This is a genomic window from Alteromonas sp. 4NH20-0104, assembly GCF_057547795.1.
In genome coordinates this window covers 1-96,360 of the sequence record NZ_BAAJLP010000021.1, presented here as the reverse complement: position 1 = coordinate 96,360, position 96,360 = coordinate 1, and the positions used below count along the sequence as shown (strand labels likewise).

Sequence of the window (96,360 nt, the reverse complement as noted above, 5' to 3'; positions counted from 1 at the left end):
ATTATTTTTTTAGAAGGGTAGGACTTCAAAAACCAGTACGTAGCTGGCGCGGCGTTTCTTAGCTGGCGCTTTAGCTTTGTTATCTTCGTACTCGGCTTCCAGCCAGTACATGCCAGGCTCATCAAATTGCAGGCTGATTTTGCCTTCTTGGTCGGCCGTCACTTCTACACCACCTGCAGTATCACGGTATTTTTCTCCGTCTTTGACCACAATAACTTTGGTCCCGTGAGCTTTATCGCCACTCATAAAAAACTGAAAATCGATTGGCTCACCGGTGTAAGCATCGTTGGGGTGGGTTAATGCTTTAAGCTCAAGGCCTTTGCCGGTTAGCTTATTGTTGTCGGCCGTTGGGGCGCCTAGTGTCACATAGGTTTCCAGGCGATTAGCGGTTTCCATTACGTTCAGGTCATCAGCATCCTGAGGTACCGCTTGGTAAAACTCTTCCACGGTGCCGGTTTTACCGCGGCCAGGCCAGAAGTGACGCTCGCCTTCTTCATCTTTCCAGAATGCCACTAAAGACTGGGATGCGTTAAACACTTTATACGTGCCGCTCTCAGTGAGCTCCACATCAAATACACTGCGGTAGCGCAGCTTTTGCTGGTTTTGGATATCTACCGGTTTTCCGGTAGGCGATACCACCGACAAACGTTCTGCCGGGTAAGCAAAGTGATCGGGATGGAAGATACCGTTAGCCACGGCTACGTCGAAAGTGATCCACTCGCTGTCGCCAGAAACCGATGTTGTGGAGGGTTTAATCCATACGCGATGCGCCTCGCTGAACGGGCTGGCCAGAGTAAGCGCCAGTGCGGTGGCGCCGATTAACAGTGATTTCTTCATTGTGCGGGTTCCATAAGTAATTGTATTGAAGACAGTTCGTGCTGACCTTCAGCACTGGTATTAACGGTTTGTTTTACCGGCAGTGAAAGCGGGACTTTAAGGGTTTCACGTCCACCGAGTTCACGGGCCGCTTCTACCCAGACAAAATAATCACCTGCGGGCACATCCTCAAAACGGCCATTGAGATCAATAGAGGACGTACCCGGGCGATGCGTTGCACCGCTGACACCGTCGATGGGCATGCTGGCGCTGCGGCCGCTGCGACGCCACCACATGCGTAAGTCTTTGAGCCATTTTTCACCTTCGTTATTGGCCATATCGGTGTCGTACCATACGGCGATATCGATTACGCGTTTGCCTCGGGCATCGGCCAGCCACACTGCCACATAAGGGGCGTGATATTCGGCTACGTTCAGAGTCGGTAAAGTCACTTCCAGCTCATCGGCTTGCACTGTCACAGTGGTACCGAGGAATGCCAGGGGAACGGTTAAGCGATAAAGCGCGTTTACCAGCGTATTGGGGCGATTTTGCCTGCCAGTCAATGATAAAAAGTGCGGGGTAACTTTTGCCAAAGTAATAACTCCTGAAATGTAATCCTGTGTGTACCGAGGGTAGCAAACTACGACCTTAATCTAAATGGTATTGATAATCAATCTCAATTAGATTGGCTGATGATGTTTATCGGTAGATGACAATCCTTGCTGCGCCGCTCCCTTACCAGCGCAGCGAACCGAGGTGAAATGAGATTAGAAAGACCAGGCCAGTGACAGCCAGTAACGGCGGCCATCTTCCACGTAGCCGTATTCTTCCATACCAATGTCTTTATCCAGCAGGTTATAAATACCGGCGCCGAGCTTAATATCGTTGGTTAAACCGTAGTTTAAGCCAACGTCTGCCAGCTTATACGATGGGGCAATTAAGCTGTCCTGCGATGGACCTGTGGTGGGCTGACTTTCTTCACCACGGTAGTGCACGCGCAGCCAACTGCTGGTGTGGTCGTTAATGGCCCAGCGCAGTGAAGTTTGTATCAGGTGCTTAGGTAACTGATTGAGCGGGCTGCCAGCGTACTGACCGGTTTTTTGTTCCGAGTCGGTATAGGTATAGTTGGCGTTAAACTCAATGGCTTGGGTGAGTTTAGCCTGCACACTCATTTCAAAACCCTGAGTGATGGCCTCATCGATGTTGATATAGGTGGTGGGGGCTGAACCGAAATCGTTAGGCCCGTCGGTACACAGGTCTGTTGGGCACTGAATTCGGGTGATACGGTCTTCAAATTCGTTATAAAACACCGTTGCGGATACCGTGGTGTCCTTACCAAAGTCCTGATATAAGCCGAGCTCATAGCTGACGGACGATTCGGCTTCCAGATCCGGGTTGCCGCAAATGTTGCCGCCGCGGCTGATTTGTCCCCAGGAAGGATTGGTCTGGCGCAGGTTGGGCGCCCTGAAGCCAGTGGATATGCCACCCTTTAAAATGGTTGTTGAACTGATTTGCCATACCCCATATAAACGGGGGCTTAACTGGCCGCCATAGTTCTGGTCGTCGTCGTAACGTAAACCGGTAGTAATCGCGAAATCCTTAATGATTTTCCATTCCCCTTCGGCAAACACCGACCACTGGTGACCGTCGACCAGTGAAAGCTCGCTAATCTGGTTGCTGGTCAGGTCATTAAGCTCTTCCTCGAAGTAAGCACCGCCTGCTCTCAAGCTCAGGATATCGTTGACCGGAACGGCCCACATCGTCTGGGCATCGAGGTTTTTAACGTACATTTGCCGGGATTCATTATCAAACTCATCTTGTTTGATATAAGTTTGCGAGGTTGCCCAGCCCCAGTATCCGGTGTGACTGAGCGACAGGTTAGTGCGGTCATACTCAGTCATGCTCGATGCCGGACAGCCACGACGGCCACATTCTTCGCCCTCGGCCAGCGGTGCAACGGTTCTACCCAGCGTGGCGTTAATTTCTTGCTGGGTATGGGTGGCTTCAAAAACAAATTCGTGATTGTCATTGGGGGTAAAGGCCAGTTTGGCACTGACATTCTTATGGTCGCGGTCGCGAAAGCCATCGACGATATTGTCTTCTTCGCGCTGGGTGTAGCGGCCGTAAAGTTGTAAGCCCAATTTACCCGGGATAAGTTAACCTGCCGTAAAGAACGTGGTTTGGTATTGATTACCTGAATCACTGTCTTCCTGGAGGGTGGCATCTAAACGAACTTCACCGCGCCAGGCATCCGGGGTTTTGCTGGTGATAATATTGATTACACCACCAATGGCATCGGAGCCGTAAAGCGAAGACATGGGACCGCGAATAACTTCAATACGCTCGATGGCGGATAACGGCGGGATCCAGGCACCTTCAACACCCGGGCCGTCGCTGTTAGGCCGGGTTTCACGTGAGCTCTGTCGCTGACCGTCGACCAGGATCAGGGTGTACTGACTACCCATGCCTCGCAGGCTGATATCTTCTCTGTCACCGCCACCGGTGACAATCACGCCTGGAATATCAGTCATGGCATCGGTGAGGTCCCGATAAAACCTTTCACTCAGGTCTTCTTTATCGAGCACACTGATAGAGGCAGGCGCTTCTTTGAGCATTTGCGCGGTGCCTGAAGCGGTCACCACGATTTTTTCCAGTTCTTCATTGTCGGGAGAAACAGCCAGTACAGTTGAGGAAAAGAAAGCACAGCAAAGTGCCAGGGACATCTTGTTTAATCGCATATAACAGTGAAAATCTTAGTGAGAATGATTGTTATTTAGGATAAGGTCGGCGTAGGTTATCTGCAATCGACTAATATTAAACGGTGTCTTTAGCAAAAATGAATTTCTATGAACGTTAAGTTTACCCGCGCCCTGAAAGTGTTTTTAGCCGTTGCTGACTGCGGCAATATGAGTGTGGCTGCCAGGCAGTTGCACATGACTGTGTCGGCCATTAGTCAGCAACTGCGTAAGCTGGAAGAGGATATTGGCCAACAACTGGTTAACCGTAATTCCCGTCACCTTAGCCTCACCGAAGCTGGCCGGATTTACTACCGGACCAGTCAAACGTTGCTTGAAATCGCCCAGCATGGCCAGCAGGAAATAGATGCGTTATTCCATTCGCCATCTGGTGAGTTAAGGATCCTGGCGCCGGAGGGATTTGGCGGCGGTCTGCTTAGTAAACCTTTACGTCAACTGTTGCAGAGTTCTCAGCGTATTTCGGTGGCGGTGACCCTGGGTGAAGGTTATGACGATATTGTTGCCAGCGGGGCCGATCTTGCACTGGGATTTGCTCCGGTGGAAAAGGAGGGATTTAAGTCTTATCAACTGGCTACCTGGTCCCAGGTCCTCTGTGTGGCCCCTTCAAATGGCGAAAGCGGGCAGCCCATCCTGCATCCTGAGCAGCTCAAAGAGCACCCTTTTATCGTTTACGATCATCTGCCTGTTCACGAACTTTGTAGTCCTAATGATGAGCGTTATTTGCTGGCGCAGCCAAAACTCAGCGTCAATTCTATGCAAGCGTTGATTCAGTTCACGGTCGATGGTTTAGGCTATGCTGTATTACCCCGGATGGAAGTGCAACATTACCTCGCTAGCGGCCAGTTAATCGAACTGTTACCCGACTGGCAGTTACCTGATTACCAGGTGTTTGCCGTGGTGGCCGACTACCCGAATATGCCGGTTAAAACCCGTCAGGCCATTGAACTGCTGGAGTCTTATTTTACTATCCTCTAAGCGTTTTTAGACAGCAACCTTGAGGTAACCCTGCTCAATAGCCAGGTGCACCAGTTCAGCGTGGGTGCTGATTTGTAACTTGGCTTTTAACTGGGTGAGGGTATTCGACACCGTTTTACTCGACACATTCAGCTCGTCGGCCAATTGTGCCCGGTCGAGCCCTTTGGCAATGCCCAGAAAGACATCAAATTCGCGTTGCGTCAACTGCTTGCAACTGTCGTCGGCATCATTTAGCTGGTGGGTCGCCAATTGAATAGCAATGTTATGTTCGATGTAGCGCTTACCGCTGAGTACCGTTTTTATTGCCTCCACCATCACCTCTGGTTTACTGCGCTTACTCAAATAGCCTTTGGCCCCGGTTTGAATTGCCCGGTTAACCACGGATGGCTCGTCAAACATACTGAAGAAAATTATCTTCAATCGCGGCCAGCGTTTTAACAGCCGGCCCGCCAGATTAAGCCCGCTGGCGTTTTCCAGGTTAATGTCGAGAATGACCAAATCAATGTCTGCAGCGCCCAGCGCTTTAAGCGTTTGCTGAACATTTTCGGCTTCACTGACAATTGCATCAGGCAGCATCATGGTAAGCAGCGCACTGTAGCCCTGGCGCACTACGGCGTGGTCATCAACGATCAGAATATTCATAATGCAGGTTATCCTTTACTTTAAGGGGAGCAACCAGAGTAACGGTAGTTCCTTTATCGTGAGTTTCGACGTTAAGCCTGCCACCGAGTAGCGATGCTCGTTCATGCATGGATTGCAGACCCAGTCCGGCGGCTTTTGACTCCTCTGAGCTGAAGCCCTGGCCATTATCACGTACAAACAGCGTGAGCTGATCGAGGGTGGTGGTTAAGCCAATGGTCACCACAGTAGCATTGGCGTGTTTGGCAATGTTAGTGAATATTTCCTGCGTGATGCGATAGATTTGAGTGTCCCGGTCGAGATTGGTGGCAATGGTGGCCGCATCGGGTAACCAGTGGACTTCTATTTGATGAATGTCCTGCCAGGTCTGGATCATTTGCGCAATAGATGTGGTTAATCCCAGTTTATTAAGAAACACCGGATAAAGCTGGTTGGTTAAATCCTTCATGCCCTGGTGAACCGCATCACACTGGTGCTGAATGGTGGCGCAGGCTTTAACAATAAAATCCGGATTTTGTTTTTGTTGCTCAAGCATATAGGTTTGCACCGTAATGCCGGTGATCAGCTGGCCAAGGTTATCGTGAAGCTCCCTCGCCAACAGCCGTCGTTCATTTTCCTGCAAGGCCGACAGGCGCTGACGTAATCCGGCAACCTGGGTTTCTTTACTGGCCAGTGAGCCAATCAGATTATTGTAATGCTCAATCAGCCTGTGTATTTCGGCAATATCGGTTGACGCTGCCGATAACCTGAACTGACCCGACTGAATAGACTCCAGCCCCTGACACAATTCGGCCAGTGGTTTAAGGCGCTTATTGACGGCATATCGCAGTGTAAAGAGGGTGAGCAGTAGTGCCAGTACAAAAACAAACAGCACGGTGGCGACCGTTGCAATAATTTCATTAAATTCGGCAGCGCTATTGGCTATTACCGTTATGGTGTCACCCGATGCAGAACGAATGGTTGTGCGCGCCGGCGGCGGAGCCAGCCACTTCTCAAGCGGACCGGTTAATGGCAACTGCGCTGCAGCGTTAGCGTGCTCTATAACGGTAAGGTGGCGACTGTTGTGCAAAAGGCGGGTCAGGGTATCGGTATCCAGACTGGCTTCTGCCAGGGTCTCAGCTAACTGTAGTGCTGCTTCCCCCTCTTCACTGATATCCGCTCTGGCCTGATAGAACATGGTAACGGTGAGCACACTGAATACGGCAGTGAAAATCAGAACAATCGTCAGCGTAACTTTATTGGAAGCATTCATATTAGCCAGCAGTACCGCTCAGAATTTACAAAACAGTAACATTATACTCAAGATAACGAGACAAAGGTCAACGCGCCTCTGCTACTTTGGTAAGAGTGAACTACTACTTTGGTCGCGTTTGCTTCGCGGGCTCCCCGGTTTTCTGCCTTCAACCCTGCACAGTACGAAAGTGCTACAGGATTTCATTAACAAATGATCAACAATGCGTTAACCATTGGTAAACACAAATGAGAAGAAGGTGGTAACATGACATTTAAAAACAAACTACTGATAGCAGGGACATTGCTGTCTGCAACGCTGGCCTCACCGGCTCAGGCGGGCAGCTGGCAACAGAATGTGACAGTAGGTAACTTCAATAAAGTACACGTTTATACCCCGGATTCGCTATCACCAATAGGGCAGGGACGCTCACTGTTAGTCGTACTTCACGGCTGTACACAGTCCATTGATGCGTATCTTTCGGCTAACCTTGAGCAGGCGGCAGAAACTTACGGAATGGTAGTAGCGGTTCCGGATGCAATGAACAAAGCGGGGTTTGGCTGCTGGTCTTACTGGCAGGGCGCCAAATCGCGCACGGCAGGTGATTATGCCAATATCCTGTCATTGGTGTCGACCATGAAAGCCAGCGGCAGCTATGCCATCGATGACGATCAGGTTTATGTGGCAGGGCTTTCCTCCGGTGCTGCGTTTGCCAATACCACCGCCTGTATTGCACCGGATGTATTTGCCGGCGTGGGAGTAAGTGCCGGTCCCAGCATAGGCACCAGTTCCAGTGGCGCGATTGGCAGCTGTGAATATGCCGATGTGGCAACGCGCTGCCAGCAATACGCCGGTAGTTACAGCGGATCGCTGAATGACCAGATTGCCTCCATAGCCCATGGCGATGCTGATACCACGGTTGATACCTGCTATAACCGGCAGAATGCTGAAGGCATGGCCGGGGCGTACGGGGTGAATGAACTGCCTGGCAGCAACCCGCTTGGAAGCGGAACAAGAACCGCCGAAGAATATCTTTGGGAAGAGGGGCGGGTATCGATGATCTGGCTTAATGGCGTGGATCATTCCTGGTCCGGCGGCGCCGGAGCCAGTGGCTCATATGTGAGCGGTACCGGTATCAATTATGCGATGTATCTTGGCGAATACTTTACCGAGAACAATAAACGGGTCGACCGGAATCAACCACCAGTGCTGGCTAATGTGAATGCAATAGAAAGCAGTGGTCAGTTAGTGGTAACCGGCACGGCAACCGATGTGGAGGGGGGTGTTGATAATGTAGATGTTCTCATCACGAATAATAATGGCGATGAGTACCAGTATGCTACTGCCACGCAGAGCGACAACAGTTTTTCGCTCACTTCGGCCGCCTTAGCGGATGACCTGTACTATGTTAGCGTGACTGCCAGCGATGATGTTGGCGCTGTGTCAGAAGCCATTACCGTTAGTGTTCGCGTTGGCCCGCCACCGCCGCCTTCTGCGCCCGTGTTATCTGATGTGCTGGTGGATGCCAATGGCCAGTGTGCAACGGTTACCGGCTCGGTTTACGACGAAAACCAGGACCTTACCGCAGTAGAAGTAACATTTGCGACCGGTAGCCAAAATGCCAGTGTGGATGGGCTATCCTTTAGCGCTGAAGCCTGCGACCTGCCGGGCGGTGTGCAAACTATTACGGTTACGGCTATCGACGCCAGTGGCCTGAGCAGCAACACACAACTGTCGGTAGACATTGATGCCGGCGTGATTGCTACGCTCGATCAACATATCAGCGCTGGTCGTCTCGATTATACCGGCTACTCTACCTGCTATCTGGAATACTCAACCGATGCTTTTAAACTGACCGAGCAAACCCAGAGTGGTGGTATGTGTGTATGGCAGGATGACGATGCTTCCTGTACCGGGCCGGTGCAGGCGTGCAGCGGATCAGGCTCTGACGGTGGTGGCTCCGGCGGGGGGAATGATGGCGGTGATCCGGCGACCTGCGCGGACTATACAACCGCTAATTACTACCACAAAGTGGCGGGGCGTGCTTACAGCACCGGCTATTATTACGCGCCGGATTATTTTGCCAGCGGTTCTGATGACTCACTGGCTGGCTCTACCTGGGGCACCTCAACCCTTTACTCCACTGATGGTACGGTATGGTATGAAGGGAGTTGTCCTTAATTAACCAACTAAAAACGGGGCCACTGGCCCCGTTTTACTGTGTTGGGTTATTTGCGTCGCCAGACAACCAGACCGAGCAGCGCCAGACTCATCCACAGACTCCAGCTGCCAGCATGGGTTTCAACCACCACTTCAGAAGTAACCGGGCGATCGTAGTCAAGGCTTTCCATACTCTGATAAGACAGATCGGCATCTTCATAGGCATCGATAGTGGCCAGCACCTGATCGGTTTGCGCATCGATCAATTCAATTAAAATATCGTAATCGTTACTCGGGTAACCGTTCACCAACTCGCTTTCAAGCAACACCGAATCATCACTACTGTCGCTGTAAAGGTTGAAGACCGAAGTCACATGAAACGCTTCGTAATAGTCGTTGGTGCCCAGATAGACAATGGCGTAAACCGGTGCCTGGTAATAGTTAGTGTCGGCGTCAAATTCAAGGTCGAAACTGGCATAGTATCCGTCGTAATCACGGTCGGTGTAGAGTGTCATCCAGGCATCATAAAACCAGTAGTCAACACTGTGACTTGCCGTGCGCAGTTGTTCGCCGGATTTGGCCGGGATACTACCCAGATCCTTTTTCTTTACCCGTACAGGGACATTATCGGCGGCATTTAATTCAGGCGTACTGAAGGTTTCACTAACGGCCACTTCCTTGCTTTGTGCAGCCGATGAAAAAGTGATAAAGCTCAGGGACATCAGTGCCGCAGCAAGTAAAGTCTGTGTTACTCTTTGATTTTTCATAATCCATTCACCCTGGTTGTGTCTGCATTGACTGTACTTGCAGTGTGCGAAAGTCAGGCTGAACAATAACTGAAGCGAAACTTAACCATGATAAGACGTTCAGGCTGGGAACGGGTTAGTACGATCGTACTTTTGCTGCTTATTTCCCCTTCCTTAACGGCCGCTAACCTGACGGTCTCTTCCTTAAGCGACGGGGTTTTTCTGATGCGCTCTGAACGGGCGGTGGAAGGATATGGTGTGGTTAGCGGTAACGGCTTAATTGTTAAAACCGCTGCAGACAAAGCCGTTTTAATTGATACCCCCTGGGATGCCAGCGATGTTGAAGAGTTATTTAACTGGCTGGCATCGCAGTCGCTTAGCCTGGAAGCGGTTGTAGTAACCCATTCTCATGAGGATGCGGGAGGCCATCTGGCGCTTTTTCATCAAAACAACATTCCCTCATGGACCTACGAGCTAACCAATCAGTATTTACTTGAAAAGGGCGAAACTCCGGCTCAACACACGTTTATCGATAGCGCCTGGATAGTGCCTGGAATGATAGAGGCGTTTTATCCCGGGCCGGGCCATACGCTGGACAACAGCGTAGTGTGGGTGAAAAAACATAACCTGTTGTTCGGTGGTTGCTTTATCCGTGAACAGACGACCTTTTCGCTGGGGTATACCGCAGAAGGCGACGTGCGGGCGTGGCCAGAGTCAGTCAGCCGGGTAACTGAATACTTTCCTGAGGTCCAGAGGGTGGTTCCCGGTCATGGCAAAGTCGGCGATGCAGCGCTTCTTTCCCATACCCGAGAACTGGCGCTAAAAATGCTGCCATAGCAGGCAGCATTTTAAAGCTTAACGTCGATCAAAATTAACCGGTTTGTCGGGGTGCTGGTAGTAGCCTTCGCGCAATAAGGTTTTATAACGGTCGAGTTTACCTTCCATCGCTAACTCTCGCAGACCTTTGTTGAACAAGGCTAAAATTAACTCGCCATCCTGACTTTTACGCGGGATAAGTAAGTGGGTGGTCACGGTAGAAATAAACGGCTTGAGCATTTTTATTTCGTCACGGTCGAAGGTGGTGAAATCCCGTTCCAGTAAATACCAGGCGGTCAGCTCATCGATGGGGAACAATTGAATATCGTTGGCAATCACCGCATTTAGGCCGTCTTTGTCGGTATCAACGGTTACAGTGTTGGGCGCCTGCTTAAAAAACGCAAAGAGTTCATCGGTATAAGCGTAACCTTTGGTGACGCCGATTTTGTAATGCTCCAGTTGTTGCAGGTTTTCCCACTTATCCAGAGGAAGTTCTTCATTCGCCGTAAACACCAGGCTTTCTGAGGTGATAGGCTCGCTCTGCCAGAAATCAACACTGTAAACCCGGGTGAAGTTAGCATATGACACAGCGTCATAGCGGCCGTCTTTGGCACTTGCAATGGCATCTTCCCAGGACATAGTTTCGTACACTACATCTACGCCAACCCGTAAAAACGCCTCACTGATAATATGGTTTATATAGCCGTTGTGCTCCATGTCCGTGGAGGTATAGGGCGGATATTCGGTGGTGGCAATGGTGAGTGTGCGCCACGCGTGAGCTGAGGCATTATTTACCACTGCAAAAAGCAGGGACAGCATTAAAAGAAGATTTTTCATAACAGTCACTAAAAATAAAGGCCTAAACTAATATTTAAACGATGGGTGGAGTCCTGATTACCGCCAAGGTCGAGACCAATGCCGGAACCGCCGGAAAACCACATGTTTTTGCCCTGAATGCTATCCACATAAAAATACAGGGCGCGCCAGCCAAAACTACAGCCATTGACCCATTGCGTTGAGCGCAGACCAGCCGCCACATCGGGCTCAACCGCCCCGTATTCTGAATAGCATTTAATCGGCGACAGGCCGGTTACTCTGAACGGTAATTCATAACTCACTGCCGCGGTGTAACTGTGCGCTTTAGAGGCAGTAAGGAAAGGAAAATCAAAAGCTGACAAAGCGAGACGGTCAGTTGCCTGATCTTGTGGTGCGGCCAGATCATAATCGTAATCGGTATATTGCAGGGCAACGCCCAGCGGGCCCTGGGTATGGCGAAGGTGCAGGGCATAAGCGTTCATATCACCCTCGTTTAGCGTATCCAGGTTGAGTACGTTAGCGGCTTGCCAGGACGCGCCAAACTCGGTAGTAGCGCCGCGGATTAACCCGGCAGTATAGCTTACCCGCAGGTTGTACTGGCCGTCTTCCTGATTACGAAACTCACCGTTGTCGGCAATATCAAAGGAGTAACGTCCAAAGCGGCCGGCATCGTTGTATTCATCGTTAAAGAAGTAACCAGCACGGATATCCCAGTTGGATTTCTGGTATTGCACTACCAAGCCGGGGTCGTAGTCATCCTCAAAGCCAATATAGTAATTGATGGAAAACCAAAAGCTGTTTGAGGCAAAGGGTAATAAGCCAAAGGGCACTTTGGTGATCCCGGCGGACACACTGGTGCGGTCGTCGTAATGATAAGTCAGGTCGGCATAGCGCACGGTGTTAAAGTCGGTATTTTCATACCAGCGGTAATCTGCTTTATAGCTGAACTGGTCGGTTTCACCGGACACGGTTAATTTGAGTGACTCAAAACCAAAGCCGTCACGCAATTCAACTTCCTGCCAGTCCTGATAGCTGTAATTGAGGCGCACATGCCCCCCAATATTGACCGGGAACTCGTCGGCAGAGAGTGCCGTACCGGAAAACAATAGAAGTACCGGCGTTAGCCGGAAGAGCCTAACCTTGCTCATTATTCGATCCTGAAGTGGTCTAAGGCAGCATGCTTGCAGGGTAACAAACCCCGGGGGCGATTGAAACACGCGGTCTGTTTATTTGGGTACACCCGGCAATACGAGGCGGCAGGCGTATCCGATCTAAAAAGCTCGGGACACGGACAATAAAAAACCCCGCCTGGGCGGGGTTTTAATCGTTAAGGCAGGGCAGATTAGCTGCGGCGACGAGCGACCACCAGACCGCCTAACGCCAAGGCTAACAGCAGTGCTGTTTGCGGTGCTGCAACGTCAGCTGCTACACCGTCAGTGACGGTTAAGCTGGCTTCGCTTATCTCAAACGCGATAGGGGCAAAGGTCGCTGAATCAAAAAAGTCAAAGCTCAGCATGTCTGTGGTATCAAAGGTGAAATCAAACACACCCTCGGCTGTTGCCGTTACATCAAAACTGAATAGTGAGAATGGGGCAGGGTTTGTGTAAGCACCAGCAAATAAGCTGTACCAGCCCATAGTGACATCGCCCACATTTTCAGAGAATTCGACATAAGGGTCAAAAAACACATCATCTGAAGGCAGATCAGAGCCCAGACTCAGGCTATCAACCAGCAACGAACTGTTATCGAAAAACACGCTCAGTAACGCAAAGTCAAAGGCTTCAGTCTGGCTGTCAAACGCACCGGTAATGTTTACGGTGGTGGTGTCACCCACGGCAATTTCATTATCGGCAAGGTCTACTGAGATGACCGCTGCCTGGCTGCTAAACGCAACCAGACTGGCCAGGGTTAATAACAACTTCTTCATTATTTATCACTCCAATTTGAATTAAGGGCGGCAACCGCTGCGAGTACACAGCGCTCGCATGGCAACCAGATCACGCATGTTTACGCGACCATCATTGTTAAAGTCATACTCACTGCCCAGCGGCTGTCGACGCACAATAGCCATCTGGAAGGCACGGATATCGAGCATATCCACATCGAAGTCACCATCCATGTCGCCTGGCAGCGGCGCCATATCCAACTGGTAAGTGGCCACTACCGGATCATGATCGGAAGCACGGAACACGAGTTCATTAAGGAAATCAGCGGTTTTATACTCTTCGTTGTAATCCAGTATGCTCAGCTCGTCAGCATTGATATGCCACTCAGTCGCATCGATAAGCCATTCGCCCATGGCCTCATTGACTAACTGGTAATCCAGGCTGCCGACTAAGCCGTCGAAGGTATAGCTGTATGCGGTGTCACCCAGAACAGTACGTGCCGTATCGGTTAAGCCGGCTTCGGTAAGCACCTGAATCGGGTCTTCCATACCGTAGCTGTTTAAATCACCGAGCATTGTAAATGGCATATCCGGGAACGTATCATTCAACCACACAACCAGCGCCTGTGCGGCACGGGTACGGGTCAGGTTACAATTGCCCTGGCCGGTAGACGCATCATCATCACCACTGCCACAGCTTGAACCTTTGGATTTAAGGTGGTTAACATCCACTACTACGGTCTGACGGGTTTCGCTGTGAACAAACGCCTGTGCCAGAGAAGGGCGGTTACGTGAATCATCAAACAGCGGCCCGTCAGTATCGACGATACTGTTCGCTGAAGTCAGCAGTTCAGGCGCACCTTCCGGCGTCACTACCGCAGGTTTATAAATAATACCTACGGCAATTTCGTCGGTGCCAATACCGTTGCCCACACTGATGTACTCATAGGTACCAGAGCCCATTTGTGCGTTAATCGCGGCCACCAGTTGTGCAATGGCACTGGTGCTGGCATAGCCGTCGTTCTCAATTTCCATTAAGCCCAGAACATCGGCATCAATAGCCACAATCGCATTCACGATTTTAGCCAGTTGGCGCTCGTATTCAGAGAAGCTGTCGGCACCACGGCTGGTTGGAAAGCCCGAGCCAGTGCCGTCACCGTTAAACAGGTTGAGTACGTTAAAGCTGGCAATGCGCAGATTTCCGTCGGCAATGACCGGCGCGTCGTTACGCACATTGGTATTGATTACCGTTACTTCATTTACCGGACGAATACGGTAGGCGCTGAAGCCATAGTCCATAATCCCTTCAACACGGGTCACACTGTCGCCGGAGCGCAGCGGGTTATAAGGACCCACATCACCGATAGACAATAATGGCGCAGCGTTATCAGAGCCATCGCGATTATCATCAATGATTAGCTGATTACGGGCATTAAACTCGGCGTAATCAATCGCTTCCTGACTACCTGCGTCAAACAGTTGAGTGGGGTTATAAAGACGGCCATTGGAAACCAGTATTTCCCCATAGCGAATGAAGCTGTAAGTGTCAGAGATGTCCCAGGCGGCATCGTTAACAACCAGCATGTTCTCTACCGCTTCAAAGCTGTCAGCGCTGTCCTGAGGCAGACTGATAACAGACGCTGTAACTGAACCGGTGCCGCAGATTGCTGAGTCGGCAACGCTGGTTAAAATGGTCCGGCCATATTGCTCTGTTACTGTGCCTTGTACACGGATTACGTCTGATGCCTGTAAACCCTGAGGCAACGCAGCTAATTCCACAAACAGACCTTCAGAGGTTTGAGGATCGGCATCGCGCTCACCGTCTTCTTCCTGCATAAAGAATCCGCCCAGGTCGGTGAATACTGCTGTTACAACACCTTCTACCGTAACGGTCTCTCCGCTCAATGGCGATGTATCGGTACTGCCCTGAACGGCACTGATGTAAGTCGCTGTGTCGAAACACGCGCCAAACTCTTCACCTGGATCGTCAGGATTGCCCGGATTACCGTCGCCATAAATGCCGAAGTGATCGAGGGTGTTATTCGGGAAGCCTTCCCATTCTAATGCAGGGTCAAAGGCATCGTCTGCATTCGTGTCGCCGGTGGTTACCGACAGCAAGCGACGAATAGTATTGTCTTTGGTGCTGGTATCACCCGTGCCCCACTGAGAGCCCGGATCTACGCCTACCTGGCCAATAGCATCAATCACTTCACCGTCTTTAAAGAAGACTACCGCGTCGTCGCCGTTAAAGTTTAATGAAGCTTCCTGATCCGAAACCTCAGGAAGTGGCGCGTCAGCATCAGGGTGAGAAACCACAAATACATCGCCAGGGGCAATACTACCACTCAGGGTAACACTGAATGACGGGCTGGTAGCGCCATTTGAGTACACACTGATCACATAGCTGTGGGCCGACAGATCAACGCTTTGCGAACCAAGGTTGACGATTTCCAGGGCCTTATTATAGCCGCTGCCTTCGGTATATTCAGAGATAAACAGTTCAGGCTGCACAGCAGTAAAAGTTTTATAAGGGTAAGGCGTTGTTGCCGTAGCATTGGTGCTCTCGCCGTCTAACGCAGAGCGTCCAGGCAGGGTCCAGTCATTTACATTAAAGGATGTGCTGGCCGCAGTATTGGATTTGCGGTATGCCCAGCTATCGGTGTAATCCCATGCCTCATAGTCACCGTTTACATCCGGATCACCGAACACATCGACGACTTCACCGTCACAGAACAGTTCAATAGCATCGTCACCGTTGATGGATACGCTACCGCTATTGTAGTCTGGTGTGCTATCAAAAAAGGCGCCAAATTGCGAGGTTTCTGATGCTACGATGATGCGGTCGCCTGCCAGGGCAGAGTCAGCCGGGAACGTGTATTCCTGTCCATCGGTGCCACCACCGTTATTGGCGAAACCGATACCACAAACACTCAGATCGGCGATATCACGCGTTACAAAGACTTCAACCGCTTTGGGTAATCCGCCACTTAAATCGGCGTCAATAACACCGCTCAGGATAAGCGGACTGGCGCCACCTACAGGCGGGTCTTCGGGATCCACAGGTGGTTCTTCAGGATCGGTAGGCTCGTCATCACAGCTTTGTACCGGATACAGCAAATCTACCCATTCCGGGTGATCCACAAACGGGTTACGGTTACCCTGGTATTCATAAATTGTGGCGGCGCGTTGTTCTTCAGACGCATCAACCGGATCGGCATTATGCCATGCTATCAGCGTACAGAGCTTGCCTAAAGCGGCTTCGCCCGGGCCGGTAGTGCGGTTAACCAGCACCAAATCAGGAGTGCTGTCGCTGCCAGAACCTTCGTAACGCACGTCCATGTATAACATCATGCGTGCTACATCACCTTTAACCGCATCGCGCGGTTCAAATGAGTCGTTGTCAATGCGATTCTCTGGTGCCTCAGTAAGCGGTGCGTCACTGTTGTCAAAATCCAGGTTACCACGCGAGCCATTAACCGAGACGTCTTCAGGACGCAGGTGATGGATATCGGTATAACCTTCGTAAGAATCGCTGCCAAAGCCATGGCTGTTTGGCCAGACGTGTTCACGGTTCCAGAAATCATCATTGTTTACACCAGACTGATTGCTGGTTTTTGGCAGTGAAATACCCGAATAGAACAACACCACATTGTCAGGGTTGGTCGGGTCTTCATCGGTTTCAGTCAGAGCTGTCCAGACTTCTGAGTAAGTCAGCACGGTATGGTCAGCACTGATAACCGTGTTGAGGGCCATCTTGATGAATTCGACCGGTGAATTGGCGTCAATCTCGGTTTGAACTGACGCGTAGTAGCTGGCAGGATCGAAAGTAGCTGCATCTGCCACCTTGTCTATGTCAGGGCAGTTGGTGCAAACGTCGGTGAGATCTTCGTCATCACCGCCGCCGGTATCGCCACCTGAGCCATGAATGCCTAAGTTGGCAGTATAATCTTCAGCGAATTGGTCCCATTCCAGTGAAACATCAAAAGCATCATCAGGAATAATATCGCCAGCTGTCACGGAGGATTTGCGAACCAGTGTTCTGTTCTGGGTTCTGACGCCGTTGGACTCCCAATAGCTGCCGGGGTCGACACCCAGCTGACCAAAACTATCAACCACCGCGCTACCATTAACCAGTACCACCGCATCATCACCATTGTAGAAAGAACTGGTGCTGGTAAGGTCGGTTTGGGCGAGAATAGAGGCGTCGGCGCCATCATCAGCAACCACGTAGACATCGCCGCTTGCCAGCATGCCTGACAGAGCAATAGTGGTGCCGGCAGAAGTGCCGCCGTTAGAATAGATTGCCAGACGATAGCCGGTCAGGTCAACGGCACTGTCTGTGGGATTATAAATTTCTATCGCTTTATTGTTTGAGCTGCCTTCTATGTACTCTGAGATAAACAGATCGTCAGCGAGTGCTGAGACCGGTAGACCAAGTACAAGAGGCAACAGGATTTTCGCTTTCATCTGTGTGTTGCTCCTGCTTGATATTTTTTGAATGACTGTCCTGAAGTGCAGGTAACACTATAAGTGCTTTGCTACAGAGAAATGACAAGTTTTTGACGGAGCTGTGGAATTGTTGAGCAGCTCTTTTATTAGTGCAGTAACCACGTACCCTGGCAGGCAGTCGTAAGGGGTAAATTACTTATTTACAGTAAGTTTACCGGCTTAAAATAAGCTTATTTAAACCAAAATCTACGAATTTTTGGCACTAACGAGGCCGCGATCGAACCCAGTTGCCTATAGTGGATGGGGCTGTTCTGGTCTTCGGCAGGCAGGCCTGATGAAGGGGACTCAACGACAACCTCCCGATTACCCCGACAATTTTCCTTGTTTACCAACAAGGGACTGGTTAATCTGAACTAAATGGCACACAGACCATAGTGACACTTTTCCTTACTACATCATCAGGACTTAATTGAATTCCGCCTGTTTCAGGCCGGAAACTAATGGAGCCCTCATGCATCGTCGTCGTTTTCTTCAGGGAGCCGCAGGCTCAGGTATCGCAGCAACCCTCGGTGGTTGTGTCAGTGCCAGACACACGTCTTCTCAGTTACCTTCTTCGCCTGCAACTTTACCTTTAACCTTACCGGAACTGGCTCCTATAAATGCCTATCCGGATCGCATCATCAGTACCAATGTGTGCACCCGGCCGTTTCGGCCGATGGGGCCGCGAATAGAAACTGAAACTATTGGCAATAAAACCCTGATCCATAATTATGGCCATGGTGGTAGTGGCTGGTCACTGTCCTGGGGAACGGCTGCCCTGGCGGAATCCCTGATTAATGCTGATCAGCATACCCCCGTAGCGGTGGTGGGTTGCGGTGCCGTTGGTCTGACAACCGCAATACAGTGTCAGCGAGCTGGCTATGACGTGACTATCTACGCTAAGGAACAGCCGCCATACGTACGGTCTTCTTATGCTACGGGGATTTGGTCGCCAGACTCCCGCATTGTGACCTTAGCACATGCGCAGCCTTTCGCTGAGCGCTGGCAATGGATGGCGAAATTGTCTTACCTGCGTTTTCAGACCTTATTGGGTCTGGCTGGGAACCCGGTGGAATGGACCACTATGTTCCGCCTGGCAGATAAGCCTTTTGATGATCATGGTGGGCACAACATTCCCGGCGAGCCAGCCTATCCCAATTATCGCCAGGAATTGCTCAGCGATTTAACTCCCAGGGCGCGAAATGTGCCGCCGCAGCTAAACCCATTTGCTACTGAGCATGTCAGGCAGTTTCCCTTGCTGATGTTTAATATCAGTGCTTATTCACAGTATTTGCTCGACTTGTTTTACCGCAGTGGCGGCAGGATCATTGACCGCACCCTGACCTCTGTTGCCGATTTTCAACAATTTGATGAAGCGGTGATTGTTAATTGTACCGGGTATGGGGCAAAGGCTTTGTTGAATGATGATTCTATCATTCCTGTTCGTGGCCAGACTTGTAAGCTGATGCCACAACCGGAAGTAAAATACGGTATCCAGTATTTTGACCAGCACACGTCCGTTTATCCACGCCGTGATGGATTGCTGGTTCAAGCCGGTGCGGAGGGCGATTTTAATAATCCGCTGGCCAATATCGATCCCCGGGAATCAGTCAAAGCCGTTGAACAACTCGCTGCCATTATGGCCGGTATGAAACGATAAAAACGATGAGGCCAGCGACGGTACGTTAATGATTGCAGAGGTTTTATTGTCCCAGGTCAATTCAACCGTCGCTGGTAATTGCATAAAGCACCCTCCGGGCTTAGCTTTGCTATAGGCCATAGAGGAGTTGATGTTATGCGGTTACCCAATGTTAAGCACACGATCAGCGGCGGAGCAGTGTTGCTGTTAGCCCTGCTAAGCGGTTGTAGCTATACCCTTTCGGATGTCCGAAAAGTCACTTATCCCCCTGATTTTAATTACATTGAACCGCAGGATATCAAGACAGATATGGCTCGAATGGCCGCTCAAATCCGTTTGTTGGACATTGCTCTGGCACCCGTGGATGGCAGCGATCCGGCAGCCCTCGACAATCAGCGACAAACCGTTATGGCGGCGCTCGACAGCATTGAGCAGATTGCCTCCGGTTTACAGAGTGTGAATGCCGGCTCCAATCACCCTTACATGCAGGATTTTATGCGCGATTTTGTGGCTAAGGTGGATAAAGCCAGGGGCGCGGCATCACTGGCTGAACCCCGTTATTATTTTGCTGGTAAAGTGGCAGGAGGCTGTGCTGTCTGTCATCAGGTAAACCGGTAAAGCCCGGTAAACCCGAACATCAGCAATACGTATTACACGGTGACGTAATCGGGCAAATTTTGCGTAAGGTAATCCCTTAACTGCATTGCTGGCGCGGTGAGTCCTTTTCTTACCGGGGTTAACAGACTTAACTGGGCTGCGCCGGTTGTCCACTCCGGTAGTATTCGCACCAACTGGCCTGAAGCCAGTTCGTCCCGGCAAGTATAAGCGGGCAGAGACACAACACCGAGGTTATCTGCTGCGGCTTGCTTCAGGGTACTCATATCATCGCTGCAAAAACCGGCAGTGAAAGGCAAGATCACCTCATCCCCGTTTTGGTGGCGAAGGGTCCAGACACCATCAGCCGTTTGCCAGCCCACTTTAAGTGACTTTCTTTTCATTAACTCTACCGGCGTAACGGGAGCTCCGAATTGCTCAATATGCGCCGGGCTGGCAAACAGCCACCATGCTACCGTTGCCACAGGACGTTGAATTAAACTGGAGTCTGGTAATCCATCCATATGACCCCGAAGTGCCATATCAACACCGGTTTCGAGTAAGTCCACCGGGCTATTTGACACATGCTGAGAGAGCGTAATCCTGGGGTTGTCCTGTAAAAATCTGCTAAGCAACGCCTTCAAAGCAAATTGTGCAACCCCAACCGAGCAACTGATACTGGTATGCCCAGTCAGCGACTGCGTGGCCATTTTGATGGCATTTTCGGCTTCTTCCATCTCTGAGATCATGCTTCTGGCATGACGGTAAAACAACTGTCCGGCCTCGGTGATGTGGAATTGCCTGGAGGTGCGCTGGATCAGCGCTACATTAAGCCGCTCTTCCAGCCTGGAGATATGCCGGCTCAGTCTGGAGGTTGGAACCCTCAGTGCCCGTGCCGCTGTAGAGAAGCCTTTCTTTTCGACCACATGGACATAGTAATAGTAATCGTTGAGATCAATCATGGCGTTAATGTCCGGTCTTCTGGTCAATTTCTTTATTCTGTATTTGCAATGATGCTTTCTAATTTTGCTTGTTTATTAATCAAATGTTTCACACGTAGAATGATTGAGTCAAGTAAAAGGAGCATCCACATGTTAGATCCAGTCTTAAATCGCGGTGAACGGTTGCAACCAGACGCCGATGTAAAAGTATCAGGCGTGCAAACAGGTCATTACTTTGAGGTAGGAAAAGGGTTTGCGGCGCACAGTTTTCGTCATACCGGTTATCAGGGCCTGATGGATCCACTGATAATGGTTGACCACTACACAATGAGCCAGTCAACCTTTGGTGCCCACCCTCATGCAGGCTTAGCGGCCGTCTCTTTATTATTCGAAGACAGCCAGGGGCTGTTTCACAACCGTGACTCAATGGGCAATGACTTTGACTTACAGCCGGGAGATTTATACTGGTTAAACGCAGCCGGTGGCGCAGTGCACGATGAAGCACCCAGACCCGGCTCAGTGATCCATGGTTTACAGGTGTTTGTTAATCTGCCGGGCGCGTTAAAGCAAGGCGAACCAGGTTCTGAATTAGTCAGAGCGAGTGATATGCCGGTGATTGAAAATGCCTCATGCCGGGTAAGAATAGCCATGGGCAGCAGCAATGGTTTGAGCGGTGCCACCTCACCGGTGGGTAATATGACGATACTGGACGGCACAATTAGGCCATCTTCGTCCTTTTCCCATCAATTGAAGCCGTCACATAATTGCTGGCTCTATGCGGTGGACGGTTCCTTCGAAGTGGTTTTCGCACAGCATGCCATGACTTTGAATAAAGGTGAGTCAGTGGCTATCGGTCATTCCGCTGCCTGCCTGTATCTGCATAACCGGCAGCGCAGTGAAGCGCGCTTTGCGATGTTCTCGGGTCAGGCAATAAAAGAAAGCTTTGTTCAGCGCGGACCTTTTGCACTGGGTTCTGAGCAGCAAATTGAGCAGGCCCAAAGTGATTATAAGGCAGGGAAATTTGGGCGGGTAGTCTAAGCGGGAAACCGGCAAGCAACAGTATAAAAAAGCTGGAGAAAAATGACTAAAGCGCAGGCCGAACAGCTGCCCCGCAGCTTCAGGCTCGCGGGGCATAAAAACGGTGACAGGCTGCTATTTACTCTTCTTCGCCAATTGCATCATCACCGATAAAATAAGTGCCCCAGCCGTCGTAGTGAACCTGGTGTTTATCGGCAATTTGCAGCAACGCATCGATGTCGGTATCCAGCAGTTCCCGGTTTAACTGGCGCTCGGCAATGATATCGAAACAGAATACGGTACCTCCGTCATCCAGATAAACTTCTTCGGCATCGGTCACTTCGAAGCCGGCTTTAAATGCGTCAACCGCGGCTTTTTCCAGGCGATCGAAATCCTGACAGGCCATGTGGTGTTCGATAGTGTAAGTGGCATCGGCTTCACTACCGTCGCTTAGCAACGCATCGATAGTTTCCTGATTGAATTCGTACCATTCGGTACGTTCGTCATATTGAGTCATATTAAAAGCCTGATTAGCAAAAAAGGTTGTCACGTTTTAGTTTATCGTGATTTATCACTTTGAGCGACTTCGTCGTTTAATGTGGCAAACTTTTTTTCCATTTGGGTGTGATAATACGCCATCCAGCCTTTCGCTGACCGGCTGCTATCGAGTTGCTGGGGTTCACTAATGTCGATAATCAGCTCGCCATTGTTCCACCGGTTCCACTTAATTTTGTCATGCATATTACTGGCAGTCACCATGATAACCGGGGTTTCGGTGGCGACGGCCAGCCGAAACGCGCCCACTTTAAACGGCAGTATACCGCGGCCATAAGAACGGGTTCCTTCCGGGAAAAACCACACCGACAGATTTTTTTCGGTAATTTTTTTAGCCGTAAGCTGCAGGGTATCCAAAGCCTTTGCGGTGTTTTTCCGATCGATCATAATGTTGCCACTCAGCCAGTACACCTGACCAAATATCGGGATCCATTTGAGGCTTTTTTTACCGATGGTGACCACACCCGGGAAAGCCGCTTTGCATATGGTAATAATGTCGTAGCTGTTCTGGTGGTTAGCCACCAGAACATAGGACTTATCGGTATCGAGTCCGGGCGGGCGGCGAATGGTGATTTTTAAGCCAAGCAATGTGGCTATCTGACTGTACAGCTGACCGGCAATATAGACATTATCGCGGTGAAAGGGTCGGGCAATACAGACAATGAGTACCAGTACATTGAGCACCAGAAAAGCGACCAGTACTACAGGAATTCGGATGAGAGCTAACACTTATTTACCTGTTACTAAATTTGGGCTGGGATTATAACGGTTTAGTTGCACAGTGCATGTCCGATCAGTCCGTTTACGTGTCTGAGCAGGCCGGTGGCTGTCAGGGCAGGGGCAGCGCTAAAAGTATCCATGATCAAAATTCTCGTGCTATGCTAAATGTCATATAAACATAGTTTTAATGTCGTTTTTCGCCACTTACCTGAAAAGCGGTGGTCGCGGTAGCCACATAGCAAAAACGAACGGCATTTATCATTTGAGTTGTTTAAACAATGCAGACCTTTATCCCTGAAGACCTTGAACCCGAGATCCTCACTGATCTTATTGAAGAGATTAATGAGTTATATGAGGCCAGCGAACAAACGTTAATTGAGCTGGAACTCAAACCTGAGGATAACGAACTTCAGCGCGCGCTGTTTCGTTCGGTGCATACGATTAAAGGCGATCTGGGGCTGGTTAATTTCTCGCCGATTATTCCATTGCTGCAACATGTAGAGGATTTGCTGGATTTTCTGCGCAAAGGGCAGGTGGACTACACCAGTACTATGAGCGATCTGGTGTTGCTGACCATGGATCGGGTTAAACAGTTTGTTGAAAGTGTCATCGCTTCAGGTCAGGCTGAATACGATGGCGTGCTGTATCAGCAGTTGATTATGGCCATCAGTCGAATCACGCCGGAAAATCACAGCGATCATGATCGCTTGCTGGGCGAGGCGGTTTTGCTGTTGAACCCGAAGCTGGATCAGCCTCGGGCACATGCCGAGCAGGATAGTCCCGCAGATGCAGATAAGCCTTCACAGCCAAGCGAACCGATACTGTCAAAAACCGGTGTACCGAAAGACATCAGCGCTGAAAAGCGGCTGGATATCTTGTTTTTTCGCGATCTGATGCAAACTATCGAAAAGCGTGCTGAAGAGTGGATGGGCAAGGGAGACCGAATCGCCAAGCTGGCGTTGTACGTCAACGATATCGCCGGTAATCCCATCGAAGAAGACCAGCTCGCTGTGGCTTGTTATGTACACGATTTTGGCATGGCATTTATGCCGTTAAAGTTGTTGCACAAGCAACAGGCTTATACCGATCAGGAATTTAATCTGATGCGTTCTCACGTGTATAAAAGCTCCAGACTGCTTGAGCATCTGGACCAGTGGGATATGGCACGGAAAATTGTGATGCAACATCACGAGCGTGCGGATGGCAGTGGTTATCCGCTGGGCTTAAAAGATGATGACATCTGTGACGGTGCAAAGTTGCTGGGCATTCTCGATACGTTTGATTCGATGACCCATTGTCAGACCCGTCAGGATAAACCGCAGTACTCCAAAAAACAGGCGGTGGTGGCGTTAAACCGCTATAACCAGGACAAATTTAACGCTACCTGGATCAATTACTTTAATCAGGCTATGGCCAGAGTCCTGACCCGCTAGCCGGGTAAAACCGGGCAGGCAGGGTATCGCCCGCCTGCTCAAAGTCTTGCTAGCCTTCAATATCCAGTTCTTTAAGCTTACGGGTTAACGTATTACGCCCCCAGCCAAGCCGCTTGGCAGCTTCTTGTTTATGCCCGTGGGTATAATGGAGTGCTCTTTCCAGCATGATTTTCTCAAAGGTCATCAGGGCATCATCAAGGATGTTATGCTGACCATCCTTAAGCTGTTTATCAACCCAGGCCGATAATAGCTCTGTCCAGTCACCGCTTTGAGGTGCGTTCCTTTCTGCGCTGTTATCGGCATGGATTTCCGGTGGCAGATCAGACGGCAACACTTCCTGGCCGGAGGCCATTACCGTGAGCCAGCGACACACGTTTTCCAGCTGTCTGACGTTACCGGGCCAGGCCAGTTGCGCCATCACTTTTTCAGCTTCTTTACTCAGCACCTTGGTTTCTACATCCAGCTCTTTGGAGGCACGGCGTAAAAAATGGTGAGCAAGCAATGGAATATCCTCGCGGCGCTCGGATAACGACGGTATGTGGATTCGAATCACATTCAGGCGGTGGAATAAATCTTCCCGGAACTTGCCCTCGGCCACCCGTTGTTCGAGATTTTGGTGCGTCGCAGCGATGATCCTGACGTCCACCGTGACGGACTGATGGCCGCCCACTCGGTAAAATTGCCCATCGGCCAGCACTCGCAGTAACCGGGTTTGCACATCCAGAGGCATATCGCCTATTTCATCCAGAAACAGCGTGCCGCCATTGGCCTGCTCAAAGCGGCCCTGCCGGGCGGTTTGAGCCCCGGTAAAGGCGCCTTTTTCGTGGCCAAACAGTTCAGATTCAACCAGGTCAGCCGGAATAGCCGCCATATTCAGTGCAATAAAGGGGTTGGCCGCTCGCGGACTATGACGGTGTAAAGCATGGGCCACCAGTTCTTTACCAGTACCGGACTGACCATTGATCAGTACACTAATGGAGGACCGGGACAGGCGACCGATGGCTCTGAATACTTCCTGCATGGCCGGGGCTTCACCAATGATTTCGGTGGCAGATTCCTGCTGTGGTACCTGGATGGTACGCGACTGTTCCCTGGCATGCACCAGCGCACGTTCAACCAGCGTAACGGCTTCGTCGATATCAAACGGCTTTGGCAGATATTCAAACGCTCCGCTTTGGTAGGCGTTAACTGCGCTGTCTAAATCGGAGTGCGCTGTCATTATGATAACCGGAATCATCGGCGCAATCTGGTGAACTTCATTGAGCAGGGTCATACCATCCATCTGTGGCATGCGAATGTCTGATACCACGACTTCCGGATAGTGCCCGGACTCAAGCTGTAGCAGTAAATCCTGGGGATTTTCGAAACTACAACATTCAATATTGGCCGTTTGCAGGGCTTTTTGCAGAACCCATCGAATAGAACTGTCGTCATCAACAATCCATACAGATTCAGTATTCATTATTGTGACTCCTTACGGTCAATTGGCAGGGATAAGATAAATTCTGTATGGCCTGGTCGGCTTTCAACTTCAATTTTTCCATCATGATGATTAACAAGTGTTTGGGCAATGGATAAGCCCAGTCCCGAACCAGAGTCTTTACTGGTTACCAGGGGATAAAACAACGTGTCGCGGATTTCACTGGGGATCCCCGGACCGTTATCGATGATTTTTATTTGTGCTGCCAGCGGATGTCTGTGACCGTGGATAGTCAATTGCCGTTCAATGCGCGTCACCAGGCGTATCTGCGGATTCGGCGTTTTGGAGTCGCGTAACGCCTGAATCGCATTTCGCACAATATTCAGTACGGCCTGTTGCAGCATATCCGGGTCGACTCTGACTTCCGGGATGCTTGGATCATAATCCCGCGTAATCGCAATGGCCTGGGTAGTATCGGCTTTCATTAAACTGCGTACTTTTTCCAACGGGCGGTGCAGGTTACACCACTCCAGTCGCGGCAGTGAGTTAGGTCCGAGCAGACGGTCGACCAGATTACGCAAGCGATCGGATTGTTCAATAATCAGCTGGGTAAATTCTTTTTGCTCGGCAGACTCCAGCGCCTTCTCAAGCAGTTGTGCGGCACCACGAATTCCACCCAACGGGTTTTTGATTTCGTGAGCCAGGCCGCGAATGAGTTCGCGGGCGGCATAGTGCTGGGCATGCTGCTGGTTTTCACGGGAGATGCGCTTTTGTTGATCAATTTTTTTGACTTCGAATAACAGGGTCGGACCCTCTTCGGTACTCAGATTGGTTACCGTCAGATCCGCCAGCACGACCCGGTTGTCGCGAAAGTACAACTTGATTTCATTCTCGGTAAAGTCTTCACCGCGGCGAAAGGCGGCACGAAGTCGGGCCTTGTTAATGGTATTTGGTACAAAAAAATCGGCCAGCGGTTGCCCGTAAAGTTGCTTGGTGCCCGTTGCGAATAAGGCTTGTCCCGCATGATTAGCATAAACAATACGCAGGGAGTTATCGATAACCACCAGTACTGTGTTGAGGTTCTCGAGTAAATTATCGGTATCAAACGGCGTGGCGTGCATGCCGGGCTCTCTCCAGTTGCACCAATATGGTGCCTTATTATTTCAGGCTGCTATCAGCCGTGCAACGACTTTCCTAATAAAAGTCTTATTGATCCCCTATGGTGCGCGGGGTCCGTTGCTTGCACTGTTATAACAATTTTCTTAATTGTTGATTAACCGTGACGCCTGATGCAGGTAAAAAGTTTGTGGTGAGGTTGATGCAAGAGTCTTGCCCGTATTGTCGGTGTGGGTGATATAAAATGTGTGGGCCCCACGGTTGATTCCCTGCAGTTGAAATACCGCACTGGATTGTTCCTTAACAAGCTGATCGTTAATGAAAAGTTTAAACTTTCCCTGCTTGTCAGCATGTTTAACATTGGCGGCTATCGTCATATTTCCCGCATTGTTACGGACCGTGGCTTCCGGCTTGGGGTTGACGACTTCGATGACCGGTTTGGGCTGCTTGTCAGAGACCGGGGGACGGTTAAGCGGCTGGACTGGCGCAGGGGGTAGCAAGCTCATGCGGTTATCCGGCCCCAGCTCTACCGGCTCGGCATTAACTGCCGGTTTATCGGTATAGGTGACTGAGCCGTCCTTATGGACAACTTTGTAGATTTCCTGAGCGAAGCCTGGTGCAGCACACAAACTAAGCAATAAAAATAGTCTCAGCATGATCTTGATTGTAGTGATTTATGAGTAAAAAAAAAGCCCGCTGATGCGGGCTTTTGGTATATATCTTAATACAACGTTTTATACGCTGTAGTACATATCGAACTCAACCGGGTGAGTGGTCATGTTCAGTTTGGTGACTTCTTCCATCTTCAGTTCGATGTAGGCATCGATCATGTCATCAGACATTACGCCGCCAGCAGTTAAGAATTCACGGTCGCTATCCAGCGCATCAAGGGCCATTTCTAATGAGCTTGCTACGGTTGGAATTGCCAGTGCTTCTTCAGCTGGCAGATCGTAAAGGTCTTTGTCCGCTGCATCGCCAGGGTGGATCTTGTTTTTGATACCGTCAAGACCAGCCATCAGCATTGCAGTGAATGCCAGGTATGGGTTCGCCGCCGGGTCAGGGAAACGTACTTCGATACGACGAGCTTTATCGCTGGTTACGTAAGGAATACGGATTGAAGCTGAACGGTTACGTGCAGAGTATGCCAGCATTACCGGGGCTTCGAAGCCTGGTACCAGACGCTTGTATGAGTTAGTTGCCGGGTTAGAGAAAGCATTGATTGCACGAGCGTGCTTGATGATACCACCAATGTAGTACAGTGCTTCTTCAGACAGGCCAGCATACTTGTCGCCTGCAAAGATGTTTTTGCCATCTTTACCAATTGACTGGTGAACGTGCATACCAGAACCGTTATCGCCAACCAGAGGCTTAGGCATGAAGGTAGCAGTCTGACCGTAAGCGTGAGCTACGTTATGAACTACATACTTGTAGATTTGTACTTCGTCAGCTTTCTTCACCAGAGTGTTGAACTGGCAAGCGATTTCGTTCTGGCCTGCAGTGGCAACTTCGTGGTGGTGGGCTTCAATAACCAGACCCATTTCTTCCATTACCAGACACATTGCTGCACGCAGGTCGTGAGCAGAGTCTACCGGAGGAACCGGGAAGTAACCGCCTTTAACGCCTGGACGGTGACCCATGTTACCGTCTGCAAACTCTGAACCTGAGTTCCAGGCAGCTTCTGCAGAATCGATTTTGTACATAGAACCAGACATATCAGTGTGGAACTTGATGTCGTCGAACAGGAAGAATTCTGGCTCAGGACCGACTAAAACGGTGTCACCGATGCCAGTAGACTTCAGATATTCTTCCGCGCGGCGAGCAATAGAGCGAGGGTCACGGTCGTAACCTTCCATAGTGGTCGGCTCAACGATGTCACAGCGGATGTTAACCTGCGTTTCTTCTGCAAACGGGTCAACCAGTGCACTTTCCGCGTCTGGCATTAGGATCATGTCTGACTCGTTGATGCCTTTCCAGCCGGCAATCGACGAACCATCGAACATTTTACCTTCTTCAAAGAAGTCGTCGTCAACACAAGAAGCAGGAATTGAAACGTGCTGCTCTTTACCTTTGGTGTCTGTGAAGCGAAGATCAATAAACTTAGCTTCGCTCGATTTAATTAATTCTAATGCCTTCTCAATTGACATCGTGTCCTCCAGGTTGTTTCGTAAATTTGATGTTCGGGGAGCCGAACGATCAGGTGGAAAAATCGTAAGCGATATTCATGCCATTTACTTGTAAAGGCTGGATAACGCAATATTCCGGGCTGTCGTCAATCTGTTTAACTTATTCTGCACTATCATGGTGATGTTATGCTATTTTTTGGTGCAGATGGGCGCGTCGGCAGCGCTTTATTCCCTGCTAGCATTCTTTCACTGCCCGCAGGCTTTATCAATAGATTAATTTTTCTTTAAATATAAAAAACAGGCGCAATGCAGCGAGAATTTCTGTACAATCCGCGCTCATTTCCTTTTATCTGTACGAGAAAATTGCAAAATCTCTTTGCTGCATCGCTAATGATGTTGCGTGGGAGCGTTTTGCGGGTTGAAATTCAATGAATGTAACTGACATCAATAAGCTAAGAAATATCGCGATCATCGCGCACGTAGACCACGGTAAAACCACCCTGGTAGATAAACTGCTGCAGCAGTCTGGTACTTTAGAAACCAGAGGCGAGGCACAAGAACGTGTGATGGATTCTAACGATATTGAAAAAGAACGTGGTATTACCATCCTGGCGAAAAACACCGCCATTAACTGGAATGATTACCGCATCAATATCGTAGACACTCCCGGACACGCCGACTTCGGAGGTGAAGTAGAGCGCGTAATGTCGATGGCTGACTCGGTACTCCTGCTTGTTGATGCGCAGGAAGGCCCAATGCCACAGACTCGCTTTGTAACGCAAAAAGCGTTTGCTCAAGGCTTAAAACCTATTGTGGTTATTAACAAAATCGACAAGCCAGGCGCTCGTCCTGACTGGGTAATGGATCAGGTTTTTGACCTGTTCGATAACCTGGGCGCAACCGATGATCAACTGGATTTCCAGGTGGTTTATGCGTCTGCACTGAATGGCTGGGCGTCTCTGGATGCTGATGAGCCAGCTGAAGACATGGCGGCATTGTTCCAGACTATCGTAGACCAGGTTTCGCCTCCGGATGCCGACATCGACGGCGCGTTCCAGATGCAAATCTCACAGCTTGATTACAACTCTTATGTGGGTGTAATCGGTGTTGGCCGCATTAAGCGTGGTAGCGTAAAACTTAACCAGCAAGTCACCATCGTGAATGCTGAGGGTAAAAAACGCGCGGGTAAAGTGGGTCTGGTATATGGTTACCTGGGTCTGCAGCGTCACGAAGTGGAATATGCCACGGCCGGTGATATTATTGCGATCAGTGGTTTAGGTGAGCTGAAAATCTCCGACACCATCTGTGACGTCAATACGGTAGAAGCTTTACCAGCGTTGACCGTTGATGAGCCAACCGTCACCATGACTTTCCAGGTCAACACGTCACCGTTTGCAGGTAAAGAAGGTAAGTACGTGACTTCACGTAACATTCTTGAGCGTCTGCAGGACGAACTGGTGCACAACGTGGCACTTCGTGTTGAAGAAACCAGCGATCCGGATAAATTCCGCGTATCAGGCCGTGGTGAATTACACCTGGGTATCCTGATTGAAAATATGCGTCGTGAAGGTTATGAGCTGGCAGTGTCTCGTCCGGAAGTTATTCTGAAAGAAGAAGACGGCCAGGTAATGGAACCGTTTGAAACCCTGACTATTGACTGTGAAGAGCAGCATCAGGGTTCAATCATGGAACAGTTAGGACTGCGTAAAGCCGAAATGACTGACATGTCTCCGGATGGCAAGGGTCGTGTTCGTATCGACTTTATGATCCCCAGCCGTGGCCTGATTGGCTTCCAGACCGATTTCATGACACTGACCTCTGGCTCAGGCTTGCTGTACCATTCATTCGACCATTATGGTCCGCACAAAGGCGGCATTATTGGTAAACGTAAAAATGGTGTACTGATTGCCAACGCAAATGGTAAAGCGCTGACTAACGCCCTGTTTAACCTGCAGGAACGTGGTCGTTTGTTTATCGGACACGGTGTTGAAGTGTACGAAGGTATGATCATCGGTATTCACAGCCGTGACAACGACCTGACCGTAAATGCGCTGAAAGGTAAACAGTTAACTAACGTTCGTGCCTCAGGTACCGACGAAGCGCAAACCCTTGTGCCGCCGGTTAAGATGTCTTTGGAACAAGCGCTTGAATTTATCGACGAAGACGAACTGGTAGAAGTGACTCCGGTAAGTATTCGTATTCGTAAAAAGCTGCTGACCGAAAACGATCGTAAGCGGGCATCACGCGCACCAAAATAATTTAACGCTGCTGATGAAGCGTTGAATGGTTCAAGTAAAAAGGCCGGTTGTTAACACAATCGGCCTTTTTCTATTAAAATAATAGTCTCACTGTTTTTGCCAGACGGACCATGCAACCACTCAATATTGCAGTAATAGATGACGATGAAATCACGCTCGAACTCATAGTCGATGTGCTTGAGTCTGCGCTGCCGGTGAATGTTGTCAGTTTTTCCAACAGCGCGTTGGCCCGTGAATTCCTGTTAAAGCAAACATCCGATTCACTCGACATGGTCATTAGTGATATGGTGATGCCCGGATTTGATGGGCTGGCATTACTACGGGATGTTCGATCGGCAGATTTAATGTTTCCGTTTATTTTCATGACCGCTTACGAGTCCAGACAAACCAAGCTGCTGGCCCGACAGTTGGGCGCAGTCGCCTATCTGGTTAAACCCATTGTACGCAAAAAGCTGGTTAGTCTGATTAAACAAACTGTGTCGTCTTACGCAAAATAGCGGTGAATGCCGCTTCCTCCGAATAAAAAGGTAGTTACATTGAGTCAATTTGATAATACTCCCGATCGTCGCGACTTCTGGTCTTTCAAATGGCAAAAATACGCGGGACAGGACGTTATCCCTTGCTGGGTAGCCGATACTGAATTTCGCTGTGCGCCGCCAATTTTAGAGGCCATTCAAAAGCAAACTGAATATGGCAATTTAGGCTATTCTCTGCCGGCCCAGCATGAGCCGGCCAATCAGGCCGTGGTGCGCTGGCTTAAAGACAAGCATGACTGGGCCATCGAAGCCGATTGGATCGTCTGGACACCCGGCGTGGTACCCGCCTTTAATGTTGCCATAAAAGCCTATTGCGAGCCGGGCGATAAGGTGTTGATACAAACACCTAATTATCCGCCATTACTGGCAGCGCCGGGATTGAATAACACACAGCGTATAGACATTCCGACTAAATTGGCCCGTGGGCGCTGGACCATCGACTTAACAGCGTTGGAACAGCAGGCGGCCGACCCGTTATGTAAACTGATGATTTTATGTAACCCGATGAACCCGGTGGGCTCAGTAATGACGGCCGAAGAAATCGACGCTATTGCAGATATCTGTCTTCGCCATGGGGTAGCACTGTGTTCCGATGAAATCCACTGCGACCTGATTCTAGAAGAGGGTGTAAAGCACATTCCTGCCGGGCGGGTAGAACAGTTAGCTAACCGCAGCGTGACTTTAATGGCGGCGAGCAAAACTTTCAATGTGGCCGGTTTAGGTACCTCGTTTGCCATCATTCCTGATGCGTCGTTGCGCCGTAAATTTACCCAGAGCGCAGCGGGCATAGTGCCCTGGGCAAATGTCATGGGCCTGGTAGCTACCGAAGCCGCATTTACCCGGTGTGATGACTGGCTGGCAGAACAGATTACCTATTTACGTGGCAACCGGGATTATCTGGTTGAGCGCATCAATGCTATCGAGGGGCTTGAAGTCGTCTCGTCAGAGGCCACTTTCCTGGCCTGGATTGATGCAACCGGCCTGGGCGTTGAGGACGTGCTTAAGTGGTGTGAAAGCAAAGGCGTAGGCCCGTCTCCTGGCCGGGATTTTGGTGCGCCGGGCTTCTTCCGGATTAACTTTGGTTGCAGCCGCGCCATGCTGAAAGACATTCTTGACCGACTAAGCCACTAATTTTCGGCAGTCAGGTCTGTTCGGCGGGGCCCGAAATTATCCGGGCCCTGTTATCTACACAAACTTTTGCCAGCTTAGCCAGCCTATCAGCCCGACCACCGCCAGTCCGGCGAGATTTGCGCTCCAGTGATTTTTCAGCGAGCCGAGTCGTGCGTGTCGATTCATCATATATAACAGCAACAAGGCAATAACCGGTAATAACAAACCATTCGCTGCCTGGGCAAACATAATCGCCATCAGTGGTTTGGTACCGCTTAACGTAAACCCCACACCAATAACAATAATGCTGAGCCATACGGCCCTGAACCAGGTACTGCGCATATCGGATGATTTATTTAAGGCACCGGTTACCGCGTATGCAGCCGCAAGGGGGGCCGTTATCGCACTGGTTAAGCCTGCTGCAAACATGCCTAAGGCAAAAAACAGCTCGGCAAAATCCCCCAGCAGCGGCGCCAGCTGTTTGGCCAGGTTGCCCGCATCGAGGGCTTCTGACTGGCCATAAAAAGCCTGCATGGCAGTGGCCATTATGAACAGGGTGATCAGTCCACCAACGCCAATGGCCAGGGCCGACTGACGGCGATAAAACCCGGCCGGTTGCGCCCCTTCCTGTTCACTCTGAGCGATAAGACTGGCGTGCAGAAACAGGTTATAGGGCACAATGGTGGTGCCGATAAGTGCCAGTATTGTGGTGATGCTGTCCATGGAGGCTACCGGCGAAAGCAGTTGTCCGGCCATGGCTCCCCAGTCTGGTTCACTGACTGCAAAGGTCACCACAAACACCATCGCCATAATGGCCACCAGCATGACCAGCACGGATTCTATTAACTTGTAGTGCCCGCCCCATAGCAACGCGATAGCTAATCCGCCCAGCAGGCAGCTCCAGGCCGGAATGCCGATGCCGGCAATACTGTTGAGGCCGATTGCGGCGCCGGTAAGGTTGCCGGATTCATAGGCGGCATTACCCACCCCAATGGCGCCGACAACCAATAATGACAGCAGCAGACGTACCGCGGGGTTGTTGATATGGCTGCGCAAGGCTTCACTCATACCTGAGCGCGTGGCATAGCCGAGCCTGACGGCCATGTCCTGCAAAATGATGGTGGCGAGCACTGAGAACAGCAGTGCCCAGACCAGATGAAACCCAAAGTTCGCACCGGCCAGGCTGGCTGTTGATACGGTGCCTGGTCCAATAAAGGCGGCGGCGATGATAAACCCTGACTTGGTTCGGCGTTGCGACATGTTACACTCTTCTTATTATTGGATTTATGGGATAGTGATGCCGATCGGTAACTTTGTTTGCACCGTGATCGCCAGTCACTTTATTACAGCATGAGTCACTACAGATTAACAACACTTAGCCAATCAGGAGCCTGCTATGAGCACTAACCAGACCGACTATGAAAAACTGGCTATGGTGGCGGTATTACCTGAACAGGCTTATTTGCAAGGATTAATCTTCGGTGTTGCGGCGTGCCCTGAAATCCCTATGCCGGAGCAGTGGATGCCCTGGGTCATCAGGGCAAACGCCAATACGGCCATCAGTAAGCCGCAGGCTGATGAGTTGGCGGATTACCTGATGGGACAGTTAAGGGATACGCTGGACACGATGCGTAAGGATAAACCGTTGTTACCGGCAGGCTATGAGTGGCAGGGTAAAGCGCATCAGCAGAGCGATTTGAAGCGGTGGCTGAGTGGTCTGTTAACGGCGCATCAACAGTTGGAAAAACAATGGCAGCAAGCCTGGCAAATGGGCGAGCAGACTCTGGACCTGCCTGCGTTGTCAGCCCGGCTTAACCGGTGCTTAAAATTGTTCTCCACGCTGGCCGATCCGGCGTTAAGGTTACAGCAGACACCGGCGGCAAAACGCCAGGAACTTGAAGACGGACTGCCTCGTCTGGCGGCCAGTTTACCCGCTATGTTGAAAGAATATGTCGAAATTAGCGGAGCACTGGTGCAGGGATTGCCCAATCAGTTTGAAGTGGTGCCGAAAACGTCTTAGCAGAAGAAAACTAGCGGGTTTTTTGACTGTTACGAAACTGCAGCTGCTCGCGAAACTTCACCACATAACGATCCAGTTCAATTTTGGCCTCATCGTAGGCTGACTGTCGTTCTAAGGACGCCGGTTCATCCAACAGCGCCCGAAAGGCGATGTCGGTCTTATGCAGCAGTTCCTTCAGTAGCTGGTTATTTACGTCCATTTAAGCGGGTCCTTTAAAACACCACGACGTCCATCCGGGTGTATGGGTTAACAGGGCTTTATTCAGGCTCAGCCCTAAATAAATTTTACCACTGCCAGTAATACCACGGCGAGTAAAATCAGTACAGGTGCTTCATTTAAAATACGGAAATATCGCGACGAATGCGTGATGTTATCGGCTGCAAATTGTTTAACCAGTGACCAAAGGTAAAAGTGATAACCATAAAGTACCGCTACCAGTACCACTTTAATATGCAACCAGGTAGATGCCGCAAACCACGCGTAACCATAAGTGTAGATGAGAGCCAGGCCAAATACCAAGGTGAGCAGGGCAAAGGGAGTCACAAACAGCCATAACCGACGTTCCATTACTTTGAACTGATCGCGGACGGCCTGTTGATCAGTTTCGGCATGATAGACAAACAGTCTGGGTAAATAAAAAATACCGGCGAACCAGGCGACCATAAAAAAAATGTGCAGGGCTTTGAGCCACAATATTGTCATAATGATTTCTCTTATCAGAACTGAGCGCGCTGCAAGAAACTTTGCAAGCGGTTCCAGGTAATGACGCCGGTTAGCCTGGCCGGATCGTCCTCAAAAATATAGACCGCACCAGAACGGGTACTTTTTAATAATTCATACACTTCTGCGAGGGTGGCCTGGGCCGACACGCGCTGCATTTTTTGATAGCTAATCGGATGCGCGTGGCGATCCAGACTGACATCATAGTGGACCCAGGAATACTGAATATCCTGCTCGAAGCGGTTCTGCTGAATTACGGTCTGTGTCGGGTTGTCAGACAGCACTTTTTCCAACGCCGACTCCGGCGCATCGTAGAAGAGTTTAAAATCTGTTTCCATGGCTGCCAGTACGCCAGTTTTTTCCAGCGCCTCACGAATGGAGGTGATCGCATAAGGCAACTTCTGAAAATCCAGTTGCTGGATAAAAATGGAACGGTTGCCTAAAAACTGTGTAGCCGTAACGTAGGCCGGCACAATGACCAGAATGGCCGGTAAGATGACCTCTGGCCGATAGGACAGTTCCATGACCGCAGATAAGGCGGCAAGAGGGGCGTGCAGAACCGCAGTCAGCATACCGGCAATGCCTAACAATGCAAAACTCGAGGTGAAGTCATCAAGCGGTAACCAGTGGGCAATTGGCAACAACAACACCGCGCCCGACAGCATACCCAGCACCATCACCGGGCCGATAATGCCGCCGGGGATCCCCAGACCAATGGCGAAAGTGGCCAGCAGGAATTTCATCAGCAGAATTTCAAGCAGGATGAGCGCCGTGGGATGACTGGAAAACAACGCATTGACATCTTCGAAGCTGGCGCCGAGTGCTTCGGGTAATAAGGCGCCGCCGATAGCGGTCAGTAACCCGGCCAGCAATAAGCGCCATACCATGGAGACTTTGCGAAACATGCGCATCACTGACATCAGTAACTGGTTAAACAGAGTGGCCAGTACGCCCAGTAAGCAACCAAAGACAATCAGGTAAAGATACAGCCACTGACTAAAAGAAGAAAAGGAAAAATAGGCCAGCTCGTTTCCTTCGCCAAAAACGATCCGGGTAATCACCGAGCCACAGGCTGCGGCCAGCATCACCGGTACAAATACGTGGATTTTATATTCCCGTAATACCACTTCCATAACAAAAATGACGGCGGCAAAAGGGGTATTGAATGAAGCAGAAATGCCCGCGGCAATACCGCATCCAGCCAGTGTTCGAATACTATTTTGCGGGAGCTTTAACGCCTGGCCAAACAAGCTGCTGCCGGCAGCCCCAAGATGCACTGACGGCCCCTCACGGCCAACGACAAAGCCTCCGGCCAGAGCCAGCATTCCACCAAAAAACTGATTGACCGTTGTGCGCCACGGGATATGGCCGTAATGTTGTTTTACGCGGTGAATAACAAAGGGTATCCCCAGCCGGTAGTGTTTAAAGCCGGTAAGGAAGGCTATCAGCAGGATGAGTATCACGGCGGTTACCGGCATCACAACCCACACCCATTTAGCATTGAGGCCAAAGTTTTGCAGCAGGCTCACGCCTGAGGATTGTAACCAGTCTATTCCGAGGCGAAATAGCACAATTAGCAAAGCCGATGTGACGCCAGCAATGATCCCAAGCAAACATACCTGAACGGAAGTGCGGGGGTGGGCCAGTTCTTGTCGCAGTGCGCGCAATTGCATAAAAAAGGATTACGGATAAGGAATAGGCAAATAGTATCACAAGTAGTTGGTTTGCAAAGTATTGGCCTGTCAATGGCGGGGATAAACCGAGGAATATTTGAATAATTGCGGTAAAACGGGCACAGTTCGGTTTTTAGTTTCATTGATGTTGCCATGCACTTATCTGAAATCCCTCAGAAACTGGGCCAGACCCGCACTATATTGTTGTTAGGCGCAAGCTTACTGGCAATGCTGGTGTTCGGCATGTTTCTCGCCAACGCAGAGCGTGGTCAGTTAGTCGATGAAACCCGGCAACTGCATCATTCGGTCACCAACCTGCAAACCGAGAACGAGCAGCTTCAGACCCTGGCGAACCAGTTGGATGTGAAACTGGAACTGGCCGAAATGCGCGCAGAGCAACTTAAACAGGAAGTCGTGCGGTTAGAGGACGAAATATTTAACCTGCAAAAAGACAAAGCCTTTTACCAGCACGTAGTGGCGCCGGAAACCACACAGGACGGATTTTTTATCGATGGACTGGAGCTCTTTCCCACCGCCGTTGACGGATACTACAAAGCGACCATGGTATTGCTCCAGCAACGTGCAGTAAGCGCTATCGTTCGTGGTGAGTTAAAAGTGGCTGTAACCGGTATCCTGGAGGGTAAACACCGGATCCTGACAGCGGATAACGATGACATATTGCCGGAAGGCAATGTGGCTTATGGTTTTAAATACTTCCAGCCAGTGACGTTGTACCTTCAGCTGCCAGCGAATTTTGTGCCGGAAAGTCTCGAATTTACCACTGTGGTTTATCAGTATAAACGACGCAGAGGCGACTATCAGCGCAGCTATAGCTGGCAGGATATTCTGGTGGCCGGCGACCAAAGCAGTCGCTAGCATCTTTTTCTGACGGTGCTGTGATACCCATTTGTATTCTGGCGGGGACTACATCCAGCCAGGTTTTTTCACTTCCACTTCATATAGCACCCGCTCAACCAGAGGGGCGGCGAACTGAGTGGCCACAAAAGGCACACTCACTTTACCACTGGCCAGTACAAAGCCCAGCGTACTGAGCTGACGACGGCGCATAAACACACTTTGCTTTACAATAACCTGCTGCACTTTCGCTAGCGGGAAACACCAGTAATCAATACCGATAATGCCTTTGCGAACATAAATGTAGTTGTCATCGCTGGCAATGCCCAGACGCTTCCAGTGCAGGTAAGTCAGCGTCACCGTAATGGTTAAAATCATCAGTGCCGGCAATGCGCCTGCAGCGCCGAGTGCAGCAAAACAGACAAAACTTGTCAGGCCGTTAAGGGGCAGTATCCATAGCAATAGCTGTCGCCACAAGTAGCGAATATGAATGGCCGTAAAGTCCATATGTCGGGCCCGCTGAGCGGCAAATACATTGCTGGTGAGTTCATCCGACTCTGCCACCGTTACCGAAGGCACCAGCAGTTTGTGGGTGGCTTTGAGTTCATTGGGGTTGGCGCGACCGGTGACATTTTGCTCAAAGTAAAGATTCACACGGCCCAATACCCGGTCAAGCCAGTCCTGTTGCTGCCGAGCGATTTGTACCCGGGAGCGTTTCATACTGATTTCCTGACGGTTGAGTAACCCACTGCGGCGTATGTATTTCTCTCCCTGCCGGGTGAGGCGATAGCCGTAGAACATCAACACACTGCCCCCAATGGAAAACAAAGCCATTAAAATAAGCAGCACAATGGCCACCAGCACGCTCATAACGCCTACGTACCATAAGGTTACCACCTGCTCGCCAAACCAGGCTTCAACCTGTGGGCGCAGAACATTCATCTGGCGAAAAATAAAGCCTGAAATTTGTTCATAAAAAGGCGCCAGCGAGCCCAGCACAATCCACACCCGGTTATTGGTAATACCGTGCAAAATAAGGTCGCGTATGGAACGTTCGTTGAGTAACTGAGCATCGGATTCGTCAGGCTCTGTTGAGTCCGCCTCAGCGCCCGCTGATTGCTGGCGATGAGCCTGCATTACGGTACTTTTGACCAATTGCGCATAGTCACTGGTCACCCCGGCAAAGCGCGCTTCCTGTTTTGCGGAGCCGGCAGTATCCAGGGTTACAATGACCAGATCATTAAACCGAAAATAGAATGGCTGGTCGAACTTAACGTTTTGGATCCGCTCATAGGGCAGGTCGGTAAAGGTTCTGTCCAGCACGCCGGAACGGATCGCGATGCCTTTGTCCGACACGGTAAACTGAAAGAAATAGAATTTCAGCACCGACGATACCACCCAGCCGGCACCAACAGCCAGCAACAGCAGGGGAAAGTACTCTGAATTAATCAGCTTGTGGCCGCCGACCACATAAGCCGGAACGACATAGATGGCTATGCTGACCGACTGCTTTAACTGCATAAACAAAAAATGCAAAACAGACCAGGGTGACAGGCGTTGCCAGCGGGCCTGGGTTGTTGGCAGGGATTGTGTTGAAGAGGTCACTGTTAATCCCGGGTAAGGTCTGAGTGGTTTAACACAAACTGGCGCATTTTCTCGGCGATATCGTGGGGCAGCCCCGGTATTGCCAAAGTATGATCGCTGCCCCCGGCGGAATAGACCTTGAGGGTTGCCAGATCCGCGAAACGCTCCAGCGGCCCCCGTTGAATATCGATATGCTGGATCCGTAACATCGGCTGACAGATGACTTTTTTGAATATCAGCCCTTTGTACAGCACGATATCCTGCTCTCTGAGTGTATAGAAAATCAGCCTGTCAGCGAAAAAATGGTAAGTAAAAATCAGGCCGCCAAGCAGCGCAGTAATAATGGCGGCTACGCCGATGGAATATTCCAGTTCTACCGGCAGGGAAAACCAGGGCTGGTACGTCACAATCACCAGTACCAGAAATACCAACAGTGAAAAGCCTACCGTCACGGCCAGGTTAAGAGTCCGGTAACGGGCTGCAATCGGCTCGGTGGGAAGTTCGCCCAAACATGGCAGTTGTTGAGAATACAACGGATGGTTTGTTACTGGCAGATGTTCCATTTCGGTAGCTACATTTTTAATCGACTTTATCTTGGCTTTACTATACCACCGTGGGGAACCGGTTAAATAAGCAAGCCGGTATAAATTGTTACGGAGTTTGTCTTTGCGAAAGTCGGCTGGCGGCAAACGGGGCCGGGAAGTCCAGTTGGCTGAGAAGGGCGTCATCGGGTAAACATTTTGCTTCCACATGTTGCAGTAGGTCCTGACGCACCTCACAAAACAGCACATCCAGCGCGAAACGATTATTACCGTATAAGCCGCGATGCATCATGGCGGCATCGAATACCAGTAAATCACCGGCGTTTAATGCTATTACCTGCCCACGGGATAAGTCCTGATGCGACTCGCGGCCGTTACGAGCCAGCCTGACGTCGAGTTCTTCCGGGCTATCCCAGTATTTGTGAGAACCTTCAATAAGTTCAATACCGGGCTCATCATAAAGCGCTAGCCGGTAATGAAGAACGCGGGTAGAGCCCAACAGTGCCTGCTCTTCTGCCGGGGAATAAAGGTACTGGGTATCCCGGTGCCAGTAATTTTTTTGCTGTGGGTTAGCCGGGTCAAAAAATAGCTGCGTGTTCATAAAGGCTCCGCCATCCGGCAACAAGGGGTAAACTGCGGTCGCCATTTTTGCTGAGCCGATAATGGCGAACATGTTGTGCCTGTCCTCAGCAGGCATGCGATCAACATGGGTCAGATATGCCGAGTTAATGGCGCGCTGTCGATAAAAGTTCTGATTTTCGATGAGCCACTGCTGGTGAAAGCGGGCCGTTATCTGCCTAAGCTGTACCAGCTCGTGCTGGTCAAGAAAAGCCGGTAGATGAACAAAGCCACTTTGCTCGTAGCGGGCTGTAACCTCTGCAAACGCCAATGCGCTAAACTCCTTTTTGCTGGTTAATCAAATACCACCGGGGGCTGACACCGGGAGAAACAAGCTGCCAACAGGGCAGGCCGTCACTATCTTCTTAAGGCTAACCCGTTCAATTTAGACACAAACGCGCCGACAGTAAACCCAGGCCAACAGAACAAAACCGCCAGAACGGGTCAAAGGCAGCGAGAACACGGTGGACAATAGTTGATGTATTTACTCAGGTATTAGATAATAGCGCTATTGATTGCCGAGTGTTATCGGCCCAGGATTGAGGTGAGTATGTCGGTAGAAATGGCGTTACCAATTGATTTTTCAGACGCGGCAGCCTTAAAGGTTCGCGAGCTGGTGGAAGAAGAAGAAAATCCGAATCTGAAGCTGCGGGTCTATGTTACGGGTGGCGGTTGTTCGGGATTCCAGTACGGCTTTACTTTTGACGAAAAGGTCAATGAAGGCGATATGGCTATCGAAAAGAACGAAGTGACGTTAGTTGTCGATCCTATGAGTTTGCAATACCTGGTGGGCGGCACCGTTGACTACGTTGACGGACTGGAGGGATCGCGGTTTCTGGTCAATAATCCCAATGCCACAACAACCTGTGGCTGCGGCGCAAGTTTCAGCGTTTAATCATTATTAAAAGAGCAGCCTCCGGGCTGCTTTTTACATTTAAAGACAGGGAAAATGTAATGAAGCTCTATGGCTCCACCACGTCACCTTATGTACGACGCATTCGCTTGTTCTTTGCGGATAAAGACATTGAGTTTATCAATATGGATATCTTTGCAGGGCCCGGGCGGGAGCTGTTAAGAGCCAAGAACCCGGCATTGAAAGTGCCGATGCTGGAAGATGGCGAACTTATTATCTATGACTCCCGGGTGGTGTTTCGCTATTTAAGTGAAAAATTTACCCTCACGCCCCTTAGCTGGCCGGAAGAAAACCGCCTGACTCTGATTGATGCCGCTAACGATACCTTTGTTCAACTGATGATGCTCAAGCGTTCAGATATTGCCAATCAGCCGGACAAACTGTTTTTTAAACTCAATAACGAACGTATTGAAACCCTGCTGACAACGCTCAATGCTGAAGTGGCAGCCGGCCATTTTTCACAATGGGATTATCCGGCCATTTGTTTATTCTGTCTGATTGACTGGGTAACCTTCAGAGCGTTAACCCGGTTTGAATCTTATCCGGCGTTACTGGCCTTCTGGCAACAACAGCAGACACAGGTCGATATCGCGAAGACCGATCCAAGAGTTTAATAGCCTTTGTCGAAGTCGAAGGCATAAATGAGCGGGGTATTTTCCAGAAAGTGGATTAAATTCCCCTTAAAAATAATCGCGACGTCCTGCTCTCTGGATATCGCTGCCGTATGTTGGGTCACGTAGGCGTTGGGCAGCGTCCAGTAGGGGTGATCATCCGCTAACGGCTCATCAACAAACACATCAAGTACGGCAGCACGAATCTGCCGTGAGGACAGGGCAGCAACCAAGGCTGCATCATCTACCACAACGCCTCTTCCTGCGTTAATCAGTACTCCGTGTTCGGGCATTGCCGACAGAAATTCGGCATCAATGAAGTTGCCCGTAGCAGGCGTATCAGGTAACAGGCTCAGTACAAAATCGCAGGCACTGGCAAATGCCAGCTTATGGTCGGGGGTAAACATTTGTTTATAGTCGGCTGTCGCGCTGCCACTGCGATTGAGCCCTACCACGCGCATATCAAACACCCTTGCTACATCTACCAGGCTGGCAGCAATATCACCTGCACCGGCAATCCCTAGTGTCTTGCCGGCCAGCGCGTCAAAGCCTGGAGGCTGCCATTTATTTTGGGCGACTTTAGCGGCCTGATTAAAGCCTTCGATATTGCGCGCGAAATACAATAAGTAAGAGAACACATACTCGCGCATTTGCTGATCGAAAATGCCTTTAACGCCGGTGAGCTGATAATCCCGTTTACCGGCTCTGAGCAGCGGCGCATTGCCGGCAAAGGTCGATTGCAGCCAGCGCAACTGAGTGCACTGGTTAATCACCCGGGCTAATAAGTCAGGATCCCCCAAAGCCAGCTGTACCTGGTGGCAATCAAACTGGTCTGGTTGGTCGGTGGCAACAGACAAACTGACATTGTCTGGCAGCAGGGGCGCAAGGAGCTCAGAGTAAACCTGGTAATCCCTGCTTAAGATACTGAATTGCCAGGTGGCTGGTGGGGTAGATGTAGACATAAGTAAAGAAAAGTTTCCTGTTTGTGATTTTTATGTGAATTAAATTCCTTAATTTTGTTTCAAATCCGAATTATATTCAGCTTAAAGCAAAAAGGAACTCATATGAAATCAAACCACTCGTTATCTGTGGATGCCTGTCGTCCACTGTCGCCCCGCCGTCATACCAGCGATGCCGCGTCAGTAGAGCAGCTTGTCCAGGAGCAACTGGAACACTTTGGCATTCAGGCGGATACTGCCTATGGGCAGGCGCTGGCCGATACCGCCTACCACCTTTATGGGGCTCAACATGGCGTCCAGCAACTCTGGCAGGTTACACGAGATACCCTGGAAAGGTTAGATCAAACCGATAAGCTGAGTTATTTCAATGCTAAGAAGTTTTTGTCATTTCAAATTGCCAAGGTATTGGATACGTTACAAAACCCGTTCCGTCAGACCTGGCAGAGCCTGAATAAATCGGCGCCTCAACATTATCCGATCTTCGACAATGTCCCAGCGCTGTTCTCGGCGACACCGGCAGTGGTGAAAACGGCCACTTACGTATACGCCTGTACAGAGTGGATAGAAGATGCTTTTGAAGGCAAAGAATCTACCCATCAAATATACAGCCGCCTGATGAACCCAACCAATATTTCACTGGCTAATGCGATTGTCGATTTGGAAGCCGGAGACCAGGCCGGGTCTTATCTGGCCTGGAATTTCAATTCGGGCATGGCAGCTATCGACGCACTGTTATCTAACGTGTTAAGTCACGGTGATATTCTGATTGTTTCGCGCAATGTGTATGGCGGTGTTTATCAGTTGCTGCATGATTTCTTTGCCCGCGAAAACCGCCTGAACGTTACGCTGGCCTGGTTTGACGGCTATTCGGCGGATGACTTTGCCGAGCATCTTGCTGACGTGCAGCAGCGCTACGCTGATAAACTGGCTGCAGGCGGACGGTTGCACGTGTATATCGAATCGCCCTGTAACCCGCACGGTCTGGTACTGGATGTGCCCGGTATTTGTCAGCTGGCACACGCGCAACAATTACTGGTGATGCTCGATTCTACCCTGGCCACACCGGTGCTGCATAAACCCCTGCAGCATGCAGACAAAAACTGCCGTCCGGACTATGTGGTACACAGCTATACCAAGGATATCTGCGGTACCGGCACCACTACAGCAGGCGTGGTGATTGGCGAAAATCACCGAATGTTCCAACCCAAAGGGACCAGCTGTGAGGGCGTCGACTGGTCACAAACCCTGTTTTGGGATGTGTATTACATTAAAGGGGCATTCCTTGATTCAGAAAAAGCCTTTGATGTACTCACCGGTATGAAAACCCTGACTCAGCGAATGCTCACCAAGGTAATTAATACCCAGGTATTCACCCATTATCTCGACTCCCACCCGCAGATTAAGGTAAACAGTCATGCCTTGAGTCATCACGAAAATGCCGGCCTGCGCGAACAGTTGCATAGTCACGGCTGGCCCTGTGCCTTGTTTACCGCGGAGCTCGACCTGGCGGAATTGGATCGCGTGCAGTTTGCCCGCTTTTTTGACTCTCTGGAGCCGGCTTTTGGTCATCAGATTAGTATCGGTCAGACCAATACGTTAATTTTATGTCCGGCGCTAACCTCGCATTCAGAAATGAGTCGGGAAGAGCAGCGAAAAGCCGGTATTGCGCTCACCACTATGCGAATTGCGATGGGGTGTGACTGCGTGAAATCGCTGATTGCGCATTTTACGCTGGCATTAAAACAGGCCATTGATCCCATTCACCCGGGTTTCAGTGAGGGGTTTATGTCGCCGGCGAGACTGGATGAACTGTACCAGCGTGTAGCGGCAGAAGTGCATGCTCAGTACCATGGCGCACAGCCCGCTCTGGCAGATATGCTGAAATAGCCGCTGTAATAAAAAAAGCGGGGTATCGCCAGATACCCCGTTGGATAAGTTATACCAGCTTTTCAGCCTGCCCGATCCCAGATGTGTCTTCATAGTTGGGGTAATCGCTGTAGCCCTCGCTGCCGCCGCCGTACCAATGACTCGGGTCGTCAAACGGGGCCAGCGGATAGCCTTTGGCAAAACGGACGGGCAGATCGGGATTGGTGATCCAGGGTCTGCCAAAGGCAATCATATCGGCTTCACCACTACTGATATGCTGCTCGGCGGCTGCTTTGTCGTATCCACAGTTACCCATCAGTAGTCCTTTATAAACATGACGGAATTCCTGCAGGGTCATGGCCTCACCGCGTTCGTGGAAGCCAAACGCGAGACCATCCATTACGTGCAAATAGCCAATGCCTAGTTGATTCAGTTTATCGGCAACAAACAGATAGGTTTCTTTGTAGTCATCGGCGCCCATGTCGTTAAACACGCCATTGGGGGATAGCCGTACGCCAACATTTTCGGCCGGCCAGACCTCCAGTACCCCCTGCATAACCTCGGCCAGAAAACGGTAACGATTTTCAAGGCTGCCGCCATAGTCATCATCACGCTGATTACTGCGACTGTCGAGAAACTGATTAATAAGATAGCCGTTAGCGGCATGCACTTCGACCCCATCGAAACCAGCCTCTTTAGCATTAACGGCCGCCTGACGGTAATCTTCTACGGTACGTTTGATGTCGGCAACGGTCATGGCCCGAGGTACTTCAAATGCTTTTTTACCCGCTGGTGTGTAGATGCCGTCGCCATCGTTAATGGCGATTGCAGAAGCGGAAAAAGGTAATTCTCCCTCGTGAAAGTCGCTGTGTGACGCCCGGCCGGTGTGCCACAACTGTAAGATCATCCGGCCGCCAGCGGCATGCACTCTTTCGGTGATGCTTTTCCAGCCCGCCGTCATCTCACGGGTATAAATACCCGGTGCATCCACCCAACCATTTCCCTCTGGCGATATACTGGTTGCTTCACTGATGAGCAGGCCACCAGAGGCCCGTTGTACATAGTAGTCGCCCATAATTTTATTGGGTACTCTGTCCGGGCCGGCTCGGCCCCGGGTGAGTGGGGCGAGTACCATACGATTTTTCAGTGTCTGGCCAGCAAACGTGATCGGGGAAAATAAATGCGGTGCTGTCATTAAGTCTCCTTGCTTAATAGTAAAAACCAGCGCTTGTGCGCGAATGCAATTACTACGCAACAAGAAGGTTTTTAGTTTATTCGAAGTATGGGAGGGAGTTACTGGTCACGTGATCGTAAATAAGGGTGGTTTCCACATGCACTACCTCATCACGGCCTGTAACCTGATTAAAAATAAAGTCGCGCAGGTGCAACGCGTCGGGCACACAGACATGCAGTAAGAAGTCATTTTCTCCGCCCATGTGAAACACGCTGAGGACCTCTTTCTGATCAACCAGCTGCTGCTGAAACTGCGCCACCGTATCACGGCTGTGCGAGGCCAGTCTAACCGCCACCATGGCCTGAATATGACCGCCCAGTAAAGCGAAATTTAACTGACTGCGGGCGCCTAATATAATGCCTTCATTTTGTAAGCGCTTGATCCGCTCCAGGCATGAGGATGGTGCCAGATCAACATGGCTGGCAATGGCTTTATTGGTTATGCACGGGTCTTTAAATACACAGGCCAGTATGGCTATGTCGGTGTCATCGAGTTTACGCATTATCAGTTTTCCTTTGCAAATCAGCCCGATTAATCAGCCAGGGTCAGGCTACCCAGCACCACGGCGCGGGAAGCTCCTGTTACGTTAGGTACATTGCCGGGGACCCGATGGAAATAGGCCCAGGCCAGCCAGGCAAAGGCTACTCCCTCAACCCATTGCGGGTTGAGGGCCAGACTATCCGTGGCCATGACTTTGCAGTGTGGCAGTAACGCTTCCAACTGCGCCATTAACTGGCTGTTAAACGCCCCTCCGCCACACACATAACATTCGCTGATCTGCGCCAGAGCGTTAACCTTATCGGCGATGGTGGACGCGGTTAGCGCAAGCAAGGTAGCCTGAACATCCTCGGCGGCAATAGGGGTATCCAGACTGTGCAAATGATGGCGCAGCCAGACCAGATTAAAGTATTCGCGGCCGGTGCTTTTCGGCCCGGTGCTGACAAAGTAGGGGTCGGCCAGAAGGCTGCTCAGAAGCGCTTCGTGGACGTTGCCACTGGCAGCCCACTGACCATCCCGGTCGAATGGTTGGTTGAGGTGTTGTAAGCACCAGACGTCCATCAGGGCATTGCCGGGACCGGTATCAAAGCCACGAATTGCACTGGCATCAATGCCTTCAAGCACAGTGATATTAGCAAAGCCGCCGATATTGACGATGGCGCGATTTTTTCCGGGTTCAGCAAATCGGGCCGCGTGAAAGGCTGGAACCAGCGGGGCTCCCTGACCGCCGTAGGCGATGTCCTTGCGGCGGAAGTCGGCGACTACGTCGATGCCAGTAAGGGTCGCGATGGTATTGGGATCGCCAATTTGCAGGGTAAAACCATCTTCATTCTGGCTGCCGGGAGGGCCTTCAGGGTAGTGGCGAACAGTCTGTCCGTGAGACCCTATTGCCTGAATATCTGCCGGGGATAAATGGTGCTCAGCCAGTAACTTGTTGACCGCCTCTGCAAACACGCGGCCAACGGCCCGATCGGCCTGGCCCAGATGATTGATTTCATTGGGACTGATAGCACAGAGCTGATGGAGTTGTTCCAGCAGACCGGCAGGATAAGGAACAGATACGGCGGCGATTGGCGCTATTGCAGTGTCGGTAATGTCTGTCAGAATGGCGTCCACACCATCCATACTGGTACCCGACATAACGCCAATATAGTAGGCCATGGGTTTATTGCATGGCCAACATTATGCGACGGGAGGTACCGAGTTGAGCGAGGCGTTGCTCTGCGATCTGCATAAAGGCAGCGCGCTGTTTGGGGTCGATTGGCAGTGCCTTGGGTAAATCGACGGTACGCGGGTTGCGATGGACACCATCAACCAAAAACTCGTAATGCACGTGTGGCCCTGAAGCCAGTCCGGTGCTGCCGAGGTAACCTATGGTCTGACCTTGTTTGACGAAATCACCTTTCTTCACCGCTTTCTTTTTGAAGTGTAAATATTTGGTAGTGTACTTTTCGCCGTGCTGAATGAAAACGTAATTGCCATTGTATTTGTTATAGCTTGCTTCGATGACTTTACCGTCACCGGCCGCCATTACCGGGGTACCTACCGCGGCGACATAATCGGTACCACGATGGGCTTTCCAGCGCTTTTGAACCGGGTGAAAACGAGCCTTGCTGAAATTCGAGCTGACATATTTAAAGTTAATGGGCGCGCGCAGGAAGCTCTTACGCATGCTGCGGCCTTCCGGCGTATAGTAGTTGCCATCTTCGTGCTGAATGGCGGCAAACTGTTCACCCTGATTAACAAATTCGGCGGCGACTATGTCACCGTAGCCAACAAATTCTCCATCGATATAGCGTTCTTCATACACCACATTAAAGGTATCGCCGGCGCGAATTTCCATGGCGAAGTCGATATCCCAGCCAAAAATGCCGGCCAGGTGCATAATCTGATTATCGGTAAGGCCGGCAGCTACCCCGGCATTCCAAAAGCTCGAGGTAATTTCGCCCTGGGCAAAATTGTGACGTACTTCCACCGGTTTGCTGTCGATGCGCGACACCAGGTCATCGGTTTCACTCTGGGGTTCAATGAACAGGGTATCGGTTGGCGACAGCGCATAGCGTAAACCGGCAAACTGATTATCAATCACGTTAAGATCGAGCTTATCGCCCGGTAACAGGGTTACCAGGGTTTTCGCCTGCTCACCAGCATGACTTACTGCATAGGTGTCTTTCGGGCTTAAACCGGCGCGCTTGAAAATTTTGGCCAGCGTATCACCACTCTTAACCGTATAGGTTTGCCATTGTGGTTCGTCTTCCTGCTCAATAAGAATATCTGACTCGGTTAGAGACATCGACAGCGGATAACGCTTGCCGGTTTCCAGGATCAGAGATTCAGTATGGCGCGACGCTTCCACCTTTTCAGATGGCAGCAAAATGAGTAATCCAACCAAAGCGCTGGCGGCTACCAGACCAATACGGTGCGGCCGCGGCATTTGCTTAAATAAATCAGTGAGTAATTGAGGTGTATATATCTTTCTCATAACAGCCTGAGAATAGCGGTTTCAGCACTGAGATGCTAGAGGGATCTGGCAAAATTGAAGGGATTGGGGGCGGAAAAAGTGAAATAATTACGTTCCGGGCCGCAGAAAGTGCATAAAGGGTTTTAATAGACGGTCGGCGCGCGTAAAATGCCCGCCCAGAATGAAGTTAGATGGAAGCAGAAAAATGAGTGACTGGCAAGCAGCCCTGGCCGAAATTAAACGGGGTACTGATGAAATATTGCCCGAAGACGCCCTGATCGAAAAATTAAAGTCAGGCAAACCGCTGACAATCAAAGCCGGATTCGATCCTACCGCGCCGGATTTACACCTTGGGCATACGGTGCTGATCAATAAATTGCGTGCTTTCCAGCAATTAGGGCACAACGTCGTGTTCCTGATTGGTGACTTTACCGGCTTGATTGGTGATCCCACCGGGAAAAATGTTACCCGTAAGCCACTTACTAAAGAGCAAGTGCTTACTAACGCTAAAACATATCAGGAGCAGGTGTTTAAGATCCTCGATCCTGAAAAAACTCAAATCCGTTTCAATTCTGAATGGATGGATCAGCTGGGCGCGGCAGGCATGATCAAACTGGCCGCCAGTCAGACTGTAGCGAGAATGCTGGAACGTGATGATTTTAAAAAGCGTTACGCCAATGAGCAGCCCATCGCTATTCACGAGTTCTTATACCCGCTGGTGCAGGGCTGGGATTCTGTTGCGCTGCAAGCAGATGTTGAGCTTGGTGGTACCGATCAGCGCTTTAACCTGCTGATGGGACGCGAATTACAAAAGGAACAGGGTCAGTCACAACAGGTTGTGCTGATGATGCCATTGCTGGAAGGCCTCGATGGCGTGCAGAAAATGTCTAAGTCGTTAAACAACTACATCGGCATTACTGATGCGCCAAACGAGATGTTTGGCAAGATCATGTCGATTTCTGACGAGTTGATGTGGCGCTATTACGATCTGCTGAGCTTTAAGCCGCTGGAAGAGATTGCTGAGCTTAAGCAACAAATGGCTGATGGGGCGAATCCCCGTGACATTAAAATCACCCTGGCGAAAGAAATTATCGCCCGCTTCCATTCTGCGGAAGCTGCCGAAGCTGCTCATCAGGATTTTATCCAGCGTTTTCAGAAAAATGCCATTCCTGATGATATGCCGGAAGTCAGCATTGCTTTAACCGACGGTGAAGTCGCGATAGGTTACCTCCTGAAGGAAGCCGGTCTGGTGGGCTCCACTTCGGATGCCATGCGCATGATCAAGCAGGGCGCGGTGAAGATTGATGGTGAAAAAGTCACCGATACCCGCCTGGTTCTGACCGAAAAAGGTGAAAATGTGTATCAGGTAGGTAAGCGTAAATTTGCCCGGATCACCCTGGCATAACAGTTCGGTGCGCTGCGTCCTGCAGCGCACTTTGATGTTTACTGGTCGGTAAAAGTCAGCAACATTTCTGCCGCCACACAAGCACACAAATCATCACATACCGGACAATCGTAGCCTTCATAAATGGCGGCATATTGCCACTTGTTAGGATGTTCTTTTATCAACCGGCCGCCGTTTTTACTGAAATATTTAAATGCGCTGTTACCGGGGCTGGCCAGCCAGATATGGGCCAGACCGGCGCGGCTGCCTTGTTGTCGTGCAGCGTCAATCGCCTTGCTCAGTAAGGTCGAACCGATACCATATCCCTGCATGGCCGGATCCACCGTATTGCATTTAAAATAGCAAACGCTTGCAGGCGCAACGCCCCAGTCCTGGGGTGTTGCCCACTGGTCGATATCCCACTGTCCCTGGGCAAAAGTGAGTCTGAAGCCAACCAACTGTTCGCGGTAAAAGGCGACTATGCCGGCATTGATACCATTTTTCAGGCCGCGTTGGTAATACTCGGTCAGGTTCTCCAGGTTCAGATAACCCTCGCCCTGTACGCGGTTACCCAGTTCCAGAACGGCTGGAAAATGCGTTGGGGTCAGTGCTGAATAAGAGATTTCAGCGCTATTTTTTAGATTTGCCAAGATCCATTCCCTGTAGGTGCACGTCAAGGGCATCCAGTGATATGCGAATTTCCAGTACTGACTGCCATAGGCTGTAGAGCAAAAAGACGAGGCTGGCAGCAAACAGCCAGTTGCCCGCTAACTGGTAAGACAGATAAATAGCCAGCATCGATAGTACGCACAGGAAAAAACTGAAAACGCCGGTTTCCTGCATGCGTTTGATATAATGGATGCGTTTACGCAGGTTTTTTATCTGCGCCTGGGTACTCTCGCTGTCTTCGCCCTTATCAAAGTGACGGATCAACGAAGCAAGGGTCAGAAAACGATTGGTGTAAGCCAGTAACAAAAGAGAGATCGCCGGGAACAACATAGCCGGCGTTGATATATCGATAGTCATAACATTTCGCGTGTAGCAACAAGAGCGATATGATGCCGCCAAAGCCGCGATATGTCCATGCCAGGATGTGATATACCCGGTTTACTTCGCCACTGGTAATGCGTCAGACTGCCAGGCCTGCATGTCACCATCGAGATGATATAACTGCGAAAAACCGAGCTCGGAGAGTTGACTCAGGGCAATGCCTGCGCGCCGCCCGGAACGACAGTAAACCAGTATCGGTTGTTGAGTGGAACCGAGGCTGGCAAGGTGTGAATTAATCTCTGAGTGGGGGATATTGAGTGCACCGGGAACGTGACCAGCGCTGTATTCTTCAGCACTTCGAACATCTAAGAGTAAGCCGTTGAACCCCTGGTGATGCAAACTCGCCGGTGAAATGTCAGGGATCCCGTCATGACTGAAAGCCGCCCCGGACAGCAGTAAACTGAGAAGGGTGAGAGAAAAAGTAAGCAGGCGCATGGATTTTCCTATTTTCGGTAATGATCAATTCGTTGGCACAACGTGTCTATTGCCGCGGTGATCCGAAGCGTAAAGCGATGCAGGGCATTAGCATCGGCGGTGACAAGAGGTGCTGCAATAACAGACCGGTGAGGGGTCCAAAAATTTTCCAGAGTTTGAACCGATTGATCACTTGCGGCAATCAGCAATGCTGGCTGGCGCAACAGAACTTGTTTCACCGACACTTCGGGATAGTCGATGGGGGAGTCAATGAACACCGATTCAGCGCCACAGGTGGTGAGAATTTTGTTGGCCCATGCGCCCTCACCAATGGTCATCAGTGGTTGAGCCCACAGGTAATAAAATACTTTCACCGTCTTAAGGTTTTGATACTGCGTTTGTATTTGATTCAGTTCCTGGCGATACCGGTTAATCAGGCTGCGGCCTGATTCAACCTGGCCGGTTAATCTGGCGACGTCGAGCATTTCCGTTGCAATATCATCCAGGGTCTGTGGCTGGGAAATGTAAACCCTGAGGCCGAGACTTTTCAGGCGGGCAATGTCCTGGGGTTTGTTGCCGCCGCCCCAGGCGAGCACCAGATCCGGTTCCAGGGCCATCAAGGCGGTAAAATCCACGCCCTGGTAGTCGGCTATTACCGGCAGCTCGGCGGCGGCTTCAGGGTAATCACTAAAGGCACTGACGCCCACCAGGCGGTCTTGCGCCTGCAGACTGTATATCCATTCTGTTAGATGAGGTGAAAGGGTAACGATACGTTCGGCCGATTCGACCCGCACAGCCACCACAAGCCCAAGCAGCAATAGCCAGGAGTAAGCATTCTTCATAATTTCAGTTGCCAGCAAAGGAGTAATAACAAAGTGAGGAGGACCATGACCAGCCAGGTCTGGCGATTGATGGCGCGCAGTACATGGGTCAGATCAGAAAAGCGTACCTGACGGGAACCGCCCACTCGTGGGTTGCGTAATTTGGTGCCGTCATAAAAAGCCGGGCCGCCCAGCTGAATGCCCATGCCTGCGCCAAATGTGCTAAGCAGCAGGGAGGATATACCCCGTTGGGACGTGTGCCGTAGCCCTTTAATGGCACCTATCGGCGAAGTGCTCAGGAGAATCAGTAACAGTCCGAGGCAGTAAGGAATTAAAATCAGGCTTTGACTCAGCCAATAGGCCGGCAGACCGAATGCCGTGAACTGCCGCTTTTTTCTGTGCCACTGCCAGCGAAACTCGAGCAGCAAGCGATAACTCAGGGCGGCCAGCGGGCCGGCCACCAGGAACCAGAATATCACTCCGACAAACTGTTGCATAAAGCGCAGCAGATAGGCTTCTATAGCGGCTTTAGCGATACCTATATCAGATAACGAGTTTGTTTGGCGGGCAACCAAAAGGGTCAGACGCTCCCTGGCCAGCAGCTTTTTATTGCCACTTAACGCCAGCGTAATCAGCTTGTATTGACGACGAATCGAATAGAAGTTAATGCAGCAAAACAGTATCAGGGCATCGAAAAACCAGGTGTATTCAGCAAGACTCAGAACAAACGCCAGTACTATCAAAAACGGTACGGTTAACACCACAATGCCAAGTGTGCCGCTGATGTAATGCTGTGTAAGCGGAGCCGAAGACGCCGGGCAAACCTTGATAGCCAGGTTGGTAACCAGCATTCGGTAAAGCGTCAGGGGGTGGGCCTGAGGCGGAATACGCCACACCCGATCAAGCAGAATAACGCAAAGCGTAATGATCAGGGACAGGGTCGTATCCGCCGGCAACTCAATCATCGCGACGGCTTAGGCTTCGGTTGCCCGGTTAGCGATAACCTTTATCATGCCTATTACCAGTTCAGCCGAATTTTTCGCTGCGGTTTCCAGATAAGCGTTGAATGAAACGGTAGAGGTTTTACCGGCGATATCGGAAAGTGAGCGGATAACCAAAAACGGTTTACCCAGCATGTGACTGGTTTGAGCGATAGCAGCGCCTTCCATTTCTGATGCACTGATGGCTGGAAACGCTTCACGCAGTTGCGCGGCCGCCTCGTCGGTACCTATGAAGGCGTCACCGGTACAAATCAGACCGCGAATAGTCTTTACGTGTAACGTATTGGCCGCGGCGGCTTCAGCAGCCGTCACCAGTTGCTCATCACAGTCAAAGACCGTAGGCATTCCCACGCACTGTCCCGGCTCATAGCCAAAGTGTGTAATGTTCACATCATGGTGCTGCACGCCATTGCCAATGACAATGTCACCAATATCCAGGCTGGTATCGAAACCGCCGGCCGACCCGGTATTTACCACAAAATCGGGCTCGAAAGCCTGAATGAGTAACGTGGTAGCAACTGCTGCCGCCACTTTACCGATACCACATTGGACCAGCACCACGTCGATGCCGTGGAGTTTTCCGGTGTAGAAAGTCAGGTGGGCAACTTCCCGGGTGTTCAGTTCGTCCAGCGATGCTTTTAACAGGGCGACTTCCTGGTCCATGGCGCCAAGGATACCAATTTTCATAATCTGCCTTTAAATTGCTTATTTAACTTGGAAATGAGTGCGCAAAGATCACGGGTGCACTACAATATATGCTTAAGGATGAAGTGTAATATGAATGTGTTAGTGGGTACACAGGGATTCGTAAAAGGACGGTCATTCGGCTTTATTATCAGGGATTAATCCCTCATTACTTTTTCAATTGGGTAGTTTTTTAACCTTATGAGCTCAACGTTTAGAAAAAGGGTGTCCGGCGCCACCCTCTGCGCTGGCCTGCTGGCATCGTCAACCGCTTTGGCGAGCAGCGAGAAGCTGGAAATATCCGGTTTCGGCCGAATTGTTGCCGGCTTTATCGATGACCCCAGCGTATCCTTTGAAGGGTACGAAAATGAAGTCTCCTTCAATGAACAAACCTTGCTTGCCCTGCAGGCAGATTATCATTTGCTCGACAACCTGATGATTACTTCACAGGTGCTGGCGCATACCAATAGCGAGCGGGACTCCGGCGTTGAATGGTTTTACGCCAGCTATGTGCCACATAATAACTGGCTGATTAAAGGCGGACGAATGAGAACGCCGTTTTATTACTACAGTGATGTTATCGATGTGGGCTTTGCTTACCCGTGGATTTCACCACCACAGCAACTTTACAGTGCATTTTTATTTAATCAGTACGACGGTGCCAGCGTTATCCATAATTTCGCGTTAGGCAATATCAGTGGTTCGGTTGAAGGGTATTACGGCTCTTTTCAGGGCGATACCCAGTTTCAGGATCGTCGCTATGCTACCGATATAGATGGCCTGACAGGTGTTGTCTTTAATGGTGTGTACAACGCCAATCTGCGTTTCAGAGCGTCCTACACCACCGCCGATTTCAGGGTCAATCTGGCCGAGATCTCAGCATTCGCCGATCAACTGCGTAGCTTTGGTTTTGTTGAAAGTGCCAACTCCCTGACCATGGAAGGGACGTTTGATATTTATCAGGTGGGTCTGTCGTTAGATGAACTGGATTACAATCTGGCCTGGGAATGGATGGAAATTCAGTCAGATACTGTTCTGGCGCCGAATATCGAAAGTTACTATATACAGGGCGGACTGGTTTTCCACCCCTTTACCGTGCACCTGACCTACGCCGATATGGCTACCAATCCACAGGCGCCGGCCAGCGACATTCCGCTGGGGTTGTCGCCGGATCTCGATCAGTTGTATTACGGTTATCAAACCGTCTTTGCCAGAACCCAGGCGGCAGACCTTGAGAGCGTGACCCTTGGGGTACGCTGGGATGTTGGCGTTAGCGTGGCGTTTAAGGCCGAGGTGACTCATTACCGGGGGGCTCTGGGAATTTCTACGTTTGAAGCCGTGGATGACAGAACCGATTTCGATGAGAGCGTCAATCTGTATCAACTGGGTATGGAGTTTGTATTCTGATGAGACGGACAAACTTTTTAAGACATCTGTTGATGACATCATTGTTAGGTTTTAGCGCGCTGCATTGTCAGGCGCAGGAGCACGATATAGTGGTGGTGGCCAATGTCGGCAATACTGCGGTGAAATTAAATAAAATCGACATCCGTAATTTGTTTATGGGAAATGCCAGTGATGTGGTGCTTGAGCCAGTATCACTGCCGCCCCAAACCCTTGCCCGGGCTGTCTTTAATACTAAAATTATTGGCCTCACCGAGTCCCGGATTCAGTCTTACTGGTCACAAATGCGATTTAGCGGGCGTTCCCGTCCCCCCAGAGAGGTAGCGACGGTGGATGAGTTGATTAGTTATGTATCCAGCCATAAAGATACGGTTGCATTTGTTCCGGCCAATGCCGTGATACCGCCCCATCTTACAGTGGTCTATTCAACATCAAGCCTGTAAATACGCGGCGTAATGACCATGCAAAAGGGGCCTCAACCGGCCCCTTCTTTATTTGTATCGTTAGGCGGCTACCTGTTCGCCGCCAGGCTGACGACTGGACCGTACCGGCCGGGTAGGGCGTGTTGTCTGCGGCGGATTCATTTTACTGGCGGCCAGTTTGGCCTGCTGCTTACGCAGTGGAATGAGCTTGGTTTCCACACATTCTTTGACTTCTTCTACCGAATAACCGGATTTAACCTTGAACCTGGCGTGAGGGATTCCGGCTGCATCGAGGGCGCCCGAAACAAACCAGTCGCGCTGGGTTTTGTAGCCTTCCTTGCCCTGTTTATGGACCAAATCAATGGCCAGTACCGGCGTCATGTCGTCCCGGCGACATAATACGAAGTCGAGCTGCTTGCTGCCCGCACGCAGCAATGCCTGACGTGCCTGACGCTTATTGGTGCTGTCTCGAACGGCCAGCAGGTCGTTAAGGCGGACACGGGAAACAATTCTGAATTCGCGGCCAACGGCCTGTTCCAGTAAATTGATAAAGGTGTGTTCTACCTGAGTAAACAGCTGGTGTTTTTTACGAAAGGGAAAACTCATACCGTGATCAGAAAGTTTAAGTGCACCAACAGTGACAACTATCAGTAACATAAACAAAATAATGGCAAGTTCCATACGCTTCCTCAACAAATAAGAGCGCACGAGCGTCAATAATCTGACATACCCGGGCGACAGGACAAACTTGTAAGAGAAATTGCAAAGGCGGTGCCAGTTATTCGAAAAGTAACCGGCTGGCTAATGAAAAGTTAATCGTTGCTCAGACTGGCAATGGGAGCGGGGGTCTCTTTACCGAGTACCAGTATATCCACCTGGGCGCCTTCACCATCTGGTGAAACCACTACACGGACATTTTGCGCGTCATTGACCAACAATACGCGTTGGTTATGTTCGCCTTTCAACGACAAGTCGGGCATCAGGGCCAGGTAATATGCCACGATGGCGTCGGGTGTATCGGCAATAAAATAAACCATGGATGCTGGCATGTCGGTGTCAAAAGGCTGACACTGTTTGGCATCCTCATGAACTTTGACGGCAAAAAACGCCGCCGGACAACTACTGATCTCAGGTTGGGACTCTGGCGGCGTAGTGGCCATGGAGTCGGTTGCCATAAGGGATGAAGCCATGACCATCAGGCTGGTGACCAGTATTAATTTGCGCGGCGTGAATTTCATAGTTTGACGTTTACTCTTTTTCATACTGTTACTATAGGAGAGCTCTGTACGCTAAGCAATTGTATTGGCCCTGATTAAAGTATTGCAAAGTAGCAATAAGTATAATTCCTGATGGTAAGGTTATCCTGCCGGCGCTGTATTTGCTCAGCGCCCACGCAGTCCTCCATTCCTCCTGTTTTTTCTGCCACTTAAATCAGGGCCCGTGCGCAAGCACTGAAAATACGACTACACTGCGCAGTACGCTTTTGAATAACAAAGAGAACAAAACTTATGCGAATGACAGTAACGCGGCTGATACTTCTGCTGCTAATCATCAGTCCTATGAGCTTTGCTGCTGACGAACAGGCAGAGCAGCGGGCTGAGTATATCCGGGCCAATTACTCGAAATATGAATATCAGATACCAATGCGCGATGGGGTAAAACTGTTTACCTCCGTTTACATACCTAACGATGACACACAAGCGCACCCCATACTGATGCAGCGTACGCCTTACCGGGTGGCGCCTTATGGCGCAAGCAAATATAAAACACGTTTAGGGCCATCAGCGGCTTTTGAGCAGGAAGGGTTTATTTTCGTCTTTCAGGATGTCCGGGGTAAGTCGATGTCGGAAGGTGAATTTGTGAATATGCGCCCCCAGGATGCTTACAAGCGCGGTAAAAAAGCCACTGACGATGCGACCGATACCTATGACACGATTGAATGGCTGGTAGAAAACCTGCCGCATAACAATGGTCGTGTTGGCATGTGGGGCACCTCTTACCCGGGGTATTATACCTATGTGGGGGCTATAAACAGTCATCCTGCGTTAAAAGCCATTTCACCACAGGCGCCTATTGCAGATTGGTTTTTTGACGATTTTCATCGTAATGGCGCGTTTGTAACCCCCATGGCGTTTATCTTTTTTGATTCTTTCGATAAGCCATTAGACGGGCCTCAGGCGCACCGTGAAAAAGGCATGGATCCCATTACCCCGGATGGCTATCAATTCTTCAGAGAACTGGGCCCGTTATCAAACGTCAACAAAAACTACTTTCACGGCGAGCGCCCGTTCTGGAACGAGCTTACAGAACACCCAAATTATGATGCGTACTGGCAGGCCAGAAATGTGCTGCAGCACCTCAATAAAACCAAACCCGCTACTCTGGTAGTTGGAGGTTGGTATGATACTGAGGATCTCTATGGACCGTTGGCGACCTACCAGACCATGTCAGATCAGAATCAGAAATCCCATGTGAAGATGGTAATGGGCCCCTGGTTCCACGGACAGTGGAACAGTACCAAAGGCGGTAAATCCCTCGGCGAGGCCGATTTCGGGTTTGATACCAGTGCGTGGTTTCAAAAGGAGGTGTTACTGCCGTTCTTTAAACAACATCTGAAAGAGACACAAGCGGTGGAGATTGCCACTGCGACGATGTTTGAAACCGGCAGTAACCGCTGGCGTAAATTCGATGTGTGGCCGCCTGCACAAGCCACTCAAAGCACGCTTTACCTGGCTGCTGATGAAGCACTTGTTGACGCTCAGTCAGACAGCGGGAAAAGTGACTATATCAGTGATCCGAATAAACCTGTCCCGCATTCGGCTCAGGTCAGCCGTGGCTGGGATCGGCCTTATATGGTGGAAGATCAGCGCTATGCCGCCAGACGTCCTGATGTACTGGTGTTTGAAACCGATGCGCTGGAAAACGATTTAACCCTGGCTGGCGCGATTGATTTGGACCTGTGGTTCTCCACCACCCAAACTGCAGCCGATATAGTGGTTAAGCTGGTTGATGTGTTGCCCGGAAAAGACGAAAATACAGATAAGGTGGATGCAGAAAAAGGCAATCGTCACGAACTGGTTCGCTGGGGCGTTATCCGTGGCCGTTTCAGAGAAAGTATGTCCAAACCGGTGCCTTTTAAACCCGACACGCCAACCAAAGTGAGATTCGACCTTTACGATGTGTTGCATACGTTCAAGCGCGGGCACAAGTTGCAGATTCAAATCCAAAGCAGCATGTTCCCGTTCATTGACATCAATCCGCAAAACTATGTGGAGAATATCTTTGAGGCTGAACAAAGTGACTTTGTGAAGGCTTTCCATACTATCTACCATAATGCACAATACCCCAGTGCAATTCATTTCCGTACGCTGCATTAAGCGCGTGCGCCAAACCAGCGGCAGACATTGCTGCCGCTGGTGACTAAGAGGTATGACTTAATGCCGGACCAAGCTTCCCGAACCGCCCCGATTACATCTTTGAGTGAACTGGCGGACTGCGCCGATTATTCCTTTTTGACGTCGCTCAATCCAGACCCCCAGGCAACCTCCGACGGTTATGATCATCAGCCAAGACAGGTGTATTCCGGCCACTATGTGCCGGTATTACCCATGGCATTGAAAGCGCCTGGCTATGTTGCTCACAGCCAGACGTTGTTCCGGGAGTTAGGCCTGGATGACAATTTGGCCGGGACAGAAGCGTTTGTCCGATTATTTTCAGGGGATATGACCAATGTCCCACCACCCATGCGGAAAACAGGCTGGGCAACCGGCTATGCGCTGTCGATTTACGGTACGGAATATACCCAGCAATGCCCATTTGGCACCGGTAATGGCTATGGTGATGGGCGGGCTCTTTCTGTTTTTGAAGGGCTGTTTAATGGCAAACGGTGGGAAATGCAGCTCAAGGGGGCCGGGCGAACGCCCTATTGTCGGGGGGCTGATGGACGTGCGGTGTTGCGTTCCAGTGTCAGAGAGTTCCTGGCTCAGGAGCATATGCATGCCCTTGGCGTGCCAAGCTCACGTTCGTTGTGTCTGATGATGTCACGATCAGAAACCGTCAACCGACCCTGGTATTATCAAGGGTCATCGTCCTTTGAACCCGAGGTCATGGTGGCTAATCCGGTTGCCATTACCACTCGGGTGGCGCCGTCCTTTATTCGGGTTGGCCAACTGGAGCTTTTTGCCCGTCGGGCTCGAAGCCAACAGCATCCCGATGCCTTAGCAGAATTACAGGCTTTGGTTGCCCATCTGATTGAACGGGAGTATGCACTGGAAATTGACACCAGTCTGTCATTGCCTGAGCAGGTGATTCAACTTGCTGAAATCTTTCAGGAACGGCTGACCTCACTGGTTGCAAACTGGATTCGCGTAGGGTATTGCCAGGGCAACTTTAACAGTGATAATTGCGCCGCTGGTGGTTATACCCTGGATTATGGTCCTTTCGGGTTTTGTGAGTTGTTTGACCCTCTCTATCAGCCCTGGACGGGCGGCGGCCGACATTTTTCCTTTTTTAATCAAACTGCGGCAGCCGAAAAGAACTTTTCGATGTTCTGTGGGGCCCTGGCACCATTACTTCAGGATGAACCGGACAGACTAAATGAACTGGACGCTATCCGCGGCGGATTCGCTGCCATGATGGAGCACAAGCTGGGCGTCATGTGGGCGTCAAAGTTGGGACTTCAGTCCTACAATGCAGAGCTGGTGATGTCGTTATTGCAGCTGATGGTGCGCACTTCGGTAGACTATACCATGCTGTTTCGCGAGCTGTGTTGCCTGCCTGATAAGGTGACGGCTATTACCCGGTGCTTTTATCAGCCGGCGGATGAGGCGTTACAGCAACAATGGAACGACTGGCTAACTGCCTGGCATGAACACCTGGATAAGCGTGTGGATAATAAAGAAATTGCCAGGCGAATGAAGCAAGTGAATCCCAAATACACGTGGCGCGAATGGTTGGTTGTGCCCGCCTATACCGAGGCTGAAAAAGGCAACTTTACCCTGTTGAAGGCACTCCAGAACGTGTTAACTAACCCTTATGATGAACAGTCCGCTGACGTTGAAACAACGTACTACTGTTTGCGGCCAGCTGAGTATTTTGACGCTGGTGGCATTTCTCATTACAGCTGTTCGTCCTGAAGAGCCGGCATCACTGCGCCGATCAGACAGGTAAAAAAAATGGAGCCGCAGGGCTCCATTTTTTATGTGTCAGATATCGAGCGATCAGGCGCCGATATAATCCAGAATGCCGTCGGCTGCTTTACGGCCTTCGTCAATTGCAGTAACTACCAAATCACTGCCGCGAACCATATCGCCACCGGCGAAGATTTTCGGGTTAGATGTCTGGTAGGCAAACTGACCTTTTGCCGGAGCGCGAACACGGCCTTTCTCATCGAGAATAATGCCGTAGTCAGCAAACCAGGGGGCTGGACTTGGCTGGAAACCAAAAGCGATGATCACGGCATCGGCTTCCTGAACAAATTCAGAGCCTTCTACCACAACCGGACGACGACGACCCGCCGCATCCGGTTCGCCCATTTCTGTGCGAACCAGCTTAACGCCAATGGCTTTGCCGGTTTCGTCAACTGCAATGTCCAGCGGTTGAACGTTAAATTCAAATTCAACGCCTTCTTCGCGCGCATTAACCACCTCACGACGTGAGCCCGGCATGCTTGACTCGTCACGACGGTAAGCACAGGTAACACGCTCTGCGCCCTGACGGATTGATGTGCGAACGCAGTCCATGGTGGTATCACCGCCACCCAGAACAACCACTTTCTTACCTTTCATATCGATAAAGTCAGCGGCGTCTTTTTCCAGACCCATCACTCGATTGGTATTTGAAATCAGGAAGGGCAGTGCTTCATGTACGCCTGCCGCCCCTTCGTTATCAAAGCCACCTTTCATTGATTTATAAGTACCCATGCCAAGGAATACGGCATCGTACTGGTCAATCAGGTCCTGGAAAGCCACGTCTTTACCGATTTCAGTGTTCATAACGAACTCAACACCCATTTCGGTGAAAATTTCACGACGCAGTTTAATGACGTCTTTTTCCAGCTTAAACGACGGAATACCAAAGGTCAGCAGACCACCGATTTCTTCATATTTATCAAACACTACCGGCTTCACACCGTTACGAACCAGAATGTCTGCACAGGCGAGGCCGGCAGGCCCGGCGCCTACAATGGCGACTTTCTTATCGGTCCAGGTTACACCGCTCATGTCCGGACGCCAGCCCATTTTAAAGGCAGTGTCGGTAATGTGTTTTTCAATGGAGCCGATAGTCACGGCGCCAAAATCATCGTTAAGCGTACAGTCACCCTCGCACAAACGGTCCTGAGGACATACACGGCCGCATACTTCAGGCAGGCTGTTGGTTTGGTGAGACAGCTCTGCTGCTTCGATAAATTTACCTTCGTTAGCCAGCGCCAGCCACTGAGGAATATAGTTATGTACCGGGCACTTCCATTCACAATATGGGTTACCGCAGTCCAGGCAGCGATCTGCCTGGCCTTCCGCCTGTGAATTTGTCAGAGGATGGTAGATCTCAGCAAAGCCGTTCTTACGATCCATAATCGGCTTCTTGGGCGGATCAATCCTTTCTACGTCAATAAATTGATATACATTCTTAGCCATTATCTTCTAACCCCTCTATTGCGCCTGAATGCGCAGTTCCGCGCTGGAACGACTAATATGGCCCAACAGATTTTTCACATCACTGGTTTTTGGTTTGACCAGCTTAAAGCGATTCAGTGTATTGGTGAAATCATGCAGCAGATCCAATGAGAACTGACTGCCGGTTTCTTCGTAGTGCTGGTTGATCAGACCGCGTAAATGTTCGGCCAGAATGACTTTATCGTCGATATCCAGTACTTCCACCAACTCCTTGTTTACCCGGTTGTTGAGGTCGCCCTGCTCATCATACAGATAAGCAAAACCACCGGTCATACCGGCACCAAAGTTAATGCCTACCGGACCGAGTACCGCTACGATGCCTCCGGTCATGTATTCACAACCGTTGTCGCCAACCCCTTCTACTACCGCAATAGCCCCCGAGTTACGAACACCGAAACGCTCACCGGCACGCCCTGCAGCAAATAGCTTACCGCCAGTGGCACCGTACAGACAGGTATTGCCCATAATGGCACTTTCGTGGGCGTTGAATTCGCCTTTACGTGGCGGATAGATTACCAGCTTACCGCCGGTCATGCCTTTACCCACGTAATCGTTGGCATCGCCTTCGATATACATGTTCAGACCACCGGCGTTCCAAACGCCGAAGCTCTGGCCAGCCGTGCCTTTAAAGGTAACGGTGATTGGCATTTCTTCCATATCGTGGTTGCCGTAATGCTTGGCGATTTCACCCGACAATAATGCACCGACAGAGCGGTCTGTATTGCGGATGGGGTAACTTAAGTTAATGCCACAACCTTTGACTACCGCTTCTTTAGCATCCTTGAGCATTTTTGCGTTCAGGACGCCTTTGTCGAGCGGCGCATTGGTGGTTTCTGAGCAGAACAGACGGGTATGCTCTCCCGCTACCGGCTTGGCCAGTATCGGAGACAGATCCAGTTTATTTTGCTTAGCGGTATAACCGTCAAGTAATTCCAGTAATTCTGTGCGGCCGATCAGTTCATCAAACTTACGAACGCCCATGGAAGCCATGATTTCACGAACTTCCTGTGCCACGAACTTAAAGTAGTTCATGACCATTTCTGGCAGGCCAATAAAGTGGTCGCTGCGCAGTTTGTCGTCCTGAGTGGCTACACCGGTTGCGCAGTTGTTAAGGTGACAAATCCGCAGGTATTTACACCCTAAAGCAACCATCGGGCCGGTACCAAAACCAAAGCTCTCAGCGCCAAGAATAGCGGCTTTGATTACGTCCAGACCGGTTTTCAGGCCGCCATCGGTTTGTACCCTTACTTTATGCCGCAGGCCATTCTCAACCAGTGCCTGCTGTGTTTCAGACAGACCCAGTTCGAACGGACTACCCGCATATTTAACCGACGTTAACGGGCTGGCACCGGTGCCGCCGTCGTAGCCAGAAATTGTGATGAGGTCGGCATAGGCTTTAGCAACACCGGTTGCGATGGTGCCTACACCTGGCTCAGAAACCAGTTTCACTGAAATAAGTGCGGTTGGGTTCACTTGCTTCAGATCGAAGATTAACTGAGCTAAATCTTCAATAGAGTAAATATCGTGATGCGGTGGTGGTGAAATCAGGGTTACGCCTGGCACCGAGAACCGCAGTTGCGCGATATATTTATTGACTTTATCACCAGGTAACTGACCACCTTCACCCGGTTTCGCACCTTGTGCAACCTTGATCTGGATGACATTGGCATTAACCAGATAGTGAGGCGTTACGCCAAAGCGGCCGGAAGCAACCTGCTTGATTTTAGAGTTCTTTTCGGTGTTGAAGCGTTTGGGATCTTCTCCACCTTCACCTGAGTTAGACTGACCGCCTAAGCGGTTCATGGCAATCGCCAGCGCTTCATGGGCCTCAGGGCTCAGAGCGCCAATTGACATCGCGGCAGTATCAAAGCGAGGGAATAAATTCTCTGCTGATTCGACTTCGCTGATATCAACCGCTTCGCCGGCTGGCAGGACTTTCATGAGGTCGCGAAGGTGCGACGGCGATCGTTCATTCACCAACGCCGCGTACTGCTGATAGTCTGAATAGTTACCACTTACCACGGCAGTTTGCAGTGTTTTCACTACATCCGGGTTATAGGCATGGTATTCGCCATCGTGGACGTACTTGAGCAGGCCACCATGAGACATTTTCTTGCGTTTGAGCCAGGCAATCCGTGACAGGTTAACAGTGTCCTGTTGGAAATCATCAAAGGAAGCACCTTCAATTCTTGAAGTGACTCCTTTAAAGCACATCTCCACTACATCATGGCTGATACCAATGGCTTCAAACAGCTTGGAGCTACGATAACTTGCAACCGTGCTGATACCCATTTTCGACATGATCTTAAACAGGCCTTTATTGATCCCTTTACGGTAATTCAACACAGCTTGCATGGCGGATATATCCAGCTCACCTTTTTCGCACAGCTGTTCGATGGTTTCGTAGGCGAGGAACGGATAAATAGCCGTTGCACCCAAACCAATCAAAACGGCGAAATGATGCGGATCGCGGGCCGAGGCCGTTTCCACCACAATATTGGCATCACAGCGTAACTGCTGATCCACTAAGCGGCGGTTTACTGCGCCCACAGCCATAGCGGCAGGAACAGGCAGTTTGTTAGGCTTGATGTTACGGTCTGACAGTACCACAAAAGCGGCGCGTTTTTGCTTCACCAGGTATTCTACCTCGTGACAAATACGCTCAATGGCTTTCTTCAGCCCTTCATCCTGCGAGTATTGCAGATCAATAACTTCAGAATAGTAATGGTCAGGGTTAAATTCACGTAACTGTTTTAAATCGGTGTACATCAGTACCGGTGATTTAAACAATACGCGATCGGCATAACCACTGGTTTCACTGAAGACGTTTTGCTCACGACCAATACAGGTGGCCAGTGACATGACGTGGTTCTCCCGCAGCGGGTCGATAGGCGGGTTAGTTACCTGCGCAAACTGCTGACGGAAAAAATCGTACAGGGTACGGTGCTTGGAAGATAATACCGCCATAGGGGTATCATCACCCATTGAGCCAACGGCTTCCTGACCGTCCTTACCAAGCACTTTAATAACCTGATGAATTTCCTCATAACTGTAGTTAAACAGCTTATGATAGACCGCCATGGTGTCGTCGTTAAATACCCGCTGACCAATTAGCGAAGCATCCATATTCTCAATCGGCGTCAGTGAGCGGATATTTTTCTCAATCCACTCATGGTAGGGGTGACGGTCTTTCAGTTCGTCATCAATTTCGGTCGAACGCCAGATTTTACCGTTGTAAGTATCCACGGCAAGCATTTCACCGGGCCCAACGCGGCCTTTCTCCAGCACGTCTTCAGGCTCGTAATCCCAAATACCAATTTCAGAGGCCAGGGTAATAAAGCCGTTTTTAGTCAGCACATAACGGGCCGGACGCAGACCGTTACGGTCGAGGTTACAGGCAACATGACGACCGTTGGTCATTACGATACCCGCCGGACCATCCCAGGGTTCCATGTGCATTGAGTTAAACTCGTAGAATGCACGCAGTTTCGGATCCATGGTGTCATTATTCTGATACGCTGGTGGCACCAGTAAGCGCATGGCACGGAACAAGTCCATACCACCGGCCAGGAACAGTTCCAGCATGTTGTCCAGCGACGAAGAGTCAGACCCTTCGGTATTAACAAATGGCGCTGCGTCTTTCAGGTCCGGGATCAGTGGCGTAGCAAATTTACCGGTACGGGCCATTGCCCAGTCACGGTTGCCTTTAATGGTGTTAATTTCACCGTTGTGTGCCAGATAGCGGAACGGCTGTGCCAGCGGCCATTTCGGCAATGTGTTGGTTGAGAAGCGTTGGTGGAATACACAAATGCTACTTTTCAGATCTTCATCGGCGAGATCTTTATAGAAGGCTGGTAAGTCTTTGGGCATTACCAGGCCTTTATAGATAGTTACCAGGCCAGACAGACAGGCAACATAAAAGTCAGGGTCATTTTCGAGGCGTTTTTCTACCCGGCGACGCACCATAAATAAACGGCGTTCCAGGTCACGCTTACGCCAGCCAGCCGGGGCATTAACAAATACCTGCTCGATCTGGGGAACGCCAGTTAGCGCCAGTTCGCCCAGCACGTCATGATTGACCGGCACTTCACGCCAGCCCACCACATCAAGGGTTTCTTTTTGCAGCTCTTCATTAACGACTTCCCGCGCAGCCTGCGCCAGTGTCTCGTCCTGATTAAGGAAAATCATTCCCACCGCATATTTTTTGCTGAGCTTCCAGCCATGTTGCTCTGCTATCATGCGGAAGAAGGCATCAGGCTTTTGCAGTAGCAGACCACAACCGTCACCGGTTTTGCCGTCTGCGGCAATGCCGCCACGATGTTGCATGCGGTCAAGCCCTTCAATAGCGGTAGTCACCAGCTTATGACTGGCCTCACCTTCTATGTGGGCAATCAAACCAAATCCACAGTTATCCCGTGAATCGTTGGGATTATATAAACTCATTCTCTTAACTCCTTAAACCTTAGACTGGGCAAGGTATGCGCTGCATTTTTGGCCTGAAGTGGCATTTGCAACTGCGTAACAACGCGTATTAGAGACTGAAAAATAATGAAAAATCAGTCTGCGCCGGTTTGTCGTTAATTATTATTAGTGGATACCAGTCATATACCGCATTTTTATGCACTATTGCCAAGCGGGCCGTACAAAATACCGATATTGATTCCTAAAATCAATCGGAATGTGTGAGCCGGGTTTTATGAAATCGTATACAATCTTTGTTGTATATAAATATCAATGGCTTAGGCTGGTTATTGATTGCAAAAAAAATCGTAAAAAAATACTCAATCAGCGCTTAAAAACAATAATGCTACTTTTATGTCTACAACTTAAGTTGCATAAAAAATCGTATTATTTGGGTATTTACCCAGTTTTTCCAAGCAATGCTGAATGTTTATTTTAAATCAATCTGGCTGCTTCATAGACAGCATTGAACAAGGCTACCGCGTTAGTAACACCAGGTTATCGTTAACTGTGCGGTTGGATTGAACATATTATAAAGGCAGGCTTAATTGCCATTAAACCAATTATTACTGCAAAAGCCCAGTGCTGTGAAGACAATAATTGCAGGAGGCGAGGGCAAGGCCGTTGTCATTGCGCCGTTTTATCCGTCTTCAGCGGTACACTTAATCTATGCGAATCAGGCTAAGACCTGCTAGGATAGCGGCACCGAACAAAGAAGTATTTCAGTTATGCATCAAGAAACTCCGAATGACTCCTGGGCGATCCGTTTTGCGCAGTTTGTAGAGCGCTTTGGCACCATTAAGCTAAGTGTACTGTTTGTCGTGTTAACGCTGGGTTTTACCGTGGGAGGCTCTTATGTCATCCGCGTTAGCCTGGGCAGCGACGTGCAGCCTGATGACTTTATCAGCGCCGTGATCCTTACCATGCTTTCTGCCCCCTGGGTGTTGTATTTTTTCAGTGAGCTGGTGAAGCAATTGGAGCATTCGCGAACAAATCTTAAAGAAGTTGTCAGCCAGTTGGAGCACCTGCGTGAAGAAGATGTCTTCCTCAATCGCGAGCTGCAAAATAATATTCGTCAGTTAAATCATGAAATAGAACAGCGTAAGCATGCACAGGAAGAGCGGGAAACGGTCTTCAAGGAGCTTGAAAAAGAGATACAGGACAAGTCTGAAAAGGAAGCTCAGGCCCGGCGCTTATCGACGCTGTTACGCTCAATCATCGATGCATCGCCCGACCTGATTTACTATCGCAACGAAGAAGGCCGTTTTGCTGGCTGTAACCGGGTAGCAGAGCAGATGACCGGTAAAACCGAAAAAGAACTGCTCGGCTTAACGCCTCACGATGTGTATGAAGAAGACCTGGCCCGTCAGGTAGTTGCCAGCGATCACGAAGTACTTGAAGCCAATGCCAGTATTACTGAAGAACTCTGGCTGCGTTTTGCCGACGGACGGCGACGCTACTTTGAAATGCGTAAAGTGCCATTTTTCGATCAGGATGGGACGCGTTTAGGTCTGCTGGCTTTTGGCCGCGATATGACCGAGCGCAAACAGGCGGAGAGTGCGGCGGCCAAAGCCAGCACCGACAAAACCCGCTTTATTGCCACTATCAGTCACGAACTGCGTACCCCTTTAAATGGTATTGTTGGTCTGAGCCGCATGCTGCGTGATACCGAGCTTAACGAAGAACAATGGAGCTGGGTCAGTACAATCTACGCCAGCGCCATTACACTTGGCAATATCTTTAACGATATCATTGACCTGGATAAGCTGGACCGCGACAAACTGGAATTATCGCTTAAAACGGTCTCGCTGCGCGATTTCACCGACGAGTTGAGCTCAATCATTCGCTTGCTGGCTAAGGATAAATCGCTGGAGCTGATTACCAATATTGTCGAGCCTTTACCCAAGCAGGTAGAAGTAGATGGTACCCGCTTACGTCAAATACTGTGGAACATCCTGTTTAATGCCGTGAAGTTCACCCAGAAAGGTCACGTGTCACTCACGGTTTCGGCAACCCGTCCGGACAACGATATTTCGCTGGTCACTTACGTGATTGAAGACACCGGTGTAGGTATCCCTGACAGTGAAATCGATAAAATCTTTGCGATGTACTATCAGGTTGATCATCCGGATCACCAATCGGCAACCGGTACCGGTATCGGCCTGGCGATTTGTAAGCAGATGGTCGATTTGATGCATGGTGATATTAGAGTGGAGAGCGAGCAGGGCAAAGGCACCCGCTTTATCGTAGAACTGCCGCTGCAAGTCTCCAGTCGTCCCATGCAAGTAGCTCAGTTACAGGTCACCGGACTGAATATCCTGCTGGTCGAAGACATTGAGCTTAATGTAATGGTTGCTAAGGCGCTGCTGGAGAAATTAGGCCAGCACGTGGATGTGGCAATGACCGGTCAGGAAGCTATCGATAAAGCCCGGGAAACGACCTTCGACCTGATTTTCCTCGATATCCAGTTGCCGGATATGAACGGCTTTGATGTGGCTGCTACACTCCACGAAGAAGATTTAGTCATGCAAACGCCGATTGTGGCGCTGACCGCTAATGTGATTAAAAAGCGCGAAGAATACCTGCAAAACGGGATGGATGACGTGATAGCCAAACCGGTGAAAAAGAGCCGGGTGGTAGAAGTTCTCAACATGCTGTTTGCGGAGTCAGAAGTGGATCAACCGGCGCCGGAAGCCCCGCCGCGTAAGAAACTCGACAGCAGTAAATTGCTGACCAATATTCTGGATATGGAATTACTGCAAATGCTGGTAGATACCATCGGGGAAGATATGGTGCGCGCCAGTGTAAAAGTGTTCCACGAAAAAATGCCGGAATATATGGAAATCCTGCAGCTAAGTTTAAGTGCCGATGAGAAGTCGGAAGTGTGCGCTCAGGCCCATAAAATTAAAGGCGCGGCCAGCTCTGTAGGCCTGGCTCGGGTGCAGCGAATTGCCAATCAAATCCAGCAGGGCGATCACCCTGCCTGGTGGCAGAACGTGCATGACTGGGTAGAGGAACTGCAAATGGCGGTACCCCACGATATGGAAAAACTGCACGACTGGTTAAAAGAGCAAACCATCGACGATTAACTCGAAAAAGGAAGCGGCATGAAAGGGACTTGCCTGGTTGTTTTATTACTGACCACGTTTGCTGGTCAGTGTGCAGAGCGGCTCCGTGCTGAAGCGGGCATTGGCTGGGAGTATGGAGTCATCGGGTCCCAGGTTTCGTTACAAACGCCACTTGAACCGTTAGAAATCTTTGCCACCGTGGGGGTTGATGGATCATCTGACTCCGGTGGTTCGTTTCGCGGCGGCATGGGCGCCAGTGTTTTTCTCACTAAGTATTTCGCAGTCAGTGCTTATGGTGGAATGAATGCCACCAGTAATGCCTACGACGGTGATGTGGAACATGAGTTTGGCGGCTCCACAGGGATTAAAATATACCTGGCAGGTAAAAATAAGCCGGGGGTGGTTATCGGCGCAAGCTACTTATATGATGGTGAAGACTGGTCTCCACTGGCCTCAATCGCTTACCGTTTTTAGGCCTGTTGCTGTTGATGACTAATCAGTGAATTTAACCAGGCTTTAGCCTCATCGGCGTCTTCAAAAAATGCCACTTCATGGCCCTGCATTTCGTAAATCGAGGTGAACTGGTGCCTGGAAAGCAAGGGCGACTTGACGTCTTCAAACACTACGGCGGTCGCTACCCGGCCGAGCGTAATTTCTTTTTTAATTTGCTTGCGCAATAACGCAAAGGCCTCCGGCACGTAAACGGCTTCGCCGCGAAAGATTGCCAGCACACCCCAGGGCGAGCCGTACATGGCGCGCAGATTTTGCATGATCTTATCGTCAGATAAGTGCAATGACTCTGCATTCCAGGGGCCTTCACCCTTTAACACAATTAATCTGCCATCTATGGCGACACTTAATGAACCGTGTTTTTTAAACTTACCTGCCATATCCCATCTCCAGGTACTGTCATCTCCAGATAACTTCGTGATGAAATTCTATTGTGCGCTGTAACTCAGCAGAATGCCAGTGTTGTAACAAGAAAAGGGGTGACCAGCCCATGCCCAATAGTAGCTGGCCACCCAGAGAAAGCGGGTGTGCGTGGCGCTTCACGTGCAGTGAACAGCCAGCACTACACAGTTAAATCTGTGGTTCGGGGATATGTACGCGTCCTTCCATCAAAATGCGTGCTGAGCGGCTCATTACCGCTTTGGTGGCAGTCCATTTGCCGTTAACTAACGCCGCTTCTGCGCCAACCCCCAGAGTGCCTGAAGGGTGGCCGAATACCACGTTGGCGCGGTCAACACCACCAGCCGCATCATTCACCAGAGTGCCAGGGATAGCCGCTGCAGTGGCTATCGCTACGGCCGCCGTACCCATCATTGCGTGGTGCAGTTTGCCCATGGATAAGGCACGTACCAGTACATCAATGTCGTCGATGTCGATTGGCTTACCGCTCGATGAAACATAAGCGGCAGGCGGTGCAACAAAAGCAATTTTAGGCGTGTGTTGTCGACCAGCCGCTTCGCTGATATCGCTGATCAAGCCCATTTTTACCGCGCCGTGGGCACGCAGCGACTCAAACTTAGCCAGGGCTACCGGATCGCCGTTGATGTCATCCTGTAGCTCGGTACCGGTATAGCCTATATCGGCGGCATTCATAAAGATGGTTGGGATCCCGGCATTGATCATGGTGGCTTTTAAGCTGCCAAATTCCGGCGTTTCAAGGTCGTCTACCAGATTGCCGGTAGGGAACATATCGCCTTCGCCATCGGCAGGATCCATAAATTCGACCTTCACTTCGGCAGCGGGAAAGGTTACGCCGTCGAGTTCGAAGTTACCGGTTTCCTGCACTTCGCCATTGGTAATGGGTACATGCACATTAATGGCTTTGCTGATATTGACCTGCCAGACCCGCACCATAACAACGCCGTTATCAGGAATGCGCCCGGCATCGACTAAACCATTATTGACGGCGAAAGCACCGACAGCCGCGGTTAAGTTACCGCAGTTGCCGCTCCAGTCTACAAATGCTTTATCGATAGACACCTGACCAAACAGATAATCCACATCGTAGCCGTCGTGCTCGCTCTTACTTAAAATCACGGTTTTACTGGTGCTGGATGTAGCGCCGCCCATGCCGTCGGTTTGCTTACCGTAGGGATCGGGACTACCAATCACCCGTAATAACATCGCGTCACGGTAGGCACCGGGTTGTTGTGCCTGAGCCGGTAAGTCGGCCAGGTTAAAAAACACGCCTTTACTGGTGCCGCCACGCATATAGGTCGCGGGAATTTTTATTTGTGGTGCAAAAGCCATGAGTCTCTCTCGTAGGATACATAAGAGGGCCGAAGCCCTCAGTTAATTCAGGTTTACGCGTTGCCTTCCAGGAAGTCCTGGGCAAAGCGTTGTAAGACACCGCCAGCCGCATAAATAGAGACTTCTTCGCCAGTATCTAAACGACTGGTCACCGGCACCTCAACGCTTTCACCGTTGGCACGGTGAATCACCAGCGTTAACGTAGCGCCAGGCGTATGCTCGCCAAGTACGTCGTAGGTTTCGGTACCGTCTAAACCCAGGGTCTTACGGGTAGTTCCCTCTTTAAACTCAAGCGGTAACACGCCCATACCAATCAGGTTAGTACGGTGAATGCGCTCGAAGCCTTCCGCCACAATGGCTTCCACACCCGCTAACCGGACCCCTTTGGCTGCCCAGTCGCGGGACGAGCCCTGACCATAGTCGGCGCCCGCCACGATGATCAGTGGCTGCTTGCGCTCCATGTAAGTTTCAATGGCTTCCCACATGCGGGTCACTTTACCTTCCGGCTCAATACGCGCCAGTGAACCTTGCTTGACCTCGCCGTTTTCAACGACCATCTCGTTGAAAATCTTCGGGTTGGCCAGTGTGGCACGCTGGGCCGTTAAGTGATCGCCGCGGTGAGTGGCATAAGAGTTAAAGTCTTCTTCCGGCAGCCCCATTTTCGCCAGGTATTCACCGGCTGCACTGCTCGCCATAATGGCATTGGATGGCGATAAATGGTCCGTCGTAATGTTATCTGGCAGGATGGCCAGAGGACGCATTCCCTTGAGCGTACGCTCTGCCGCCAATGCACCTTCCCAATAAGGGGGGCGACGGATATAGGTGCTCATTTCACGCCACTTGTATAGTGGGTCGATGTCATCACCGTAATCAACCGACAGGTCAAACATAGGTTCATACACCTTGTTGAACTGCTCAGGTTTTACCGAGGCTTTTACTACGGCATCGATTTCTTCGTCACTTGGCCAGATGTCTTTCAGGGTGACCGGCTCGCCATCCTGATCGTAGCCAAGGATGTCTTTTTCGATATCAAAGCGCACGGTACCGGCAATGGCGTAAGCCACTACCAGCGGTGGTGAGGCTAAGAAAGCCTGTTTGGCGTATGGGTGGATACGACCATCGAAGTTACGGTTGCCAGAGAGAACCGCAGTGGCGTAGAGGTCGCGGTCGATGATTTCCTGCTGAATACGCGGATCCAGCGCACCACTCATACCATTACAGGTAGTACAGGCAAAGGCCACCACACCAAAACCAAGCTGTTCCAACTCGGGTAACAGGTTAGCTTCTTCGAGATACATTTTTACCACTTTTGAGCCTGGTGCCAGTGAGCTTTTCACCCAGGGCTTACGCACCAGGCCTTTGGCATTAGCATTACGTGCCAACAAACCGGCAGCCACTACGTTGCGCGGGTTACTGGTGTTGGTACAACTGGTAATCGCGGCGATGATCACCGCGCCATCCGGCATTAAGCCTTCCTGTTCTTCCCACTTGCCGGCGATGCCACGGGCGGCGAGATCGCTGGTGGCTAAACGTGCATGAGGGTTCGAAGGGCCAGCCATGTTGCGCGTCACTGACGATAAATCAAAGGTCAGTACACGCTCATATTCGGCTTCGGTCAGGGTATCGGCCCACAGACCAGCCTGTTTGGCATAGGTTTCAACCAGCTCCACCTGCTCAGCGGTACGCCCGGTGAGTGTCAGATAATCCAGGGTCTGATTGTCGATGTAGAACATCGCTGCCGTGGCACCGTATTCCGGCGTCATATTAGAGATCGTCGCGCGGTCACCCAAGGTTAAGTGCGCGGCACCTTCGCCATAGAATTCCAGGTAGGCAGAGACTACACGTTCTTTACGCAGGAATTCGGTCAGAGCCAGTACGATATCGGTGGCAGTAATGCCCGGCTGTGGTTTACCGGTTAACTCAACACCCACGATATTGGGTAAGCGCATGTAAGAAGCACGACCGAGCATCACGCTCTCTGCTTCCAGGCCGCCGACACCCACGGCGATAACACCTAAGGCGTCAACGTGCGGGGTATGGCTGTCGGTGCCAACCAGCGTGTCCGGGAAGGCCACGCCGTCTTTGGCATGCACAACCGGAGACATTTTCTCCAGGTTAATCTGGTGCATAATGCCGTTGCCTGGTGGAATAACATCCACGTTTTTAAACGCGGTTTTTGTCCAGTTGATAAAGTGGAAACGGTCGTCGTTACGACGGTCTTCAATGGCGCGGTTTTTCTCAAAGGCATCTTCTTCGAAACCGGCATGTTCAACAGCCAGAGAGTGATCCACAATTAACTGAGTTGGTACGACCGGGTTGACTTTGGATGGATCACCGCCTTTTTCGGCAATGGCATCACGTAAGCCGGCTAAGTCAACCAGGGCGGTCTGTCCTAATATGTCGTGGCATACCACGCGCGCCGGGAACCACGGAAAATCAAGGTCGCGTTTGCGCTCGATTAACTGAATGAGTGAGTCTTTTAACTGTTCCGGAGGACAACGGCGAACCAGGTTTTCTGCGTGCACCCGTGAGGTGTAGGGCAGAGTGTCAAAGGCGCCGGGTTTAATGGCGTCAACGGCTTCACGCGCGTCGAAATAGTCCAGATTGGTGCCTGTCAGGCTTTTACGGTATTCGGTATTCATGACGTATCCTAAAGCGTTGCATAGATGCCGCTTCGACGGTCACGAAGCGGCAATAAGGATTTAAGCGCGATCTGCGATAGCAGGTACCGGGCGCAGATCTTCGCCAGTGTAGTCTGCAGAAGGGCGAATAATGCGGTTGTCAGCGCGTTGTTCCATTACGTGAGCAGCCCAGCCTGTTAAACGTGACATCACGAAGATAGGCGTAAACAGTTTGGTTGGAATACCCATAAAGTGGTAAGCCGATGCATGGAAGAAATCCGCGTTACAAAACAGTTTCTTCTCGCGCCACATGACTTCTTCACAACGAACCGATACCGGATAGAGCACAGTATCACCTACATCGGCTGCCAGTTTCTCTGACCAGCCTTTAATGATCTCATTACGCGGATCTGACTCAGAGTAAACCGCATGACCAAAGCCCATGATTTTCTCTTTACGCTCCAGCTTGCCCATCATTTCGGCTTCAGCATGTTCAGGTGACGTAAAGTTTTCAATCAGTTCCATGGCCGCTTCGTTGGCACCACCGTGCAGCGGTCCACGTAGTGAACCAATCGCACCAGTAATACAAGAGTGCATGTCGGATAAGGTTGAGGCACAAACGCGAGCGGTAAAGGTTGAAGCATTAAACTCGTGTTCTGCGTACAGGATCAGCGATACGTGCATGACCTGTTCGTGCAGAGCATTTGGCTTTTCGCCATGTAGCATATGCAGGAAGTGCGCACCAATAGAGTTGTCATCGGTGTTAACGTCGATACGTACGCCATCATGAGAGAAACGATACCAGTAACAAATGATACTTGGGAAACACGCTAACAGCCGGTCGGTAATCGCGTCCTGCTCGCTAAAGTCGTTTTCCATTTCCAGGTTACCTAACATGGAACAACCGGTACGCATTACATCCATAGGATGGGCATCGGCCGGGATACGTTCCAGTACGTCCAGCAAGGCCTGTGGTAAACTGCGCATGCCTTTCAGCTTGGCTTTGTATGCATCCAGTTCTGACTGGTTAGGGAGCTTACCCTTAAGAATCAGATAGGCAACTTCTTCAAACTGACAGGTATTGGCCAGGTCCTTTACATCGTAACCGCGATAGGTCAGGCCAGAGCCTGAAACACCTACTGTTGATAAAGCGGTTTTACCGGCTACCTGACCACGTAAGCCTGCACCACTGAGTACTTTAGCCATCGTTTATCTCCTAATGTAATTTTTGTAGAGTACATTTATTCGGGCTGACGCTGTGCGGGTGGCAAAACCCGATTGGGCGGCATCAGCCGGTTAATCACTTACTTGTTTTTACCTTCCGCAAATAAAGCATCGAGCTTTTGCTCATACTCGTGGTAACCGAGGTATTCATAGAGTTCCATGCGAGTTTGCATCATGTCTGTGACCGCTTTTTGATCACCGTCTTTCAAGATGGCGGTGTAAACCGTTTCGGCGGCTTTGTTCATGGCTCGGAACGCACTCAATGGATAAAGCACCATGGCAGCCCCCCATTCGCCGAGCTGTTCTTTATTCCACAGCTCGGTTTGACCAAATTCGGTAATATTCGCCAGAATCGGTACATCCAGGGCTTCAGCGAAGGCACGGTAATGCTCTTCTGTTTTAACTGCCTCGGCGAAAATACCGTCAGCACCGGCAGCCACATAAGCCTTCGCGCGTTCAATGGCTTTTTCCAGACCTTCCTGAGCGAAAGCATCGGTGCGGGCCATGATAAAAAAGTCCGGGTCGGTTCGGGCATCCACAGCGGCTTTGATACGGTCAACCATTTCAGCAGTAGATACGATTTCTTTGTTTGGACGGTGGCCGCAACGTTTTTGGGCAACCTGGTCTTCCATGTGCACTGCAGCAGCACCGGCTTTTTCCATGTCTTTAATGGTCTTGGCAATGTTAAATGCACCGCCCCAGCCGGTGTCGATATCTACCAGTAAAGGCAGGTTGCAGGCAGAGGTAATGCGCTGCACGTCAACGATCACGTCATTCAATGATGTCATGCCCAGATCCGGCAGACCGTAGGAGGCATTCGCAACACCACCACCAGAGAGGTAGATAGCCTTATGGCCAATGGCTTTAGCCATCATGGCACTGTAGGCATTAATGGTGCCTACGATTTGAAGCGGTTTATTGTCGGCCAATGCCTGACGAAATTTTTTACCTGCGCTCATAATCATTCTCTTGGTTTAGGTTGATTAGGATTGAAGCAACTTGCGTTCAATATTGTTTTTTGAATACAAAATGTGACGTCGCATGAGCATTTCTGCCAGTTCTTCATCACGATTTGCGATTGCCTGTACCACGTGCTTGTGTTCATCAAACGCGGTGGTCACCCGAGGCCCGGCCATGCCGAGCTGCACACGGTACATGCGAATTAAATGGTAGATGCCGTTCACCAGCACTTCGATGAGATGTTGATTCTTACTGCCCAGAATAATGCGGTAATGAAAATCCAGATCGCCGGCTTCCTGATAGTAAGACTCGCCGCCTTTAACGGTTTGAAAGTGATTATCGAGCAGGGCGGTAAGGTCGGCAATTTCTTCATCAGACATGTTCTTCGCCGCCAGACGTGCGGCCATGCCCTCGAGGGCTTCGCGCACCTGATAAAGCTGAATTAAACCTTCTGGCGTTAAAGAGACGATTCGGGCCCCGACATTGGCTTTACGCTCAACTAAATGACAGGATTCCAGGCGATTAATTGCCTCCCGGATCACGGCTCGACTTACCTGATACTTTGTCGACAGTTCAGTTTCGCTGAGTTTACTGCCTGCCGGGATAGCGCCTTCAACAATATCTACCCGGAGCTGTAAAAAGGTTTTATCAGCACTGGTAACAGCTTGTTCTGCAAAGGCTGCGATACTCACAATTAATGGCTCACTATTAGAAATTATGTCGACAATATAGGCGTTACCATGGCGGTAGTCAATAGAAATGCGGCTTTATTGTCGACAAAGTTGAGCTTTGGGAAGGGAGGATATCGGCATGTTAATTCGGCTAGTCGGTGGCCAGCCCCTGCCAGTACTGCGCTCTGCGTGAGAGCCAGTATAGCTGATTGTAAATTGAGCGGTAGCACCGTACCACCAAAGTATTATGTCGACGATTATGATGCAATGTGGGCGGCGTGTTTACTCCAGATTAAGGTGGGCTGCTTGTGGTTGGTTGTGCTGCATGCTAATTTTTGTGAGAGGAGTAGTGGCCAAATACAAGGAAGAAAACATGGGATCAATTAATGCGAGCTTGCTGGGCACATTGATGATTGGGCTAATGATTATTATGGCGGCTACGGGGTATTGCCTTGGCAAGCGTAAAACTGAGACCCCGCTGCTCACTACCATACTGGCGGTTGTTTCTGCGCTGATACCACCGCTGGCGCTGATCTTTTTAATGATTCTGGTACTGAAAAAGGATGTGCGGCCTGCGGCACCTATCAGGTAAGGAGGGCGGATGAACGACCATCTCCACGGTATCGATAAATTTGTTCAGCAAGTCCGCGCAGATTTTACTGCTACCGACCCTGAATACTCACAATTGCAACCGATGGGGCAAGCGCTCAAAAGTATTTGTATGGCGAAGGGTTTTGCAACCGGCTTGTTCCGACAGGCTGATCCCGGTGAGGAACTGATGTATCCACTCAGTGTGGACCCCAATGGTGGTCCATCAGCCTATCTGGTGTCTGATGGCATTGGTGTGGATACGCCGCCTCATGACCATCATACCTGGGCTGTCATCGTGGGGCTTCGCGGAACTGAATACCATCTCTTTTATCGGCACCTGGATAACACCAGTCATACCGTGATTAATACAGCAGAATGCGCCGTGGCCACAGGAGACATACTGGTCATGGAGAAGAGTGAAATCCATGCTATCGATGCCGGGCGCGGGCAACATCCTACCTGGCATGTGCATTTATACGGGCGCGCCCAAAGTAAACTGCCTGACTTTGCCAGTCGCTGTTATGAAGTCTCTGGAAGTTGATATAGGCGCTATAACCGGCTCTTAAACAATCAGACCGATTAGATCAGCTGAGTACAGTTGCGGCCTTTTTCTTTTGCAGTATATAACGCGCTGTCTGCCCGGGAAATCAACAGGTCAAAGGTATCTGCGCTTTGATAAGTGGTAACGCCAATACTGATGCTCAGAGCAATGCTCGGCGCGATGGCGGTGCTATCGATTTCAGTAATGGCCTGGCGAATGCGCTCGCAGATAACCCGTGCCGCCTCGCGCTCGCAGTTAGGTAACAATAACGCAAACTCCTCGCCGCCCCAACGGGCCACCAAATCTTCGTCCCGACAAAAGCGACTGATTTCCTGCGCCACCTGCATCAGAACCTGATCGCCAATACTGTGATTGTAAGTATCATTTATTTGTTTGAAATGATCGATATCCAGCAGCGCCAGGCAAAGTGGCTGCTCGCGGCGTCTGGCTCGTGCACATTCGCTGTGGAGCGCTTCATCAAATGCTCGCCGGTTGGCCAGCCCGGTTAGCTTATCTGAGCGGGCTTGTTGCTCAAATTCAGCAGCCTGGCGTTTGAGTTCCAGCAGCAGCGCTGAGCGTTCTTCATCCACTTTACGCAGGTTATCGGCCTGCCGCTTAAGTGTATAAGTTTGCTCTGCCACCTGAGAGCTGAGTTCTTCGGCGCGCTGACGCAGGCTTTTCATTCGCCAACGGTGTGCCACAATGACTATGGCTATCGCACCCAGCAGCACGGCAAACCAAAATCCGGTTTGCTGCCAGAAGTAGGGAGCAATAGTAAACCGGAAGCTGGCATTTTTTTCGCTCCAGGCTCCGCCTGGGTAGGAAGCACTGACTAAAAACTGATAGTCGCCCGGTGGCAGGTTAGTGTATTCGGCAATCGTGTTTGAGCCCCGTTCTACCCAGCTGTTGTCGAATCCCTGTAACTGAGTGCGATACTGAATACGTTCTGGCATCACAAAACCCAGGCCGGCAAATTGGATTTCAATACGGTCTGCGCCAGCGGCTATGTCTTTTTCGGATTGTAACGGCGTTACCGAGCCGTTGACCTTAAATCCTTCAATGACTACCGGTGGTGTATTGGCTGAAAAACGGGTCAGATCTGCCGGGTTTACCCGACTGGCCCCTTTGGATGTCGCAAACCATACGGTGCCGTCCTGGGCCAGTGTGGCCGCCTGCATGGAGCCGCCATTCGCCTGGGCACTCTGCATGCCATCACTTTCGCCAAACAGTTCGTAATCGACACTCTGGCGTTGCCCGGCGAGGTACTCGTTGATCTGCTCGCGTCTGAAACGCAATATGCCACGGTTACTGCTTAACCACAGGTGCCGGTCACGGTCTATTACAGCTTGAAATGGCAATCCGGCGTCGCGGCCGAGCATCGTTAAGCGGCCACTCGCCAGCTCGTAAGCCACTAAACCGCGATCGGTGCTCATCCATAACAGCCCGGCGTCCGGATCCGGAGCAAAACCAAAGGCATATTCCGCATCATCCAGGTTGCTGATATCGACCGGCGTAATGTGTCCGTCAGGACGGCGTATAACAACACCGCCGCCAGTACCAATAAACAAACGCCCGTCATCATGTAAGTACAGACCCATCACAAACGGCGTTGGCAAGCCATCCTCAGTGGTATAGCTGGTCACGCCCGAGCTGTCTACGTAGTTTAATCCGTGGCCGGTACCGACCCAGAGTCCACCGTCTGGTGCCACCGCGATGGCTCTGACTTCATTAGCGAGTAAACCTGAGCGTCGGTTGAATTGCTGAACAACCGTATTACCCTGCCATTGCAGCACGCCGTCGGAGTATGTGCCTATCCACACTGACCCCTCTGGCCCTTCGACCATACTAAGCACCGACTGGCCGTCGCTGTTTGCTGAAAAGTCGATGGTTTCTATACCGGCCGTAGTAACCCGGCTTACCCCCTGACTACTGCCAACCCAGATGCTGCCGTCACTGTGTGACAGTACCGAACGAATATAGTCGCCGGCTAAACCTTGCTCTGCCGTTAGGGTTACAAAGGGGGCGTCACGAAGTCTGAACAAGCCGCCGTTGGTGCCCACCCAGATGCTGTTTTCCCGGTCGCGAAATATTGACAGGATGCGGTTGTTTGGCAGACCCGCCGCCATGGTTAAACTTTCAAGCCCGGCATCAGTGTAGCGCAGCAGCCCCCGGTCGGTGGTGCCTATCCAGATTTGCTCATCGAATGCCAGTAAGACCGAGACAGGGAGGTTCATTAACTGCGGCGAAAAGACGCTGATTTTACCTGCCTGATACTGGTAAAGGCCGCGCTCGGTACCAATCAGCAAGCCGTTGTCATAGGCTATCAGGGCTAGCACCGGTACGGCTGGTAAACCGGCAACCAGTTCGGGCTGAAAGTTGTCATCTTCCCGGTTTAAGCGAACCAGTCCGCGCCCGGTACCCAGCCAGACTATGCCATCCTCGGTAGTCAGCACACTGGATACCACATTACTCGGTAAGCCTTGCTGAATAGTCAGCTGGATACGCTCTCCCTCAGGAGTCTGGCGGTAAGCCCCCTGGCCTTCAGTGGCCACCCACAGGTTACCCTGGGTGTCATCGGCCACGGCGTTAATTAGTACTTTGAAGGGCGGCCAGCTTTGCCAGTCATCCTGGCGGCGTTCACTCAACCCGCCCCGGGCACCGGCAAAGATAAGGTGTTGCTGATGATTTCTGTAGATGGTGCGGATCCCGACATCCGGCATCCCGCTGGGTTCGCCACGACCAAAGACGGTAAATGCCCGTCCGTTAAAACGTGCAGCACCTTCCCAGGTGCCTATCCACAGATAGCCGTCTTCACTTTGCGCTATGGCATTAATAGTATTGTGGGGAAGGCCGTCACGAGTGGTCCAGACTTCTTTAAAATAGTCGCTAAGCTGTGATGAGGCGGCATAGCCTGTGATACTGAATAAAACAGTCAGGGAGAAAAGTACTGTACGCATGGCGACTTGATGGGAAGTCTGGCGACTGAAGTACCTGGGCATCCACAATTATCCGATAAACATAAGCAGAGTAGTATTTTTAGCATAAAGGCAGCGAGCACCTTTGTCTATCAGCGAAATAATTTGATTAAGGTTTGCTGAGCAGGGTCAATAAAAGCGTTTCATTTAACCCTTTTCAGTCTGTCTAATAGATTTCAAAAGCGCGAATAACCCGGGCGACTCCGTCCACATGACGAGCAATGTCTACCGCGGCGGTGGCTTCCTGATTGGTAACTAACCCCATTAAAAAGACTTCTGAATCTTCCACAATAATACTGATTTGAGAGGTTGGCACCTTCTCTGAGGCCAGAATCTTAGTGCGTATTTTGGTGGCCAGCCAGCGGTCATAAAGCTCACTGGAGGTGGCAATGGGCTGACCAATACGGATCTGATTATGGATCTTGTTGACATAACTAATGCTGCGAATCTGTTCTTCGGCCTGCTTAATATCGGCCTGGCTTGCCGCTTGCCCGGTAAGTAACGCCACCTTGTTGTAAACGGTCACTTCAATATTGGCCGTTTCGCTAAGGTTTTCCTGCTTTCCTATTAGCCGGGAAGCGGTATTCTGCGCATTAAAATCGTCTAACTGGGTGCCAGCCGTGCGCCGGTCATTAGACACCGACACTGCCGTGGCGCTCACGGCACCCACAGCCACTACTGCACAGCCGTTAAGGCTGCTAGATAATATCAGCACCGCAGCCAGGGTGAGTACTTTACGGGCAGGCATTTTAATAGCCATCCGGATCATGAGCCGGGAACAAACTGTCATCAATACATTCACACAGGCAATGAATGACCAGCAGGTGAACTTCCTGAATGCGAGCGGTCCGGTTTGAGGGGACACGGATTTCCACATCGTGTTCGCCAAGAAAACCGGCCATTTCGCCGCCGTCTTTACCGGTTAACGCAACGATTGTCATATCTCGCGACAGCGCGGCTTCCATGGCGTTGATAACATTGCGTGAGTTGCCACTGGTAGAAATCGCCAGCAACACATCGCCAGGCTGTCCCAGGGCACGTACCTGTTTGGAAAACACTTCATCATAACTGTAGTCATTAGTGATTGAAGTTAGTGTTGAGGTGTCGGTAGTAATGGCGATAGCGGGCAAGCTGGGGCGGTCGCGCTCAAAGCGGTTTAACATTTCCGAGGAAAAGTGCTGGGCATCGCCGGCCGAACCGCCATTCCCACAGCTTAAAATTTTATTACCCCGGATAAGCGCCTCAACCATCATCATGGCGGCCTTATCGATGGCCGGAGGCAGCATTTCTGATGCGGCAATTTTGGTTTGAATACTTTCAGTAAAATTCGCTTTGATATTTTCAATCATGTAGATATAACGTTTCTCGTTGACTGCTAGGGAGCCCATGGCGCTACAGGCTGATGTTCTTTATCCAGTTGATAGTATCACCGTCAATGACCACCGCGTCGAGTCGCATGGGAACCATATTGGAATTGATGCCATTATCACTTAAATAACGTTGAAACGCAGTACCCATTCGGTGAATTTTTGCCGGACTGATGGTTTCACCTGCATGGCCATGGCTATCCTGTTGGCGATATTTTACTTCCACGCAAACCCAGGTTTGCTGGTCTTTCATGATCAAATCGATTTCGCTGCCGCGATAGGTTACGTTTTGGCTAACGAAAATCAGCCCGGCTCGCTGCAGGTACTTTCTGGCACGCTGTTCCTGGTGGTGACCAATCCAACGTGCCATAACGCTATTCGGCCAGTACCTGAACGCGCTCCTGAGTTACGACTGCTTCAGGCAAACTGCGCACAATTTCGTTGTTCTGATTAACACTAAGAGCGCCCGTCAGCCCCTGGTATTGCAGTTGTGGTAACCACGCCATACTGTTTAAGCGGGGGAGCAGGTTGTAGGCATCCACGCCAAAGGCAAACAGTCGTTGCAGCGGGGTGGGGCGTTGTGGCCACAGGGCTTCGGCCTGGGCAGCCAGTGTTTTTGCCGGGTTGTCCGGCAGCACCCAGGGCATATCGAGGAAATGCAGGTTTTCCAAATCCCGCCACTGGTTACGCGACTGCGCATAATCAATGGAACGTGAGGTGGCAAAAACGGGAACCGTGACGCCACCAAAGGGACTGATGCTGGCTTCAATGACCGGGTTAACCAGTTCGGTTTGTTCGGGGGATGTAAACACCACTACCGCATCAATATCGCGTCGGTTACGCGACATGTTGTATAACTCATTGTCGGCAAAGCTCTGGATCTCTTTAATTCGTTCCTTACTCTGGGCAACGTCTAACGCCTCTAAAATTCCTTCGCGCAGGGTATTGTTGTCGGAATAAGTCACCAGGGTCGGGGCACTGTGCTGACTGGCCGCCAAACCGCTGGTGAGTTGTTGCCAGCGGCTTAAAAAGGCGTCTTGCATCCGCTGATGCAGAGTGTTTTCTGAGGCCACCAGTACAGGTGAACGACGCCCCTGTGCAAAGACCCGCTCGGCTAACTGGCTGGCTTCATCTTCCGGGGCCAGTGCGTAGTAAACCTGCGAGCTAAAGCTGGCTGGCAGGCGTTCTTCTGCCTGCTCAGTATCGCCAATTGCTGGCATGGCTGTTTCTGGGCGGTTCAGCGTCAGAATGCGGTGCTGGCCACTCAGTTTTGGCAACACGGCATCGACATTCTCCTTCAGCAGGGGGCCAATTATCCAGTCTGCATCGGCCGCGGCGGCTACCAGCTCGTCAGCGCTGACACCATTGGTATCAACAAATTGCAGCTCAGGGATCTGGGTTGCGTTCATGGCACTGGCATCATTAAAGTAGGCTGCCAGAATCCCTTCTTTAATTGCCGAACCAGTCACTTGCAGGCGGCCACTCAGCGGTAACATAACCACAATGGTTGCGCGGCTGGTTGGCGTCAGCTGAGCGAGGTTGCTAAGGTTATCCGGCCAGTGTGTTACCAGGGGATGATTGCGAAAAACCCGCTGATACTGGCTGAGTTGTTGTTTGAGCATCTCTGGCTCAAAGCCATGTTCCAGAATAAGCTGGCGTAATGAAACGTAAGCCGGGAGTTTGGTAAAACGGGCGCTGTTTTGCAGCTGTCCGGGCGTTGCCTGATTAACCCATTGCCAGGCTTGTGCAATGTGTTCAGGGGTTGTCTCATCACTCATCAGCAACGCATTGGCGGCTGCCAGCCACTGCCCGAGGCGGGCATGTTCGACCGCCATTAAGGCAAATTTTCGCGCTGTAACAACGGGGTCTGAAGCGTTAATTGATTGCAGCAGCTCGAGCCGCTGGGCGCTGCCTACACGGGGATCATTGCCGTAAAGTTCAACCAGCAGTAACTGATAGCGGTTTTGCTGGGCAGGTTGCTGAAGTTGATCGCGCAGCATGTAGGTAATCTGACTGGCTTTTGCCGGCTCGCCGCTAGCCAGAAAGGCTTCCGCAGCATCCAGCAGAGCACCATTGCGCAGGTTTTTATCACCGGTCTCCTGCCACAGGTCTTGTGCATTCGCCACTATCATTGCCGGTGTCAGCGGGGTCTTGTCAACATCTTCTGTCGGTGTTTGTTTTACCGGCGTTGTAACGGGGGCGCGAGTGGTGGGCGCTGTAGAACCGCAACCGTACAACAGCAATGTCACACTCAAACCAAACAGTAACCATGGGTAAGATCGGCGCATAAAGGGTCAGCGATTCCATACAATTATTCCTGAATAGCCAGTTTAACTGACTGATAATGAAAATCTACGGGTTAATCCAAATTCTGGCCGATTGACCGGGCAATCCCACGCAAAGGTTTCCGCCACTGGCACAAACAGGTATATTGGCAGCCTTTCCCTGTTCCCGGATTTTTCGTTATGACCGCAGCCACACTTTACATTGTCCCTACGCCTATTGGTAACCTGCAGGATATTACTCAGCGTGCCATTGAAGTGTTAGGTTCGGTGAACTGGATTGCTGCGGAGGATACCCGTCACAGCCAGAAGCTGTTACAGCACTTTACGATTCAGGCGAAAACCCTGTCACTGCACGATCACAATGAAGAAAAGCGCACACAAATGTTGTGCAACAAACTGCTCGACGGTGAATCGGTAGCGCTCATCAGTGATGCGGGCACTCCTTTGATCAGCGATCCCGGTTTTGTACTGGTAAGAGCCTGCCGGGCTAAGAATATTAATGTCGTTGCCCTGCCGGGCCCTTGTGCTGCGATTACCGCGCTGAGCGCTTCGGGGCTGGCCACCGACCGGTTTATTTTTGAAGGTTTTTTACCGGTAAAGAACCAGGCTCGTATGAATGTGCTGGCAACCCTGGTTGACCGTACCTGCACCAGCGTATTTTATGAAGCGCCGCGGCGCATACTGGATACTGTTAACGATATCAAAGCGGCGTTGGGTGCCGAGCGCCATCTGGTGCTGGCCAAAGAACTAACCAAAACCTTTGAAACTTATATCAGTGATACGCCGGACGGGGTTATTGCCTGGCTGGAAGAAGATGCTGTGCATCAGAAGGGGGAATTTGTGCTAATGGTCGCCGGTGCACCGCCTGCCAGTGATGAACTGCCCACGGAAGCGATGGCGCTGCTTAAACGCCTGAAACAGGATTTGCCGCTTAAAAAAGCCGCTGCCATTGTGGCAGATCATTATCAGCTTAAGAAAAACGCTTTGTATCAGGCCGGTTTGGCCCTAGAATAAATTTATCGATTTATCCTACGTCTGGCTGTTTGTTCTAAGGCCGTTATACCAATAATTCTAATATCCTCACACTGGCAAGTGCAGTGTGCTTCTTTAGTTATTTCAGGTGACACATAACGTTTTTCGGAGATTAACGAATGCTGGAGAAAACGCTCAATATCGATATGGAACGCGGTAACTGGATGGTGAATATCATCAACGAGCATGCCGACAACGGTGTCTATGAACTCGTCTCGCCGGCCCGTTCGGCAACCGTGCATATTCATGACAACCATCTCTATGGGTTTGAATACAGTATTGTGGGCAAAGCGGACAGCCCGTTTAAAATTAAACTGGATGACACGGTTCTGGCTGAAGGGAAAATTGCCCCCAGCGGTATTACCCGCGGACACGGTATTCTTTAAATCAAAAAGAAGGCCGCAGAAAATAACGGCCTTCTTTTAACTGACTGATGTCGGGTTTTACGACAGGCGCGACTTAAAGTCGGCATAACTAAACTGACGAACCAGTTCAAAATCGCCGTTGCTGCGTAAAATGCCGATCGCAGGGTGTTCTACCCCGTTGAAGAACGTGGTTTTAACCATGGTGTAATGCATCATGTCTTCAAACTGCAGGCGCGTACCAATTGCCAGTGGCTCGGCGAAACTATAGGTATCTATAACATCGCCGGCGAGGCACGAGTTGCCGCCTAACTTGACATCATGCCCGAGTTCTCCGGGTTGTCCGCCGTGCAATATAGCCGGACGATAAGGCATTTCCAGTACATCCGGCATGTGCGCGGTGGCGGAAATATCCAACAGCGCTATGGGCCCCTCGTTGTTCACAATATCCACCACTTCCGCGATTAACGGCCCGGTTTGCCAGGCCACAGCGGAACCCGGCTCAAGGATCACATCCAGATGAGGGTATTTCGCTTTAAAGGCTTTAAGGGTGTTAATGAGGTGTTCTACATCATAGCCAGCGCGGGTCATCAGGTGGCCACCGCCCAGGTTTAACCACTTAAGCTTACCTAGCCATTGACCGAAACGTTGTTCGATAGCCTCCAGGGTGCGTGCTGTGGCAAACGAGTCACATTCGCACAGGTTATGACAGTGAAACCCGTCGATACCGCTTAAATCGATACCTTCAAGTTCACTGGCCCGGATCCCCAGTCGCGAACCCGGCGCGGCCGGATCATACAACGGAGTGTCGGCTTCCTGATGCTCGGGATTAATTCGCAGTCCCAGTGAAACACCGGGTAAAGCCGTTTTATAAGTCTGCCATTGGCTCAGGCTGTTAAAGGACAGGTGGTTTACCAGTCCCGCCAGTTCGGCAATATCCTTGGCTTTATAAGCCGGCGCATAGGCGTGGACTTCCTTACCCATTTCACTGGCCAGCCGGGCTTCCCAGACCGAGCTGGCTGTCGCGCCGTGCAGATACTGTTTGACAATGTCAAACGTTGACCACATCGAGAACCCTTTGAGCGCCAGAATAATTCTGGCCCCGGATTCGTTTTGCACTCGCTGCATTAGCTGCAGGTTTTTAACCAGCTTCGCTTCTTCCAGCACATAGCAGGGAGAAGGAATATCAGTGCGTTGGGTTAAATCGGTCACGCCATCGTCTCCAGTTATACTCGTTACTTGCTGAAAGGACTGCTGTCACATTCGAGTACGTGCCAGGGCAGGCCGTGTTTATTGAGCTCATCCATAAACGGATCCGGATCAAACTGTTCCATGTTCCAGACACCGGGTTTACGCCATTTACCCTGAAGCATCATCATGGCGCCAATCATCGCAGGAACACCGGTGGTGTATGAAACTGCCTGAGCACCCACTTCATCATTACATACGGCGTGCTCACAGTTGTTGTAAATGAAAATGGTTTTTTCTTTGCCGTCTTTGATACCGGTAATATAGGTTCCGATACAGGTCATTCCGGTATAGCCTTCCGCCAGTGAACCTGGGTTAGGCAATACGGCCTTTAAAAACTCCAGCGGCACAATTTGCTGGCCCTGGAACTCTACCGGTTCAATGCTGGTCATGCCGATGCCTTCCAGTACGCGCAGATGCGTGAGGTAAGCGTCGCCAAAGGTCATCCAGAAACGGGCGCGTTTCAACGAAGGGAAGTGCTTAACGATAGACTCTAACTCTTCATGGAACATCAGATACGAAGCGCGCACGCCAATGTTCTGATAGTCCAGATCTTCACGCACGCTCAGTGGATCGGTTTCTTTCCACTCGCCGTCTTCCCAAAAGCGGCCACGCTGAGTGATTTCGCGAATATTGATTTCCGGATTGAAGTTGGTGGCGAAAGCCTGACCATGGTCGCCGCCGTTACAGTCAACGATATCCAGGTAGTGAATTTCGTCGAAATAGTGCTTTGCCGCGTAGGCGGTGTAAACGTTGGTCACACCCGGATCGAAGCCGCTTCCCAGCAGGGCCATGATGCCGGCCTCTTTAAATTTGTCCTGATACGCCCATTGCCAGCTGTACTCGAATTTAGCCACTTCTTTTGGCTCGTAGTTGGCGGTATCCAGGTAGTCCGTTTGGGTTGCCAGACACGCATCCATAATCGGCAGATCCTGATACGGCAGCGCCAGGTTAACCACCAGATCCGGGTTAACGTCGTTAATTAAGGCTTCAACGGCTTTAGCATCGTCGGCGTCAACGGCGAATACGCCTTTTACGCGATCTGCGCCGACTTCCTGTTGTAATGCTTCGCACTTGGAAACCGTCCGGCTGGCCAGATAGATTTCGTCAAAATACTCAGGTAAACGAGCACATTTTTTGATGGTAACTGCCGCTACGCCACCGGCGCCGATAATCAGAACTCGAGACATATAATTATCCCTTTGGTAATGGATTTAAAATTTGCGATGAATGCTATCAGACGGCGGAAAATAGGCAAGCAAAGTTGACCGTCCATAGCCTGAAAGCATAGCGGCAAAAGCCAGTTTTTGCCTCGTTGATGGATGATTAATGGTGTTTACTTTTCGACCAGCGGTGGTGCCAGGATGACACGCTGATTTTGGCGGTAATAAGGATAAACCACCGAGCGCTCCGGGCGGTTGGGCTCGCACAAAGTAATCACAATGGCATCCTGAGCCTCTTGCTCATTGATTTCAATTTGTGCCGCATACACCAGTGTTGCGTAGGCATCGTTGTCGGTTATGTTGTCAATAATGCGCCACTGCAGGTGCTCCAGAATCTGCATTTCGCCTGGATTCTCAACCCCAAAGTCTTCACTGAACAAACACCCGATACGCCCGTTTTCATAGATAGCGGCGAAGGGATAAAACGAGTTTTCCATACGCAGCAATGTTTTACACAGGGCCAACGACCGGTCAATTAACAGTTGGCCAGGACGTGAAAAAACGGTGTGATTGTCACTCATGTAGTCTCCCTGTTCGTTTTTACTGCTCTTAGTTGGTAACGTTATGAAGTGCCCTGAGGATCAATCCGGGCACCCTGTAATCCACCGGTGTGCAATAATAAAATACGCTGGCCGGCGGCAAAGTACCCCTGCGCCAGCAACTGTTTGACGGCGAAAAATACCTTACCCGAATACACCGGCTCCACAGGAATAGCATAACGTTGCCGCATTTCCTCACACAAATCGAGCAGTGGTGAGGATGTACGGGCATAACCCCCATGGTGATGGTGATGTAAAATTTGCCAGCGACGATCGGCTGTTTCGGGTAAAAATTGTGCTACCAGATTTTCAAGATACCCAACCCCATTCAGAACTGCAATACCCAAAACCTGCTGACTTTCGTTACTACCGGCAATCAGGCCTGCCATGGTGGCGCCACTGGCAACAGGGGTGACTATTTGGTCGAAGGTGGTATGGCATTCCTCAAGCAGAGCTTGCACTCCGCTCAGGGCCGATTGCTGACTGCCCCCTTCAGGAATAATCAGGGCCTGGGGATATTGCTGCCTTAACTGTTCCACGTAATCGGGGTCGTCACGCTTTTTATAGTCCAGCTTGGTGAGATAACGAATATTGGCCTGCCAGTGACACAGGTCGTTGATCATCGGTGTCGGTGAAGCAGAATAATTGCCCCGAATCAGCGCCGTAAACTCAATACCCAACTGGTGGCAGCACCAGCCAAGGGCATGCAGATGATTAGAGAATCCACCACCAAAGCTAACAATATGTTGCGCTGTGGAGGCGTTCTCTGCCAGCAACTGACTCAGCTTGCGCCACTTGTTACCCGAAATGATGGGGTGGATAAGGTCGTCACGTTTAACCCATAAAGTGACTTTCTCTGCGCCCGGCCAGTCCGGCGTAAAACGCTGCAGCGGGGATGGAAGGCTAAGCCCTAATTGACGTGGCAAGTGCCCAGAATGCATGGTGAGAGGCGTTCAAAATTGACCAGTAGAGCAGGGTAATCGCAGCGATTAAAAAGATCAATCATCGTCATTCAGGCAGATGTGATCATGAACGAGCCTAGCCGGGTATAAGAAGCATCAGGTTTTGCGGAGTATCTATGAAAAAATCTTTGCAACGGGCGTACGCCCTGACATTGCTCATTATGAGTAGCGCTGTACAGGCCAGCGCAGGCGTTCCCGAATTAATCAGTGCGGCGGTGCCTGGTGCATCGAAGGTGGGCGAGGCCCGATATTCCTATTTGTTCTGGGATGTTTATGATGCCCGGTTGTTTGCCCCGCAAGGACAGTGGGAACCAGAAGCCGCCTTTGCGCTGGCTCTCACCTATTTACGCGATTTTGATGGTGATGATATTGCTGAGCGGTCCATTAAAGAAATGCGCGAGCAGGGACTGTCGGATAAATCCCGCATAGAACGCTGGCAAAGCACCATGCAGCAAATTTTCCCTGACGTAAAAGAACAGGACACCATCACCGGAATCAAAACCGGCGAAGGGATAACCCGTTTTTTTCACAATGACAAACTGGTCGGCGAGGTTGACGACCCGGCCTTTGGCGAATGGTTTTTTAATATCTGGCTGGGGCCACAAACCACCGAGCCTGAATTTCGGGCTAAATTACTGGAACTGGAGGAATAGTGATGTATCGTTTATTGGTGTTAACGCTTTTTGTTGTGGTCCTGGCTGGCTGCAGTATCTCGGTGGATGGGAGCAAGTATCAGCAAACGACCCCACCGCTGTCTCTTGAAGCGTTTTTTGTTGGTGAGGTAAAAGCCTGGGGAATTGTTCAGAATCGTTCCGGCGATGTGGTACAACGATTTACGGTAAACATCAAAGGCAGTATGGATGGCGACACGCTGGTACTGGATGAATCTTTTGATTATGAAGTGGGCGAGGGCCCCATGCAACGCACCTGGCGCATAACGCCGACTGGCAACGGCAGCTACGAAGGTCGGGCGGGCGATATTCTGGGGGTCGCAACAGGGACCTCCTATGGCAATGCTTTTAATTTTCAATATGAGATGGATTTGCCGGTTGACGATACCACCTATCAGGTGGCCTTCGATGACTGGTTCTGGGCAATGGGTGACGGTACGCTGATGAACCGCTCCTATGTGAAAAAATTTGGCCTGGTGATGGCCGAAGTCACCATCTTTATGCAGCAACAATAACGGTTAGTTTATACAATAAAAGGAGTTCCCTGGTGACGCTATTTTTACTGTGTCTGATGCTGGTTTTCGTTATGCCATTTCTGGCCAAAGTGCCACTGGCGGTGGCGATGCAGCGCGCTGGTGGTTACGATAATCGTGACCCCCGTGCTCAGCAACAATCGCTGCAGGGGTTTGGTGCCCGGGCTAATGCAGCACACTATAATTGTTTCGAAGCCATTACTTACTATGCGCCCGCAGCGCTGGCAGTACTGGCGCTATCTACCGTCGGCCCATTGCATGTATCTCTGGCGGTTGCCTTTGTTGTTTGTCGCATTGTGTATTTATTATGCTATTGGTACGACATCGACAAACTGCGCAGTGTGATGTTTGTGGCAGGGCTGGGCATCAGTATTGCGCTGTTTGCGACGCTGCTCTAGCTAATCATAATCAGCGCCACCTTGCAAAAGTGGCGCCTGCCCTTTATGCCGAAGTTAGCTTTGCGGTGCGCGCCTGAAGCGGCGTGAACCCGGGTAGGGAGTGAAATTATGGATGGTTCCCTGCGATACTTCCTGCTGCGCCTCTCGCCAGTATTGTGGTGTCATCAGGTCGCCGTGGAGGGTTTTGAGCATCTCTTTAAACGGCCGCTTACCCACAATAAAGTGTTCAAACTGCTCAGGAAATACATCGTTCGGTGCCACCGACAGGGTGTCTAAGGCATAAGGATCGTCTGATTTTGGGATTGAGCGAAAATTACGTTCATCCATCCAGCAAATTTCGTCATAGTCGTAAAAAATCACCCGGCCGTGTTTGGTGATACCAAAGTTCTTATGCAGCATGTCGCCGGGAAAGATATTGGCCATGGCAATTTGTTTAATGCAGGTGCCCAGTTCATCAATGGCATTATGCAGCTTATCCGGATCGGTTTCCTGCTGCAGGTAGAGGTTTAGCGGGGTGAGCTTTTTCTCGATATAGAGGTGTTTAATAATCAGCTCATCGTCGGTTAATGCCACGCTGGATTCACAGGTGTCCTTAAGTTCTTCAAGCAAAGCCGGGCAAATTCGGCTGAGCGGAAAGCGAAAATTTACATACTCGTGCGTATCGGCCATCCTACCCACCCGGTCAGACAGCTTCACCAGCTTATACCGGTCGATTACATGCTCTCGGGTGATTTTCTTACTCTCGGCAAATTCGTCCTTAATAATTTTAAACACCACGCCATAAGAGGGCAGGTGAAACACCATCATTACCAACCCGCGTATACCCGGCGCAATTTCAAACTGGTCGTCTGAATTGTCGATGTGGTCGAGGAAGTTACGATAAAAGGCTGTCTTACCGTGCTTATAGTGGCCCAGCGCAATAAACAATTCGAACTGCTTTTTGTTGGGTAAAAGTTCGTGCAGAAATGCAACGAGTTCGCCCGGGAACTGGGTGTCAGCCATGAAATAACTGCGGGCAAAACCGAAAATTACACTGAGATCCTGCCTTTCAGTGAGCAGAGCATCTACGTATATCTGGCGTTCGTCATTGGTGTGTAAAGCGATAACAAAAGGCACCGGCCGCTCAGGCAGGCAGATTCTGCCCACCAGGTAAGCGGCTTTACCGCGGTAAAATACCGGTTTTAGCATTTCAACAGCGGTGACACTGGCCAGTTCTTCTTTGCTGAGGCGCTGGCGCAGTGCATCGTCTAACTGCTGCATGTCCCGGGCGCGATCCTCAAAGCCAATAGTAAACCGGTACCGGGCGAAAATGGATTCGTACATTTCCATCACGGTGGTGGTGGTATCAAAGCTGTGAATGACCTTGTGTCTGTCCTGACCGGCTAAAAAGCAGCGGCTTGAGGTAACAAACATAATCGAATTATCAATAGATTTATGCCGGAAGACCTTGCCAATGACCGAGTTATAAAAGGTTTCAGCCAGTTCATACTGTGGATGGCTTTCGATGAGTCCGGCAAAGGCTTTTTTTAGTTCCTCCCAGAACTGGCGGTCCTGACGATGATCCATTATAAAATCATATAGTTCGGCCACAGCCGTTGCCAGGCTTTGCTCATACAATGATATACGCTCTTTAGAGGCGGCCAGCGCCTGCTGCCACTGGCCTTTTTCGAAACGCTCCTGCGCTCCACGGGTGACACGACTGAACCAGCGATAGTTTTTATCAAAGCTGGTCATGATCTGATAGGCCATTTTCTTGGCTTGCGCTTTATCTGCCACGGTAAGTATCCGACTAAACTCAATGAACAGAACATAGCATAAGCAGGCTGGGGTTCGGTACGCCCTGCTACGTTATGTTGATATAAATCAGCATGAATAGTAGTACGCTGCAGTACACTAATTTTAAAACTTAAGTAGAGGGAGGCTTTATGACTCAGGTTACTCACGGTATTGCAATTGGTATTGAACGGTTTGAAAACACCCTTTATGTGTCAATGAAGGCAGTGGGAAAGTTAACCCATGAAGACTATAAAGCGTTCACCCCATTACTCGAAGGGGCGCTGGAAAGCATTGAATCACCACAGGTGAAAATGCTCTTTGATGCCAGCGAATTCAAAGGTTGGGAATTACGCGCCGCCTGGGATGATTTTAAAATTGGCCTGCGTCATGGCAGTGAATTTAGCAAGATTGCGATAGTCGGCCACTCAGACTGGCAGGCGCTGATGGCCAGTCTTGGCAGTTGGTTTATCAGCGGCGAGATCAACTATTTCACTGATACCCGTGAGGCAATTAACTGGTTGTGTGAGTAACTGCAACGCGGCTGGCGAACCGATAAGCGTTAAGAAAAGTTAATTCACTGTATTCCCCGGTAAATTTTCGGCAGAATAGCGCCTGATGATTAACCCCCAGGCAGACTGACTGCTGCATTTCGAGTTTTAAAGAGGACCTTCATGGCGTCGCCCAAATTTCACAATGGCTTTAGAAAATACCATCGTTGGATTGGCTTTTTTCTTGCCGGTATCATGGCTGTTTATGCCCTTAGTGGTGTGTTGCTAATATTTCGAACGACTGACTTTATGAAGTTTGAGCAAACTTCTCATCGCCAGTTAGACGCCGGGCTAAACGGCAAAGGACTGGGTGAGCAGTTGCGTATGCGCGGCTTTAAAGTGGAACAGGAGACTGATGGCAAAATCATTTTTGCCCAGGGTGAATACGATAAACAAACCGGTCAGGCTCTTGTGACGGCTAAGGATTACCCGTTCCCGCTGAATAAAATGGTGAAGTTACATAAAGCAACTACCAACAGCCCCCTGTTTTTTATGAACATTGCTTTTGGTATTGCGTTGCTGTTTTTCGTGGTGTCAGCCTTTTTAATGTTTATCCCGCGGGCATTACCGTTTAAAAACGGGCTTAAAATCGCCGGTGTTGGTTTTGTGTTTGCTGTGCTGATGGTGCTGTTTGGCAGTTAGTCATCCCAGGCTGAATGTGTAGGAAGCCGCTTTGCTGTTGCAAGCGGCTTTTTTTATGGTGTGCCGGGCATGGCGCGTGGTGTTTCGACACCGTTTAACTCACTGTGGTGGTGAGTTGATGACTTGGAGGTGAAAGTCCTCTTCACACCCGGCAAGGGGAAGTGCTAGCCGAACGGCAAGGGTGTTCATCGTGAGGTGAAATCTG

85 protein-coding genes and 1 pseudogene are annotated in these 96,360 nt (G+C 50.6%); 31 read left to right on the top strand and 55 right to left on the bottom strand.

Annotation, left to right across the window (positions count from 1 at the left end; genetic code table 11):
• Positions 1 to 9: 9 nt before the first annotated feature.
• The 3 genes and pseudogenes from AC27IB_RS15480 to AC27IB_RS15470 form a co-directional block, all read right to left on the bottom strand.
• Complete coding sequence (locus tag AC27IB_RS15480; protein ID WP_487122023.1) at positions 10 to 837, bottom strand: DUF4198 domain-containing protein; 828 nt, start codon at positions 835 to 837, stop codon at positions 10 to 12.
• Positions 834 to 1,409, bottom strand: coding sequence for a DUF2271 domain-containing protein (locus tag AC27IB_RS15475; protein WP_487122021.1), 576 nt, complete (start codon positions 1,407 to 1,409; stop codon positions 834 to 836). The genes AC27IB_RS15480 and AC27IB_RS15475 overlap by 4 nt, the downstream gene beginning before the upstream one ends.
• Before the next feature lie 174 nt (positions 1,410 to 1,583).
• A pseudogene (locus AC27IB_RS15470) lies at positions 1,584 to 3,539 on the bottom strand (ligand-gated channel protein).
• Between the two features lie 123 nt (positions 3,540 to 3,662).
• Between AC27IB_RS15470 and AC27IB_RS15465 the strand changes: the two are divergent.
• Complete coding sequence (locus tag AC27IB_RS15465; protein ID WP_487122019.1) at positions 3,663 to 4,547, top strand: LysR family transcriptional regulator; 885 nt, start codon at positions 3,663 to 3,665, stop codon at positions 4,545 to 4,547.
• Positions 4,548 to 4,553: 6 nt separating this feature from the next.
• On the opposite strand, the gene AC27IB_RS15460 is transcribed toward AC27IB_RS15465, so the two are convergent.
• Complete coding sequence (locus AC27IB_RS15460) at positions 4,554 to 5,189, bottom strand: response regulator transcription factor (RefSeq protein ID WP_296044653.1); 636 nt, start codon at positions 5,187 to 5,189, stop codon at positions 4,554 to 4,556.
• Entirely contained in the window at positions 5,170 to 6,438 is a 1,269-nt protein-coding gene (locus tag AC27IB_RS15455; RefSeq protein ID WP_487122017.1) for a sensor histidine kinase, read from the bottom strand. The genes AC27IB_RS15460 and AC27IB_RS15455 overlap by 20 nt, the downstream gene beginning before the upstream one ends.
• Positions 6,439 to 6,684: 246 nt before the next feature.
• Here AC27IB_RS15455 and AC27IB_RS15450 point away from each other — a divergent pair, with 246 nt between their 5' ends.
• Positions 6,685 to 8,598: an extracellular catalytic domain type 1 short-chain-length polyhydroxyalkanoate depolymerase gene (locus tag AC27IB_RS15450; protein WP_487122015.1), complete on the top strand. Its 1,914-nt coding sequence runs from the start codon at positions 6,685 to 6,687 to the stop codon at positions 8,596 to 8,598.
• A gap of 47 nt (positions 8,599 to 8,645) precedes the next feature.
• On the opposite strand, the gene AC27IB_RS15445 is transcribed toward AC27IB_RS15450, so the two are convergent.
• Complete coding sequence (locus AC27IB_RS15445) at positions 8,646 to 9,344, bottom strand: choice-of-anchor H family protein (RefSeq protein WP_487122013.1); 699 nt, start codon at positions 9,342 to 9,344, stop codon at positions 8,646 to 8,648.
• A gap of 87 nt (positions 9,345 to 9,431) precedes the next feature.
• Between AC27IB_RS15445 and bla the strand changes: the two genes are divergently transcribed.
• Positions 9,432 to 10,160: a subclass B1 metallo-beta-lactamase gene (gene bla / locus AC27IB_RS15440; RefSeq protein ID WP_487122011.1), complete on the top strand. Its 729-nt coding sequence runs from the start codon at positions 9,432 to 9,434 to the stop codon at positions 10,158 to 10,160.
• A gap of 18 nt (positions 10,161 to 10,178) precedes the next feature.
• Here the strand turns inward: bla and AC27IB_RS15435 are convergent, their stop codons facing one another.
• The 4 genes from AC27IB_RS15435 to AC27IB_RS15420 all read right to left on the bottom strand — a co-directional run bounded on the left by AC27IB_RS15435 (position 10,179) and on the right by AC27IB_RS15420 (position 17,307).
• A complete protein-coding gene (locus AC27IB_RS15435; protein ID WP_487122009.1) occupies positions 10,179 to 10,976 on the bottom strand; it encodes a substrate-binding periplasmic protein in 798 nt (265 codons plus the stop codon).
• 8 nt (positions 10,977 to 10,984) lie between these two features.
• Positions 10,985 to 12,103, bottom strand: a complete 1,119-nt coding sequence (locus AC27IB_RS15430) for a porin (protein ID WP_296044635.1) — start codon at positions 12,101 to 12,103, stop codon at positions 10,985 to 10,987.
• A gap of 194 nt (positions 12,104 to 12,297) precedes the next feature.
• Complete coding sequence (locus AC27IB_RS15425; protein ID WP_487122006.1) at positions 12,298 to 12,882, bottom strand: hypothetical protein; 585 nt, start codon at positions 12,880 to 12,882, stop codon at positions 12,298 to 12,300.
• A 21-nt stretch (positions 12,883 to 12,903) separates the two neighbouring features.
• Positions 12,904 to 17,307 (bottom strand): ExeM/NucH family extracellular endonuclease, encoded by a 4,404-nt coding sequence (locus AC27IB_RS15420; protein ID WP_487122004.1) that lies wholly within the window; start codon positions 17,305 to 17,307, stop codon positions 12,904 to 12,906.
• 493 nt (positions 17,308 to 17,800) lie between these two features.
• Between AC27IB_RS15420 and AC27IB_RS15415 the strand changes: the two genes are divergently transcribed.
• Entirely contained in the window at positions 17,801 to 18,988 is a 1,188-nt protein-coding gene (locus AC27IB_RS15415; RefSeq protein ID WP_296044626.1) for an FAD-dependent oxidoreductase, read from the top strand.
• Between the two features lie 135 nt (positions 18,989 to 19,123).
• Positions 19,124 to 19,585: a hypothetical protein gene (locus tag AC27IB_RS15410; RefSeq protein ID WP_296044623.1), complete on the top strand. Its 462-nt coding sequence runs from the start codon at positions 19,124 to 19,126 to the stop codon at positions 19,583 to 19,585.
• 32 nt (positions 19,586 to 19,617) lie between these two features.
• Here AC27IB_RS15410 and AC27IB_RS15405 read toward each other — a convergent pair whose 3' ends face one another.
• Positions 19,618 to 20,550: a LysR substrate-binding domain-containing protein gene (locus AC27IB_RS15405; protein WP_296044620.1), complete on the bottom strand. Its 933-nt coding sequence runs from the start codon at positions 20,548 to 20,550 to the stop codon at positions 19,618 to 19,620.
• 102 nt (positions 20,551 to 20,652) lie between these two features.
• Here AC27IB_RS15405 and AC27IB_RS15400 point away from each other — a divergent pair, with 102 nt between their 5' ends.
• On the top strand, positions 20,653 to 21,540 hold the full coding sequence (locus AC27IB_RS15400; RefSeq protein ID WP_296044617.1) for a pirin family protein: 888 nt from the start codon (positions 20,653 to 20,655) through the stop codon (positions 21,538 to 21,540).
• Positions 21,541 to 21,658: 118 nt separating this feature from the next.
• Here the strand turns inward: AC27IB_RS15400 and rraB are convergent, their stop codons facing one another.
• Positions 21,659 to 22,036, bottom strand: coding sequence for a ribonuclease E inhibitor RraB (rraB, locus tag AC27IB_RS15395; RefSeq protein ID WP_296044615.1), 378 nt, complete (start codon positions 22,034 to 22,036; stop codon positions 21,659 to 21,661).
• Between the two features lie 41 nt (positions 22,037 to 22,077).
• The gene (locus AC27IB_RS15390; RefSeq protein ID WP_296044611.1) at positions 22,078 to 22,803 is read right to left on the bottom strand and encodes a 1-acylglycerol-3-phosphate O-acyltransferase; all 726 of its coding nucleotides are present in this window, start codon (positions 22,801 to 22,803) and stop codon (positions 22,078 to 22,080) included.
• A gap of 269 nt (positions 22,804 to 23,072) precedes the next feature.
• On the opposite strand from AC27IB_RS15390, the gene AC27IB_RS15385 reads away from it, so the two are divergent.
• Positions 23,073 to 24,227 carry an HD domain-containing phosphohydrolase gene (locus AC27IB_RS15385; protein ID WP_296044609.1) on the top strand — a complete coding sequence of 385 codons (1,155 nt, stop codon included), beginning with the start codon at positions 23,073 to 23,075 and terminating at the stop codon, positions 24,225 to 24,227.
• Positions 24,228 to 24,276: 49 nt separating this feature from the next.
• Here AC27IB_RS15385 and glnG read toward each other — a convergent pair whose 3' ends face one another.
• The 4 genes from glnG to glnA all read right to left on the bottom strand — a co-directional run bounded on the left by glnG (position 24,277) and on the right by glnA (position 28,907).
• Complete coding sequence (glnG, locus tag AC27IB_RS15380) at positions 24,277 to 25,689, bottom strand: nitrogen regulation protein NR(I) (RefSeq protein ID WP_296044605.1); 1,413 nt, start codon at positions 25,687 to 25,689, stop codon at positions 24,277 to 24,279.
• Positions 25,689 to 26,768, bottom strand: a complete 1,080-nt coding sequence (gene glnL, locus AC27IB_RS15375) for a nitrogen regulation protein NR(II) (protein ID WP_296044603.1) — start codon at positions 26,766 to 26,768, stop codon at positions 25,689 to 25,691. Before glnL ends, glnG begins: the two co-directional genes overlap by 1 nt.
• A 141-nt stretch (positions 26,769 to 26,909) precedes the next feature.
• A complete protein-coding gene (locus tag AC27IB_RS15370; protein ID WP_487122000.1) occupies positions 26,910 to 27,419 on the bottom strand; it encodes a DUF4124 domain-containing protein in 510 nt (169 codons plus the stop codon).
• Positions 27,420 to 27,497: 78 nt separating this feature from the next.
• On the bottom strand, positions 27,498 to 28,907 hold the full coding sequence (glnA, locus tag AC27IB_RS15365) for a glutamate--ammonia ligase (protein ID WP_487121998.1): 1,410 nt from the start codon (positions 28,905 to 28,907) through the stop codon (positions 27,498 to 27,500).
• Positions 28,908 to 29,314: 407 nt separating this feature from the next.
• Here glnA and typA point away from each other — a divergent pair, with 407 nt between their 5' ends.
• The 3 genes from typA (at position 29,315) to AC27IB_RS15350 (ending at position 32,811) form a co-directional block, all read left to right on the top strand.
• Positions 29,315 to 31,144 carry a translational GTPase TypA gene (typA, locus tag AC27IB_RS15360; protein WP_296044592.1) on the top strand — a complete coding sequence of 610 codons (1,830 nt, stop codon included), beginning with the start codon at positions 29,315 to 29,317 and terminating at the stop codon, positions 31,142 to 31,144.
• 110 nt (positions 31,145 to 31,254) lie between these two features.
• Positions 31,255 to 31,641 carry a response regulator gene (locus AC27IB_RS15355; RefSeq protein WP_296044589.1) on the top strand — a complete coding sequence of 129 codons (387 nt, stop codon included), beginning with the start codon at positions 31,255 to 31,257 and terminating at the stop codon, positions 31,639 to 31,641.
• A 39-nt stretch (positions 31,642 to 31,680) separates the two neighbouring features.
• Positions 31,681 to 32,811 (top strand): MalY/PatB family protein, encoded by a 1,131-nt coding sequence (locus AC27IB_RS15350; RefSeq protein ID WP_487121995.1) that lies wholly within the window; start codon positions 31,681 to 31,683, stop codon positions 32,809 to 32,811.
• Positions 32,812 to 32,865: 54 nt separating this feature from the next.
• On the opposite strand, the gene AC27IB_RS15345 is transcribed toward AC27IB_RS15350, so the two are convergent.
• Positions 32,866 to 34,050 carry an Nramp family divalent metal transporter gene (locus AC27IB_RS15345; protein WP_487121993.1) on the bottom strand — a complete coding sequence of 395 codons (1,185 nt, stop codon included), beginning with the start codon at positions 34,048 to 34,050 and terminating at the stop codon, positions 32,866 to 32,868.
• A 136-nt stretch (positions 34,051 to 34,186) separates the two neighbouring features.
• Between AC27IB_RS15345 and AC27IB_RS15340 the strand changes: the two genes are divergently transcribed.
• A complete protein-coding gene (locus tag AC27IB_RS15340) occupies positions 34,187 to 34,810 on the top strand; it encodes a UPF0149 family protein (RefSeq protein WP_487121991.1) in 624 nt (207 codons plus the stop codon).
• 10 nt (positions 34,811 to 34,820) lie between these two features.
• Here AC27IB_RS15340 and AC27IB_RS15335 read toward each other — a convergent pair whose 3' ends face one another.
• From AC27IB_RS15335 to AC27IB_RS15325, 3 genes are all read right to left on the bottom strand, one after another.
• Positions 34,821 to 35,009, bottom strand: a complete 189-nt coding sequence (locus AC27IB_RS15335; RefSeq protein WP_296052752.1) for a hypothetical protein — start codon at positions 35,007 to 35,009, stop codon at positions 34,821 to 34,823.
• A gap of 74 nt (positions 35,010 to 35,083) precedes the next feature.
• Entirely contained in the window at positions 35,084 to 35,512 is a 429-nt protein-coding gene (locus tag AC27IB_RS15330; RefSeq protein WP_296052750.1) for a CopD family protein, read from the bottom strand.
• A gap of 14 nt (positions 35,513 to 35,526) precedes the next feature.
• Complete coding sequence (locus tag AC27IB_RS15325) at positions 35,527 to 37,203, bottom strand: chloride channel protein (protein WP_296052748.1); 1,677 nt, start codon at positions 37,201 to 37,203, stop codon at positions 35,527 to 35,529.
• A 153-nt stretch (positions 37,204 to 37,356) separates the two neighbouring features.
• Here AC27IB_RS15325 and AC27IB_RS15320 point away from each other — a divergent pair, with 153 nt between their 5' ends.
• Positions 37,357 to 38,079 carry a DUF6776 family protein gene (locus tag AC27IB_RS15320; protein WP_296052745.1) on the top strand — a complete coding sequence of 241 codons (723 nt, stop codon included), beginning with the start codon at positions 37,357 to 37,359 and terminating at the stop codon, positions 38,077 to 38,079.
• A 48-nt stretch (positions 38,080 to 38,127) separates the two neighbouring features.
• On the opposite strand, the gene AC27IB_RS15315 is transcribed toward AC27IB_RS15320, so the two are convergent.
• From AC27IB_RS15315 to AC27IB_RS15305, 3 genes are all read right to left on the bottom strand, one after another.
• Positions 38,128 to 39,663, bottom strand: coding sequence for a PH domain-containing protein (locus tag AC27IB_RS15315; RefSeq protein ID WP_487121987.1), 1,536 nt, complete (start codon positions 39,661 to 39,663; stop codon positions 38,128 to 38,130).
• A 2-nt stretch (positions 39,664 to 39,665) separates the two neighbouring features.
• Positions 39,666 to 40,205, bottom strand: a complete 540-nt coding sequence (locus tag AC27IB_RS15310; RefSeq protein ID WP_296052741.1) for a PH domain-containing protein — start codon at positions 40,203 to 40,205, stop codon at positions 39,666 to 39,668.
• An 88-nt stretch (positions 40,206 to 40,293) separates the two neighbouring features.
• Complete coding sequence (locus tag AC27IB_RS15305) at positions 40,294 to 41,073, bottom strand: phytanoyl-CoA dioxygenase family protein (protein WP_296052739.1); 780 nt, start codon at positions 41,071 to 41,073, stop codon at positions 40,294 to 40,296.
• Between the two features lie 279 nt (positions 41,074 to 41,352).
• Between AC27IB_RS15305 and erpA the strand changes: the two genes are divergently transcribed.
• Positions 41,353 to 41,697 (top strand): iron-sulfur cluster insertion protein ErpA, encoded by a 345-nt coding sequence (gene erpA, locus AC27IB_RS15300; protein ID WP_105936467.1) that lies wholly within the window; start codon positions 41,353 to 41,355, stop codon positions 41,695 to 41,697.
• A 59-nt stretch (positions 41,698 to 41,756) separates the two neighbouring features.
• On the top strand, positions 41,757 to 42,329 hold the full coding sequence (locus AC27IB_RS15295; RefSeq protein WP_296052737.1) for a glutathione S-transferase family protein: 573 nt from the start codon (positions 41,757 to 41,759) through the stop codon (positions 42,327 to 42,329).
• Here the strand turns inward: AC27IB_RS15295 and AC27IB_RS15290 are convergent.
• Positions 42,326 to 43,288, bottom strand: coding sequence for a D-2-hydroxyacid dehydrogenase (locus AC27IB_RS15290; RefSeq protein WP_296052735.1), 963 nt, complete (start codon positions 43,286 to 43,288; stop codon positions 42,326 to 42,328). The two genes, AC27IB_RS15295 and AC27IB_RS15290, sit on opposite strands and share 4 nt — an antisense overlap.
• Before the next feature lie 102 nt (positions 43,289 to 43,390).
• Between AC27IB_RS15290 and AC27IB_RS15285 the strand changes: the two genes are divergently transcribed.
• Positions 43,391 to 45,172 carry a trans-sulfuration enzyme family protein gene (locus AC27IB_RS15285; protein ID WP_487121983.1) on the top strand — a complete coding sequence of 594 codons (1,782 nt, stop codon included), beginning with the start codon at positions 43,391 to 43,393 and terminating at the stop codon, positions 45,170 to 45,172.
• A 49-nt stretch (positions 45,173 to 45,221) separates the two neighbouring features.
• On the opposite strand, the gene AC27IB_RS15280 is transcribed toward AC27IB_RS15285, so the two are convergent.
• The 4 genes from AC27IB_RS15280 to AC27IB_RS15265 form a co-directional block, all read right to left on the bottom strand.
• Entirely contained in the window at positions 45,222 to 46,346 is a 1,125-nt protein-coding gene (locus AC27IB_RS15280) for an alkene reductase (RefSeq protein ID WP_487121981.1), read from the bottom strand.
• Positions 46,347 to 46,422: 76 nt separating this feature from the next.
• Complete coding sequence (locus tag AC27IB_RS15275) at positions 46,423 to 46,887, bottom strand: Lrp/AsnC family transcriptional regulator (protein ID WP_296044160.1); 465 nt, start codon at positions 46,885 to 46,887, stop codon at positions 46,423 to 46,425.
• Between the two features lie 29 nt (positions 46,888 to 46,916).
• Entirely contained in the window at positions 46,917 to 48,044 is a 1,128-nt protein-coding gene (locus tag AC27IB_RS15270; RefSeq protein ID WP_487121979.1) for an anhydro-N-acetylmuramic acid kinase, read from the bottom strand.
• A 4-nt stretch (positions 48,045 to 48,048) separates the two neighbouring features.
• A complete protein-coding gene (locus AC27IB_RS15265; protein ID WP_487121977.1) occupies positions 48,049 to 49,365 on the bottom strand; it encodes an OapA family protein in 1,317 nt (438 codons plus the stop codon).
• Between the two features lie 184 nt (positions 49,366 to 49,549).
• Here AC27IB_RS15265 and tyrS point away from each other — a divergent pair, with 184 nt between their 5' ends.
• The gene (gene tyrS / locus AC27IB_RS15260) at positions 49,550 to 50,749 is read left to right on the top strand and encodes a tyrosine--tRNA ligase (RefSeq protein ID WP_296044155.1); all 1,200 of its coding nucleotides are present in this window, start codon (positions 49,550 to 49,552) and stop codon (positions 50,747 to 50,749) included.
• A gap of 38 nt (positions 50,750 to 50,787) precedes the next feature.
• Here tyrS and AC27IB_RS15255 read toward each other — a convergent pair whose 3' ends face one another.
• The 6 genes from AC27IB_RS15255 to AC27IB_RS15230 all read right to left on the bottom strand — a co-directional run bounded on the left by AC27IB_RS15255 (position 50,788) and on the right by AC27IB_RS15230 (position 54,701).
• A complete protein-coding gene (locus AC27IB_RS15255) occupies positions 50,788 to 51,378 on the bottom strand; it encodes a GNAT family N-acetyltransferase (protein ID WP_487121975.1) in 591 nt (196 codons plus the stop codon).
• The gene (locus AC27IB_RS15250; RefSeq protein WP_296044151.1) at positions 51,359 to 51,754 is read right to left on the bottom strand and encodes a DUF2721 domain-containing protein; all 396 of its coding nucleotides are present in this window, start codon (positions 51,752 to 51,754) and stop codon (positions 51,359 to 51,361) included. Before AC27IB_RS15250 ends, AC27IB_RS15255 begins: the two co-directional genes overlap by 20 nt.
• A gap of 81 nt (positions 51,755 to 51,835) precedes the next feature.
• Entirely contained in the window at positions 51,836 to 52,213 is a 378-nt protein-coding gene (locus tag AC27IB_RS15245; protein WP_296044150.1) for a rhodanese-like domain-containing protein, read from the bottom strand.
• Between the two features lie 8 nt (positions 52,214 to 52,221).
• Positions 52,222 to 53,034, bottom strand: coding sequence for a cobalamin-binding protein (locus AC27IB_RS15240; RefSeq protein ID WP_296044148.1), 813 nt, complete (start codon positions 53,032 to 53,034; stop codon positions 52,222 to 52,224).
• Entirely contained in the window at positions 53,031 to 53,978 is a 948-nt protein-coding gene (locus tag AC27IB_RS15235) for a cobalamin biosynthesis protein CobD/CbiB (RefSeq protein WP_296044146.1), read from the bottom strand. The genes AC27IB_RS15240 and AC27IB_RS15235 overlap by 4 nt, the downstream gene beginning before the upstream one ends.
• 9 nt (positions 53,979 to 53,987) lie before the next feature.
• Positions 53,988 to 54,701, bottom strand: coding sequence for a 5'-methylthioadenosine/adenosylhomocysteine nucleosidase (locus AC27IB_RS15230; RefSeq protein ID WP_487121972.1), 714 nt, complete (start codon positions 54,699 to 54,701; stop codon positions 53,988 to 53,990).
• Between the two features lie 198 nt (positions 54,702 to 54,899).
• Here AC27IB_RS15230 and AC27IB_RS15225 point away from each other — a divergent pair, with 198 nt between their 5' ends.
• Both AC27IB_RS15225 and AC27IB_RS15220 read left to right on the top strand, forming a co-directional pair.
• Complete coding sequence (locus AC27IB_RS15225; protein WP_487121970.1) at positions 54,900 to 56,105, top strand: hypothetical protein; 1,206 nt, start codon at positions 54,900 to 54,902, stop codon at positions 56,103 to 56,105.
• 32 nt (positions 56,106 to 56,137) lie between these two features.
• The gene (locus AC27IB_RS15220; RefSeq protein ID WP_296044140.1) at positions 56,138 to 56,545 is read left to right on the top strand and encodes a hypothetical protein; all 408 of its coding nucleotides are present in this window, start codon (positions 56,138 to 56,140) and stop codon (positions 56,543 to 56,545) included.
• Between the two features lie 60 nt (positions 56,546 to 56,605).
• On the opposite strand, the gene AC27IB_RS15215 is transcribed toward AC27IB_RS15220, so the two are convergent.
• The gene (locus AC27IB_RS15215) at positions 56,606 to 57,205 is read right to left on the bottom strand and encodes a DUF2726 domain-containing protein (protein ID WP_296044138.1); all 600 of its coding nucleotides are present in this window, start codon (positions 57,203 to 57,205) and stop codon (positions 56,606 to 56,608) included.
• Positions 57,206 to 57,336: 131 nt separating this feature from the next.
• Positions 57,337 to 57,762 carry a hypothetical protein gene (locus AC27IB_RS15210; protein WP_487121967.1) on the bottom strand — a complete coding sequence of 142 codons (426 nt, stop codon included), beginning with the start codon at positions 57,760 to 57,762 and terminating at the stop codon, positions 57,337 to 57,339.
• Positions 57,763 to 58,032: 270 nt separating this feature from the next.
• Between AC27IB_RS15210 and AC27IB_RS15205 the strand changes: the two genes are divergently transcribed.
• Entirely contained in the window at positions 58,033 to 59,901 is a 1,869-nt protein-coding gene (locus AC27IB_RS15205; protein WP_487121965.1) for a CocE/NonD family hydrolase, read from the top strand.
• Positions 59,902 to 59,961: 60 nt separating this feature from the next.
• Entirely contained in the window at positions 59,962 to 61,659 is a 1,698-nt protein-coding gene (locus tag AC27IB_RS15200; protein WP_487121963.1) for a protein adenylyltransferase SelO family protein, read from the top strand.
• 84 nt (positions 61,660 to 61,743) lie between these two features.
• Here AC27IB_RS15200 and AC27IB_RS15195 read toward each other — a convergent pair whose 3' ends face one another.
• Positions 61,744 to 63,159 carry an FAD-dependent oxidoreductase gene (locus tag AC27IB_RS15195; protein WP_296044129.1) on the bottom strand — a complete coding sequence of 472 codons (1,416 nt, stop codon included), beginning with the start codon at positions 63,157 to 63,159 and terminating at the stop codon, positions 61,744 to 61,746.
• A 15-nt stretch (positions 63,160 to 63,174) separates the two neighbouring features.
• Positions 63,175 to 67,641 carry a glutamate synthase large subunit gene (gene gltB, locus AC27IB_RS15190; RefSeq protein WP_296044128.1) on the bottom strand — a complete coding sequence of 1,489 codons (4,467 nt, stop codon included), beginning with the start codon at positions 67,639 to 67,641 and terminating at the stop codon, positions 63,175 to 63,177.
• 746 nt (positions 67,642 to 68,387) lie between these two features.
• Between gltB and arcB the strand changes: the two genes are divergently transcribed.
• Both arcB and AC27IB_RS15180 read left to right on the top strand, forming a co-directional pair.
• Positions 68,388 to 70,748 (top strand): aerobic respiration two-component sensor histidine kinase ArcB, encoded by a 2,361-nt coding sequence (arcB, locus tag AC27IB_RS15185; protein WP_296044126.1) that lies wholly within the window; start codon positions 68,388 to 68,390, stop codon positions 70,746 to 70,748.
• Positions 70,749 to 70,766: 18 nt separating this feature from the next.
• Positions 70,767 to 71,201: a hypothetical protein gene (locus AC27IB_RS15180; protein ID WP_487121960.1), complete on the top strand. Its 435-nt coding sequence runs from the start codon at positions 70,767 to 70,769 to the stop codon at positions 71,199 to 71,201.
• On the opposite strand, the gene AC27IB_RS15175 is transcribed toward AC27IB_RS15180, so the two are convergent.
• The 6 genes from AC27IB_RS15175 to AC27IB_RS15150 all read right to left on the bottom strand — a co-directional run bounded on the left by AC27IB_RS15175 (position 71,198) and on the right by AC27IB_RS15150 (position 78,477).
• Positions 71,198 to 71,617, bottom strand: a complete 420-nt coding sequence (locus tag AC27IB_RS15175) for a hypothetical protein (RefSeq protein WP_487121958.1) — start codon at positions 71,615 to 71,617, stop codon at positions 71,198 to 71,200. The genes AC27IB_RS15180 and AC27IB_RS15175 overlap by 4 nt on opposite strands.
• Positions 71,618 to 71,807: 190 nt before the next feature.
• Positions 71,808 to 72,986 (bottom strand): 2-methylaconitate cis-trans isomerase PrpF, encoded by a 1,179-nt coding sequence (gene prpF, locus AC27IB_RS15170; RefSeq protein ID WP_487121956.1) that lies wholly within the window; start codon positions 72,984 to 72,986, stop codon positions 71,808 to 71,810.
• Between the two features lie 53 nt (positions 72,987 to 73,039).
• Entirely contained in the window at positions 73,040 to 75,628 is a 2,589-nt protein-coding gene (acnD, locus tag AC27IB_RS15165) for a Fe/S-dependent 2-methylisocitrate dehydratase AcnD (RefSeq protein WP_296044115.1), read from the bottom strand.
• Between the two features lie 60 nt (positions 75,629 to 75,688).
• A complete protein-coding gene (gene prpC, locus AC27IB_RS15160; protein ID WP_296044112.1) occupies positions 75,689 to 76,813 on the bottom strand; it encodes a bifunctional 2-methylcitrate synthase/citrate synthase in 1,125 nt (374 codons plus the stop codon).
• 98 nt (positions 76,814 to 76,911) lie between these two features.
• Positions 76,912 to 77,790, bottom strand: coding sequence for a methylisocitrate lyase (prpB, locus tag AC27IB_RS15155; protein ID WP_487121953.1), 879 nt, complete (start codon positions 77,788 to 77,790; stop codon positions 76,912 to 76,914).
• 24 nt (positions 77,791 to 77,814) lie between these two features.
• Positions 77,815 to 78,477: a GntR family transcriptional regulator gene (locus tag AC27IB_RS15150; RefSeq protein WP_105936501.1), complete on the bottom strand. Its 663-nt coding sequence runs from the start codon at positions 78,475 to 78,477 to the stop codon at positions 77,815 to 77,817.
• Between the two features lie 358 nt (positions 78,478 to 78,835).
• On the opposite strand from AC27IB_RS15150, the gene AC27IB_RS15145 reads away from it, so the two are divergent.
• Together AC27IB_RS15145 and AC27IB_RS15140 are read left to right on the top strand one after the other, a co-directional pair.
• A complete protein-coding gene (locus AC27IB_RS15145) occupies positions 78,836 to 79,054 on the top strand; it encodes a hypothetical protein (RefSeq protein ID WP_296044108.1) in 219 nt (72 codons plus the stop codon).
• A 9-nt stretch (positions 79,055 to 79,063) separates the two neighbouring features.
• Complete coding sequence (locus AC27IB_RS15140; RefSeq protein ID WP_296044106.1) at positions 79,064 to 79,594, top strand: hypothetical protein; 531 nt, start codon at positions 79,064 to 79,066, stop codon at positions 79,592 to 79,594.
• Between the two features lie 38 nt (positions 79,595 to 79,632).
• On the opposite strand, the gene AC27IB_RS15135 is transcribed toward AC27IB_RS15140, so the two are convergent.
• From AC27IB_RS15135 to AC27IB_RS15115, 5 genes are all read right to left on the bottom strand, one after another.
• Positions 79,633 to 82,551, bottom strand: coding sequence for a diguanylate cyclase domain-containing protein (locus AC27IB_RS15135; protein ID WP_487121950.1), 2,919 nt, complete (start codon positions 82,549 to 82,551; stop codon positions 79,633 to 79,635).
• Positions 82,552 to 82,735: 184 nt separating this feature from the next.
• Complete coding sequence (locus AC27IB_RS15130; protein ID WP_487121948.1) at positions 82,736 to 83,329, bottom strand: BON domain-containing protein; 594 nt, start codon at positions 83,327 to 83,329, stop codon at positions 82,736 to 82,738.
• The gene (locus tag AC27IB_RS15125) at positions 83,319 to 83,918 is read right to left on the bottom strand and encodes a phosphoheptose isomerase (protein WP_105936437.1); all 600 of its coding nucleotides are present in this window, start codon (positions 83,916 to 83,918) and stop codon (positions 83,319 to 83,321) included. Before AC27IB_RS15125 ends, AC27IB_RS15130 begins: the two co-directional genes overlap by 11 nt.
• Positions 83,919 to 83,961: 43 nt before the next feature.
• The gene (locus AC27IB_RS15120) at positions 83,962 to 84,306 is read right to left on the bottom strand and encodes a YraN family protein (protein WP_296044098.1); all 345 of its coding nucleotides are present in this window, start codon (positions 84,304 to 84,306) and stop codon (positions 83,962 to 83,964) included.
• Positions 84,307 to 84,310: 4 nt separating this feature from the next.
• A complete protein-coding gene (locus AC27IB_RS15115; RefSeq protein WP_296044097.1) occupies positions 84,311 to 86,224 on the bottom strand; it encodes a penicillin-binding protein activator in 1,914 nt (637 codons plus the stop codon).
• Positions 86,225 to 86,401: 177 nt separating this feature from the next.
• Between AC27IB_RS15115 and rsmI the strand changes: the two genes are divergently transcribed.
• Positions 86,402 to 87,235, top strand: a complete 834-nt coding sequence (gene rsmI / locus AC27IB_RS15110; RefSeq protein ID WP_296044095.1) for a 16S rRNA (cytidine(1402)-2'-O)-methyltransferase — start codon at positions 86,402 to 86,404, stop codon at positions 87,233 to 87,235.
• A gap of 137 nt (positions 87,236 to 87,372) precedes the next feature.
• Entirely contained in the window at positions 87,373 to 87,639 is a 267-nt protein-coding gene (locus AC27IB_RS15105) for a hypothetical protein (protein ID WP_487121945.1), read from the top strand.
• A 57-nt stretch (positions 87,640 to 87,696) separates the two neighbouring features.
• Here the strand turns inward: AC27IB_RS15105 and nspC are convergent, their stop codons facing one another.
• The 4 genes from nspC to AC27IB_RS15085 form a co-directional block, all read right to left on the bottom strand.
• The gene (gene nspC / locus AC27IB_RS15100; protein ID WP_296044090.1) at positions 87,697 to 88,827 is read right to left on the bottom strand and encodes a carboxynorspermidine decarboxylase; all 1,131 of its coding nucleotides are present in this window, start codon (positions 88,825 to 88,827) and stop codon (positions 87,697 to 87,699) included.
• Positions 88,828 to 88,850: 23 nt separating this feature from the next.
• Positions 88,851 to 90,053, bottom strand: a complete 1,203-nt coding sequence (locus AC27IB_RS15095) for a saccharopine dehydrogenase family protein (RefSeq protein WP_296044088.1) — start codon at positions 90,051 to 90,053, stop codon at positions 88,851 to 88,853.
• Between the two features lie 146 nt (positions 90,054 to 90,199).
• Entirely contained in the window at positions 90,200 to 90,607 is a 408-nt protein-coding gene (locus tag AC27IB_RS15090; protein WP_296044087.1) for a hypothetical protein, read from the bottom strand.
• Positions 90,608 to 90,648: 41 nt separating this feature from the next.
• The gene (locus AC27IB_RS15085) at positions 90,649 to 91,566 is read right to left on the bottom strand and encodes a 1-aminocyclopropane-1-carboxylate deaminase/D-cysteine desulfhydrase (protein ID WP_296044085.1); all 918 of its coding nucleotides are present in this window, start codon (positions 91,564 to 91,566) and stop codon (positions 90,649 to 90,651) included.
• A gap of 137 nt (positions 91,567 to 91,703) precedes the next feature.
• On the opposite strand from AC27IB_RS15085, the gene AC27IB_RS15080 reads away from it, so the two are divergent.
• From AC27IB_RS15080 to AC27IB_RS15070, 3 genes are read left to right on the top strand one after another with little or no spacing between them, the layout of a single operon-like run.
• Positions 91,704 to 92,240, top strand: coding sequence for a chalcone isomerase family protein (locus AC27IB_RS15080; RefSeq protein ID WP_296044083.1), 537 nt, complete (start codon positions 91,704 to 91,706; stop codon positions 92,238 to 92,240).
• Positions 92,241 to 92,242: 2 nt separating this feature from the next.
• On the top strand, positions 92,243 to 92,773 hold the full coding sequence (locus AC27IB_RS15075) for a DUF3833 domain-containing protein (protein ID WP_296044081.1): 531 nt from the start codon (positions 92,243 to 92,245) through the stop codon (positions 92,771 to 92,773).
• A 32-nt stretch (positions 92,774 to 92,805) separates the two neighbouring features.
• Entirely contained in the window at positions 92,806 to 93,189 is a 384-nt protein-coding gene (locus tag AC27IB_RS15070; protein WP_487121941.1) for an MAPEG family protein, read from the top strand.
• Positions 93,190 to 93,243: 54 nt separating this feature from the next.
• Here the strand turns inward: AC27IB_RS15070 and aceK are convergent, their stop codons facing one another.
• Positions 93,244 to 94,965: a bifunctional isocitrate dehydrogenase kinase/phosphatase gene (aceK, locus tag AC27IB_RS15065; protein WP_296044077.1), complete on the bottom strand. Its 1,722-nt coding sequence runs from the start codon at positions 94,963 to 94,965 to the stop codon at positions 93,244 to 93,246.
• A gap of 149 nt (positions 94,966 to 95,114) precedes the next feature.
• Between aceK and AC27IB_RS15060 the strand changes: the two genes are divergently transcribed.
• Positions 95,115 to 95,495, top strand: coding sequence for a SpoIIAA family protein (locus tag AC27IB_RS15060; protein ID WP_487121939.1), 381 nt, complete (start codon positions 95,115 to 95,117; stop codon positions 95,493 to 95,495).
• A 141-nt stretch (positions 95,496 to 95,636) separates the two neighbouring features.
• The gene (locus AC27IB_RS15055) at positions 95,637 to 96,155 is read left to right on the top strand and encodes a PepSY domain-containing protein (RefSeq protein WP_296044073.1); all 519 of its coding nucleotides are present in this window, start codon (positions 95,637 to 95,639) and stop codon (positions 96,153 to 96,155) included.
• Positions 96,156 to 96,360 lie beyond the last annotated feature (205 nt).

Excerpts from the sequence above, each read along its gene's own strand:
- AC27IB_RS15480 (WP_487122023.1), bottom strand. The coding sequence starts at position 837 with ATGAAGAAATCACTGTTAATCGGCGCCACCGCACTGGCGCTTACTCTG.
- AC27IB_RS15465 (WP_487122019.1), top strand. The coding sequence starts at position 3,663 with ATGAACGTTAAGTTTACCCGCGCCCTGAAAGTGTTTTTAGCCGTTGCT.
- AC27IB_RS15460 (WP_296044653.1), bottom strand. The coding sequence starts at position 5,189 with ATGAATATTCTGATCGTTGATGACCACGCCGTAGTGCGCCAGGGCTAC.
- AC27IB_RS15455 (WP_487122017.1), bottom strand. The coding sequence starts at position 6,438 with ATGAATGCTTCCAATAAAGTTACGCTGACGATTGTTCTGATTTTCACT.
- AC27IB_RS15450 (WP_487122015.1), top strand. The coding sequence starts at position 6,685 with ATGACATTTAAAAACAAACTACTGATAGCAGGGACATTGCTGTCTGCA.
- AC27IB_RS15445 (WP_487122013.1), bottom strand. The coding sequence starts at position 9,344 with ATGAAAAATCAAAGAGTAACACAGACTTTACTTGCTGCGGCACTGATG.
- bla (WP_487122011.1), top strand. The coding sequence starts at position 9,432 with ATGATAAGACGTTCAGGCTGGGAACGGGTTAGTACGATCGTACTTTTG.
- AC27IB_RS15435 (WP_487122009.1), bottom strand. The coding sequence starts at position 10,976 with ATGAAAAATCTTCTTTTAATGCTGTCCCTGCTTTTTGCAGTGGTAAAT.
- AC27IB_RS15430 (WP_296044635.1), bottom strand. The coding sequence starts at position 12,103 with ATGAGCAAGGTTAGGCTCTTCCGGCTAACGCCGGTACTTCTATTGTTT.
- AC27IB_RS15425 (WP_487122006.1), bottom strand. The coding sequence starts at position 12,882 with ATGAAGAAGTTGTTATTAACCCTGGCCAGTCTGGTTGCGTTTAGCAGC.
- AC27IB_RS15420 (WP_487122004.1), bottom strand. The coding sequence starts at position 17,307 with ATGAAAGCGAAAATCCTGTTGCCTCTTGTACTTGGTCTACCGGTCTCA.
- AC27IB_RS15415 (WP_296044626.1), top strand. The coding sequence starts at position 17,801 with ATGCATCGTCGTCGTTTTCTTCAGGGAGCCGCAGGCTCAGGTATCGCA.
- AC27IB_RS15410 (WP_296044623.1), top strand. The coding sequence starts at position 19,124 with ATGCGGTTACCCAATGTTAAGCACACGATCAGCGGCGGAGCAGTGTTG.
- AC27IB_RS15400 (WP_296044617.1), top strand. The coding sequence starts at position 20,653 with ATGTTAGATCCAGTCTTAAATCGCGGTGAACGGTTGCAACCAGACGCC.
- rraB (WP_296044615.1), bottom strand. The coding sequence starts at position 22,036 with ATGACTCAATATGACGAACGTACCGAATGGTACGAATTCAATCAGGAA.
- AC27IB_RS15385 (WP_296044609.1), top strand. The coding sequence starts at position 23,073 with ATGCAGACCTTTATCCCTGAAGACCTTGAACCCGAGATCCTCACTGAT.
- glnG (WP_296044605.1), bottom strand. The coding sequence starts at position 25,689 with ATGAATACTGAATCTGTATGGATTGTTGATGACGACAGTTCTATTCGA.
- glnL (WP_296044603.1), bottom strand. The coding sequence starts at position 26,768 with ATGCACGCCACGCCGTTTGATACCGATAATTTACTCGAGAACCTCAAC.
- AC27IB_RS15370 (WP_487122000.1), bottom strand. The coding sequence starts at position 27,419 with ATGCTGAGACTATTTTTATTGCTTAGTTTGTGTGCTGCACCAGGCTTC.
- glnA (WP_487121998.1), bottom strand. The coding sequence starts at position 28,907 with ATGTCAATTGAGAAGGCATTAGAATTAATTAAATCGAGCGAAGCTAAG.
- typA (WP_296044592.1), top strand. The coding sequence starts at position 29,315 with ATGAATGTAACTGACATCAATAAGCTAAGAAATATCGCGATCATCGCG.
- AC27IB_RS15355 (WP_296044589.1), top strand. The coding sequence starts at position 31,255 with ATGCAACCACTCAATATTGCAGTAATAGATGACGATGAAATCACGCTC.
- AC27IB_RS15345 (WP_487121993.1), bottom strand. The coding sequence starts at position 34,050 with ATGTCGCAACGCCGAACCAAGTCAGGGTTTATCATCGCCGCCGCCTTT.
- AC27IB_RS15340 (WP_487121991.1), top strand. The coding sequence starts at position 34,187 with ATGAGCACTAACCAGACCGACTATGAAAAACTGGCTATGGTGGCGGTA.
- AC27IB_RS15335 (WP_296052752.1), bottom strand. The coding sequence starts at position 35,009 with ATGGACGTAAATAACCAGCTACTGAAGGAACTGCTGCATAAGACCGAC.
- AC27IB_RS15330 (WP_296052750.1), bottom strand. The coding sequence starts at position 35,512 with ATGACAATATTGTGGCTCAAAGCCCTGCACATTTTTTTTATGGTCGCC.
- AC27IB_RS15325 (WP_296052748.1), bottom strand. The coding sequence starts at position 37,203 with ATGCAATTGCGCGCACTGCGACAAGAACTGGCCCACCCCCGCACTTCC.
- AC27IB_RS15320 (WP_296052745.1), top strand. The coding sequence starts at position 37,357 with ATGCACTTATCTGAAATCCCTCAGAAACTGGGCCAGACCCGCACTATA.
- AC27IB_RS15310 (WP_296052741.1), bottom strand. The coding sequence starts at position 40,205 with ATGGAACATCTGCCAGTAACAAACCATCCGTTGTATTCTCAACAACTG.
- erpA (WP_105936467.1), top strand. The coding sequence starts at position 41,353 with ATGTCGGTAGAAATGGCGTTACCAATTGATTTTTCAGACGCGGCAGCC.
- AC27IB_RS15295 (WP_296052737.1), top strand. The coding sequence starts at position 41,757 with ATGAAGCTCTATGGCTCCACCACGTCACCTTATGTACGACGCATTCGC.
- AC27IB_RS15290 (WP_296052735.1), bottom strand. The coding sequence starts at position 43,288 with ATGTCTACATCTACCCCACCAGCCACCTGGCAATTCAGTATCTTAAGC.
- AC27IB_RS15285 (WP_487121983.1), top strand. The coding sequence starts at position 43,391 with ATGAAATCAAACCACTCGTTATCTGTGGATGCCTGTCGTCCACTGTCG.
- AC27IB_RS15280 (WP_487121981.1), bottom strand. The coding sequence starts at position 46,346 with ATGACAGCACCGCATTTATTTTCCCCGATCACGTTTGCTGGCCAGACA.
- AC27IB_RS15275 (WP_296044160.1), bottom strand. The coding sequence starts at position 46,887 with ATGCGTAAACTCGATGACACCGACATAGCCATACTGGCCTGTGTATTT.
- AC27IB_RS15270 (WP_487121979.1), bottom strand. The coding sequence starts at position 48,044 with ATGGCCTACTATATTGGCGTTATGTCGGGTACCAGTATGGATGGTGTG.
- AC27IB_RS15265 (WP_487121977.1), bottom strand. The coding sequence starts at position 49,365 with ATGAGAAAGATATATACACCTCAATTACTCACTGATTTATTTAAGCAA.
- tyrS (WP_296044155.1), top strand. The coding sequence starts at position 49,550 with ATGAGTGACTGGCAAGCAGCCCTGGCCGAAATTAAACGGGGTACTGAT.
- AC27IB_RS15250 (WP_296044151.1), bottom strand. The coding sequence starts at position 51,754 with ATGACTATCGATATATCAACGCCGGCTATGTTGTTCCCGGCGATCTCT.
- AC27IB_RS15245 (WP_296044150.1), bottom strand. The coding sequence starts at position 52,213 with ATGCGCCTGCTTACTTTTTCTCTCACCCTTCTCAGTTTACTGCTGTCC.
- AC27IB_RS15240 (WP_296044148.1), bottom strand. The coding sequence starts at position 53,034 with ATGAAGAATGCTTACTCCTGGCTATTGCTGCTTGGGCTTGTGGTGGCT.
- AC27IB_RS15235 (WP_296044146.1), bottom strand. The coding sequence starts at position 53,978 with ATGATTGAGTTGCCGGCGGATACGACCCTGTCCCTGATCATTACGCTT.
- AC27IB_RS15230 (WP_487121972.1), bottom strand. The coding sequence starts at position 54,701 with ATGAAAATTGGTATCCTTGGCGCCATGGACCAGGAAGTCGCCCTGTTA.
- AC27IB_RS15225 (WP_487121970.1), top strand. The coding sequence starts at position 54,900 with ATGAGCTCAACGTTTAGAAAAAGGGTGTCCGGCGCCACCCTCTGCGCT.
- AC27IB_RS15220 (WP_296044140.1), top strand. The coding sequence starts at position 56,138 with ATGACATCATTGTTAGGTTTTAGCGCGCTGCATTGTCAGGCGCAGGAG.
- AC27IB_RS15215 (WP_296044138.1), bottom strand. The coding sequence starts at position 57,205 with ATGGAACTTGCCATTATTTTGTTTATGTTACTGATAGTTGTCACTGTT.
- AC27IB_RS15210 (WP_487121967.1), bottom strand. The coding sequence starts at position 57,762 with ATGAAATTCACGCCGCGCAAATTAATACTGGTCACCAGCCTGATGGTC.
- AC27IB_RS15205 (WP_487121965.1), top strand. The coding sequence starts at position 58,033 with ATGCGAATGACAGTAACGCGGCTGATACTTCTGCTGCTAATCATCAGT.
- AC27IB_RS15200 (WP_487121963.1), top strand. The coding sequence starts at position 59,962 with ATGCCGGACCAAGCTTCCCGAACCGCCCCGATTACATCTTTGAGTGAA.
- AC27IB_RS15195 (WP_296044129.1), bottom strand. The coding sequence starts at position 63,159 with ATGGCTAAGAATGTATATCAATTTATTGACGTAGAAAGGATTGATCCG.
- gltB (WP_296044128.1), bottom strand. The coding sequence starts at position 67,641 with ATGAGTTTATATAATCCCAACGATTCACGGGATAACTGTGGATTTGGT.
- arcB (WP_296044126.1), top strand. The coding sequence starts at position 68,388 with ATGCATCAAGAAACTCCGAATGACTCCTGGGCGATCCGTTTTGCGCAG.
- AC27IB_RS15180 (WP_487121960.1), top strand. The coding sequence starts at position 70,767 with ATGAAAGGGACTTGCCTGGTTGTTTTATTACTGACCACGTTTGCTGGT.
- AC27IB_RS15175 (WP_487121958.1), bottom strand. The coding sequence starts at position 71,617 with ATGGCAGGTAAGTTTAAAAAACACGGTTCATTAAGTGTCGCCATAGAT.
- prpF (WP_487121956.1), bottom strand. The coding sequence starts at position 72,986 with ATGGCTTTTGCACCACAAATAAAAATTCCCGCGACCTATATGCGTGGC.
- acnD (WP_296044115.1), bottom strand. The coding sequence starts at position 75,628 with ATGAATACCGAATACCGTAAAAGCCTGACAGGCACCAATCTGGACTAT.
- prpC (WP_296044112.1), bottom strand. The coding sequence starts at position 76,813 with ATGGCTAAAGTACTCAGTGGTGCAGGCTTACGTGGTCAGGTAGCCGGT.
- prpB (WP_487121953.1), bottom strand. The coding sequence starts at position 77,790 with ATGAGCGCAGGTAAAAAATTTCGTCAGGCATTGGCCGACAATAAACCG.
- AC27IB_RS15145 (WP_296044108.1), top strand. The coding sequence starts at position 78,836 with ATGGGATCAATTAATGCGAGCTTGCTGGGCACATTGATGATTGGGCTA.
- AC27IB_RS15140 (WP_296044106.1), top strand. The coding sequence starts at position 79,064 with ATGAACGACCATCTCCACGGTATCGATAAATTTGTTCAGCAAGTCCGC.
- AC27IB_RS15135 (WP_487121950.1), bottom strand. The coding sequence starts at position 82,551 with ATGCGTACAGTACTTTTCTCCCTGACTGTTTTATTCAGTATCACAGGC.
- AC27IB_RS15130 (WP_487121948.1), bottom strand. The coding sequence starts at position 83,329 with ATGGCTATTAAAATGCCTGCCCGTAAAGTACTCACCCTGGCTGCGGTG.
- AC27IB_RS15125 (WP_105936437.1), bottom strand. The coding sequence starts at position 83,918 with ATGATTGAAAATATCAAAGCGAATTTTACTGAAAGTATTCAAACCAAA.
- AC27IB_RS15120 (WP_296044098.1), bottom strand. The coding sequence starts at position 84,306 with ATGGCACGTTGGATTGGTCACCACCAGGAACAGCGTGCCAGAAAGTAC.
- AC27IB_RS15115 (WP_296044097.1), bottom strand. The coding sequence starts at position 86,224 with ATGCGCCGATCTTACCCATGGTTACTGTTTGGTTTGAGTGTGACATTG.
- rsmI (WP_296044095.1), top strand. The coding sequence starts at position 86,402 with ATGACCGCAGCCACACTTTACATTGTCCCTACGCCTATTGGTAACCTG.
- AC27IB_RS15105 (WP_487121945.1), top strand. The coding sequence starts at position 87,373 with ATGCTGGAGAAAACGCTCAATATCGATATGGAACGCGGTAACTGGATG.
- AC27IB_RS15095 (WP_296044088.1), bottom strand. The coding sequence starts at position 90,053 with ATGTCTCGAGTTCTGATTATCGGCGCCGGTGGCGTAGCGGCAGTTACC.
- AC27IB_RS15090 (WP_296044087.1), bottom strand. The coding sequence starts at position 90,607 with ATGAGTGACAATCACACCGTTTTTTCACGTCCTGGCCAACTGTTAATT.
- AC27IB_RS15085 (WP_296044085.1), bottom strand. The coding sequence starts at position 91,566 with ATGCATTCTGGGCACTTGCCACGTCAATTAGGGCTTAGCCTTCCATCC.
- AC27IB_RS15080 (WP_296044083.1), top strand. The coding sequence starts at position 91,704 with ATGAAAAAATCTTTGCAACGGGCGTACGCCCTGACATTGCTCATTATG.
- AC27IB_RS15075 (WP_296044081.1), top strand. The coding sequence starts at position 92,243 with ATGTATCGTTTATTGGTGTTAACGCTTTTTGTTGTGGTCCTGGCTGGC.
- AC27IB_RS15060 (WP_487121939.1), top strand. The coding sequence starts at position 95,115 with ATGACTCAGGTTACTCACGGTATTGCAATTGGTATTGAACGGTTTGAA.
- AC27IB_RS15055 (WP_296044073.1), top strand. The coding sequence starts at position 95,637 with ATGGCGTCGCCCAAATTTCACAATGGCTTTAGAAAATACCATCGTTGG.